Below are 115,343 nucleotides of genomic sequence, written 5' to 3' on the forward strand. Positions count from 1 at the left end.
ATGACCGGCAACGGAACCTACATTAATAATTTGTCCACTTCCTTGTTTCTTCATATGAGGCAGAACCGCAGCTACTCCATATAGGACACCTTTTATGTTAAGATCGATCATCGTTTCCCATTCGTCCACATGAGCGTTGTCCCACATTGAGAACAACATCATCCCTGCACTATTAATTAACGAATCAACTCTTCCGAATTTATCTACTGTAAAGTCTACGAGAGATTGAACCTCTTCTTTGACGGTCACATCTGTCGCCTTATAAGAAGCCGTTCCCCCGTCTTTATTGATTCGATCTGCTAGATTTTTTAGTTTCTCTTCATTTCTAGCAGCTAGGACGACAGAGGCCCCATTCTTCGCAAGATGAAGCGCTGTTGCTTCCCCAATCCCACTTGAAGATCCTGTAATGATGACTACTTTATCTTGAATATATGACATGTTTTAAACTCCTCCTTTAGGTTTGTACCTTCAACTTACCTTCTAAAACCATCTGCGTACTGTGTAGGCACAGTCGTCTCTTTTTTCAATGTAGCTGCAGCTTCTAATGCCCAGTGAGGGTTACGTAGCATCCCTCGACCAACAGCTACAAGGTCTGCTTCTTCATTTCCAATTACCGCGTTTGCTAATGTAGGGTCATCTAGTCTTCCCACTGCAATCACGGGAACATCAAGAGCTTTCTTGATTTCTCTCGCTAATGGAGCTTGGTAAGCTGCATGTGTACCCGGTTTTCCCCAAGCAGCAATTGGTCCTTCTCCACCTGAAGAGATATCAAAAATATCCACTCCTGCTTTTTGGTATTCTTTCGCAAATTCGATACTTCCGTTGATGTCATATCCACCTTCTACGTATTCTTTGGCAGAAATACGCATCATTAATGGCATATCTCCTGGGATCTCAGCTTTCGCTGCTTCAATAATTTCTCGGCCGAACTTCGTTAGATCTTGTCCATACTCATCTTCTCGTTTATTCGTTAACGGAGAGTGGAATTGATGGATTAGATAGCCATGAGCTCCGTGAATTTCAATGGCATCGAATCCGGCCTTTACTGCACGCTGTACAGCTTGACGAAACTTTTCAACCATGTCTTTCACTTCATCTGTTGAAAGGGCCCGAGGTGTTTTTGAATTTTCATCAAATGGAATAGCAGAAGGAGCAACTGGTACCTCAGCGTCTACTGCCTTACGTCCAGCGTGAGCAATTTGAATACCAACTTTTGCTCCATAACGGTGACAAGCTTCTACAATTCTAGTTAAAGCTGGGATTTGCTCATCTGACCATAATCCTAAGTCAAAGTCTGAAATACGGCCATCAGGTTCTACGTCTGTCATTTCAATCATAATAAAACCAGCTCCACCGATTGCTCTATTTACATAGTGTAAGTAATGCCAGTCTGTTGCAATACCGTCTTTCTTTTCAACCGAATATTGACACATCGGTGACATGACAACACGGTTTTTTAACTCTAATCCTTTTAACTTATAAGGACTAAATAAATGTTGATCCATTCTAAAAACTCCTTTTAATTAAATTTATTGAATGTTATCCAAATCATATGGTGCCACACGCGAAGTAATTCATGCGATATACGATAATGATTTCTTCTTGTCAACTTATAAACCTAAGATAATGGCCATCGCATCTACTATTTTATCTACTTTCATTCCTGATTCGTACTGATTTGCGATATGTATGACAAGTTCAGTTTCAAAGTGAACGGAACCCTGATTACTCGGTAAAGTAATTGTCTGACCATTTGCTTCCACAAGCGAATGAGTTGGTTTTGAAAATAAAAAAGGGGATTTTGGTACTTCATTATTTAATTCTTTTGCATGCAAGGCATAGTTTTGGCCTACACAATAGATATTTTTTACGGCTTTCATTATTAAACTCACTCTTTTCTTTTTAGAAAATTCACTTATTTCTTTAAAAAAGGCGGTCCATATGGGGCCGCCTTTTACATGATTTTACTTTTAAAGTATACCTTGAATCAACATAGCATCTGCTACTTTAAGGAAACCAGCAATGTTTGCTCCGACAACTAAATTGCCAGGCTCGCCGTATACTTCTGATGCTTCCACACTGTTTTTATAAATGTTTTTCATGATACCGTGAAGTTTGGCATCGACATCCTCAAATGTCCAAGGCATTCTAGCACTGTTTTGGGCCATTTCAAGTGCAGAAACGGCAACGCCACCCGCATTGGCCGCTTTAGCGGGTCCGAATAAGATGCCATTATTAAGAAATATGTCAATAGCCTCAAGGGTAGAAGGCATGTTGGCACCTTCACCTACTGCCTTCACATTGTTTTTAACCAGCAATTTTGCTGCTTCTTCATCAATCTCATTTTGTGTTGCACACGGAATGGCGATGTCGCAAGAAACCGACCAGATACCGTAACTTCCTTCATTGTATTCGGCTTCCGGATGCGCAATGACGTACTCACTCAGACGTTTTCTTTCTACTTCTTTTAAGCGTTTAACTGTATCTAGGTTTAGGCCATTTTTATCGTAAATGTATCCATTGGAGTCACTGCATGCAACTACTTTAGCACCCAGCTGTGTAGCTTTTTCGATTGCATAAATAGAAACATTACCAGATCCTGAAACAACGACAGTGCTTTCGTGGAACTGTAAACCTTTATCTTTTAGCATTTCTTCCACGAAGTAAACCGTTCCGTAACCAGTTGCTTCTGTACGGGCAAAGCTTCCGCCATAACTTATCCCTTTACCAGTTAAAACACCTGCGTAATAGCTTCCTTGCATCTTTTTATACTGACCGAATAGATATCCTATTTCTCTTGCTCCAACCCCGATATCTCCAGCCGGTACGTCCGTGTCCGGTCCGATATACCGACCTAGTTCTGACATAAAACTTTGGCAAAAACGCATGATTTCTGCGTCTGATTTTCCTTTTGGATCGAAGTCAGATCCTCCTTTTCCGCCGCCGATAGGTTGTCCTGTAAGAGAGTTCTTAAAGATTTGCTCGAAACCAAGGAACTTGATGATGCTAGCATTAACTGTCGGGTGGAAACGTAGACCACCTTTGTATGGTCCAATTGCGCTGTTGAACTGCACGCGGAAACCACGGTTCACTTGTACATTCCCAAGGTCATCTATCCAAGGGACACGGAAGGTAATCATTCTTTCCGGTTCCACGATTCTTTCTAATATCCCATTTTTCATATAGGCTGGATGTTTTGCAAATACTGGAACTAATGAAAGGAAAATTTCCTTTACCGCTTGATGGAATTCACTTTCATGAGGATTACGCTCTTTTACTTGTGCGTACACTTGGTTTACAAATTCTTTCGCCATTTGTAGATCATCTTTTCGGACTTCTTGTGATGTTACCATTTTTCCACTCCTCTTTTTTGTTATATAGTCTTGAAAATATATTATATAAATAACATGTATCAAAGAAGGCGCTTACATTGGAATTAAGGCAAGTAGCAGGTATGTTAGAATCAAAGAAATAAAATTTAAATATTTATCCCACGACCTCTTATATTCCGATAACATTCGTTATATGAAGTAACGAAAATGGATAGTATTAAATTCCTATCCTTAATCTATACTGTTTAAAGTCTTAAGAGCTTCTTATTTTCTCTTGTTCATCAACTACGAATTCTTTTTTGTGAAACATTCCCTCTGATTTGGCTATAACTACTGTAGCCAATGCATTCCCTACCACATTAGTCGCAGTTCGTGCCATATCCATTATGAAATCAACGGCCATAAGTAATGCAATACCTTCCATTGGCAACCCTATCACAACAGAAACACTTGTCAACACAACAATTACTCCTGAAGGAACGGAAGCAACACCCTTTGTAAGTAGCATAAGTAAAAGGATAATGTGAACCTGATCTAATAGCGAGAGTTGAATATCATAGGCATTAGCTAAAAACAAAATAGCAGGAGCCATGTAGACCATTCCACCATCAAGATTAAATGAGTAGCCAAGAGGCAATACAAAAGATACTACTGAATTTTTGACACCGTATCCTTCTAAACGTGCTGTAAGAGGGGCAAATACAGACTCGGAGCTCCGAGTTGTAAAAGCAATTAATAATAAATCTTTTATTTCATTAATTAACTCCCAGTACCGAATACGATAGATGCGAGCAATAATGGGAAAAATGATTAATAAAACAATGGCTAACCCAGCATATGTAACTAAAATTAAATCAATCAGTGTACTTAATTTTTCGAAACCATAAGTAGCCATACTATAAGCAATAGAGCCAAAAACACCAAGTGGAGAGAATTTAATTACATAATCTAAAACTTTAAACATTACTTTGGAAAGGGAATCAAGGACATCCTCTATAGGTTTTGCTTTTCCCTTTAGGGAACGTAAAGCCAAGCCAAAGAAAACACCAAAATAGACAATGGCTAATATATTACCTTCTGAAAAAGCTACAAATATATTGGAAGGTATTATGTGAAGAATAAACTCTCTAAAGTCAATTTTATTTGCCTCAAGTCCCTCTAGAGCTTTAATATTTCCTCCCGTTAAATCAGCTCCAACTCCAAGGTCCACTATATTAGCAAGCAGTAAAGACATAACGATGATTAAAGTTGTAACAATTTCAAAATAGAGAATGGCTTTAAGGGAAAGCCTTCCTAGTGATCCGGTTGATTTTATTTGAGCAATCCCTAGTATAATTAGAGGGAAAATCAATGGTACAATTGTCATTTTAATCATATGAATAAAAGCATCACCTAAAATTTTTGCTTCTATCCCTATGGTTTTACTTATCGACCCTAAACATAAGCCTAATATTAGAGCTATGGAAATCTGGAGCCATAAAGGAATTCTTCTAAGAGCTTGCATTACCTATCCCCTCTCAATAGTAAGATGTGGTTTGGCTTAGCTTACACTATCTTAGTAAGTGCTTTTTCTATGCGTCTTAACGCTTCCTCAAGTTCCTCTTCGGACATAGCACATGAAATTCGAATGTTATGCAAATAGCTAGATCCAAATGCTATTCCTGGAGTCACCGCTACCTTAGCTTCATCCAGAAGATAATTGGCAAGCTCAATTGAATCGAAATTGCGAAATTTGATTTCTGGAAAAACATAAAAAGCGCCTTCAGGATTGGGACATATAACACCTGGAATTTGATTTAGATAAGTCACTACATGATTCATTCGTTTATCATATATGCGACGCATGAATTCCACTTCTTCTTTAACTTCCTTCAGAGCTGTAATTCCAGCTTTTTGAATAAATGCTGGTGTGCATGTTGCGAGATGCCCTTGTATTTTAGATGCAGCAGGTACAAGTTCATTTGGCAGTGCCAAATAACCTAATCTCCATCCAGTCATGGCATGTCCCTTTGAGAAACTTTGTACTGTAATGGTACGATTTCCAAGTCCAGGTATAGTAGCAAGCGAAGTAAATTGATGTGTTCCATAAACCAACTTTTCATAAACTTCATCAGCAATAATAATTAAGTCTTTCTCCATCACAACATCCCTAAGATTATGAATTTCCTCAATAGTTAGTACTCTACCAGTTGGGTTATTGGGGTTATTTACAATAATGGCTTTTGTTCGCTCAGTACAAGCAGCATCCAGTAACTCTTTTGTAAGTTTAAAATTATCATTAGGATCTAAATCTACTGAAATAGCGTGACCACCAACCATAGTTATTAACGGTTCAAAGCTTACCCATGCTGGATTGATAACTAATACTTCGTCACCAGGATTTATTATGCTTTTTAATGCAACATATAACGCTGGTTTTCCCCCAGCCGTTACAATAATTTGCGAAGGATCATAATTAACTCCATTTTCAGCCTTTAATTTATGAGCTATCTCATTACGTAATTCTGGAATTCCATTACTACTTACATAATGTGTCATGCCTGATCTCATAGCCTTTTCTGCTTCTTCTATAATTAATCTTGGGGTATTAAAATCTGGGTCTCCTCCAGCGAGATTGATAATGTCATGCCCCCCTTGTTTAAGAAGAGTAACTTTATTTAAAATTGAAAGAGTTTTTGATTCTGGCAATGCTTGTAGCATAGTAGCACTTTGCAAATTAATACATCTCCTCATTTTTATCAGGATAAATTTCTCGAAGTATTTCCGGTAATTTAATTTCTTTGCTTTTAATTTTAACTTCTGGCTGACATTCTGTTTTCAACCTAAAAAATATGGTTTTGTTTATAAGAATTGCGCCCTAACCATTTAGTACGAAACTGACAAATCCTTTGTTATTCTTAGATGGACTTTAACATACCCCCATCAACTAAGAAGGAACTTCCTGTCATATATGTGCTTGCATCTGATACCAAGAATGTCACCACATTGGCAAACTCTTCTGGAGTTCCATAACGCTTCAGCAGGATCGTTTCTTGAGATGCTTTTGCCACTTCTTCACGTGTAATCCCGAGCTTATCTGCTTTGAGTTGATCCAGGAATGCTACTCTGTCTGTTGCAATTCTACCCGGTGCAACCGTGTTAATCAGTATGTTAAATGGAGCTAATTCCTCAGCAAGAGTTTTAGTTAATCCTACAATTCCTAACCGAAAGGTATTAGATAGTATAAGTCCCGGTATAGGTTGCTTAATTGATGAAGAAGCTAGGTTGATAATGCGTCCTCCTTGTTTCTTGAGATGTGGTAAAGCTTCACGAATTAAACGGATATAGCTTAACAAATTTAATTCAAATGCCTTTACCCAATCTTCATCGGAGAATTGTTCAAACTTACCACTAGGAGGTCCCCCTGCGTTATTGATTAAAATATCGATTCCATCAAATGTCTCAGCCGTTTTCCTAACTAACATACGGATATCATCTACATTTGTAATATCAGCCTGACAATATTCAACCCTTCCTTTACCCAAAGAGTGAAGTTCACGCTGTAATTCTTTTAATTTTACGCTGTCCCGGCTTGTTAGCATGACATTTACGCCTTCCTTGACTAGTTGTGTTGCAATAGCCTTTCCGAGTCCTTGGCTTGATGCAACAACAAGGGCAACTTTATTTGTAAGATTCAATTCCATGCGTAGTTACCTCCCCTTTAAGTTTTAAATCTTTTACATGATTAACCAGTTTTTCAAACCCATCAATATGACATTCTACGATGTCTCCATCACGTATTACGACAGCACCTGGAGTACCAGTAGAGATGATATCACCAGGTAATAATTTCATAACCTTAGAGTGGAAAGATATTAAATGCCAAGGAAGAAAAGACATGTTTGAAACAATGTTTTTCCGGTGAACCCCTCCGTTAATAACGGTAGAAACATTTAAATTTACTACTTCTTCAACTTCTTCAGGTGTAACCAGGTGAGGACCAAAACTGAAAAATGTATCGAAACTTTTCGATCGAGTCAAATATCTAGGATTTCTCTGTAAAATATCTTCTGCTGTCATATCAATTATGGTAGTAAAACCAGCAATTACATTAGGGGCATCTTCTTCAGACACATCCTTACATTCCTTTCCAATAACAATTCCAAGCTCTGCTTCTGCTGTTGTTCTCTCAGATTGCAAAGGAATTTTGATCGTATCATTGGGACCAATAATGGTAGTATCCGGTTTTAGAAAGCTAGCAGGTTCTGTATTCGGTGCTTTTTCGTTTAAATCAGCTGCATGCTCTACATAATTCAATCCAATTCCCCAAATTTTTCTCGGATGACGATATAGAGGTGCATACTCTACTTCTTGAAAAGGAATGAGAATGTCTCCTAGTTCTGCAACTTTTTCTTTACCTTCTGAGTAATACCATTTTTTCATTCCATCTAATTGGCTAGAAGAAATCATTTCAAATAAGTCTGTTGACCATTCCTGATTACATTTAGTATTTAAATCTTCTATCAACAAAATTCCATCATGAACTACAAGCCCCGCCATTTCTTCTCCGTTACGGTGAATTGTTGCTAATCTCATAAAAAAATTCCTCCTTTTAATTTTAGCAGTATTTGATAATTAATATGGTCAGACCATATTAATTTATCTGTTTTTATAATATAAAGACAATTTGAATTTGTAAAGTATTTTATTTTTTATAAATCTTTTGAATCAACGATTATTATTGATGAAGTTTAGAGATTAATTATATATAGCAAGGGTTATTCTTTCTAAAATATAGAAGAAAATATTACTTTAAGTAACTTAAAAGACATAAAAAAGAAGCCAAGCAGTTTTTTTGCCTTGGCTGATTTTAAAAATAATTTCATTTATGGTTGCATACTAAAAAACGTTTTAGAACTACAAAGCAAGTCTTATGCTTGTTTCTATACGAAATGAAAAATCAAATAATACTTTATGAAAAAAAGAAAATATAGTGGTCTTACCTATTTTTAAGTAAACCATCGCAATAATGTAATACCTTCTAATATCAATTCAAAAACTTATAGCTCATTGTTCCAAATTTTAATTTCGTTTTTTTCGAGATGATCAAGCATAGCTAATCGAGCTACTACTGCATCCCTTTTCTTCAAGGCGTTAAGAATCCGTTCATGTTCTTGGTGAGCCTCTTCTAAATATGATTTTGATAATCGCTTGGATTGATTCTTACTGACTTTTAATGCTTCTAAAAATGTTGGAGAAATCATATCAAATATGGTTTCATAGATAGAGTTTCCAGAGGAAATAATAATTAAAGAATGAAAGCGATAATCTTCTTCTATCCCAATTCCTCCATTACGATTCACTTCAATCAATTCTAAGTGGGCATTTTCAATTGCTTCTAGTTGCTCTTTAGTAGCCCTTTGGGCTGCTAGGGCAGCAGACTCTACTTCAACTCCCCTACGGAACTCAAGAATTTCTTTTAGCGTTTGTTCTTCCATCATAAGCTTCTGGGTGATGGGTTCAACAAAAGTACTACCATTTATCCCTTTCAATATACTGCCAACACCTGAACGCTTTTCTATAATCCCTTTAGCTACAAGAACACTAAGCGCCTCTCTAATAGCTGTTTTACTTACCTGAAATATTTCTACAAATTCATTTTCAGTAGGGAGCTTATCACCCGGTTTCAAATTTTCTTCATGAATATATTGAATAATTTCAGAGATAATCTCTTCATATAAATTTTTTTTCTTAATATTTTTAAGGACCAACCTTGTCACCTCTTTATACCTTCTAAAGTTAATATGCTTACACCATTTTAAAGTATCATTTATAACTAATAATTATTATACTATATAATCATATATAATTTAATAACAGCCAAAGTGTAATTGTTATATGTTGGGATTTATAATTAAATTAGGTTTTTATAGAACCTTCGTAAAAATACTCTGTATTTCACCCTATTTAATTTAATTGATTAAATCTACAAAAATGAATCGTAACTTGTTTAGTCAGCGATTAATTATTAATATTCATTCAGATGATAATTATCTAATATCCAGGAGGTTTAATAAGTGAAAAAAGATAGAAATTATAAAGTTCAACAGCCCCCCAAAATGTATCAACAGGTTATAAGTCAGCTTGTTGAATATATTGAATCCGAGGAACTATCTGAGGGGGCCAAAATTCCTACCGAAAGAAATTTAAGTGAATTATTAGGGGTCAGTCGTTCATCAATCAGAGAAGGTATTCGAAGTCTTGAACTTTTAGGATACCTCGATTCAAGACAGGGAGAAGGAACATTTGTAGCTAATCCACCTCCATTTTTGATTCCATCACAATTAATAAAACAACAGCTGGACCACACAAATCTACAAAATTACTATGAGATATTTATTATGTGTTCCAAGGAGATTGTCTCACTATCCCTCTCTCTTGGTTTATCAAATAAGGAACTAATTGAGAACACATCGAATCTTAAATTTACAGGTGATTTCTGGTCTGACTTTCCAAAATGGATAGAATACATTGCTACCGGTTTGCAAAATCAATTTTTCCTTTCCTTATGGTTAAATAATTATAACGTATTAGAAGAAAATGATTATTTTTGCACCCTTAATTTGAACATACAATTTAATGTCTTTTTAGACTGTTATTTAGAAAGAAATGAGACAAGATTAAAGGAATTATTTCATGAATTATCCAAGTTGGATAAAACGAACCCTCAAATCTAATATCAAGGTAATAAGAATAACCTTTATTTAAGCAAAACAAGAGATTATAAGGCTATAATGCACTTTTTCATAAAGAGAAGTCCCCCTCTTCTCATTCCGAAGAGGGAACTCCTACTTGCTTTGAAACGTATTCAATAATCTCCTGATTTATTTCCCGCATTCCTTTTATAAAACGACCCTGGTATTGAAAAAATCTCTGAATTGTCTAACTTCCGGTAAACGATGATTATTAATATATTCTCTCCACTCGATTAAACACTCTTTTGAAATTAAATTTTGATTTTTATATGCGTAAGCAACTAAACCTGAAACACTTGAAATTATTTCAAAATCTTTTATAGTAGCAATAGTTAAGTTTTCATTTTTAATCGATTTTAGAAATTCATTTACGAAATAGGTTAATGATATGCAATCACTTTCAGTGAAAATGTTTGGTATATTTTTCATACAATAACGCAAAGTATCTACAGCTACTTTAAAAATATCATCTGAACCAAAATGCATCATACTAAACAGTTCCCTTTTAATTAGTTCACTATCCTTCATTAAATCCTTATGTTCAATAAAAACTAAATAATCATAAAGAATATTTGCTGCAGCTTTAACTTTATTAATCTCTTTTGACGTTAAACATTTTAGAATATCTGCTAGAGAGTATCCTACTTGGATATTTAGTCTCTCTAAACAAGGAACTAAATATAATGTTAGATCTGGTCTATAATTATCTATTTTCTCAAAGATCTGTTGTAACTCTACTATATCTTCTTCTCTTAGGGAATTAACAGGTATAACGCCTAAGATATTATTCTTTAGAAAAATCACAACTTTTTTCAAATAGTCTGGTAAGGGCAAAAAAGGAGATTTTTCATTTATATCCCTTAGCAATCCTTCCTCTTGATTATCCCACCATTTATAAAATTTACTAAGCCATTGTTTAAAAAACTCACCACTAGGTACATTTTTTATTTTTCTACCTATATAATCTGGAAATACTCCACATAGTTCATTGAAATAATCATCAATGGCATTAGTATTTGAAAAGGCTTTCCCTTTATATTCTTCTACATAATTATAAAAAGTAGGGATTTCTTTAGATAAAAAGAACTCTATTCCTTCTTCACTTACTTCAGGACTTGAATAAATAATTCTATCAAAAACTGAATTGAAAATAAAATCACTTAAACCTTGATCACTATTTTGTGGCAACTTTTTAAGCGACGATATAAATTTATTTCTTTGATTTTCAGAGAGACTATTTGTTTCTTCAAGGAAGGACAATCTAATTAGTGCACTTTCTTTTTTGCTTTGATCGTCATCTTTAATTAAATAGTTAATCATTTCTAAAATTTTATTTTCTGAAACCTTTAAATTAGATATATTTCTTCGTTCGGCAAATACAACAAGTAATGGCTCAAAAAATTCGTTCTTATCAAGAATTTTATCCATTTTTAATTGACTTCTTATATTTGACTCTATTAATTGCTCAGAGAATAACTTTAGTTCCTTACTATCTTTGTCGAAAACAATTCTTTCAATTAAGCAGAATAAAACGTTATTATCTTTAAATTCATATTTCTTCTTATCATTTATAAATTTAATAATCTTCAAGTCTATATCTTGTTTTATTTTTATTGGTAAAGCAAAATAAATGCGTGAGAGTATTTCTAATGCCACGTTAACTTCAATAATAGATTTAGATTCTTGTTCAATCGTAATTTCTAGCATCTCTACAAGAATTTCTAAATTATAATTATCTAAATTATAAACAAACTCTCTTGAAAAAATTTCATCGATTTTTTTTACAGTAACATAATGTATTCGTTTTATTTGAGAATACAACGGATATTCCATTGCCAAATTTTTTAAGGTCAGGTCATATTGTGTACTATCATTTACTGAAAGTCCGAACCACTCTTCTATTTGCAAGACAGCATACGAATCTAAAAGTTCTTGTTTGAAATAATCTCCCATACTCGACGAGATTTTACCTTTTCCTGGATCAAACCCTGGAATCTCTCTAGTACCTATTGTATTTTCATATTTTTTCACAGAAATTAGTGAGTGATTAAATTCTTTATGCGAATTACAATTTTTCAAATTTAACGTTCTTAACCTGTCATAACCGTAATCTGATTGATTATTAATCATTTTCAGATTATGTAGAGCTATACTCTCTAAAGAAAGTAATCGATATTCATCTGTTTGAATAGCTAATAACCCTCTAATTGTTTGAAGATATTCTTCAAGAATAACTTTGGCCTCTCCTTCTCTACATATTTTTTTAAGAATAGATGCCTTTTTTATTCCCCACTCTATTTCTTTCTCTCCAACTTGCCACTCATCTAAATATTTTTCAACTTCACTAATGTTATTAAGAGCCAAGTTAAATAATATTTGTTCATAAATAAATTTGTGCTTTTGCAATCTATCAAGGGATAGTTTAGCTAGCAAAGACTTATATTTTTTGAACTCTTCTTTGTTACAATCTAGTCTAGCTTCTTGTATCAAAGAAAATAAGACCATTATATTATTATTTCTTAAATCATCTCTTGTCTCATTTATCAAATTTTTTAATTTTTGATGCATTGTATAATCTAAAGGAATATAAAACTTTTCAAAGCACCATAATAACTCATTTACACACTCTAAATCCTCTACATTATTAAGAGAAGTTATTTCTTTTATCTTTTTACTCGCAAAACGTCGAATATATTCTGCATTAGAACGTCTAATCTCATCTGGCATTACTACCCAACCAGGAAAAGTTTCTCTATTATACTTTATATCTTCTAAACTCAAATTATATTTTCTATAACTACGATGCGGCCATTTTGTTTTTTCTTCTCTATTTTTATACAACAAAAACTCAAATAAATCCGTAAACATTGCTTTATAAGGATTCTCAACAGATGAATAGACGTCTTGGAAATCAATTAATGTAATGCCTTTTGAGTTCAGTTCTCCTTGACGTTTTTTTTGCCCATATCCAATCATATAAATTTTAGGCATCTGTTCCCCTAAATTATTTCGTACCCAAGTAGTCCATCTTTCGAAGTTAGGATCATCGCCCGAGAACCCTAATAAAACAAAAGTTGTTTCCATAATTGATTGTTGTACCATATTAACAAACGGACTAAATTTCTCTGGGTAACTATCATAATCTTTTTTAGTAAAGATAAAGGGTCTATTCGATGGGAAACTACCATGCAGTTTTATAATTCTCGGTGCAGGAGAACGAGGAATGTCATTGACATCATATACAACTTGATAATTTCGTTCATATATATTTCTTTTTGCACGCTCTAATAAAGTATCATAATTAGTAGTGAAAATATCGGCCCAAGGAAGGTTTAACAATTCATAATGCAATTTATCTGGTTCATAGTTATCATCTGGAATAGCTTCTTTTAAAATTTCATCTAAACTTGCTCTCCCATATTCATTAACATATAATTGTCCAATTTCAAGGACATCTTTATATTTAATATCCGAATGGTGGCTGAGGTTTTTAACTAATCGACCTTTCAAGTCATTCCAAAGAGCCATTCCTGAAAAACTATCTTCAATTTTTTTAGCATTTAAACTGAAGCCAGCTCCAACCATTACAGAGACGCGGCTCTTTCCATCTTTTGCCCAAAGGTTATCTCTAATAACTCTAAGATGTGAGTACATTGTTAATTTTTCTTGAAAGAACTTACCAATATCATTATGCAACTTTCATATACCTCCATAATTCATATTCTCTGTAATCTTTTATATAAGTTTCTGCTCTGTAATTAAATAAGAATCGCACCTTAGTCTAGGTTTTATATTAAGCAAACGTTTATGAAATGCCTTAAATATTAAGGATAATTTCAAAGGAAACAAATGAATAAGCTATGACTATTTAATTTTCAACCAACTACTTTAAATGGTTTTCCGTGAGTAATAACCTGTAATAAAATTCCTGAAATAATCATTACACTCCCAAAAAGATATTTATCAAAAATTTCTTTGATGTTTTTCAAATAGTCACTCCATTTTTTCATTTATTAAATTATCCTGCCCCGTTAGTTCCTTAAGAAAAAGATTGCCGTAGCAACCTCCCTTATTTAAGTAAAGCAACTGTTAGTTTTTTAAAAAAATTGCGCCCGATTGCTGAAGATAAAATTATTTAAATTTTAGTATACAATCAACTAAAGGACCTTTATTTAGAAATAGTTTTATTTATTAACAGTTATTAGAAACTTAATAATCACCTAGTTCAGTAAATAAAAATTTCAGTTTATCTGGTTGTTTTTGTAATAACAATTTTGTTATTTGTGTACCATGAATTACTTTGTTATATGTTAAATCATACTTAGCAAATAATCTTTCCAATACTTCACTACCAATTGCATTTTTCAAGGGATTAGTTACTTTTATAGGAAATAATTTCTTATCTTCATGATCAGATAGGATATCACTTAATAAATCCTCAACATTAGCTCCATCACTAGTCTCGTTACCAGTATCGGTATTTATAACTATAGACAGTTCTTCATAGCAATCCAGAAAATAATTTTCAATTTCTCTTCTTTCAAGGATTACTACATTATCTCCATATTTTTCTTTTATTTCGAGAATCTTTTGTTCAGTTTTCTCATCAGAATCTATTAAAATTTTGTAAGGAATAGGGCTATTAAATATCCCTCCTAAAACTAAATCTAACTTCTCTTTATTTCTTGCCATAGCTGTCTTTTTGCTGAAATCATTTCCTGTACCATTCATTTTTAAAATTCTATAGTTATATCCAATCTGCTTCATTCCAAAGTGACTTAAAATTAAAGGGATTACTGCCTCTTCGGTATCTCCTTCAACAAATATTACTCTATCGGCCAACGCAAAATCACTATTATTCAGTCCAATGTCAGATAGTATTTCCTGTATATTTCCTAGTTGTGAGTAATTACTTCTACCCTTTTCCTTTTGCACAAGAAAAATATTTTTAGAAAATGGGTAATTAATTAGCAATGGTGAATGAGTTGTTAACAAATATTGATTATTTTTTGTTTCAGATATAAGATCATATATTGCTTTTTCTGCTGAAGGATGTAAAAAAACATGTGGTTCATCATATAAAACTACGCGGCTTTCCTTTGTGAATAGAACTCATAATATTATTAGTACATGAGTAAATCCACTTCCACAACTGGACAACGGAATCGGCTGGGGATTACCTTCAAAATATAAACTAATAGATGTAACATTTCCTTCATTTATAGGTGTACTAATAGAAGTAATATCATTAAATATTTTTTTAAATACATGTAATATTTGATCAAAAGCTCTTTCATCATTATTATGTAGAGTAAACAAAAATGTATTTAGATTGTTTCCATCGATATTTAAACTATTTTGAACATGAGTACTTTCCTCTTTCGGGACGTATCTAGCGCCACTCACAAAAACTAATCTGTTCTTTAAGAGATATATAATATTATTAATAGCTTCAGGTCTTCCAGCAAATGTTGTACCGCCACCCTGTATACTGTTAAAAAGATAACTTGGATTCGGTTCCTTTTCACTTTGATTCGTATAAAGAGGGAGATAGCGATTTTCATTAAAAACTTCAACTTTATTTATACATGAATACTCTAAATTTACAAAAGACATATTTATTCTGAATTTGTTTGCTTCACTAATAAAATATCCAGGTTGCATACCTCTATTAAGAATATTTATTTCGGTATCATCAACAGTTATTTCAAATTCTAAATATGATATATTACTCAATGCATTAGGTAAACTATCTTGTAACACCGCATTTGATGCATAATACAGTGCCTCAATTAAAGCTGTTTTTCCTGTGTTATTTTTTCCAGCAAAGATGTTAATCCTACTGTTTAAATCTAACAATCCAGAGTTCTCTATACTTTTATAGTTTCCCAATTTCATTTTTAATATTTTCATTTTAAACAACCCTTCAATTATGTATTTGAAAATTAAATTCTCAATATATATTTTATGCACCTTCCGTAATACTATTAATTTGATAGTTGGCAAATCTCTTTATGCAATTCACTAATAACTTGTTCTAACAATATTAGCTTATTTTTACTTTATAGGGTGATTTATCTATTTATTTTTCAAATCTAAACTCCATAATCTGGCCAGAAGTTGAATGAAGAAAAAGCTGCCTAAAAAACAGCTCCGATCTTAAGTTAACGCACCTGTTCCGTTTAATAAGGAAACAATACTCTTATTAACAACATCTAATCAATATCAATATCTCAAGGATTCCAATCAAAAAGCATTCCATCATTATCACGATCCAAATCATGAGGGCTTCCTCTGGTCCCCTATTTGCCTCGTAAAACAATTGTGTATCTTCCTGTGTATCAAAATCATCACAGTCATGATCAATGCGTATAGGAATAAGGATTGTCAGACTCTTCTGAATCCACAGGTTTTGAACCACCCATACTGCCAATAAAAAAGAAACTGACAATCGAAGTTACTATAACACCACTGATTATCCAACTTATTTTCTCTTCGCTTGGCTTTTTTACCTCATCTGAAGTATTATAAGCTTATTTATTCCGTCTTCTTTTTAAAATGAACCATATCAGACCCGAAAAAATGACCGTTCCTATTAAAATCGTAGCAGGGAGGTACTTTTGAAATGAATAATAGTAAATGTTTTCATCAAAGGTTCCCCCTCCACCCTCAATATAACCAGCAAAATACCCCTTCTTATACCCTTCCAATTCTTTTTCACTTATATCACTGTTGAAATCATTGTAAAGATAATCTTCTTCTGCTGCTATGAACCCTTCATCATACCCATCATCATATAGCGACTCTTGGTCTATATCAGGTAGTTCTTCCTCTGATTCTACATCTTCATTTGAATCCATAGAAGAGTCATCTGATGACTCATAAGATACTGCTTCCACTTCCTCACTATAAACTTCACTTTCCGCCTGTGCCCATCCATCCACATATCCTTTTTCATATGAAGTAGAGTCATATAGTTCATCCGATTCAGCATTATATCCATAATTATCTATGTAGTCTGAATATCCTTGATCTTAACCGGCTTGATAGCTGTCTTCATAGCAAACCAATAAGCCCTCTTGGTGCCCATCATCTATCCCTTGCTCGTATCCATCTCCAAACTCTTGCGGTCCTTCCCACCACCGCTCATATTCTTCTTCACACTGGGAAGTGTAACTATATGCTAGTTCGTAACCTCGGTCATATCCATCTTCATAATCACTCACAGAAGATGCGGGAGTCGAATCATGATAATGATACTCTCCGTAATTTAATCCCCAATCTTCACAATTGGTTCGACACGTATGACCCCCGCTCGAATCCGTATTCCCTGGATGGGCAAAAGTAGTATTAGCCGACACCATCCATAGAATCATAAATATGTAGAAAATTCTTTTACTCATTACAGTCGCCCCTATTGTTTGAGTTAATAGTTCTATTTTATCATTGAGGGCCTCTTACCGATAGGGAAAATTTACTAAAAAGTTCCGTCTGTTTATTGATAACTTTTTATGTAATTGTTTTTTCCTCAATCAAATTATCACCCGTCATTAGTTTATCTAACTAAATACTATTAGTATTAAAATTGTATTCGTTCTTCAACTATCTTTCCCCGATAGTTGAAGAAAAAAAAGCTGCCTTAAAGGCAGCTTCGAACTTCAGCTAGTCAGTTGATCTTAAGCTCTAAATTCTCACTCAAATCGTTCATCCACTTATCACCCAAAACTTAAATTTCGCTTAGACTTTTCTCTTTAAAAAGTCAATCATTTATTTAGTCTCCAATCCCTTACTAAATAAGGAATTCCAGCTCTTTTTTTAATTTGAGATTTTGTTTGGACGCTATTATCCACATAAAATGATTAGCTTCATGATCATCTTCACCTAATCCGTTACAAAATATCTTTCCCCTATCATTATACCTTAATTATCACAATCGGCTAGATATGACTTCGTTTTTACCGGACTGATAGTAGAAAGCATGAAATGATTGCTTACCTTCGGTGAAGAGTGAGGTTTTCAGTCAGTTGATAAAAACCTTCTAAAAATATAGGCAGATTAATATGCAAAAAAATACTAATGGATGGTCACCACAATTTTTTAGAATCGGAGTATAAATAAAAGTAACAAGTGCGATGTTACAAATGCCCTCCCTAGCTTTTCACTGTTTAGATGTAGAATTTAAAATTTTTTAATATTAATAAAAAAGCTAATAAATTGGATTTCCATTAAGCAGATATTAGAAAAGAAACAACAATAACCTAGTTGGATTACAACACAGTTAAATATGGACCACAATCCATTTTGAAAAAAGATTGACTAAAATGGATTCTTTTATTTATAAAGGTTGCCGAAGCAACCAATTATTGATGCACAAATCCTCTCTTTTCTATTTTTGATGATGTAAAGTTTAGTTCTCATAAACAATAGGCTAGATCCATTCCACCCTTTTTGCAGCAATATATCGTCTGTAACCGTCCGGATGGATCTTAGTTCATCCACCTTTCCAGATCCATACTTGCTTATCATCGTATACGAAGTATTCTGAAAAAAGAGTTGACATCAAACTTGTACTTACCTTAAAGTATAGCTTATACAACAAAAAGTTTCCTTAAGGAAACTTTTTAGAAGGGGGTCAAGTAATGACTGATGAGAAAAAGGTTTCCCGCAGAGATATTTTAAAGATGGGGACTGCAGGTGCGTTTGGAGTAGCTGGATCTTATTACTTAAATAAAATGGCACAATTTCCAACTATGGCTCAGGCATCCAATAATTCGTCTCACAAGAATGGCAATCATTCCAATCATGCAAATATGAGTGATAAAACAAAAACCACAGGTTATAAAATGGCAGAACGGCTCCTTACTGAGTTTGATTATGGAAACGTTACCAAGCTGCCCAACGGTCAAACACTCCGGGAATATGAAGTCGTGGCAATTGATAAGGAAATCGAAATTGCCAAAGGAATTAAATTTCCAGGCTGGACTTATAATGGAACAATTCCAGGGCCTTCTTTTCGTTGTACCGAGGGGGACTTTTTGCGGTTTCACTTTATTAATCAGGGCAGCCATCCCCACTCTATTCATTTTCACGGAATTCATCCTCCAGAGATGGACGGTTTAACTTCTATTTATCCTGGACAGAAATTCACGTACGAATTTGAAGCGAAGCCTTACGGATTACAAATTTATCATTGCCATGTGCTCCCCCTAGCCCGCCATATTCATAAAGGCCTATACGGTAATTTTATTATTGATCCAAAGAAGCCAAGAGAACCGGCATTAGAGTTAAACATGGTTATGAATGGATTTGATTTGGATTTAGACGGCGAAAACGAGTTTTATACGGTGAATGGCTATGCCTTCGCATTTATGAATCACCCTATTAAAATCAAAAAAGATCAACTCGTAAGGATCTATCTAAGTAATCTAACAGAATTCGACTTATTAAATTCGTTTCACTTGCATGCGAATTACTTTACGTATTATCCAACCGGGAGAAACGATAACCCCTCTCAGTTCACTGATACCATCATGCAATGTCAGGGAGAACGTGGAATTATTGAAGTTCGATTTCCATACAAGGGAACATATATGTTCCATGCCCATGTAAGTGAATTTGCTGAGTTAGGCTGGATGGGATTCTTTGAGGTCGAATAAAAAAGGAGGGATAATTATGAAGGGAAAATGGCTAATTACTGTTTTAATACCGTTAGTATTACTTATAGGGGTGCTAGGATGGGTGCTAATGAATGGAGCAGGTGTAGAAAAAGATCCTGCAGCACCGATAGAAGTCTTGAACATTGAACGCATCAAGGTAACTAAAATCGGTTTCGAATTATCTGTTAGTAATACGGGACCTAAACCCTTAACGATTTCTCAAGTGATGGTTAATGATTCGGTGTGGAATTATAATGTCTCTCCTCAAGGAAAACTTAAACGATTTGATGAGGGAAAGGTGACCATCTCTTACCCATGGGTGGAAGGTGATCCACATACCATTAAGTTAATCACAGAGAATGGCATTATCACGGAAGGTGAAGTTGCAGCTGCCACACTCACTCCAGAAACCAACTGGAGCAACTTTCTTAATTACGGCTTAATCGGATTTTACGTTGGAATTGTCCCGATCACATTGGGGTTGTTATGGTATCCATTTATGAAACGTTTCTCACGAAAATCTATAAATGGGATTCTTGCGCTTACCGTTGGGCTCCTTTTATTCTTATTTGTCGGGACTCTGGCTGATGGATTTGAAATTGGTGCAGAAGCACCTTCTGTCTTTCAGGGGAATATGGTTGTCATAATTGGAGCTTCCTTAACCTTTTTATTATTGATCGGCTTTGATCAGTATCAACAAAGAAAACAAGAAAGGAAAGGATATTCCCCTTTTGGTCTGGCTTTGTTAATGGCTACCGGAATTGGCCTTCATAACTTTGGAGAAGGTTTGGCAATTGGTTCTTCCTTTGCACTAGGTGAAGCTGCTTTAGGAACCTTTTTAATCGTAGGGTTTACCCTTCACAACATCACGGAAGGGATTGGAATTGCTGCTCCTTTATTAAAGGCCACACCTCGTTTTAGAGACTTTCTATTACTTGGAGTTATCGCAGGTGCACCCGCCATTGCGGGTACATGGGTGGGCGGATTCATCTTCTCACCAATTTGGGGAGCTTTATTCCTTGGTATTGGAGCAGGGGCCATTCTTCAAGTAATTTATGTAATAACAAAAATGCTCATTGAAGATCATAGAAAACATAATGAAGCATCTGTTTCATGGTTAAACCTTTCTGGTTTCGCGATTGGACTATTAATCATGTACTTTACTGCATTTTTCGTGAAATTTTAAGGGATGCCTTAATCTTGTTTGGACCCATAAACAATTCCCGAACTTGGTAGAGCTGTTCAACATTGTTGAATTAAAAATTAACCAACGCTGCTTAAACTAATTAAAAAGAGCGTAATTGGTAATGAGACTTGGGAAAAAAAGAAGTAATTTTGGTAGATGGGTGGATAAACAAAAAGACCTATATGAATTAGAGTTAGAAAGAGCATCAAATATAAGTAGAGGTACAATTTCAAAATTATGTAGCGATCCGAACTATCGACCAAAAATTTCAACGGTAATCAAAATAAATCAGGGCTTAAAAAAACTTGATAAGAATATGGATTTAAACGATTTTTTTTACTGAAGTTATTCTAAAAATGATCTAAAAGGAATTACAAAATTTAATTACTTGGGGGAAGTATTATGTTTCAAAGTATAGGTATACCAGGTTTAATTTTAATACTTGTCATTGCCTTGATTATTTTTGGACCTAAAAAGCTGCCGGAAATCGGTAGAGCCTTTGGACGTACTTTAACTGAATTCAAGGGTGCAACCAAGGGATTAGTATCTGATGAAGATAAAGGAGAAGGGGAAAATCCTGAGTTAACGACTGTTGAAAAGAAGCAGGATAAATCAGGTGATGCCTAAGAATTAAAAATTGTTCCGGCTTTTTGATTTTTAGAATATCAACAAAAAAGTATTACGTTTACAAACGGTCTTAGCAAACTATACAGCCTATTTCTAAAATTTTATACGCTAAAAGAATTCCAACATAAAAAGTCGATCTCCTTTACATTAAGGAATCGACTTTGTTAGTTTTTCTTAATGAAGAATTACACCTTTTTCTTGAATAATGATGAGAGTACACACAAACCAAAACTCATCTTAAGGAGAAAGCTCTATGAATTTTAAAATGCAAAACAAACAAAATCAACTAATTGAAAGAATCACGAATCGTCATCTTGATGTAGGAATTGATATTGCACAACAATTTCATGTTGCTTGAGCTGTTAACTATCGAGGAATTTGGTCGGTCATCCTCTAACCTTTGAAAATAACGATGAGGGGTTTACTAAATTTCTAAGTTCGATCAAAGAACTTAAACGAATAAACCGTTTAGACACCGCCATCGTGGGAATTCATTACTGGCTGAATCTATCAAAATGGTTAGTCATAATGAACAAAAACGGTAATCTGCCCCGATAGTTGCATAAAGAAAAAGCTGCCTTAAAGGCAGCTCCGATTTAAACTAACGCAGTGTTCTTTCACAAACGTTTTTCCTGATCAATGTCAAAGCCATTGATTCCCAAAGTTATCTCACCTTCTCGCTTCCCAGTTTCTTCACCCACCCAACAGCAATACAATTCAAAAAAAGTCTTCAAGATGACTAATCATAATATGTGTCAGACCCCATCATTAGTTTTAACTCATGACTTTCAACAATGGGGCGAGAATATCCAGTCCTTGCTACTTGTATCATTGCTTTTCCCAATTCTTCTGATGTAATGATACTGCTTAACGTATCATCAAAATGTTGGTGGTACCTGCCGAATGCTTGACTGTTCGGTTTGAGCCTTCCATTCTTCCTGACGGAACTCTTTTTCCCACTTCGAAACCACAATACAAGCGAGAACATGTCCAGGAGTATTACAAGCTGTACGTGCCATATCCAGCACACGGTCAATGCCTGCTATAATTGCGACGCCTTCTGCAGGAAGCCCTACTGCTGAGGCGGTAGCTAAAAGGACAACTAGCGAACCGGATGGAACAGCAGCAATTCCTTTTGAGGTTGCAACAAGAACCCCCATTACAATCAACTGTTGGCCAAAATCCATTGGGATGCCATATGCCTGTGCTAGGAAAATAGAGCAAACAGAAAGGTACAATGTCGAACCATCACAATTCAGTGATAGCCCAGAAGGAATAACGAATGAAACAACACGTTTCGAACAACCGTATGCTTCCATTCGATCCATTAACTGAGGCAGAATGGTTTCTGTACTTGTTGTAGAAAAAGCGATAAGGAACAAATCCCATACCATTCGAAACACTTTAAAGTAAGAAATCTTCAAGAACCAAGCAATTATTGGAAACAGAACGAAAATAACAATAGCAAGCCCAAGATACACAACCCCAATCAACTTTGCCATAGGGATTAAAAGGGTAATACCATACTGACCTACAGAGGCTGCCATGAGAGAGAGTACACCAATCGGAGCGGTTACCATGACCATTTGTGTCAGTTTAAACATGATATTTGCAACTGATTCCATAAACTTCATTGCCGGCTCTGACTTTTTGCCAATTGCTCCAGCAGCTGCACCAAATAAAATAGCGAAGAATATAACAGCTAATAAATCACTTTTTGCCATCGCATCAACAATGTTGCTTGGAATGATGTTAACAAGCATCGTTTTAAAATCGACAACTTTGGTAACGCTTTCATTTAATTGTGTGATATCCTTTTGAGCGAGGTGGGACAAATTAAGCCCAGCACCAGGCTTTAGAATGTTAACAAGTAAAAGACCTATACCTAGAATCAGAGTGGTAATAAATTCAAACCATATAATTGTTTTAAGTCCTAATGAACCCATTTTTTTCATGTTTCCGTCGCCCGATGACCCAATGACAATGGTAGTGAAAACAATAGGCACAACAATCATTTTAATAAGATGAATAAAAGCGTCGCCAATTGGTCTTAAGGATTGGCCAAGTTCAGGAAAAAAATGTCCGATAAGTGCTCCAATAAACAATGCAATTAAAACTTGAAAAGCAAAAAACTTTTTCATAGGTTGTCCTCCCTGAACGAAAGATTAATAGCCTCATCACACAATATGTCAATAAATAGATCATTCCTTTCTCATTTGACTATTGAAAGAGAAAGAAGAAATAGCTTTTAAAAATCGTTTCTGTATATTCCATATATAACCTCCTTTTAAAAATATTTGTAAATATAAAAAAACTGTATCACCTATTCGCGATTCAGTAAAATACTGAATTACTATAAAGTTATAAGAATAAATTATTAATCCCGTTTACATTTTTAATTGTTCCTTAATCAGCTAACGCTCCCGTTCGTATAAGGTCAGCCAGAAAATATTTCTGGTTGACCATTTTTTATATGGTTTTATTAAAACGGTAGCCGTGGCAAAACGTACCTGCTCGTGGGATAAACCCCGTCAACTAAACTGTTTGCCCCTGCTTGTAGAAACATGATTAGGCTGGTTGGGACGTAGATCTCATATAACTAGCGAAGCTGTGACACTACAAGGAGAAATAGGGTAACCGGCAATCCACTAGATTAGGAGGAGATTCAGAATTTATATAAATACGCTTGTTTGCTACCGAATTTGATTAAATTCTTCAAGATGTAAAACCAAAAATACTTTATGTTTACTAAATGAGAGTAGAAGATTTATCTTCATTTAATATGGCTTAATGGAAATAGGGTGCATGATTTACACTGATTTTGGATATGTTTCGGAAACTTGAATGTATAAAAGCGAGTCTAAGATGCCATCATCAATCTTTAGTTTATACTCCCAGTTTGACTGAATCTGCTGGGACGAATCTTTTTAATTCGCCAACAATTTTTCTTCATTTGACCCAAGCTTGATCGTGTATTCAGTCGGTATCCATAAGCCTGTATTCTCATTTCTTCCTTGGAGAACATATTTCGGGTTGTTTTTGCCCATACGTTCTGCAGCTGTTTTCGAAAGCTTGCCGATATCACCTGTTTTGAGGCGGTTGATAATTAAACCTAGTTTCAAACTCTTAATTGTCAGCATTTCATAATCTGTACTGCTGTCTCCAGCTACGAATATCGGACCGTATCCCCCCCGCGTTTTGGAGATGGCGTGTTCGATCACTTCCACCTTACCTTCTCGAGCAGTGATCGGCCAATTGTCTTCATATTCTGCTTGAGTAATTCCTTCCTTCTTTTTTAATCTCATCCCAAAGACATTTTCCTTTGGAAGGTTGTAGCCGTATTTTGGATTTGACGAAAATACCTCCACCACCTCTTCCATCGAAGCCGAAATAACATAAACGTCAATCCCATTCTCCATAAAAGTATGCATTAAGTTTGCGATTTCCGAGGCCAGACGCAGTCCTGTTGTATAGGTAACTTCAACTGTACCGGCTTTTCCTAACATGGACACAGGACTTATAAGCGTCACCGATGCCATTCCCGCCCCTAAGTTATAATCATTTGAAGCCTCTGCAAGCTGCTGAACTTCTTCGGTCGACATGTTCGCAAATAAATAAAGCACCCATGGATATCCGATTTCAACACCGTATGTTTCCCCAATGGCTTCATACAGAAAGTACATTTTCGCTTTAAAATCTTTAAATCGATCAGTTGAATGTAGCGTTTCTAACCGCTCTTTTCCATTCATCCCATTATAGTTGGAATAAAGAAATTCGTAATCGCGTTTCAGATCCTCGGCGATTTGCTTGAGAGTGACTGCATCTCCCTGAAGGTTTTTAAACTCGTGTGAAAAGGGTCCATTCGGCACATTCTTTTTGATCACTTCATAAAACTCTTCCGGTTGCATGTTATATGCCAAGTGATCAATTTGATAAAGAAAGAGGGCCTCCTCCGTATCATTCATGATGCTCGTATGATCCCAATCAAAAACAACATAAGGTTTTCGTTTTGGATCGTATGCTGTACTTCCAGCACCATGCTTATCAATTAGGTTTTTAACAGACTTATAGGTGTCAGGAGCCCATTTTCCTTTATCCAACACTTGAATACAGTTGCCCTCCCTTTTTTGCTCAGTCGAAACTGCATTTCCGCTTGCAGCCGCTCCTAAGGAAGCAGACAAAAACAAGCAAATAATAATCATGCCAAATAGAGCCTTTAATTTGGTTCTATTATTCATATTATCCCCCCCTGAAAAATGCAAAAGACGCCTGCCCAATAGCTCGTTATTAGCTATTGAAACAGGCGCCATTGCCGATTGATTCTTTTATGCGTAAATATTATCAATAATTTCCAGAATAGTCAAATATTTATTTGTAATTCTTAACATTTTCTATAAAATCCTCTCTAATAAGTCCCCTACCTTCTCTGCCATTTCCTCCGGTGGATAAGGCATGCCATTTTTTAACCACCATTCCACTACACCTACATAAGCATTTGCCACAAATTCGACAACTACATCTTCACTTTGACCAAAATTTTTTCCTTTTGTTATATCCACGTCTTTTTTGAACTCTTCGATATTATGCTGAACAAACCGGCTGCGAAAGTACGGAGCTCCCTCACTTGCCAACATCGTCGAAAAAAATAAATAATTACGTTCAAGATATTCCATGCAGTGTACAGTCGATTCAATCCAATCCATTTCAGCTTCCGATTCACAAAGGTTAACCATGTTATTGATATGTTCTTCTATGATTTTATCCAACAGATCAAATTTATCCAAGTAATGGAGATAAACAGTTGCACGGTTAATATTTGCCCTGTCAGAAATATCCTGAATGGTCATGCTATCAAAATTTTTTTCAGACATCAATTCAAGAAATGCTTTCTTAATTGCTTCTTGAGTTCTTACAATTCTTCTATCCACTTTTGCCATATTAACACCATTCTTTCCTTGAGATAGTCAACAATTTTTATTGATTTGTTGTTTAAACAACAAAACTGATTAAATTAACGATTTATATGCCTTGTTTTGTTTAAATTTATATTTTAAATTATAGACAGATGTCGAGAAAACATCAATTGTAGTTTTATTTTACATGAAAGGATGAAACGAAATGACAATTGAAAACAAAGTGGTTGTAATTACAGGCGCAAGTTCAGGTATTGGGGAAGCAACAGCTAAGCTGTTAGCTGAAAAAGGTGCAAAAGTTGTACTTGGCGCAAGACGTGAAGAGCGTTTAGCGAAATTAGCTGAAGAAATTAGATCGAACGGTGGTCAAGTGGCTTATCGCGTCACAGATGTCGTTAACCCAGATGATAGTCAGCAGCTTGTTCAACTAGCTAAAGACACTTTTGGCGGTGTTGATGTAATCTTCTTGAACGCTGGACTAATGCCTAATTCACCACTTTCCGAATTAAAAACTGACGAGTGGAATAGCATGGTTGACGTTAATATTAAAGGTGTATTGAATGGTATTGCAGCAGTATTGCCAACATTTACTTCGCAAAAGTCTGGACATGTCATCACTACGTCATCAGTAGCTGGGCTTAAAGCATACCCAGGCGGTGCTGTTTATGGAGCAACAAAATGGGCTGTTCGTGATTTAATGGAAGTTTTGCGTATGGAATCTGCCCAAGAAGGTACTAACATCCGCACAGCAACTATTTATCCAGCAGCGATCAACACGGAATTGCTGGATACGATTACTGATAAGAATATTTCAGAAGGTATGACTGCGCTGTACGAACAATATGGTATTACACCTGATAGAGTTGCCAATATTGTGGCATTCGCTATTGATCAGCCAGAAGATACGAACATTAATGAGTTTACAATTGGACCAACAAGTCAACCTTGGTAATAATAAAAGGAAGATAAAACTAAGAGCTATTCATTTTCTGAAATTTAGGCTGTCGAGAAGATCTTGACAGCCTTTCAATTTCTTCTCGGGATGTTTACAGGCTTTAACTGGAGAAATCTCCTCTCTCAAAATTATTATCCGAAAAATGGAGGAATTAATATGTCAAAGGATACGAAAGTTGCACTTGTCACAGGCGGAAATAGAGGAATTGGATATGAATTGGTCAAACAATTAGCTTTGATAGGTTTTAAGGTTATTTTGTCAAGTCGGGATCCGGAGATGGGTCATAAAGCGATACAACAACTTAGGGAGTCAAATCTGGACGTTTCGTTTGTGTCGATAGATGTCAATAATCAAGAAAGCATCCATCAAGCTGCGGTAGCAATAAATGAGAAGTATGGAAGATTAGACGTATTGATTAATAATGCTGGCGTGTATCTGGATGAGAATAAACGATTATTGAATATGGATCCATCAATTTTAGAGAATACAATGGCAACCAATTTCTTTGGAGTTTACCATATGATCCGTTCCTTTATTCCCCTCATGGAAAAACAAGGCTATGGGAGAATCATCAATGTTTCCTCAGAATATGGGGCAATGAGCGAAATATCATATCCAGGAGTAGGGGCTTATAAAATGTCCAAATTTGCCCTGAATGGATTGACACAATTAATAGCTGTAGAAATCAAATCTGATATCAAAATAAATGCGGTCGACCCGGGATGGGTAAGTACAGATATGGGGGGACCATCTGCTCCAAGAACTCCTGAGCAAGCTGCTGAATCTATCCTTTGGTTAGCTACTACTGGAGCTGAAGGACCTAACGGGGGATTCTTCAAAGATGGAAAACGAATCGATTGGTAGCAATACTTCATGAGCAAATTATTTGGTGTTAAAGCTGGTTCGATGAAACCATCTTTTGCAATTGTTATTGCTTTAGAACCAATTAAAGAAAAAATCCGGTTTTCCTTTGCCTAACTAGGATAACCGGATTTTTCTATAATTTGATGAAGAAATATCCCTAAACTAAACTGTCCCGTTCGTGCCATATGAAAAAGGCTGCCTCAGCAACCTGCCTTATTGAAGTAAAGCACCTTAGTTGAAGTATTTTGCGAGTATTATTTCATAGACTGTAGATATGCTGGTTTATTAACTTTCAATCGAGATTTTTTTCATAAATCGTTTTTAATTTATCTTCCGTAGCTGTTCCCTCTACTGGTGTATAGATACTGCATCTTAGGTCCATGTCCCCCTGGACTTGGAGAGAAGTTAAATTAAACAGCATCTTACCGGCTTTGGCATGTCTAAATTCAATCATCATTTCTGGAGCTTTACTCACTTGACTTTCTTGCCATAAAGATTGAAATTCCGGATGAGAATCACTCATTTCTTTAATAAATAGGTTATACCACTCATCACCTAAGTAGTGACCATAATAGGCACGAAAAATGGAAAGAAATCCTTTAACAAAATGCTCCCAATTCACAGCTAATGATTTTAATTCTTTTCTTGTAAATAATAGATGGATCAAATTTCTTTGGTCATCAGGAAGTTGTTCAAAATCTAGAAATACGTGAGCGGCAGCATTGTTCCAGCCTACAATATGACAATGTCGATCTGTAATGATAGTAGGGCAATACGTTAACTCCGCTAAAATTCTTTCCAAAGAAGGACTAAGTTTTGGCTGATCCTTCTTTCGATGAATAATGGATGATTTCACTTCTAAAGCTAAATCATATAGATACTCTCGTTCATCATTATTTAATTGCAGAGCTGTAGATATGCAATCCAATACGCTTGTAGAGACCTTTATATCCCGACCTTGCTCTAGCCACGTATACCAAGTAGTACTAACTCCCGCCAAATGTGCAACTTCTTCTCTTCGTAAGCCAGGTGTTCTTCTCCGTGTACCAGCAGGTATACCTATAGATTCAGGCTTAATTTGGGATCGCTTCGTTTTCAAAAATGTAGACAAAGCTTCAAGTCTGGTTTTATCATTCATTTCTAAACCCTCCATCATAACCATTTAACCGGGTAGTTATTATACCAGGATAAACGCTCACTTGTAATAGGATAACCCTGAAGTATAATACGAGTATACTATTCATTTGGGGTGATGAAAAATGGAAAGAGTCGTTATTACCGGAATGGGAGTAGTCTCTCCTATTGGAAACAACGTAGAAAAATTTTGGAGAAATCTGACTGAAGGTAAGTCAGGCATTTCCTCTATTGATACATTTGATGTGAGCAACCATAAAGCAAAAATTGCTGGAATTATTCGTGATTTTAATGCAGATGATACTTTAGGAAAAAATGAAGCCCGACGTCTAGATCGCTTTTCCCAATTTGCTTTGGCTGCTGCTGAACAAGCTTGGACTGATTCTAAATTAGATATTGATGATATCAATCTAGAAAGACTTGGCGTATATGTTGGTTCGGGGATAGGAGGAATTGAAACATTGATTGAAAATGTGGATACTCTTCGAGAGAAAGGTCCAAGAAGAGTCAGTCCAACCCTGGTACCAGCCATGATTTCTAATGCTGCCGCAGCCCAAATTAGTATCAAATGGAACGCAATGGGACCTACTATGTCACCTGTTTCTGCTTGTGCAATCGGAAATACCGCTATTGGTGAAGCATTCAGGCTTATTCGCTTTGGAGAAGCTGATGCCGTTTTTGCTGGAGGAGCAGAGGCAGCTATTACAGATTTATCACTAGCTAGTTTTGGTAATGCTACAGCATTATCAACGAGAAACGATAATCCAGCTAAAGCTAGCCGTCCTTTTGATGTAAATCGAGATGGATTTGTCATGTCGGAAGGAGCAGGAATTTTAATCTTGGAATCTTTATCTCACGCTTTACGCAGAGATGCAAAGATTTATGCTGAAGTCATAGGGTATGGTGCAAGTTCTGATGCCTATCATATGGTAGCTACACACCCAGAAGGAAAAGGAGCCTACCTTGCAATGAAAATGGCTTTGAAAAACGCAAATGTTTCTCCAGAAGAGATTGATGTTATTAGCGCACATGCAACAAGTACAGAAGTGGGAGATCTATCTGAGACACTAGCGATTAAAAAGCTATTTGAATCAAAAGCTTATCAAATCCCAATAACAGCTAATAAATCTATGCTAGGTCATATGTTAGGAGCAGCTGGAGGCGTGGAAGCAATTGCTTTGGCAAAAAGTTTAAAGGAAGGAATTATTCCTCCAACCATCAACTTAGAAAAGCCTGATTCATTATGTGATTTAGATTATGTACCAGGTGTTGCTCGGAAAGTGAAAATAAGTACTGGTCTATCCAATTCATTTGGTTTTGGAGGTCATAATGCAGCTATCGTTTTAAAAAAGTACGAGTGAATTAACTTTCACTCGTATTTTTATTAAAGTCCTCAATAGTACCTTTAGTTAGCGCATTGGGACTTTTTCTTCGATTAAGGTTTTTTTCTTATTCAGAAAGCCATATTTTTTAAATATTTTTAGCTATACTAACTAATTTAGTAAACAAAACAGTTAGAATTCCTTGTCCACAAGTTTTCTGAAGTAAAACATATTAATACTCTTATTGGTATTGCACCACAAGCAATAATTTTTCATTATCTTTTATCATCCATATAAACAAGGCTACATTTTTCTTCGATTAAGAAAATGACAAAAAAAGATTTAGTGCCAATGACTAGATTCTCTTTTTAATATCTTCTCTTAATGATTCAATGAGAGTACCTGATAAGTTTGCAGGAAGAGATGAACCATCCTCAAAAACCCATGCATTAATTATTTCAAGATCTTCTTTTTTTAAAGTAATGCTATAATCTTTATCATTGTGAGTAAAGTCAGCTGTAACCGATTCTTCACCATTAAACTCGTCATCAATAATCATATTTTTTATTTCATATGGCTTCACGATGTAATCTCCTTTTTAACATTCTTGTCTATAGAATTAGCCTTATATGATTGTTTATTCATTTTTTTCATGCCAAACCAAAAAACGAAGGGCTATTTTCAGAAGATGAAAGAATGTCAATTCCATTAACTTTGTGGTTATCATAGTTGAACATTCATATTTTTCTCCATCACTTCTTCATTTTCCTTCATGATCTTCACCTAATCCTTTATCACAATCGGCTAGATATGACTTCGTTTTTAGTGAACTGTTCCGGGAAAGGAGAACGGAGATTTTAGTCTGATGGATAAAACTTTTCCAAATATAGGAGGATTAAGGGGGAATCGGAGCGCAATAGGAAGCAAGTGCACTATTAAATGTTCTCTTCCTGGCTTATAAAAACAACAATAAAACAAGCGTTACTTACTGATCAAAGTAAGTAACGCTTGTTTACTAATTCTTACTCAAGAACTGATTAGTGCGCCTTTTTTTATTTTATAACATACCCTAATTATTTTTAGGATTCCCCATCCCCATTATCAAAAAATGAATCAAATCCCCCATCAAATTCCTCTGTTGCTTCTTCAAACATCTCCTCCATATCAAAACCTTCCATCATCTCAGTGAATAACATAGTCCCTAAAACACCCACTGCTAATCCACCAACCATTCCAGGTATAGCGTTTCCCATTTCGGAAGAGCGACCATGAGTATGGTTTGCGGAATAAGAGAACGGCCGTGTAAAAGCATGAGGCTGTTCAATAGCTTCCGATATATAATTTCCAAGTAGCTTATGAAGATCGTCTTCTTGCTCAAGAACTTCTTGATTTAAAAGAAACTCTCGTTTCGCTTCAATTTCCTTGTAACCGCTTTTACAGTCAACCTCCATCCAGACCCGGATACCTGATTCTTCATTGGCAAACCGCATTTCCACTTCATTTACTTGTCCCATGAATTGTTGAGTGGGAAAGAAAGCAAATTCCTGTCCATATTGATCGAGTTTACCTGAGTCAGCTGTCTCGCGAAATCCTAATTGAGCCATTGCATTAAAAATGGATGTGATGGATTCCTGGGATTGGATGACTAGCCGGTCTACATCTTTGCGGTCGACCCCGCCCTCAATATCAAGATGTGTATCCAGATAGTATGAGACAGTTCCCCTTGAAATAGGTAAATTCGCAGGTAGGACGTAATGAAAAGGAATGACCTTACGTTCTTTGGGCTGAATACAATCTCGATTAATTAATGGTATATGTGCAACTTCCTTAGTAACGCTTCCTTGGTTTAATACCACATTCATCATCAGCCGGACAGTCACTTGATTGATTTTCTGTTCCACCTCACCGCCTTGAATGACTATCTGCCCTTGAATGCTTTCTCCAGCTTGATAATTATGATTGTCACATTGTAAATCTACAGTTGCAGCTCCTTTTCCAAAGCTGGCTAAGATTTTTTTAAACATACGTCCTCTTCCCTTCGTCAAACCTATATTAGAATTTATATGTATAATGGGGCGTAATTAGAAAGAACAGGAAATCCATTTGTTTTTTATGAGATTTCTAAATTATCCCTGATAGTATTACGTCAAAAAATGAAAATAGTTTCAAATAATTTGCCGCAGTAAGTGATCTTCCTTTGATAATGGAGTTCGTCGTCTTTTATGATGCTGTTGATGGATTATTAAATTTATATAGGGGGAAATCCAGCAACAAAACGGCAAAGTAAAGAAAGAGCCAGTTCAATTTTCTCTCTAAAAAAAATGCCAGGAGCTAATAATCCTCCGTCCTGGCATTTTTTTTGTTTAGAAAATACTTTAAAAATAACAGTTCGTCTTTATTATGATATATCCATTTCCCGGAACATTATTAGCCATTAAACTAATTTATCCTCGCTGGTAAAACAAATCTATTCCACCCCTCTTAAATGCATGCGCTTACATTCAAATCCGGATAAACACGTCTCTCTTTCACAACAGATCCGTTCATTATTACCTTACTGGGCTAAAGGTATATTTCTATCTAAAATATATAGAAATAACCGACTTCACGTTATTAAGGGATATTAGGACCATATTATAGTTTCTCGATTAAGGATTGCAATTCCTCTTGAAGGTTTCCTTTTGAAAAAGCAGAGTGCAGAATTTCATGAACAGTATTTAAGGATATTTGTAGTTTTTCTTCACCTAATGTAGTTAACCGTGTGTAAATACCTCTTCGATCATCTTCGCATATTTGCCTTTGTAATACGCCGCAGCTTTTTGCTTCAAGCCTGACTACCAGCCTGGATATAGCACTTTGACTTAATCCTACCATCTCTTGTAATTGTTGTAGCCTCAATTGTTTTTCGCTTGTTTTGGATAAAAAGTAAAGAACGTAAAACTCTTTTAATGAAAGGTTATGATTTTTTTGCAAAGCACTTTCCAGCTCATTCGTAATGCCCATTTGAATATTTGTAATCGAGAGCCAATTATCTAAATACTTCTTTTCTTGGTTGTTTTTCATGCACATTCCACCCTGTTCCATCCTATATAATTAAAATTTGGCACTTTAATTGATTATCATAAGGCATATAAATTGTTCTAAGATACTCCATAAAAAATAATTTTACCAAATCCATAATGTAATGGTTAAACTTATTTTAAAAAAAAGTGCGTGCCATCCGTATGTTATATGGTTATTTTAGACGAGTTTCTTCTTTTTGTCTAAAATTGAGCTAATCCATAAAAAAAGCAGTCAAAATGACTGCTTTTTTCTTTAACCCATTGTAACTGAACAGGACCCTATTTCATTTCCACCCCAGTTAAGTGAAAGCTGGTCCTGATCTGAAAGAGGACCGACGCCACTTGGAGTACCGGTATAAATTATATCTCCTTTTCCAAGCCCAAAATGCTCTGCTGTAAATTCTATAATGGTTTGCAAATCAAAAAGTAAGTCTTTAATATTCCCGACCTGTACACGCTCTCCATTTTTAAAAAGGGAAAAATCTAATTGTTCACATGCTTCAACACCTGGAAACGAAATAAAATCACTAACAACTGCCGAATTTTTGAATCCTTTAGCCAAAAGCCAAGGATGCTGTTTTTGTTTTAACTGTGATTGAACATCTCTAAGTGTCAGATCCAACCCAATGGCCATGGAGTCTACTATTTCATCTACTTTCATTCCTGGTTCAAACTGTTTTGCGATATGTATGACAAGTTCAGTTTCAAAGTGAACGGAACCCTGATTACTCGGCAAAGTAATTGACTGACCGTGTGCCTCCACGAGCGAATGAGTCGGTTTTGAAAATAAAAAAGGGGAAGTTGGTATTTCATTATTCAATTCTTTTGCATGCAAGGCATAGTTTCGACCTACACAATAGATATTTTTAATGTCTTTCATCATAAAAACCACTCTTTTCTCTTAAGAAATAAATATTTAAATGATAGTGGAACAATTTGAAAACCTTACTCATGACATAAGAAGAAGCCCTCCGATTTAAGTACATTTTATATTTTTCTGACTTTTTATACAATGATTAATATAATTCCATGTTGAAACGACGTTAGGGCGGTCCAGATTTTAACTTGCGGATAAAATACGAAGTCTTAATGCGCTATGATTGGTGAAGAAGAATTCATACACATAATTATTTTTTATTTTGACAAAAAAAGAGCCAACTTCTAAACATGATTCTATTCAGCGAGATCAGCATCCTCATCACCTCAAGTTTTAATACTTCTATTTTAAAACAAAAATGACTCCTGGCAAAAGTGTTCTATCTAAAAGGCAAGACAAAGTTAATTGGAGCGGGTGTACGAGACTCCTGCTTAGAAAAGCGCGTCTAGGGGAGACCCCGCAGGCGAAAGCCGAGGGCCGACCGCCCGCGGAAAGCGAGTGCCCTACATTCCAATCAACGTCCAATTGTACAAGCCATAAAAATAGACAAACTCGATTTTCATCGAGTTTGTCTACAGTCTGAGCCAACAAAAATTGTTGGCTCCTTGATTTAAAAAGTAGAAGCTAGATCTTTTGAACGTGCTATAGCATTTTCTTTAATTTCTTGTGCTTTATCAGGCATTGCTGCATGCCCTTCAACGAATAAACCTTCAAAGGAAGGCACTCCGAAGAATTGCATAATGATATTTAGATATCGGTGACCCATTTCCAATTCAGCTGCCGGTCCTTCTGAATAAATACCACCGCGAGCTTGAATATGCAAGGCTTTTTTATCAGTTAATAGACCAACGGGGCCTTGTTCGGTGTATTTAAATGATTTACCTGCAACAGCTACGGAATCAATATACGCTTTCAAAACTGGCGGGAATGAAAAATTCCATAAAGGCGATACAAATATATATTTATCGGCAGCTATAAATTGCTCACATAATTCTGAGAGCCGACTAACTTTCGCTTTCTCCTCCGACGAGAGTTCTTCAAAACCCTTTCCAGCTTGAAGTTTCCCCCAACCACTGAAAACATCCACATCAATTTCAGGAATATTTTCTTTATAAAGGTCAATATTCACAATTTCATGGCTAGGATTTACTTCTTTATATGTGTCAATAAATGCTTTTCCAACAGCCATACTGTAAGATTGTTTGTCATCATGAGGATGAGCCGTGATATACAATACCTTTGTCATTCAGTATCTTCCCTTTCTTTTTACATATTTGGACATTCTAGTTTGTCTTGGGAATTCAACCTTTATACAATTACTCGAACTAAAATATCTTTAATTGATGGGTATAAAATTAAATCCGTAAGATAGAAATTCGTTTTCGAGGGTAGTAAGGTATAAATCTTCTTTCATTTTGTGAGAAAGGATATGAATTTTGGATATGATAAAATAAGACAATCTGGTTCACTTTAGGAGGACTAAGTAAATGACGAATTCAATAAAATTTGATCTCCACACTCACCATGAACGCTGTGGACATGCTATCGGCACAATTGAGGATTATGTAAAGCAAGCCATCGAATACGGCTTGCATTATATTGGGATTTCTGACCATTCTCCATACTTTTATAGTGAGGACGACCATCTCTACCCAACTACTGCAATGGCAAAAAGTGAATTAGTTCCTTATATTGAGGAAGTACTTCGCTTAAAAGAGAAATATGCAAGCAAAATTCACGTGTTATTAGGAATGGAAAGTGATTTCTTCCCTGAGCACATTGAAGTCTACCGCGATCAATATCTTTTACACCCTTTTGACTACATAATTGGATCTGTTCATTATGTTCAGGATATTAGCATTTTTAAAAGAGGTCGTTGGGATGGCTTAACCTCTAAAGAACAGTCAAAAGTAAAGGATGAATATTATGAATTAATACAGAAATCGGCTAAAAGCGGAGTGTTCCAAATCTTAGGCCATATTGATGCAATGAAAGGTTTTTATCCAGCCTTTTCTTCCATTGAGACAGACAGTATTGAAAAAACGCTAAAAATCATTAGTTCTGAAGATATCACCATTGAGATTAATACCTCTGGTAAAACGAAAGATTGTGGTGGGTGGTATCCAGCAGATGACATTTTAGAACGAGCTCTTTTCTATGATGTGAAGGTAACCTTTGGATCGGATTCGCATACACCGGAACGTATTGGCGATGAATTTGAACTAGTTAAAAAAAGACTAAAGGAGATCGGCTTTTCTGAGTGGGCTTACTTTGTTAAAAAGGAAAGGATTCTCACTCCACTTTAACCTTTCAATGAGAACAGGTCCGATCATTAGAGCTTCCTGTAACCACATGTGGAATGAACTTTTTCATCCTTTTGCTGCTAAGAAGGCCGAAGACCAAAATCCCTCAACTGATCAATGAAACGGTACCATTTTTTTTTATGGGCATAAAATAATCATTATGCATCCTGTCATAAAAATCATCACGATTGCTTACACGTTTTTCTCCGTTCATTTCAATGAATTCCAGTCATCACCATATTTTTTTGCATAAAATAAAAGTATTTAGGGAATTAATAACTAACCATTCGTTTATCTTATAAAAAGGAGTTGATTTTGGGATGATTGATAACCCATTGCATAAAGAGAATGACGAAACCCTTGTAGAGTCAGTTGAAGGTGGTATCAACTCTTCAATAGGGCGATCCGAAGCCCCTCCAAAAGCCCAGTCAAAAGATCCTGAATTCGATCTTTTTGGCACAGTATTAAATGGGTATCTTTAATTTATACTTCCTTATTGAATAAACCTTATTTCAAGACCTAAAACATTATAAATTCCTAAAAAGAAAAGCACATATTAGTCACGCATAATATGTGCTTTCCTTTTATTAAATTCAAGCGCCCTTTTCGTTAATGATATTCCTTTTGCTCTTCATTGTTCTTCTGGAATTAACACTTCTCCAATTTTATCAATTGAGTTAACTATCGACATTTTTGAAACTGCCTGTCCCTTTATTAACATTAAGAAAAAAGGCTGCATCAGCAACCTTCCATGTAAGCCCTCTCATTCATGAAATAGCAGAAGCTGGTCCGTTTTAGCTTAGTTCGCCTCGTTAACCGGCTGTTGTACTTGTACCTCTTCCCCTATTTCAATGGATAGTAAATCCCCCCCTACTAACACAGTTCCTTCATATGTTTTTTTAGTTCTTTCGAGCAAATCAGCTTTTTCTTCTGTTAATCCTCCCAATAATACTATATGTGAGTACACGGCAAGTTTTGGTTGTATTTGGCAAAAGACTTTACCTGCTTCCTCCGGTGTAGTGTGAAGATCAAGTATATTGGCGATTGATTCTGATTCATTATCAGGTTTTGCCGCTGCAACCTCATGAATCACCACATCAGCACCTTTGGCAAATTTTATAAGATTTTCATTATAGCGGGTGTCGCCTGAGATAACTACTGAATGTCCTTTGTAATTAACCCGATAACCGAAAGCAGGCTCTATTGATTTATGGTCAACCTTGAAGGCTATTACTTCAATTCCCTTTTTGTTATAGACAATACCCTCCTTGATATCATTTGCGACAATACTTGCTCCTTCAACGTTCCCATTTCCAGAGTCATCCCTTGCATCCAAATCGGCTTTAAATGCTTTATTCATATGTACCATCATTTTCTCGGTTCCCTTAGGTCCCCAAATCTTAAATGCTTGCTCTCTTTTTCCTCCTGTTGGTAAGGAACCTGTAAGCCATACGTCCGGTATGCCGATTGTATGATCCGAATGCAGATGCGTAAGGAATAACTTATCAACACTTCCTGGTAACATATTCGCTTTATATAATTGTAAAGCGGTTCCGCGTCCAGCATCAAAGAGGAGTTTTTCATTACCAACTTCTACAAGAGTAGCTGGACCGGAGCGGGATGTACTTAAAAGTGGAGAACCTGTACCTAATAGGGTTACTTTAAAATCGGTTTGCTGGACCGCTGTTTGGCCAAATGAAGGAAGAAATAATGATAATGATAGAATTATGGTCACTACCAACAAAAAACCAAACGAAGTATTTCTTATTCTTTTCTTCATAACAAAAACCTCCTGTCAGATTATTTGACTGTACACAAGGAAAAACCAGTTGTTTCGAATATAAAACCTCGTTTCAAAAAAAAACAAATACACAAAATAAATATTACAATATTTATAATATTCAGTCAATGATAACCGAAAGAATATCGTGTATTGGGAAAGAAGCGGAAATAATCTTAGTGAATTATTGGATGAATCGTTCATACTAAATAAAAAATAACTGTTCAAGAAGGAGTTTATATGCCAAAAGAAAAAAATAATCCAGCTCAGCCAAAAAGTCATGTTAGTCGATTAAACGACGTGATGGAAGTGGATACAGATGTCAATGAAGATCCTAATCGGGAAAAATTATTGGACGAATCCGTTGATGCTTTTCTAAAATCGAAAGAAGGACAGGGATTTTAGGGGCAAAATTGTGGTCGCTATTGACTTGTTTTAAGACGTTATTATATTTTTTTCACGTTAAATGGGCCCCTCATGAGCTATTGAGCGGCCCGTTTTATACATTATCCTTGGAACATAACGCTGGATTATAATGATTTAATGCACAAAACTCCCCATTAGTTGAAAATGACGATACAATGTTAGTGGAATAATTATATTAGGTAAAAAGGAGGTCGTTTCCATGAATATTTTAATTTTGGGTGCAACTGGACGAGTTGGGGGTCAATTAGTTATTTATGGTCTGCAAGACAATCATCATGTTACGGTTTTAGTTCGCACTCCAGAGAAGATTGCTATAAACAATGCCAATTTAACCATCATTCAAGGTAATGTTTTAAATAAAGATGATATCGTACGCGCCATGCATGGAATTGATGTAGTGATTAGTGCACTTAATACTGATGGGACAACGACTTTATCAGCAAGTATGCCACTAATTATCGAAGCTATGGAAAACGAAGGTATACAACGAATTATCACCATTGGAACGGCAGGTATCCTCCAAAGTAGAACAATCCCAAATTCTTTGCGTTATCAGACAAGTGAATCAAAGCAGAAGTCTACCCGTGCAGCGAAAGAACATCATGAAGTTTTCGATTTGCTTAAACAATCAACACTTCAATGGACAATTGTCTGTCCTACGTATTTGCCGGATGGAAAAAGAGTTGGTATATATCGTATAGAAGGCGACTTTTTGCCGGAGGATGGGGTTGAAATATCCGTTCCGGATACAGCAGAATTTGCATTTAGTCAAATAAAAAGTAACGATTATTTAAAAGCACGTGTAGGCATCGCATACTAAAAATTCAAATATGCATTAATCCGCTTCGAAGTTAAATCGTATAGAAAGCCGGTTCATTTTTCTTCGTCAATGAACACAGTCAGGTGAACCATTGCCAGGAATATTTTCCGGTTTTTTTGGGGCGAAGATTTTGCCTGTACCTTGTACATGACCATCTATTCCTTTGTGCTATATTCCCTTTCCAAATATAGCCACATTCTGCCGGTCAGGAGCAAATGCTTTCCCGTTCCATTTCAATACGGTCTGTACAAATCCCAGTGAGTCGGCATTGTACCTCCCTGCGATCCTCTGATACGCTTCGAGCTCATATATGCCATCTCTATTGAAATCAACCGGATATAAACCAGATAAAGGATTGACCCATCCTTCAATCGGCGCCTTCAATATACCATCCTTGTTATAAATTTCAGATAAATATTCCTGATCCTTATAAGTCAGGTCAAGAATGTACCTTTCTTTTAGGTAATGACTGTTCACCTTCACTTTGTATTGGTTTTGATAATTAACATCGTATTGATAGGATTCATTGAATGAATCTGAATTAAAAATGGTCATGAGTTGACCGTTAAGGTAGGAAAAAACATACGCATAAATGGAACCCCCGCTTCCTCCTGTATCAATGACCACTAATATGTCATCCCCCTCATTACCTGTAAAATCACCAAGAAAAAGGGTCGGATTATATCCTGCGTCATTTTTCATGGGAACTTGTTCATATTGATTAGTCCTCCCATTATGGATAACCAAGGTTATATTCCTCCAAAAGGGACTATCAGGGGTTTTGTTAGCGGTAAGAAAAACATTGTCCTTTATCCCGTCCCCATCAATATCTCCCTGCTTTGAGGTCACTATGACTGTTCTGTTTGAGTTCATTTGTCTTGAAAGATCGGTTTGGAGGTTCAATTGCATGACTAGCAGTTCCTGTTTGGAAGGATAAGGATTCTGAAACGACAAGGCGTTATCTATCGTTTTCAGTGCTTCATTTGTTAATCCGGCCCTACTTTGGGTCTCAGCCAAACAGTACCAATAATAAGGATGATTCGTTTCTTGTATTTTTGTGTAATAGTAATGAATCTCATTTCTGATGTCATACATATCCAACTTCATCCCACCTGCCTCTTTATTTTCCATATAGAATTATATGCAGGAATTTTGTGAGTAGCCTTGAGTGCATAGCTATGTCCTTTTCAAATATAGCGCCATAATTATCAATGATTTCGGGCATAATACCTTTTTATTAACATATTCGCTTGCATATATTTATGTAATTTGCTATTATAACTGACGAACGTTCGTTAAATTATGAGGTGATATTATTGAAAAGTAATGAAATTAAGGAAGCCGCTCTAAAATATTTCACGATTCATGGTTATGAAGGAGCTTCGCTTTCTCAAATAGCTGAAGAAGTCGGCATGAAAAAGCAATCCATTTACGCTCATTTTAAAGGCAAGGATGATCTTTTCCTGCAAGTTTTACGTGATGCGAAAGAGACGGAGCTATCGTCGAAGCTCCAATATTTCCGTAAAGTTGATTCAAAAAATCCTGAAAAAGATTTATACGGATTCCTTCAATTGGTCATCGACCTTTTCCAAAAAAATGAGCATATAAAGTTTTGGCTGCGTATGTCCTTTTTTCCTCCAGCGCATCTTGAAAAAGAAATCGGGCAGGAAGTGATCGATATCGAGGAAAAGGTGCAGGCGATCCTGGAATGTAAATTCCATGATTGGATCAATGCCAAATTAATCGTCGAAGATGAAGCCATAACGCCGACCTATGCATTCTTGGGAGTCGTGGATTCCATTTTGCTTGAGCTTGTATACGGCAATGATGAGAAACGGCTGAATGATAAATTATCAGCCTCCTGGAAAGTGTTTTGGAGGGGTATTTCGCAAAAATGATTCACAAAGAAAGTGGTGTTAAAACATGAATAAACCAATTAAAGATCAAAAGGCGGTATTAATTATTCTTCTAAGCAATATATTCATTGCTTTTCTGGGAATAGGACTCATCATCCCCGTTATGCCGTCATTTATGAATATCATGCATTTATCCGGAAGCACGATGGGCTATCTGGTTGCCGTATTTGCGGTTTCACAGCTTGTCATGTCTCCTTTCGCAGGTCGTTGGGTTGACCGTTACGGCAGAAAGAAAATCATCATCATCGGCTTATTCCTTTTTGGTGTTTCGGAACTAATCTTCGGTGTAGGGACAAATGTGTCGGTGTTTTATTTATCTAGGATCCTAGGCGGAATCAGTGCCGCCTTTATCATGCCTGGTGTTACTGCATATGTTGCGGACATTACATCCGTTCAAGAAAGGCCAAAAGCAATGGGCTATATTTCAGCCGCCATTAGCTTGGGCTTTATAATAGGACCAGGAATCGGTGGCTTTGTTGCAGAATATGGTATACGCTTGCCCTTCTTCCTTGCGGCGGGCATTGCTTTTATAGCTTGCCTTTCATCAATATTCATTTTAAAAGAACCGATGACAAAGGAACAGCTTGCAAAAGTTTCTGCTAATACAAAGCAAACGAACTTTATCGGCGATTTAAAAAAATCTCTGAATCCGCTTTACTTCATTGCGTTCATCATTGTATTTGTTCTCGCTTTTGGTTTGTCAGCCTATGAAACGGTTTTTAGCCTATTTTCTGATCATAAATTCGGCTTCACGCCGAAGGATATTGCCATTATCATTACAATAAGCTCTATTTTCGGAGTTGTTGTACAGGTATTCATGTTTGGAAAGCTGGTAGATATTCTCGGCGAAAAGAAGCTTATCCAATTATGTTTAATCGTCGGGGCCATTTTTGCGGTAGCATCCACTATGATTTCCAGCTTTTTGGCAGTACTAGTGGTAACTTGCTTCATATTCCTTGCATTTGACCTGCTTCGTCCGGCATTGACGACATTTTTATCAAAAGCTGCCGGAAAAGAACAAGGATTCGTTGCTGGAATGAACTCCACCTATACGAGCTTAGGGAATATCGCCGGGCCATCCATGGGAGGATTGCTTTTTGACGTAAACATCCACTACCCTTATCTTTTCGCTGCTGTCATTATCGTCATTGGCCTTGGCATTACAGTCATTTGGAAAGAAAACCGATTGACAGAAAGCTTAGCGAAATAATGAAAGTCCCGGATTGTTAATCCGTATCTTTCCTTTCTATCTGGCATATTCTCAAACTTGAAAAATGATATTCTACTAAAAACCCCCCTTGTCCATATTTGGGCAGGGGGGTTTTTTAGTAATCCTTTGAGAACGGGATTATTACTCCCATTTTGCTCACGATAACCGCTCCAAATTGATTTTGAATGTATATCGATCAGCCCGGTAGACAGATCTGACAACCGCAAGTGGTTGGTTGGTTTCAAGGGTACTTCTTCGTTCTATCAGCAATACAGGAGAACCTTCAGCTACCCCGAGCATTTCCGCCTCATTTTTTTGAGCGATGGCGGCTTCAATTACCTGTCTGCCATGCTGGATTTTTAAGCCGAACCTTTTTTCAACATAATCATGAATGGCACTTACAGCTATTTCTTCCTTAAGGTCCAGGGCATGATCTTTAGGGATGTATAGCTTTTCATATGCCATCGGCAACCGATCAGCAAGCCTTACACGTTCCAGTTCGAAAATAGCAGTTCCTGCTTCAACCTCAAGATTTGCAGCAAGTTCATGATCTGCCTTGACCTCCGTAAAACTGATAACTCGCGTACTTGGTTTAAGTCCTCTTGAAATCATATCCTCTGTAAAGTTAGTCAGACCTTGCAAGGGCGGCTCCGATTTTTGTTCGGCAACGAAGGTTCCTTTTCCGCGCTGCCTGTATAAATAACCGCCATTCACGAGGTTAGAAATGGCCTGTCTCACCGTCATCCTGCTTATGCCATATTTTTCAGTGTATTCTTTTTCTGAAGGAATCATCTCTCCTGGCACCAATTCAAGACTTTGAATCGCTCCTTTAATCTCCTCTTCAAGTTGATGATAAATGGGACTCGGAGAATTCTTTTGGATCATTCAGCTTACATCTTCCTTTCATCGTGATGTATATTTTTACAAGGCATCCTGATCGGAAACATCTCAAGCTAAAACTTAGGTTCGTTGATTTTATCCATTTTATTAGGCCCACATTTAGGTATCCACATTCCTTTTTGTGAATTTCAGTACCGATTCCCTTGAACGTTCAATTTCGTTTTTATTTTCATTATAGTATTTAGAAACATACGCATAGAAAATAATGCTGACCGTTAGAAATTGGGCAAATAGCGAACTTGTTGCAGCACTTCGGAATTTAGCCTCCGGTGCACGGACATGATTTAGTGACATATCAACTTTTTTAGTTAGTCCATTGTTCCCCAATCGCGATAAACCAATTGTTTTAATGCCATATGCTTTAGCAATATCAACGAGTTCCAGAATTTCTTCAGTTTCGCCACTATTGGATATACAGAAAAAAACGGTATTCTTTGATGATGCAGCAAGTGCAGTGGCCGTAATATGCGGGTCTTGATTGGCACTTACAATCTTTCCTAACCGCAACCATTTCTGTGTAATATCTTCGGCAACGAGCCATGATGCCCCTAAACCATAGACATAAATCACATCTGCACTTCTCATGGTTTCAATGATATTGTCAAGAACGGCCTCATCCAAATAATGTGCCGTTTCTTGAATGGCCTGGACAGAGTTGGACACTATTTTATTTTTGATCGATGCTATTGTTTCATTAGGCTCAATGTCATGGAAACCTTTTTTCTCCGGCTGGGAAATCAGGGATGATAGGGATACCTTCAGTTCTGAAAAACTATTAACTTTTATGGAATGACAGAACCTCGTTACTGCCGAACTGCTTGCGTTGGCATGGTCAGCCAATTCATGTATCGTCATTCTTACTATATCTTTGGGATTTTCTAAAATATATTGTGCAATTTTCTTTTCTGATTTGGGCAATTGGTTCAATAAACTTTCAATTCTCAATATAATATTTTCGCCGTGCATATGATTTACTCTCCTTGATCTACTTACTTTAAATGCTTCATTGCTATGTAGTAACAACCCAAGGTAGCTGATACGTCTTCTAAAACAAATTTCACATTTGGGTTTTCAAGTTTAATATGATTGATGAATGAGCTTTGCACCAATGGAACATTAGACAATATGCTACCTTTTAATGCAATTGTAACATTCTCACACAACTTTAACTTCTTGATAACCTCAAGCGTTTGTTTTGCAAGGTGGTACCCGGCCTGATTCAGAGTATTTTGCGAGAAGCCATCCCCCTTCTCCGCATGTTGGACTATTAGGGGAACAAACGCGGCTATCTCGGATTTCGTGGCAGAATAAATGAATTTCTTCAGTTCCATTACACTAAGATAGCCAAGTTTTTTCAGTATCGACTCGGTTAAATGGCTATATTCATACCCTTCATCCTCTTCTTGCGTCATTCTTATAAAAGCCTGCATGGCGATCCAATAGCCACTTCCTTCATCCCCAAGAATGTGTCCCCATCCACCAGCCGATTTCTCGATTCCTTCATGGATGCCGATACTTACAGATCCCGTTCCGGATATGGTCAAAATGCCATCATTTCCTTTTAGCAAAGCAGCATGAGCGATAATTGCATCATTTACAATGGTGAACGGGGCCTTAAATGCCTTGCTTAATGCACTTTTTATGCCCTGCGGATTTTCAACTCCTCCATACCCGGCTAATCCTAAACAAATGTATAGGCAGCTGCCATCATCAATAGGAGTCATGGTTTGTTCAATTGCCTGTATAATGTTAGCGGTGGCTTGTTTTTCATTAATAAGCAGGTTTCCAAACCCCGCTCTGCCTTCACTAATTTTATTACCATCCATATCATAAGCCACTGCTTCAGTTTTGGTCCCTCCGCCGTCAACACCGATAATATAATTCATGTCATTCTCCTATTCAGTAAAAAAGGAAGGAATATCACCGTTCCTTCCCTGATCCATTAATATTGAATTGGAATTTCCCCCATGGTTCCAAATAATCGAGGAGAAAAATCTCCTCTTCTGCTATTCGGGCAACTACATTCGTTTTCCCCGAATTCTTCATTTCCTTCAATGCAATCTGGAGTTCCCCTTTATATTGTCCATAGAGCTCGTTTTCAATTAATATATCACCGTGTCTAATATCAGGCGTATATGTTGGTTTAAATTCTTCGCTCTTATATTTCACTCTTGATTGAGTCGAGCGAATTAGATAATCGGAAACATCTCCACGGTAAAAATGGAATTCTTCCAATACTATTTTTTTCTCCAAAGCTGTTATGGTTTCGTGAAGGTTAACATTAAATGTTAACAGACCGCTGTTTAACAAGCTAAGCTGTTTCAATTCATCTTCAGATGCGTAAGCATTTGCTATGATTACATCATCAATCAATCCTGTTGCATACAAATGTTTCGCTTGTGTTGTAATCGGTAATTCCCGGTGCATTTCCAAGGTACATAATCCTTCCATTATAGGCCAAGGTCCGTACGTTGCTGCATGTGAGCTTATGAAAGCTGCCGTGCGGATATTATGCTTTTTGAATGACTCACAGCATTTAATGAAATGTGGATAGCTCAATCCTGCATAGCGATGGGGATAGAAGTTGTGCGATCCAACTAAATTTTCTATATTTGGTTTGTAATCCATGATATTTTCTAGATACTTCGTTGCATTACTCATGTTTATTTCAATTTTTAGACCATATGGATTATGTGTCATGATCGACTCTTCGTTGCCTGTAAAACCCATGTCCAGCCTGATTCCATACGCGCCTAATTCTGCAAAGAATGATAAGTCATTATACGAAATGCCTAGTGAACCGAATACTCGGGGAGCAATATCGACCATCACTTCCATATTCAATTGATTGGCATAATGAATCGTTTCTTTAAATTCTTTTAAAATCTTCTCTTTGTCTCCTTCTACAGAAAGCAAGCAAGTAAAGATCTTTTTGAAGCCATATTTGTGTGCAAGTGCAATGTATTCCATGTCTTTTTCAACGGTTGAATGCTCTGGATAGATAGATATACCGAGTTTACCCATTTTCAATCACCTCTTTACTGTTGTGGGGCTAGCTTTTTTACTATGCGAATCATGTGTTCTATTAGTTTTTGTTCGCTCATTGCAGTCATCAAGTGATCCTGAGCATGAATCATCAATAAAGTTTTCTCACTTGCAACTCCATTCAATTCTGCTTGAATGAGCTTGGTTTGTGTCTTATGGGCCATGTTCAATTCTTCCTGGCCTTGTTTAATTAGTTCCTCTGCCTTTTCAAAATTAAATTCTTCCGCTTCTTTCAGTGCTTCGAATGCTAATCCTCTTGCATTTCCACTATGTGATATTATTTCAAAAATTTCCATTTCGTTATTGTTCAGTTCAGTTGACATATCATTACACTCCCATTTATGTTAGATTATGAAGGTTCATTGGATTACTGTAATCCAGATTCACTAGTTAAAACACCATTCACTTGATGTTCGGAACAGCACTTTCACTGAAGAATCGCGGTAAGTATTCTTCATGCGCTTTTAAAAGTTTTTGTAAAACCATTTCCGCCAGGTCATCACTTGGGATGAGCGGGTTGATCGTTAAAGCCAATAACGCTTTATCATAAGAACCTGTAACGGCTGCCTCAGCACCAATTCTCTCAAATGATTTGATTTGTTGGATCAAGCCATGCACTTGTACGGGTAATTTACCCATAGCCAAAGGAATTGGTCCATTCTTGGTGACGATACAGCTTACTTCGACTGCTGAATCATAATCAATATCAGTAAGCGATCCTTTGTTTTGTACATTTAGCACTTGAATGTCTTTTTTATCATTATAAATAGAAGAAATGACGTTACATGCTGCATCACTATAGTAAGCTCCACCGCGCTGCTCTAGTTGTGGAGGCTTGATGTCAAGGGTTTCATCCTTGTATAGGTCAAATAAACCTTCTTCTAATTTTTTCACAACTTCAGCTCGGGTTTTCCCTGATTTGAATGCTTCCAACTCTTCTTCTAAAATCGTTTTTGTTTTGTAATAATACCGATGGTACGGGCAAGGCACCACTCCTAAAGATTTCAAAAACCTTCTGTTCCAAGCCAATGGGGCAATATTCTTCATTGTCTGCTGAATTTCAGGATTGCCAAGCATTTCAAGCACTTTATCTGTTACTTCTTGATCATCAACGAACACATGCATCCCGAATACCATGTGGTTTAAACCGGCGAAATCTATGTGCACTCTCTTCATATCGACACCAAGCATGCTAGAAATAGACATATGCATATTAAATGGAACATTGCATACTCCAATGACTTTTTTATGTTTACTGTAGCGGAGCAGGGCTTCCGTTACCATCCCCGCTGGATTTGTGAAGTTAATTAACCATGCATCAGGGCAGAGCTCCTCCATTTCTTCTGCAATTTCCAGAAGTATGGGTATCGTTCGTAATGCCTTGGACAATCCTCCTGCCCCATTTGTTTCTTGACCAATTAATCCTAATTCCAACGGGATCCTCTCGTCCTTGATTCGTGCATCAAGTAAACCCACTCTCATTTGAGTTGTGACAAAATCAGCATCTTGCAAGGCTTGACGGCGGTCTAACGTTAGATGTATTTCCATTGGAAGTCCTGCTTTTTCAACCATCCGTTTTGCCAAGGTTCCTACAATCTCCAGTTTTTCTTTTCCTGCCTCAATATCCACTAACCACAGTTCCCTAATAGGCAACTCATCATATCGTTTTATAAATCCTTCTATTAATTCTGGCGTATAACTGGAGCCTCCACCGATTGTGGCAATCTTCAGCCCTTTTTCCATTTCCATTTCCCCAACACCTCATCGTAAGCTAATCTGGATTCTTCATTCATTTATAGATTATTGCATAACAAACCAGTGCACTTACCGCTAATAAAGACAAGAATAATAGTGTTGCTTGTTTCTTGTTTTTAAACTTACCTTCAACAAAACAAACAACCATCGTCAATCCTGCGCTTATGGCAAAGGTATTTCCTAAGTACAGTGATAATTGTTTATTTATTTCAAAGGCATCCATTAATCTGTTAAAGATAAAATTAAAAACAAGAATGAAGCCAAAAAATAGAAAGGCACTTTTGTAACTAAAAAAGTGAATTCTGGATGTTGAATTCATGTCCTTTCCTCCTCTCAATTTATAAAAGGAGTTTGGAGCATTAGTCCCAAACTCCCTTTTAGGTATTCCTTATAAAGCGATATTTTTATTATCCGTTGTTTCTACCATGTTTTCCTGTGCTAAAAGCTTTTTATCGTACATCTTAAAGAATGGCAGATATATAAGGACCGAAATGGTTAAATTCACCATCACGAGAACAATGGCTCTCCAATCCCCGCCCGTTGAAAGGTAGGCACCTATTGGAGCGGGCAATGTCCAGGGAACCATTACATATGTCGGGTTCACAAGTCCGATGGACGTTGCTATATATGCAAGTGTTGCTCCAATCAGCGGTGTAATGATGAATGGAATAATCAGTACCGGGTTTAGTACAATCGGCATCCCAAAGATAACAGGTTCATTGATGTTAAAAATGCTCGGCACAATTGTTGCTTTCCCCATTGCTTTACTATAGCTGGACTTCGCCGTTAAGAGCATGGCTATTACTAATCCCAATGTTGCACCAGATCCACCAATCCAAATAAACCATTGGAAGAATGTTTCAGGTGCTATGTGGGGAATTGCCTTTCCAGCTGCAACTGCTGCCGAGTTATTCCCCAAGTATACTTCCCATACCGGACGAGCTACGGCACCTACTACCGATACGCCGTGAATGCCAAATGACCAGAAGAATGTAATCAAAAATACTGGAATTAATACACCTGGCAATGTATCGCCAGCACTGATGAGCGGTGCAACCGCTTTATCAACAAGTGAATGTAAATCAACAGCAAAAACGACTGTAATTAAAGTCATGACAAGCAGGACAATTGAAACTGGAATTAATGCTTCAAATGAGCGGGCTACTGAAGTTGGAACAGAATCCGGCATTTTAATCGTGATATTTTTTGTTTTACAAAAACGTAGAATTTCGACAGCAAAAATGGATACAAGCATTCCTACAAAAAGGCCATGGCCTCCGAGATTTGTCATTGGCAAAACAAACCCCACATCATCCATCATTTTTACACCAATCGTGAACAAGAAGGCTGCCAATGATAGTAAACCTCCAGATAGCGGATCAAGTTTATAGCTTTGAGATAAGCTGTAGCCAATACCAAAAGTAATATATAGCGTCATGATAAACATCGTTAATCGATATGGAATTAAAATTTCAGCTATATGTTTTGCAGACCATTCACCTAATGCAGTATCTGCTGCAACGGGCGGAAATGCGATGATCAAGAATAAACTGCCAAAGATGATGAATGGTAACGCGGAAACCACACCATCCCTAATTGCGCGTAAATGCTTTTGCTCAGACAATTTAGCCATAGGTGTTGAAAGATTATTTTCTAAAAAAGCTACAAACTTGTCCATTCGTGTTTTCCCCTTTTACGTTTAGTGATAAGAATAGTGGTCCGTTTATTATTTTACTAGTTCCGTTACAAGTTTAAGTAGCTTAGGTCCGCCAAGAGGGCTGTAGGCTTGAGCTGGAATGGCTTCACATGGGACGCCCGCTTCATCTGCAGAAGCCTTAAAGCCGTCGAAACGATGTTTGACTTGCGGAGCTACCATCGCAACATCCCAGCCATTTCGTACTTCTGCATCGAATTCTTGCGTGCCGACCGCCAATACTTCTATGTTTATACCCTGTTTTTCCCCTTCCTTTTTTAAAGCGCTTACAACGATTGCACTGGACATTCCACCTGAACATACGAATAATACCTTCATTATTTGTTCCTCCAATTTTTTGATTTTTTTTATAAAAAGCGTTAAATCGTTTTTCTAATGAATCCTTGTGCCTTCACTAAACGATTTGACGCTTCTTCATATGATACATTCGTTAAAATCATGACAATGGCGATTTTAGGCTGGGCATGTGCCTTTTCTAAAAATTCATCTGCAATTTCATAGCTGCAGTCAGTAGCATCCATGATAATACGTTTTGCACGTTCAACCAGCTTTTCATTAGTTAACTGTAAATCTACCATTAAATTCCCATAAACTTTTCCAACTCCAACCATTGATGCGGTGGAAAGCATATTGCATACTAACTTTTGCGATGTTCCAGCTTTTAAACGTGTAGAACCCGTCAGGACTTCAGGCCCATTTACCACTTCAATCGCAACTTTTGCAATCTTACCTATTTCGGAACCTTTGTTACAGCTTATCGACACAGTTCCTGCACCAACTTGATTGGCATATTCCAATCCAGCAATAACATATGGAGTGCGTCCACTAGCTGCAATGCCCACTACGACGTCCCTGTTTGTCAATTCGATTTTCTTCAAATCTTCAGGACCTAATTCAAAACTGTCTTCAGCACCTTCAACCGCCTTAATGAAAGCCTTTTCCCCACCAGCTATGAGACCCACTACTTCACTCGGATCGGTATTGAATGTCGGGGGACATTCTACTGCATCCAATAAACCGATGCGCCCGCTTGTTCCTGCACCCATGTAAATTAATCTGCCGTTTTTATTCATGGCTTCAACGATCATGTCCACAGCTTTAGAAATTTGCGGAAGTTCTTTTTTTACACAATGGGCAACTTTAATGTCTTCTTCGTTCATCACTTCTAAAAATTCAAGAGTTCCCATTTCATCTAAACTCATGGTCTTTTCATTACGACTCTCTGTCGTTAAATGCTCTAGCATACATATCATCCTTTTTTATTTCAGTGGTGAAAGTGGTGAAACTTTATTAGCTAAAGAGACTATATCACTATTAAAATTTAATTTCAATATTGTATATACATTTTTAAAATTTAATTTTAAAATAAAAGTAAGATAACTAATTGATTGTTATCTTTCTGCTAAAAATAAAAAATGTAAACCGAGTAGCCATTTAGTGAACCAAACCTACGATTCTTTTTATTGTTAGATCTTATCTCACTATTCATAGATGACAAATTCATATATTCATTATTTGTTAACGCTTACAAATAATTAAATATAAATATTAGTAATGAAATGAGGTTGTACTATTGATGCATGAAAGAATTACAAAGAAAAAATTGGGTTCATTGGCACTAGCCGCTTTGGTGGGAGGATCACTTCTCCTTCCAGCTGATTTGATTGCAAATGCAGAATCAGGGACAATCCCGCAAGCAACCACTTATGTAAAACAGGAACTGCGGGCAACTTGGATTGCAAGTGTGTTAAATATTGACTGGCCGTCCAAACCTGGTTTATCCATATCAGCACAGAAAGAAGAATTCATAAAATATTTGGATGAACAAAAAGCGATGGGGATGAATGCTGTCGTTATGCAAATCAAACCCACTGCGGATGCTTTTTATCCTTCTGAATACGGTCTTTGGTCAAAGTATTTAACAGGGGTCCAAGGAAAAGATCCTGGGTATGACCCTCTTGCATTCATGGTAGAAGCGGCACATGATCGTAATATGGAATTCCATGCGTGGTTTAATCCGTACCGCATTACGATGCCTTTAGGTAAAACAGCTGAAATAGCGGATATTGATAATCTTCCAGAATCTCATCCTGCTAGAAAGCATCCGGATTGGGTCATACCATATGGACAGCAATTGTACTTTGACCCAGGCATTCCTGGCGTACAACGGTTTGTGATCGATGGAATATTGGAAGTTGTTAAGAATTATGATATCGATGCAGTCCATATGGACGATTATTTCTATCCTTACAAGATTGCAGGAGTACCTTTCCCAGATGATATTTCCTATCAAAAATATGGAGCAGATAGATTTACAAATGTTGAAGATTGGCGCAGGGATAATGTAAATAACCTTGTTAAGAATATAAACGAAGAAATCAAGGCAGAAAAATCTTTTGTGAAGTTTGGTATAAGTCCATTTGGAGTTTGGCGCAACAAAGCAGTTGATCCCACAGGATCTGACACTGCCGCTGGACAAACGAATTATGATGATTTATATGCAGATACCCGAACATGGATCAATAATGGATACATTGATTATATTGCCCCTCAATTATATTGGAATATAGGATTGCCAGTAGCTGACTATGCCAAACTTCTGGATTGGTGGACAAAAGAAGTCGCAGGAAAAAATGTTCAACTCTATATTGGACAGGGAGACTATAAAATTAATACAGAGTCCAATGGTGTGCAAAACTGGTTCAACCCTGAAGAAATGCCAAACCAGTTAAAACTGAATCGAACATATAAGGAATTTGATGGAAGCATGCATTTCAGTGCCAAGGATTTACGGAAAAACCCTCTTGGGATAGCGGATCGCTTAAGCGAGGATATTTATAAGCATCCTGCATTGGTTCCAGCCATGCCTTGGATTGATGATCATGCACCAAAGGCCCCAAAGGTGAGCAAGGCCACACAATCAGGAGATGGGATACAATTCGAAATTCAAGATCATAAGCAATCAGATGCAACCTATTATGCCATTTATCGTTTTGATGGGAAGAAAAAAGGAAACATTGAAGATTCAACGAACTTACTTGCCACAGTGCATAAGGAAAATACAAGTCAATTGTTTAATGACGGCAGTGTAGAAAAAGGAAAGACTTACACATATGTTGTGACAGCATTGGACCGCACCCACAATGAAAGCAAACAAACTAAACAGATTGATATAAAAGTACAATGATCTTCAAGAAATAGCATTATAGTTTAAAAGGCCCTTCTCAGTGAACAATGGACGTAAAGCAACCATAAACAATATATTGGAAAAGGTTTTATCTTAATAGCATACACTGTTGTATATTATGCTATATCAGGATGAAAAAAGAATCGAAGTAGGTGGAATGACGATGTACATAGTTGGATTAATGTCAGGAACATCACTGGATGGAATTGATGCCGCACTCGTTCGGGTGAATAAAAGTGGACTCGAAACTGAATTCGAAATGATTGAGTTCATGACATGCCCGTTTCCAAAAGAAATTGAAAAAGAAATTATGCAGTCTTTATCTGCAGATACATCCAATGTGCAGTTAATATGCAGTTTGAATTTTAAATTAGGGAAATTATTTGCCAATGCCGTAAAGGAAGTTTGTCATAAAGCTGGACTTCCCATTAATAAACTGGATCTTATTGGATCCCATGGACAAACCATTTACCACCAGCCTTTAAAAGAACAAAATTATATCCCCTCCACTTTGCAAATTGGGGAAGCTGCAGTAATTGCTTACGATACAAACACACTTGTAATCTCTAATTTCCGGACGATGGACATGGCTGCTGGTGGACAAGGAGCTCCTCTTGTTCCTTTTACCGAATACATTCTTTATAGAAGTGAAGCAAAGGGACGATTACTTCAAAACATAGGTGGCATTGGAAATGTAACCGTCTTACCCAAGCAAGCATCTTTGGATGACATGTACGCTTTTGATACAGGGCCTGGGAATATGATCATTGATGAAGTATGCCGCCAATTGTTCAATATAAGCTATGACGAAGGTGGAAACATAGCTAAACAAGGACAAATCAATGACGAACTTTTATCTTATTGTATCAGTCATCCTTATATTATGAGCCCTCCACCTAAATCAACCGGCAGGGAATTGTTTGGAAAGCAATATGTAGTAAAACTATTAAAGATGTTTGAATCGCTTCCAAACCAAGATATTTTGGCAACCTTAACGATGTTTACAGCAAAGTCCATTGTGGAAAACTATCGAAATTTCATCTTCCCAAAAACCAGTATTGAAGAAGTGATCATTGGCGGCGGTGGCAGCTGTAACAAAACGCTATTAAACATGATTCAATCACTGCTTGGAAATTCTATTCGAGTTTTGACTCAAGAAGAGTTGGGATACTCTTCTGAAGCGAAAGAAGCGGTGGCCTTTGCATTACTTGCAAATGAGACTTTCCATGGTCATACTAGTAACGTTCCCATGGCTACCGGTGCTGTCTCCGATGTCATCCTTGGAAACATGACCTTTCCTCCTTCCTATCTGAAGGGACGTAAAATTGCATTTTAACCATTGAAAAAGAGTGGAAGGCACATCGATAATTGATGTGCCTTCCACTCTTTTTTTGCCTTAAGAATCATGGCGGACCCTTCTGTTTTTTTACTTGCCAAGCTGCATGGAGACATACTTCACTTCTAAATATTCATCCATGCCGTAGTGTCCGCCTTCCCTGCCTATACCGCTTTCCTTCATACCTCCAAATGGCGCTTGTGCAGTGGATGGGGCACTGTCATTAATACCGACAATCCCATATTCAAGTGCATCCGAGTAGGCAACCGCCTTATTAAGTGACTCGGTATACACATAAGCTGCCAAGCCAAAATTCGTGTTATTGGCTCGATCTATCGCTTCTTGATCGGTTTTGAATGTACTGACTGGCGCAATTGGCCCAAACGTTTCTTCCTGCATGCACAGCATATCATCCGTTACATTGGAAAGTATGGCTGGTGCTATGAAATGGCCTTGTTTTTCATCGACTCTTGAGGTGTTATGGATTATGGCGCCCTTACTTGCAGCATCCTCCAACTGAAGCCGAACCTTTTTAACTGCAGCTCCATCTATCAAGGGACCAAGATCGGCTCCTTCCATTCCATTTCCAACCTTCAAAGCTAAAACAGCTTGTTCGAAAGCTTGTAAAAACGGCTGTTCAATTGTCTCATGGACGAATATCCTGTTCGCACAAATACATGTTTGTCCAGCATTCCTGAATTTCGATTGAATCAAACCATTTACTGCTTCTTCGATATTCGCATCCTCAGCAATGATGAACGGAGCCAATCCACCGAGTTCGAGCGAGACTTTTTTCACTGTTTCTGCCGCCTTTTTCATTAAATGTTTCCCTACTGGAGTGGAGCCGGTAAATGTGATCTTCTTAACACGTGAATCATTCATCCACACGTCTGATACATCTCCCGGTTTTTGTGTAGTTACAATATTTATCACACCAGCCGGAATGCCCGCTTCATGAGCACTTTCAACCAATAGCAAAGCGGTCAAAGGCGTTTGTTCCGCGGGTTTTATGACCACGGTACATCCCGCAGCAAGAGCTGGCGCCACTTTTCTCGTGATCATGGCAGCAGGAAAATTCCACGGGGTAATGGCAGCAATGACACCGACTGCCTGCTTTTGCACTAAAATACGCTTTGATGCAACGGAGGCTGGTATGATTTCCCCATAGTTGCGCTTTGCTTCTTCAGCGTACCATTTCACGAAACTTGAGGCGTACTTCATTTCACCTTTTGCCTCTGCCAATGGCTTTCCTTGTTCCAGGGTCATGATCGTTGCGATTTCATCCAGCCTGTTCTCAATGATTGTGTACCATTTCTCTAGTAATTCCGCCCTATGGTATGCACTCGTTTTCGACCAAGTCAGAAAAGCAGCTTGAGCTGCATCCACAGCAGCCTTTGCCTCTTTTTCGTTAGCGTCCGGAACATAGCCCACAGGCTCCAATGTTGCTGGATTTTCCACTACAAAATGACTTTCTGTATGAATAGGTGCGCCATTAATATAAATTGGCCATTTTTCCACTACTTTTTTCATGATGCCTTACTCTCCTCTTCTTCTCCATGATCTGTAAAAGTCTTATCATTCTCTCCTTTGAAAAAGTCCTTGCCATATAATAGGGCACATAATAGAATGCCTGCAGCAAACGCCATGCCAGCACCTTTTATAACAAGGATGGCAGCAACGACACCTGCAATTCCAAGGTCGCGTTGGCTCTTCGCCTGCATCACGCCTACGCGTACGCTAACATATCCTTGAACCAAAAGCGTCAAAGCCAAGGCGACACCGAGAATGGGTTCCACGAGGCTGACTACCGGCAATAGGAATAACCCTGTATTCGTACCCCAACGGAACGAGCCGGCACCGCCGAAGAAAGAATTCATGGCTTTCTTGCCATTCTTGAACCGTTCCACAACCACGACCTGCATGGCTGCCCACAACGGACCGCACATTGTTATATCAGGTCCGATAAAACTCATGATCACATTTCGGCCGCCAAAAATTAAATGGGCTCTGTTTGGATTATAGTCCACCTTTTCATCTTCCCTGACCTCATCGGATTCAGAAAGCAGCGCTTTTGTTTTGAGCACATCCCCGAATACGACTAAATAAGTAGCAAAAACAGCTGGAATCGCACTTAAAAAGAAGGTCAAGGCAGGAAAACCTAAACCGAAAACAGTATAGTCTGACCATAGCGTAGCAAAATCCGGACTGCTGAATCCCCATTGGATATCAGGCCATTTTGCTTCTCCAAAAATCGGGGCTACAAAGACCGCGAGTAAAATTGCCGGCAATATCCCTAAATTCCCTATGAATACCCAAGCTTTATTTCGCATTTTCAATTTTCCAAAACTTTTCGAAAAAAGCAGATAAAAAGCAAAGCCGATACAAATGCTAATTGTATAAGGAAATAAATCAAACTTTCCACCCACTTCAAAAATGGAAACGACAGCACCAATACCCGCCCCTAAAATAATGCCTGATTTGATTGCATTCGGCACTAGTCGCACGACCTTACTGGCAAGTCCGGTCATTCCTAGCAATATCGATAAAATACCTAATGTTAATTGAAACGCAACGAGTGCATAGACCCGATCAGGCCCCTCCGGAAATTGCCCGACGAACAATACAAGCAATGGAACCGCAGGTGTAATCCAACCTGGTATAACCGGGTCCCCGAGTAAATGATGCGCCAAGTATAATAATCCATTCAAGATAACGACGGCTAGAGCCACGTCAAAAGGCATACCGAGATGGTCTGCAAGCAGCGTTATCGCTCCAAGGTCAACTGCACACATCAATAATCCTTGAACGTAGTCAGGCCACTCAAAACGATAATGGACAAATGGCAGTCTAATCTTAAAAGGTCCCGCAGGTATATACGATGTCTCTTCTCCGTAGCGGCGTTTTTTCCATTTCATAATGTTTCCTCCACTTAAAAGCCATAGGCTGAACGGTATATTTTTTCGATATCCCGAACGTTTAATGCACGGGGATTATTGCGAAGTAAACGGACTTGTTTGATGGCCTCGGCAGCCATTTCACTTAAAGCCGATTCAGGAATCTCAAATTCACTTAGTGATTGTGGTATATCAACATAGCGACATATTCTGGTCATCGCTTCTATCGCTTTATCCGCTGCCTCATCATCATTTAAATGATTGACTTTCTCTCCAAGTGCTTCAGCAATGTCGCGAAACCTTTCCAAACAGGCAATTTTATTCCACTTCATGACAAATGGCAGTAATAATGAATTGCTGACTCCATGTGATAAATGGAAGCGGCCTCCAAGCGGATAAGCTAAGGCATGAACAGCTCCAACACCTGCATTGCCAAAAGCTAACCCTGCCATTAGGCTTCCAGTTATCATCGCTTCCCGTGCTTCCAGATTATCTGGCGCAGCATAAGCCTTTGGTAAATGTACAGAGATTAACTTCATGGCCCCAATTGCCAAAGCATCCGTAACGGGCGACGCAAATTTGGAAATATAGGCCTCTACGGCATGAACAAGTGCATCCACTCCGCTCGCAGCAGTCACACTTGGCGGGCAAGTCAGCGTCATGACGGGTGATACAATCGCTACATCCGGTAAAAGATACGGACTTACGATTCCCTTCTTTACCTGTTCTTTTTTGTCCGATAAAATCGAAATATTCGTCACTTCTGACCCGGTCCCTGCCGTCGTGGGTATGGCTATTAAAGGTAGACCTGGGACTTCAATCAAGTTCGTACCGAAATAGGTCTCGATGCTGCCTGAATTCGTAGCCATGACGGAAGAGGCTTTTGCAATATCAATCGCACTTCCACCGCCTACCGCAATCAGTCCATCATGTTTTCCGTCCTTGATTGTCCGTACACAATTCTCAACGATTTCAATTTCCGGTTCTGGATTCACATCCGAGAAAATACCGTATGCTGATGAAAGTAAATCCTCAACCCTTTGAACAACCCCAGCACCCACTAAAACTTTATCTGTAACGATCAACGGATTCTTCATCCCTAATTGCGTAACCTCATCAGTCAGCTGCTGTAAGGAATTTGCTCCTGTCACCAATTTGTTAGCCATAGAAAAAATAGAAATATTCATGGTTATCTCCCCTTTCATGTATTTACTAATGCAGGAATCATGCCAAAGTTTGAAAACGCTTAATTCATAAGGGAGATACCCTTTTTTTCATGGGTAATAGGATCAATAATGAGTAGAAATCAAATCAAATAAACTAATTCGATTCGTTTTCTAATCGCATGTGAAATTTTTTCATTTTTTGCACCAAAGCGCTTTGACTGATATCCAAAGAGATGGCAGCGGCCCTTGTAGTCCCATACTTCTTCATCGCATTCAATATCAGTGAACGCTCCAGCTCGGAAACGGCTTCCTTCAAAGAATGTGTTGTCGTTTTTCTTGATAAGGCCGGCTGGATGAAAGATGGTAAATTAGCTAAATCAATCGTATCATCATAAGTCGTGACGACCAGCCGCTCTGCAAGACTCGCAAGCTCACGTATATTACCAGGCCACGAATAGTTCGTCAGCCATTCATAGCATTCCGGTGTCATCTTTTTCTTCTCATTATATTTTTCATTGAATTTTTTCAAATACATTTCTAAAAGCGGGATCGTTTCTTCCTTTCTCTGGCGTAACGGCGGGACTTCAAAGGAAACGATATTAAGCCGGTAATAAAGATCTTCACGGAAGGATCCTTCTTGCACGAGGGAGGCCAGATCGCGATGGGTGGCTGTAATTAACCTGACATCCACTTCTTTCATTTCGGTAGAACCCACTCTCATAAACTTGTTTTCTTCTACCACTTTCAAAAGTTTCACCTGTAACTCTAAAGGTAAATCCCCAATTTCGTCCAAAAATAACGTGCCACCATTCACTTTTTCAAAAATCCCCATTTTTCCATTCTTAAGGGATCCGGTAAATGCCCCTGGTTCATATCCAAAAAGTTCAGATTCCACCAAGTTCGCTGGAATGGCTCCGCAATTTAATTCAAGGAAAATTTTTTCCTTTCTGGAGCTTTTGGCATGTATGTACTTGGCGATTAAACTCTTCCCTACTCCCGTTTCCCCCTGTAACAAGATCTTCGCATCCGTTTTAGCCACTTTATCAGCCAGTTTGAATAAAGGAGTTGTAGAAGGACCAATGATTATTTCCTGTAAATTGACCTGTTCCGAGCCAGGCAATAATTGGGAAATAGGTTGGAAAGATAACTTTTGGCTGTCAATCGTATACTTCATCCGGATTAATTCAGTAATATCCCTGACACTATTTATGACAAATATAACTTCATTTTGTGGCGATAGAATAGGTGTGGCCGATACGATAATCTTTCTTCCATTTCGAATTCTTTGTGTCAAAGTAACTTGATTCTTCGTTCGAATGGAATCCAATGATGCTGAAACGGATATCATACCTTGCTCAATTAAATAACTCATCGGTTTTCCGATGATTTCCTCTTCTCTTATTCCAGTAATACGTTGATAGGCTTGATTGATAAATAATGTCGTTCCATCACCATCCGTGATATACACGCCATCATACAGAGCATTAAAAACAACCCTGCATAAATCACTCTCAAAGAATGCTTGAAATTGATCATATGGTATTGAGTAATTCCGTAAATTTTGCAGCGGTGCATTAACCGTAATGAAATGAGAAATGGGCTTCGTCAAATCACTCTGCTGCACTGCCGCTGATAAAGCCTCTATTGTCAAAAATCCGATGAAATCCTCTGAATCATCCAAAACTTCCACTTCAGTGCTTCCTATCGGGAAACAAGATATTGCTTCCTCCACTGTCATATCCGAATAAAACTTAGTCATCAATATCCACTCCCTGGCTGGTCTTTACTATTTGATAGAACGCTTCCTCCTTGATTGAAGACTTTTTGAAGGTCCTGTCGGTTTCCAAGTCTATTCAATTAAAGAAGACAATGAACTTATTAAATTATATTGTGTGAGCATTATGTAATGTTTTTTCCTTTTTCTTTTTAATGATACTATGTACGACAATCAACGACACCAAGAATAAATGCTGCACCGGTAAAACGATTCAATCTCATTGCCCTTTTTCTGATTAAAACGATAAATAGCAATGGTATGTTACTTTTATCATATCAATGGTGTTTTTTATGCTCAAATCCATTTTCACTCATCACAGGAAAACTTGTCCTTTTGTTGCATAATAAAAATGCCTGCGAAATGGCTCATACCTTAAGATTGTTTAATTTCAGATAATTTAAGGGTTAAGAACTATTTGTTAAGTGTTTTAAAAAGTTTCTCGACAGTTTGAAAAAACCTAATCCGTATTTGGATTAGGTTTCAGATTGTAGACAAACCCGATGAAAACTCAGTTTGCATTGAAAAAAGTTGCAGCTGATTTCAGAGATCCGCTCCCTTTCCGCCGACTGTCTGCCAAGCCTCATCAAAGCAAGCGCCTGTGGGGTCTCGGCTAGCCAGTAATTCGGCAGGAGTGTCGCAAATCTCTTCAATCTAGTGAGGGTTACATCCGTATAAACTAGTAAAAAACATGAAAGATACTCAAGTTTAATATTGGTTCAGGGCGAATGCAATTCGAAACTCCTTTTGTCAAAAAATTTATGAAACCGCCAGACTATATACGGATTGGAGAAAAAAAGCCAGTTTCCCTACAATATTTCTTAAAAAGTAGTTCCAGTTGATTGGAATGGAAGGTACGAGACTCCTGCGGGAAAAGCGTGGCCAAGGGAGACCCCGCAGGCGAACAGCCGAGGGCGGACCGCCCGCGGAAAGCGAGTGCCTGGAGTGGAAATCATTACACATAGCCCTTTCACTAACCCCATTTTGTCGCCAAACTGAAACCTAATCCGTATTTGGATTAGGTTTTTGGTTTGATTAAAGAAAGTAAGTGACGATTATTTTGGAAACCAGCCGACGGGTTTTACATCGAGATTGATGTTGATTTGTTTAATTTCCTGGTATTCGTCCAAGCCGTATTTTCCTAAACTGCGTCCAATCCCGCTCTGTTTGTAACCGCCCCATGGCGCCTCGACATATGTTGGATGATAATCATTTACCCATGTGATGCCTGCCCGTACCTTCTTGATCACACGCAATCCTTTTGCTCCATCATTCGTGAAGACGCCGCCTGCAAGTCCGTAGTCTGTATCATTTGCCAGTTTAATAGCTTCTTCTTCATCTTTGAACTTTTGAATGACAACGACTGGACCGAAGATCTCCTCTTGTACGATGCGCATGTCAGGTGTTACATCGGTGAAGACAGTCGGTGCAATGAAGTACCCTTTGTCAAGACCGTCATCAACAAGACGGTACCCGCCTGCCGCAAGTGTCGCACCTTCCTGTTTGCCGATTTCAATATAGTTCAAAATGCTATTCATTTGCGCTTCGCTGACAATGGCCCCCATGTTGCTGTCTTCTGCAAGTCCAGGTCCAACTTTAATTTTATTTGCGCGTTCAACATAGCGTTTTACATATTCATCATAAATACTTTCTTCAACTAGAATTCGGCTGCCTGATGAACAAACTTGACCGGCACCGAAGAAGATGCCAAATAATCCATAATCGACGGCTGTCTCTAAATCTGCATCTGCAAAAACGATGTTAGGTGATTTACCGCCAAGCTCAAGGGAAATTTTCTTTAAGTTGCCCGCTGCCGCCTTCATGATGGAGCGGCCAACATCCGTACTTCCTGTAAATGAAACAATGTCAACATCGTTGCTTTCCGCGATGGTTTGACCGACAACGGTGCCGCGGCCCATCACCATATTAGCCACACCTTTCGGGATGCCTGCTTCCTCCAGGATTTCGAATAATTTCATTGCTGTTACAGGTGTTACTTCAGCCGGTTTATATACAATGGTGTTTCCTGCCGCAAGCGCCGGTGCGATTTTCCAGACACTCATTAGAAGTGGGAAATTCCAAGGTACAATCAAACCGGCTACACCTACTGGCTCACGAACAACCATCGCTTGCACGGGTGCGGGAACTTGATACGTTTCCCCTTCTGGATGAAGGACCAAACCAGCGTAGTAACGGAAACACGCGGCGGCATCAGCAATATCGAAACCTGCCTCTGCTTTAAGTTTCCCGTTGTCCATTGTTTCAAGAATCGTTAACTCTTCGGCCCGTTCATCAATTTTATCAGCGATTTTATATAGGTAGGAAGCACGCTCCTGTGCTGTTAGGCCTGACCAGATTCCACTTTCAAAGGCTGCCTTCGCTACTGAGATTGCCCTTTCTGTATCTTCTTTGGTGGCACGCGGAGCTTGTGCGATGATTTCCTGTGTTGCAGGATTGATTACCGGGATTACTTCATTTGATGATGAGGTCTGCCACTTACCGTCGATGTAATTTTTAAGCTCTAATACTGCCGTTTCTAATATTGTCATGTTTCATTCCTCCGGTTTTCATTATTTTTTTATAATCTGTACGGGATTTAATCGTTACAGTTTTAAGACCAGTCTGTCGTCCTTCGCACGTGAGCAGCATGTCAGGATTGATTTCCGTGTTTGACGGTTTTCTTCGCTAAGGAAGAAATCACGGTGATCCACTTCACCTTCTGCAACATCCACCTCACAACTTCCGCACCCGCCTACTTTACAAGAATAAGGTGCATCGATTCCTTCCCTTAAAAGCGCATCAAGCAGTGTTTCACCCTCATGAACGCGGATGGACCGATCGCTGTCTGTAAGGTCGACGATGAAAGGATCTCTCGCCCCATCATTTTTTGCCGCAAATAATTCGAAGTGGATCGCATGTTCCGGATAACCATAGGAACTGGCAGCTTTTCGATACTCTTGCACCATCTCGATTGGTCCGCAAAAATAGACGTGCGTGCCAATGCGATGATCCATCATCGTCTCGGGCATCATTCTGCGTTTGTCTTCTGCCTGTGAAAAATAAAAGGTGCATTGATCATTGTATTTGGCTTTCAGCAGATCATAAAAAGCACATAACTCCGGAGTGCGTGCAGCATAATGGAGTTCGAAGGTTTGCCCTTCGGCGGCCATGTCTTCCATCATTGCCAGAAATGGGGTTATGCCGATTCCAGCTGCATAAAAAGCATGATGCTTAGCTTGAAAGCTGAGAGGGAAGTTATTTTTGGGAAAACTGACTTCCAACCTGGAATCTACCTTTACTTGATCATGCCAGAAAGCCGAACCTCCGCGTGATGCCTCATCACGCCGAATGGAAATCGCATATTTATTGCGGTCCCTTGGGTTGCTGATAAGGGAGTACTCTCTCTCGAAAATCTTATCTCCAGCCGGCATGTAAGTGGTCAAATGCGAACCGCCTGTAAATGCAGGCAACGGCTTTCCATCAACTGGAATCAACTCGAACTGTTTCACGAATGGAGTTTCTTGAATGATCTTGTTTACTTTCATTTGAATATTTCCTACTACCCGCATGATGATCAGCTCCCTACTTCTTCTTTTCCGATCGGGATGTATGGGTAACCAATATAACCTTCCCGTACGATTGAATAAAAAGGACCTATTTCAAGACTGGCTTTGCAATGGTCACATTCTGCAATTTCTGCTTCTTCTTCGACTTCCGACACTTCGAAACATTTCATGCAATATACGTATCGTCGTTTAGGCCCGATAATCACCGTCTGGATCTCAGCTTCTGATAGACCAGCCTCCACTCCGAGCGAGAAGATCATCACGGCATTGTTCCATGCAGCCGCAATATAAAATTGGGTGCCCATCTTTTGTGACAGGATGACTCTCTTAATCTCCTCTTTATCTTCCATTCCGTTAATGGATAGACATTCAATAGGCACTGTACCTGCAATTTCAGAAGTGAAACTTTTCGCCTGATCATATCCGGCTTGATCGGAAATGACGACAAACTTTCTTCGTTCATTCCGAGGGGTAAATTTGTTTACGATCGTAATGGATTTATCAAACAATACTGGACTATTGTACAAGGCCCTATCCTCCTACTTATTGTTTATCTTCGCTTTTTTCTTTTCATCGATACTCCTCAAATATTCGACCGATTGTGGTAGGAATGGGGCAATTCCTTTGTATTCAGCCATTGGTCCGGGAATATCCTGCAGTACGCTATATGTTAGATCAAACCACTCCTGGCGCAATGTCAAATCCTCTAGCGGCAGGAATTGAGTATTCAATACGAATAGAATGGCGTTGCTTCGTGGCATGCGATAAAATTTTTGTTCTTCAACACGTAAACGAACAAGTTTACCTGCATTTTCCGGTGTTATTTCAGAACGTTGAGGTCCCCAGACATCCATCGTTTCATAGTTGACATCCCAACGGTCCGCCATCAGGTTCCAATTGATGCGTGTCCATGGCTTTCCTGGCTCGATGGATAATAAAAACTTACGAACGCGATCTGCGAGTTCATCACCTTTCCGTGATACGAATGGAACAGGTGCATGTATCTCATCAAAGGACATCCCTTTATTCCAGTTAGCCGAGAAGAGTGCAGCGTATGAAACTTGACCCACTTCCAAATAGAAATTACTATCGCGATGAACCATTAAAACAAAATCATTATGGAAATGGCGGCCTATATAGTCAAGCGGCTCATTTGGAAGCGTGCTGGCATCGCCATACACGAATGAATCGGTTTCCCCGAAAATGTGGTTCTTGAAAGTCCATTTGTCCCCATCTTTAATGACCTCGAAATGCTCCGGATAGCGATCAGCTGCCATGTCAATCAGCATTTCCAACACTTCCCATTGCATTTCCATTGTGTGTGAAAAAGATTGAAACCTTATATGCGGCTGTTCTTCAAGGAGACGACGCTTCGTTTCCACTTGGAGTTTGTATTCTGGTGTAACTTCAATACAGTTAACGTTTGAGAGTTTTTTCAAGTCGTTTGAATAACGATAGTTACCTGAAGTGAATGGAAATGGGAATGTATCTAAATCTGTTGTTTTGAAATCTAAACTTTGTGTAAACATTGAACAATCTCCTCTCGTTCCCTAGATTCTTTAAAGTGAGTTTTTTTCTACTTAGCTTCCTTTAATTCCACGGATGGACGCACCATGTCAACTTCATAACGGAAAATGTATTTAGATGAAACATAGTAGGTGACTAAAGCGACAAAGTATGTTGGAATTCCGGCAGCTGTATAAAGGAAAAAGTCACTTGCTTCAAAAGTCAATGGATTATAGAGTGCCCAGTAAACGATCGTTCCAATGACCACCGTGAGAACGGCAGACGGGTTAATGCCTTTCCAATAAGTATAAGAGCCTTGTGTGTCATACAAATCCCTTATTGAAATGCGTTGGCGCTTTACAAAAAAGTAATCTGCCACGACAATGCCGCCAAGTACAGCCATAATGAAGGAAATGACAGCAATGAATGAGCCAAATGCATCGTAGAACGTTGAGCTTAGAAGCAAGAATATAGTCGGTACGGTCGTTCCCATCGCAATCATCCATGATTTTTTCGGGAATACAGTTTTAAAGCTGACAGCTTGTGAGTACATAAGGAAAATGGCTGCACCGACATTCCCTACCGAAAGTAAAATCAAGCCAATGAAGCCGCCCCAACTTCCTGCGATGGAAAACATCCAGTCAGAAGGATTAAGTGAACCAGCGACTAATGCAGCAAGGGCCCCAACTAAAGCAGCGATACAGACGATGATTCCATAGCTGTAGAATCCCGCTTTAAATGCGCCTCCTTCTGTTTTGGACAAACGGCTGTATTGGCCAAGATACGGAAGCCATGAAAAGCCGAGACCGATATTTAATTCCAGGGCTGTCGCGAATGAACGAGAAGTCGTTTCAAAGGGTTCAGAAGGAAGTATATGGGCAACTTTCGTGAATCCCTGTCCAAACAAGACAATTGCGAGAAGGCCAAACATGAGAACCATAAAAACCGGCACGGCCACTGCGGTATATTTTTGAATCGCTACCGGTCCCCTCACAGTTACAAGAAATGCACAGATAAAGAGTAATATCGAGAAAAACGGCGCCCCCATTGCTTGGCTTGAAAAAATTGCGGGCATCCCCAGCCAATTAGCAGACTCTGCCAACGCCTGGCCGGACATAAAGAGCGCAATGGAAATGTAGCCGAGGGTCAAAATAAGAAAAACAAAGAAAAAGATATTGGATCCTAAATAACCAAGTGAACTTCGAAACCCAACAAAAGTGTCTATGCCATAACGCGCAAAATAAAGGGTAATGGGAACAATCAACAGCATAGGGAAGGCGTTACCGAATAAAATCGCTGCAAGTGACTGCTTCGCGTCAAGCATTGTACCTGTATATCCGCCAGTCAACAGCCCAAAAGATGAGAGGCCAATAACAACTTGAACTAAAATTAAATCCCGTAGGTTAAAAATCCGGTCGTTTTTACTTGCCGGTAAGAACCCAAAGGCCACATCCTTTGAAATGGAGGAATTCTCTTTGCTCACACGCTTCTCTCCCAACTATTAAAATAATGATTGTATGGCTTGGAATGAGGCTGTCATTGTTCTTCGTGACCTAAACAACATTTTAGACAAATGAATAGATTAGGTAGGCGATGATTAAAATCATGAAAAAAATAGAACCTGTCGCATCACTCCATTTCATTTTTTCGATTTTCACGGCATCTTCCTGCTCATACGCATTGATCCGCTCATTCAAATCTGAATATAGATTTTTAATAAAGGGATCTTCAGAATTGATATTCTGTTGGAACTGATTCTCTTTATTCAAAATCGCTTCTCCCTCCTTTGCAATCATGCTTTCTAGTCCCTTCTCTTTACTTATTGCAATAACCATGCCAATCAGAAAGCACTATGCTAACAGGGTTTTCAATAGGAAGAATATTCATTTTTGAAACTATTGAACAATTGTGAAATTTCTGTAATATGAAACTAGGAAGTTAAATGAAAGGCAGGTAGACATAAATGGATCACTTCACCTCTGCACTCTTGTCTATTTACGATCAGCTTATTGTGACAGATAAAAATGGCACCATCATGAAATCGACCGGAACAGGGAAAACCTTATTCCATACAATTAAATCCGCTAATGTCGGTGGTTCCATCAAGGATGTTGAACAAGATTTATTTTCCACAAGCTTGGCAGAAGAGATAATGGGCAAAAATGAGAAAAGATCTATCATTCAGTCCTCATGGCAGGGTCATGAGCTGCTGATGACGGCATACCCAATTGGATCCGGGGCATGGGTCTGGGCTTACAAAGAAATTAAAGACTCATATCCAGATACATCAAGGGGGCAATCGGGACCATTAATGGAATCGAAAAAGCCAACTTTTCCATTTGTGATCCGCAGTAAACCGATGCTTGATGTTCTGCATAAAATGCAAATGGTTTGTGATGTCAGCGCAACCGTCCTTTTATTGGGGGAATCCGGTGTAGGAAAGGAAATAGCCGCCAGGGCCATACATAATATGGGTAATAGAAGCGACGGACCATTTATACCTGTCAATTGCGGCGCCATTCCGGAAAACCTGATTGAAAGCGAACTGTTTGGCTATGTAGAAGGGGCTTTTACCAGCGCACGGAAAGAAGGCGCCAAGGGAAAATTCACTCTGGCCCATAAAGGTATCTTATTTTTGGATGAAGTGGGCGAGTTACCGCTTAACGTACAGGTAAAACTGCTTCGTGTCCTTCAGGAACGAGTTGTCACACCAATTGGAAGTACGACCTCACACCCTGTTGACATTCAAGTGATTGCCGCAACAAATAAATCGCTCGAAAAAATGGTGAAAAAAGGTGAATTCCGAGAAGACTTATATTATCGTCTTCATGTCGTGCCTATCCATCTTCCGCCGCTAAGAAATCGTGTAGATGAGATCCCCCACCTGGTTCAGTTTTTTTTACAAAAGTACAATACACTGTACAATCGAAAGGTAGCGTTCACCCCGGATGCAATCGACTTGCTTTGCATCTACCAATGGCCCGGTAACGTGCGAGAACTTGAAAATACAGTTGAAAGACTTGTGATTACTAGCGGAATGCCGGAAGTGGATGTTGCTTTGGTTAAAGAGGTGCTTCCATTTAAAGGGCCCAAACCTCTTTCACTACCTGTCATCGATTTCCTAATGCCATTGCAGGAAGCCGTTGACCTTGTGGAAGAACAACTCATCAACATGGCGATGGAACAATATAAATCATTGAAACTGGCGGCAAAGGTATTGGAAGTCAGCCAGCCGACGATGAGCAGGAAATATAAAAAATTACGAAATAAAATGGAAGAGGCAAGCTTTTCACCAGTGGATAAACGGGCCATTTTAGAAGAACAAATAAACCAGCGGCTTCGATCCGTTGCCGTTGTAACCGCAGCTATCATTCCAGCTGAAGAGGTTATCAGTCTACAAAAAAATATGAACCGGCAAACTTCCTATTCCCAGAAATTAAAACAAAAACTTACCATGATTCAAGAAAAGGAAGGCGTAATTGAATGGGTCTTTATATTTATCATGTCGGAGGATGGACGTCTGATTCACCTTGTTGCAGACAAAGGCTTTGTAATTGAACCGGGGGAAGAATATATGGGTCCCCCGGAAATGGTCAATGTCGCTTACCAGGCGTTTAATGGTAAAGCGGGTGTTACTCCCATATACGAAGACAGGTACGGTGAGTGGAAAACAAGCTTTGCGCCAATCATCGATGATGACGGCAATATCGTAGCAATTGTCGGATGTGATTACAGCAAAGCCTATTTCAATTCAGAAATGCAACGTCTCCGCAAACAGCTAAACATACATGTTTGATTTCGGCGTGCAGTCCCATTATCGAATTGGAGCCCATGGTAAAAAAGAAAAGCTGATAACAGGAGCCGTTTTGAACGGGCTTCTGCAGTCAGCTTTTTCGTTATTATCAAACCATATATATACATCTACATAGAAGATCTTTTTAAAATCAAGTATCTCAGAGATCCATGGTGGATTTCTAGAGCATGCCTACATCCATCGCTCCAACTTTGGAGCTTCCCTCGATTGCAATGAATGTAGGTATTTTCATTTTTTCCATCAATTGATTTTGAACAAATTCTTGCATTTCCATTGCAGAAATATTTTGTGTAAATCCAGTATTTTTAGCACTTTCACTACCATCTTTTTCAGTTTTCCACCTCATTCATCTTTAGAAAACGGCATTTCATCTCCTTATACTTTTAACACAGTACTTCAACGTTAAATCCTCCGGGTGCTTCCACGTAGAAAGTATATCTGTGTATGTGTTGTGGAGGTTTTACCTTGAATCCATCCTCCTTCAACCTCTGATTGATCCTTTTAACTTGTTCTTCATTTTCTTGAATGAATCCAACATGAAAAGTTTTGGGGTATTGTACATTGCTTCCTTTCATCAGAGTCAATATGGAACCATCATCATCTTTCATTGCAGCGAACCCATCTCCCCTACTTCCTGCACATGTCAATCCAAAGTATGTTTCTAAAAAGTCACGTGAAGCTGTAACATCATTAACAGTTAAATTTATGTGATTGATTTTCATTACTTCCCCCATTTTTAATGTTTTCTTTTCCTTCTCTCAACATGCTTCATTGTCCTTAGCTGCATAAGATAAAAGCGATCCTGCTTAAGTAAGATTCGTATATTTTAAGTTCATATGACAGAGTTGTTAAATAGCACCCATACCTTTTTACCACAGCTCCTGAAGCTTATCCAACAGGTCGTCGAGGCGGTAAAATTGCGAGGCACATCCTTGGACTATACCCATTCCCATTACTTGCTGAAGCCCCTCGACTGAAGCGAATCCAGAACGCATGATGAGTTTTGTCTTACCCTCGTGTTCAACAAACGTCAACGTTACCAGTATAACTGGCATACCGTCGGCTGCGTTGCCTTCTTCATCTGCAAACATGTCCGTTAAGACAATCTTCACGGGTACGGTTATTTCTTGATAAACAGCTTCCCCCAAGATTCTTGGTTATAAAATTCACCTTGGTTTTCATCTGTGCACGGCATGCAATAATGCCATAGGCCGTCAGACTTAAAATTAAACGCCCGATTTTCCGTTTGCCATCCACTCGGTCCCCACCATTCAGCCAGTGCTCAGAAAAAACAAGGTCCCGCTGCCCGTCAAATATACGTTCCATGACGAGATCCCGCCCCTCTATACTCGTTGTGATGTTATTAGTCACTTTGTTATCAGACATTTCCATTCCTCCTTCCTATTTTCGTAATATGATATTCCATCTATTTCGTCAAAATGTCAGTATTCCCCTCCCAAATAATCATTCAAGTGACCGCAGCTACAAGATTAAAAAAAGGTTAACCAGTAATAACTGGCTAACCTTTTATACGAACGGACAATCAATATAGGGACTCTATTACAATATTTTTTCATTTTCCAAGTTTGTGTTCGACTCTGCTTTCTTAGCCAATTTAAATTTATAGAATAATATACAGGCTACCAAAAATCCTATTCCATAAAACAGTCCAACTCTTTGAGTAGGGTCAAAGGCAAGGAATACTAGAATCAGCGAACAAAAGCCTAAACAAAACAACGGGACGAATGGGTAAAACGGTACTATGTATTGTAAGTCTTCCGTTTTGCCACCCGCTTTAATAAATTTCTTTCTAAACATATATTGCGATAAAGCAATTCCCATCCATGAAATCGTGACGGAGATACCCGCTATGGACATTAGTATCACGAACACAGTATCCGCCGCAATGAAGCTAGTCAATAACGAGAGAAGCGAAAAGCAGATTGTAAAAAGAAGGGCATTCAAGGGCACTTTCCTTTTGGACAATAGACCAAACACTTTTGGTGCCATCCCATCATGGGCCATCGACCAAAGCAACCTTGTAGATGCATAAAGACATGAATTCCCCACTGAAAGAATGGCTGTTAATATAATGAAATTCATGATACCTGCTGCATAAGGAATCCCCGCTATCTTCATCAAAGTTACAAAAGGACTTTCCAATAAACCTAATTCCGAAGAAGGGAATATGGCGGAAAGGATGATAATGGATGAAATGTAAAAAACAATGATTCTAAATAGTACGTTTCGAATGGCTTTAGGAATGTTTTCTTCAGGTTTTTCACTTTCACCTGCCGCTATTCCTATAAGTTCTGAGCCTTGATAAGAAAATATTACATTCATCATTGTCACAAAGATAATTGTAATGCCGCCAGCTGGAAATAGACCAGAAGGTGCCAAATTCTCGAAGAATGGGGTTGGACGATCAGATAAAGAGACAAAACCAAAGATACCAGCGATTCCAATCAAGATAAACAAAATCACTGCAACGATTTTTATTCCAGCGAACCAATATTCCGCCTCTGCAAAACCTCTTGTCGTTAATGCATTCAATGTAAATAAAAGCACTATGAACACCGCACACCAAATCCAGGTAGGACTATGGGGGAACCATTGTTTCATCAATATTCCTGCTGCCGTAAATTCAACTCCTGCAGTTGCGGCTGAGCCTACGAAATACATCCATCCTAGAGAGAAACCAGCGGAAGGCCCAATATATTCGGCAGCATATTTTTGGAAGGATCCTGTAACCGGCATATGAACGGCTAGCTCGCCAAGGCAGACCATGACCATATACAAAATAAGACCGCCTGCTAGATAACCGATCAGGGCTCCTCCTGCCCCCGCTTGGTTAATCGTATAGCCAGCATTTAAAAAAAGGCCTGTACCAATTACTCCGCCAAGTGAAAGCATAAATAAATGGCGTCTTTTCATTGAGCGTTGCAGCTGATCATTATTCTCCAGTCCATACCCCATATAATCACGTCCTTATCTTATCTATTAGCCTATGCCTTCTCCGAAATCATCTTAGAACCTCAATGAGAGACAACTAAGGCCGCCATCTTGTTTTTGAAATTCAGTCATTTCCACTTCAATCACTGTGTATCCCAATTCTTCAATCTTTTTCTTTGTACCCTCAAACCCTTTCGGCACAATAACGCAGTCGTTCATTCTAACGCAGTTACCGGAATATTCTTCTTCCTCTTTTACGATGATTTGATTAAAGCTAGAAAAAGCCTCATGATTAATGAATTCTCCTGCCACTAATAAATTATTGTCTCCCAGATAATTGACACCCGTTTTTAAATGAAAGAATTTCTTAAGGGGAATGATGGTCGTGCCATAACCATACTTACCCATGATATCTTTGAACTGCAGAGCACCTGCTTCATTCGTTCTGGTTGAAAGGCCAACATAGAAGTGATCCTCAACTTGCATTACATCCCCGCCATCTAACATACCTGGAGATTGAATATATTCGATTGTGTCATAAAAGTCCTTTAAAACTTCTTTCATTTCATCAATCTCACCATTCCGGCTTTCTGCTCCAGGATTGGTTACAAGGGCACATTTGGGCGTCAACACCGCGGTATCTTCTACAAACGTGGAATCAGGATACCTCTCATCCGATTCGAGAACGGTCACTTTCACACCGCATTGTTTTAATGCTTCTACATAAGCCTCGTGTTGTACAAGCGCTTTTTCATAATTCGGGTTTCCTAAATCCGATGTTGTTAAGCCATTTACAAAACTTTTTCCAATCTTTCTTACAATCGCGTGATTAAACATATATATTCCTCCTAAATAGGTTGATATTTTTTAAAATGTGGGTAATTCACCTTTTTGAAATGAAATTCCTTTTTGACCTTTTTCTGTTCAAGCAGTTGCTTAACTATGACAAAAGCGAGAGAAGAGACAACCGAAAGCCTTACTTAACTAAAAGGGGTGTCTCTTCTTAATCCATGCTTTCTCAATTATTTTGATGACCGCATAATTTTTCCGCTATGCCTACAAAATATCTTACTCCATACCGTAAAGCCTTCTCATCGATTTTAAATTTAGGATGGTGCAAAGGATAAGCTTTTCCAAATTCATTATCATGGACGCCTAGAAATTGCATGGAAGAGGGAACGATTTCGGAAAAAGCCGAAAAATCTTCTGTCCCAAACATAGGATCATCAACCTGGATGATATTATTTTCCTCAAAAATACCTTCCATGACCGTTCTTGAAATATCAACGGCAGCTTTATCATTCACCACCGCTGGATACCCTAAATACCAAGTGACTTCACATTTTGCCCCATGCGCTTCTGAAATCCCCTTAACGATTTGCTCTAGATACTCCCTAGCTTTCACTCGGCTATCAGCGTCCAAGGAACGAATGGTACCGCCGATTTCTGCATATTCAGGTATGACATTGAGCGCACTTCCTGAATGGAATTGGGTGACTGAAATGACAGGTGTCCTAAGAGCTGAAATTTTTCTGGAAACGATATGTTGAATATTCGTCGTTATTTCTGCACCAATGATAAGCGGATCTACCGTTAATTCCGGAGTCGACGCATGACCGCCCTGCCCTATGATTTTAATTTCAAAATCATCGGCTGCTGCACAGAATACCCCTTCCCTTAAACATATGGTTCCTGTTCGTTCATAAGGAGTAACATGCAATGCAAATGCATAATCCACTCCTTCCATGACCCCTTTTTTCACCAATTCCTGAGCTCCTCCTGGCAGAACCTCTTCGGCATGTTGGAAAATGAACCTAATTTCTCCATTAATCTCGTCTATTTTCCCGGAGAGGACTTTTGCAGCACCTAATAACATCGCAGCATGTGCATCATGTCCGCATGCATGCATAACCCCAGGATTTTTTGATTTATATTCAATATCCGCTTCCTCTTCAATCGGGAGTGCATCAATATCTGCACGAAAAGAAATGGTATTCGATTTTCCGGGTGATTTTTTTGCGCCTTTGAGAACCGCTAAAACACTCGTTTCGGTAGGTCTTGTCACTTCTAATCCTGTAAAGGTTTTTAATTTCCTATAAATGAATTCGGAAGTCTGGTGTTCCTGATACGAGAGCTCCGGATTTTCATGAAAATGGCGTCTCCATGAAATCACTTCATCCACAACTGTCTCCTGTATTGTCTTCATCATAAATGCCTCCTAGATCACTTAGTGCCAATATTCAGATTTTTTAGATCTTTAAAAAGGGCCATACTGTATGCTTTGAGCAATGATCAAAAAGATAATCGCTACGGCAACCTGAATCAAAAGAAAGGGAAATACCCATTTTACCCATTTCGTAAATGATATGCCGGCCACTGCCAGTCCAGCCAATAGCACTCCAGAAGTCGGAAATATCATATTCGAAATCCCATCCCCTAATTGGAAAGCTAAAACTGCCGTTTGTCTTGTCACACCCATTAAATCCGCTAATGGAGCCATGATCGGCATCGTCAATGCTGCTTGTCCGCTTCCTGAAGGAACAATGAAGTTAAGGAATAATTGGACAATGAACATTCCGATTGCATTTATGGCGGGAGGAAGCTGCTCAACCAATCCTGCAGCATAATATAAAATGGTATCAAGCAATCCGCCACTTGTAATGATGACCAAGATTGTCTGAGCAACACCTATTATCAATGCCCCGGAAACCATATCGCCTGCTCCTGAAATAAAACCATTAGCCATCTTGGACGGAGTCAAGCCTCCGATTAGGCCCATTATGATCCCGCTTAATAAAAACAAGCCGCCAATTTCACTTATATACCATCCTAATTTAATAACTCCATAGACTAATAGGATGAAATTCACCAATAAAATAATTAAAGCAGCGCTATGTCTTTTGCTCATCCTAAAGTTTTTATCAAGTTGTCCATGGTCTTCACGCCTGAATTTCCCATACTCCCCCAGTTCAGGGTTCCTTTTAACCTTCATTGCATGAAAATAGATGTACAATACTGTAACGATATAAAAAACTGCAAGAAGAGCGATTCGCAATCCCATTCCCGAATACATGGGCAATTCTGCAATGCTTTGGGCAACTCCAACATTAAATGGGTTCGTAATGCCCGAAATGAATCCAGTCGCCAATGTTCCAAGGATGACGATCGCAAAACCAGTAAGTGCATCAAAGCCTAATGCGATCGTCATTGGAACAATGATGGCGATATAAACTAATGCATCTTCAGCAGAGCCGATCAGTGTCCCTAATGATGCGAAGATTAATACCATCAACGGAATAAGCAATTTTTCTTTTGTTCCGAATCGGACAGCCACAAACTTAATGAAGGAATCCAGTGCTCCTGTTGCCTGCATGATTCCCAGTGCTCCCCCAAACAAAAAGACGAACAAGATAATTGACGCTCCTTCAATCATCCCTGCATGAATACTGCTGAACATTTCCAATAATCCCACAGGTGTTGATTCTACGAATTCAAAAGAAGTGGGATCGACTACACTTCGGCCATCCTTTTCAATTCTTTCATATTTGCCTGCTGGTAAGATATAGGTTAGAACCGTCACTATCACAAGTACGATAAACATTAATACAAAAGGATTTACCCCTTTTTCCGGCAACTCCGTTAGTTGGTTAAGTGGCTTATTATTCTGGTTAAGCGGCTTGGAAGTGATTGGACCATTAGGAAGGTCATTCATCTTAATACCCCCGGTTAAAGTTTAATGCTATTAATCCAGTTTTCCTGTCGGACCATCACTTCTCAACCAAACACTTAAACATACTCTTTATTAACTTCTCAAGCAAAACGGGCGTATGGACAAAGGCGCTATCGATGTGAAGGCGCTCAGTACGCTGATGGGCATCCTTGCCGAATGGCCCCACATTAAGTACGGGTGCCTGAAGTTTTCGCATATCGGCAAAAGGAATGCTGTAAGTATCTCCCCAGACTGGTGTATTTTTTTCAAAAGCCGTCCAGCCGTCAGAATCATCAGTATATTGAACATAGCTTAAATCGCAAAGGCCATTAAAATAATGAATTTGGCTGACTTCTTCATCAAACTTTCTGGCAGTTTCCTTCATTAATTTCACAGATTCGATGATAAGCGGATCATCGGACGAATTGACGGCTGGATAATATGGCGGTGCGAACAGCAATACAATGGCGGGTGAAAGCTCCTGACATTGTATCATCAATTTTTCAGCGATCCGCACTGATTTTTCCCGTTCATCCAAATCCTTGTTTCCATTAACTTCACTCTTTATTTGCTCAACAAAACTCCCGCCAAATTTGCCCTCGGCATATGAAAGTAACTTTTCGTAGCGTAATACTTGTACTTCGCCTACACCTTCAATTTGTTCACGCAGGCAAAGTTCTTTATAAGATTCATTGCATTTCATCGCTGCTTCGTTCGCAACCTGCTCGAATAGATCCATTATTTCTGCAGCTGTTCTTTTCATGATGAACACATTATAAAGCGCGGCTGCCCGATAAGGTGTCTGTGTTGAATATTGTAGTTTTAGATCTTTTTGCTGAAGCGATACTGGTAAAGGTGTTTCCTCGCCAAGGTCACTTTCCAGAAAAAGAGTGTTCCACTCCATGAGCTGCGTGAGAAACGAGGCTATATAGTTAGCGGTTATGCCCTTTAATGGCTCGCCTACATGAGTTTCTTTCCCATAAAAAAGGGCAGCGGGCATGATTTTCCCCAAAGTTCCGGAATAAATATAATGATTATTATCACCCGGTTTCTGTGAAAAGGACGGTTCACTATTAAAAAACATTTTATAGGAAAGGTCATATTTATCACGTAAAGCCACAAGTTCTTTAACTGCAGCCCTCATTCCCGCAGAATTCACTTCCTCATCCGGAACCGTTAACAGCAGGAGATTGATCGGCCATTGTTCGATGCTTGCCTTTTCGATGATAGCCATATGAAGGGCAAGCCCCATTTTCATATCCATCGTTCCTCTACCAAACAAGTACTTTCCTGATTCCAGATCAATGCGCGCTTCTTCCGGCAGATCATCTTTCCTATCATGAAGTTTTTTCGTGAGCTCCTCTGGTTGAAATGCAAGAGTCTCAAGGTCACCGTATTCTTCAGTATGAACCGTATCAAAATGGCTAATTAATACTACGGTCTCCTTGCTATCGGGATGTTTATAAAAGGCATTGACAAAATTCCTTCCTAAATCTGCCTCGTGAAGCGATAAGTGTGCCGGGTTCCTTTTAAAATAATCAAGCTCCCTTAATTTCTCTTGCACCTTATAAGGGAACGTTCGCTCCCCTGGTGTAAGAGTCCGGCTTTCCCAGCTAACAAGTTCACACAACAAAGCACGGAGAGTTTCTGGAGTATCCCATAGTAATTGACTCATTTCAATCCCCCTTCATCAATATTTGTACGCACCACCGGGCAGGTTAAACAGGTAGGACCTCCAGTGCCCTTGAAACTGATTTCAGTTCCTTTGTACTCATAAACTGTCGCTCCCGCATCAATTAACTTTTGCTTCGTGTAAGCGTTACCAGAAGGTATCACGCAAACCCGCGGAGCAATGGCAAGCACATTACACCCCAAGTTCAAGTACTCATCAATCGGCACTTCGATAAGCTGAATGCCTCGTTCAATAAGCAGTTTTCTGAAAAAGACAGGCATAAGGCGGGAATGAACTACCGCTAAATCATGGTCGACCATGCTGATGAAAGACATGAGATGGAGACACTCTGCCTCTCCTTGATCATGCGGAAGCTGAACTACGATGAATTCATCCACAAGATGTGCGGTCATTTCCTTTAATTGCCGAATGGCTTCAGCGTTTGTACGATAACCATGCCCGACAACCAAGGTCTTATCATCAAGCCAAACGATATCACCGCCATCCGCGACCGCATCACCCGTTAAATACCCAATGATCGGGATGTTCTTTTCCTTACAGTATTCCTTGTATACAGTCGCTTCAGGCTGCCTTGATTCTTTCCCCGACTTTAAAATAATGGCGCCTTGGCTAGTGAATTTGACTGGGTCATGCGCATATAAGGAGTCAATGCCAACTACCGAAGATGCTGGCAAATAATCGATGTTTGGGACATATTTCTCCAAAATGGATATAAAGTCACCATACTCCGTTAGCGCTTCGTTGAAATCCGGCTCTTCCAAAAAGTTGAAGTTCTCCCATGTTTGGCTTAAATGCTCTTGACTAATAAAAGCTTCTTTCGGATGTTTTACAATGACACGTTCCAATGGTTTGTACATGGACGAACAAAATGTCACTGCCTCCCCCTCCTTTTCCGTAGAGCGGAAAACGTTTCCGCTAATAGGAATTTTTCTTTTATTATAAATTTAGTTTTGGTATAATGTCAATATGTTTTAAATTTTCAAATAAATTAACTTTTTATTTAACTTGTATGGAAAGATAGGTGGTTTTTATATGCAATCAATTGACCGCGCCATGAACGTTATAAAGGTGCTGGTATCCAATTCTTCGGAAAACTGGCTGTCAATTACGGAACTTTCCCAAGAATGTGATCTTCCTGTCAGCTCCATGCATCGTTTGTTAAAGGCAATGTCCTTGCATGGATTAATTCAACAGGACGGGCAATCCAAACAATATGGTTTGGGGAATATTTGGCTCGAATATGGTTTACGCATGTATGACAAAATGGATTACATTAGTCAAATAAGACCTGAACTCGAAAGGCTTATGAACAAAGTGGAGGAAAGCGTCTATCTAAGCCAACCAATCGGGATGGAATCACTCGTTATCGAAAGGATCGACAGCGAAAAGAGCCAAATCCGGGTTTATGACCAGCTTGGCTCACGTGTACCTATGCATATCGGGGCTGCCAATAAAGCGATGCTCGCCTATATGCCATATAATCAAACGAAAAAAATCGTAGATGCTCTTCTGCCAACTAAAGAAAGAGCAGCTTTTTGGGATATATTGCAAGAGACTAAAACGAAGGGACATGGGATCAGTCACAGTGAAAGAACAGAGGGAACATGTTCTGTTGCCGTACCGATATTGAACCATTTTGGGGAAGTTCACGGTGCGGTGAGCATTGGTTTTGTAAGTTTTAACCTGACAGATGAAAGACTCGATTTCCTCATTAAGAATGTGATGGAAACTGGGAATCGGGTTTCTGCAAAATTGGGGTATAGGGGACCATGATAATAAGAGAGAAGTGGAGGATTATCGGATAAAACAAAAAGAAGATGAATCATATCATCTTCTTTTTGTTTGGCTCTTTTCGTAAAGATTGTTGTTTTTAAAACGAAACTATTTTAGGTTGATTGGAGCGGAAGTGCGAGACTCCTGCGGGAGCTGCGGGACAGGTGAGACCCCACAGGCGTTTACGCCGAGGAGGCTCACCGCCCGCACCAAGGAAAGCGAGCACCTGGAGGGGAAATCAACCACACTGCACTACTTCGTAAATAGCAACAAAGTATGCGAAAACAGCCTTTCGTTTTATATTAATCGCTGCCGGTCACAAATAAATCTTCTTTAAAATAGGCGAGGACCTCGCCGGCCACCACTGGTTCGCCCTCCAATACCTCCAAAGTTTCTATTTTCCCGCTGACACCAATATCAATGATTTCCACACTTCCATCTGCCTTCTTAATCTGAAATAAATGTTCCCATTCGTAAAATCTGGAATTTTTGGATATTGAAATTTTTTCAATCCTGCCTTCACAAGGGCTAAGAATCACATCAACGTACATTTACATCATTCCTTCCTTCAGTATTCTTCAAAATGAAATGGGGTTTGTAAAACTAACCTTAGAAAGTTTTGGAACTCAGATATATCTTCTTGTTCAATGCCAAGGGTCGGAGCCCAGTACTGATCTAAATTAATATCATTGGCACAAAGCAGGATCATTCTTCCGCTTTGCATGGAAGTCACCATTGCTTTACCGAAAAACTGGGCCGAATATACAATGGTTACATCATATCTATAATCTTGTGACAATAAGCAATAATGATGAATAGCCTGGTTTTCTTTATTTTCGGAAAGAATATCAAAATTCAACGGATTGCCTCCTTTCTTGTAAACCCTAATTCGTTCAGAACCTGATCCACCCCCGAAGCTGAGATGCTTCTGCTATTTTGCGAATCCCTTCAATATAAGCAGCCACTTTCATGTTCACGGAATATTTTTGTGAAGTATGGTAGACATTCAAAAAGCTGGCCGTTATCTTTTCCTTCAATCGTTCATCTACAAGCTCTTCCGTCCAGTAATAACCTTGATTGTTCTGGCACCATTCAAAATACGAGACTATCACCCCTCCTGAATTCGCCAAAATATCCGGGACTAGCACTATACCTTTATCATCGAGAATCTTGATCGCTTCCTTTGTCGTCGGCCCATTTGCTGCTTCAATCAGGATTTCACATTTTAGTCGTTTTGCATTATCCTTATTCACCACTCCGCTAATGGCTGCGGGGATCAGCACATCACACTCTTTTTCCAATAATTCTTGATTGGATAATGAATCTTTGTATAAGTTCGAAACGACCCCAAAAGAGTCCCTGTTCTCCAAAAGGTAAGGAATGTCCAATCCATTCGGATCATATAAACCTCCAAGTTCATCCGCTATTCCGACAACCTTTGCCCCCATTTCATGTAAATACAATGCTAAATGACTGCCAACATTCCCGAATCCCTGGATGATTACCCGCATGCCCTCAATGGGAATCCCCTTTAAATCACAAATCATTTGAAGTGTATATAATACGCCCTTGGAAGTGGCTTTTTCCCTGCCCTTCGATCCTCCTAATCTCAGAGGCTTTCCTGTAATGAAGCCCGGTGAATCGAATTCCCTGATGTGATCATATTCATCCAGCATCCAGGCCATGATTTGTGAATTCGTATACATATCTGGTGCCGGGATATCTTTTGTAGGGCCCACTATTTGACTTACTGCCCTGACATACCCTCTGCTTAATCGTTCAAGCTCAGATGAACTCATCTGTCTCGGATCACACACAATGCCGCCTTTTGCCCCTCCGTATGGAAGATCGGTTATTCCGCATTTCAAGCTCATCCATCCGGCCAATGCCTTAACTTCTTCAGGAGTGACATCCGGGTGAAACCGGATTCCCCCTTTCGTTGGACCGGCTGCATCATTATGTTGAGCACGATACCCTTGAAACATCCTTGTCTCGCCATTATCCATTTGAATAGGAATACAGACTTCCAGAAAACGCATTGGCGCTTTCAAAAAATCAAAAACCTGCTCTGGATAGTCCAAAACATGAATCGCTTCTTTTAAGATATCCTGGAATTCTTGCAGTGGATTATCCAATTGACGTTTTTCAATAACCTTAATTTCCTCTGACATTTTAGCACCTCACTTTTATTCTTATTACTTATTAAGCAACTTTCATGCCAGCTTTGAGGATATTGTATGAATGGCACCATACCGCCATCTGTCCTCACCCATATCCCACATACAATCATCAGGACATATGTATTAATTCATAAGCAATTCAGATTTGCATATGTAAAAAATGATGATTAAAAACATAAAAAAACGCATCCTTTTAGAATGCGTCCGGCTGTAGTCAAACCCCGATAATAATAAATTCTAACGTAGCCTCCAGGCACTCGCTTTCCGCGGGCGGTCCGCCCTCGGCGCCTTTGCTCCTGCGGGGTTTCCCTCGACACGCTTTTCCCGCAGGAGGCTCGCACCTTCCGTTCCAATCAACTTTGTTTATCTTTTAAATAGAACCCTTTTGCCTACAGTCTTATTTGTTTTTAAAAAAGAAGTATTAAAACTTGAAGTCAAAAGGATACTTTCTAAACATGATTCTATTAAGCGAAATCGACTTTAAATGTTATCATTTGGAGCAATCGAACATTTGGTTCGTATAATTGAGGCCGCCATTGATATCTCTTTTCATTTATGACTTGGTAAAAGATATGTATACAGAGGTAGTACGCCCAAGTATTGACCCAGTCATTTTGGTTAAAATGACATTCATTCAATCTACTCTATTTTTTCGATTGATGCATAACTATTGAAGAGGTAAATACGAACGTGGCCTATGCTGGTTCTTAGGTTATGTCAGATAAAGGACCTCACTTCTCTACTACTTATGAAAATATTCGCTGATGCAAAAGAAAAGCCATGGCATGCTTTGGACAACAAGCGGACGTAAAATATTGTCGGTGCAGGCGACTCTTACATGAATATAAAGAAGATATCCAACTGGACAGGCAAGGGCCAGAAATGGTCGCGTTCATCTATCCAATTAAAAATCAAAAAGGTTTAGGAATGAAATCATTCCTAAACCTTTTGAAGTCTATAAACTGAAGCATCCTTATCGGATGCGTTTTTCCTTCGAAAATCTCATAGCTGAATTTCTTCAACTTGGTATTGGGGCGGTGCCTTCCTGAATGCCTTTGTGATATATAATAGATAACAAAAACCAATAATGAACCAACTTGTCCCCATTATTAGGGAACTTGCCTCAAGATTGATCCATAGAATGCCAATTGCTATAGCTCCAATTAAAGGCATAATTAAGTATTTAATACACCCCTTTATCGTTCGGTGCTCCTTTTCCCGAATGATAAAATGGCTGATCACTGAAAGATTTACAAAGGTAAATGCCATTAATGCACCAAAGTTGATCAGTGACGTTGCTGTCACTAAATCAAAGAATAAAGCCGACATTGAAATGACTCCAACTATGAGTACATTAATGGCTGGTGTCTTCCACTTGGGATGAATGAATCCAAACCATTTTTCCGGAAACACTTTATCACGGCCCATAACATACAAAAGACGGGAAACGCTGGCATGTGATGCTAGTCCCGAGGCTAGCGTATTGACGAAAGTCGTACAAAGAAAAATGGATTGAAATAGCTTCCCGCCTACATAAAGGGCGATTTCCGGTAATGCAGCATCCGGTTCCTTAAAACGGGATATATCCGGAAAAAAGAGCTGAATAAAGAAAGATGCGGTAATGAAGATGATTCCACCCCATAGCGCAGTTAAAAATATCGCTTTTGGAATCGTTTTTTTCGGATCCGGCGTTTCCTCAGATAGTGTCGTTACCGCATCGAATCCCAAAAAGGAAAAACAAAGGATCGTAGCCCCGGTTATTATGGCCGAGAAGTCCATCCCTTCATTTACGAAAGGCATTAATGTAAACACTTCTCCTGTACCTTCTCCATCATTCAAACCTTTGACAACAAGAATGATGAACACTGCCATGATGGCAATCTGAATTAAAACAAAAAGCGCATTAAAGTTAGCAAGTACATTGACGCTCCTGAGATTGAGAATGGTGACGATTGCTACGAACAATACTACCCAAATCCATGTAGGAACTCCTGGAAATAATGCTGTCAGATAAATTTTGGTCAACAATGCATTGACCATAGGTAAAAACAAATAGTCCAACAACGAAGACCATCCTACCAGGAATCCTAAATGCGGGTTTATCGCCTTTTGCGTATAAGTGTAGGCAGAACCTGCAGCAGGAAAAACCTTTACAAGTTTTCCATAGCTGGCAGCTGTAAAAAGCATCCCCACCAATGCAACGATATAGGCAGTCGGCACATGGCCGCCCGTAATCCCAGATACAATGCCGAATGTATCAAATACGACCATGGGGGTCATATATGCTAACCCCATCATAACGATTTGCCATAATTTCAGTGATCTTTTCAATGTAACCTCATTTTCCACCTATCATTCCTCCTTGAAACCGCTTTCAAACTAGTGAGTTCAATTTCTTAACTAGAATAATCCCCATGCCTCCCTCTTTTTTAAAAGTTTTACCTGTATACCTTTATGCAATTTCTGTGCCATATGATTTCGGTTTCTCTCGACAAACGAAAAACACCTTAATTCCTGTATTCTTACCGGCAAATGATTGATTCACAGATATGAAGTCTTTCAGTATCTCTTCATCGGCGATTCAATTTCCCATAACTTATTCGCCTTTGCATACACAAAGCCCATATTATCTGGTAAAAACCCTCTTTAAATCACTCACAGTGACTTGGCATGGTAATTGCATGATTAATCATCTATAGGAATTCATTTAAATGAGTTTCAAAATTATTAAGCTATAAGAAAATGGAGGAATAGAAAAATGAAATATCCTTTATCACCTGATGTTAAACCAGAGTTTTGTACCACCGGATCATTTATGCGCTTACCTTCTTCAAGGGAAAATGCCAAATTGGCAGTAGTAGGTATGCCTTTTGATACAGCTGCTTCATTCAGGGTAGGAGCCCGGTTTGCTCCACAGGCAGTCCGCCAAGCATCCATGACGTTGTTTCCTTATCATCCCATTCACAAGGTATTTCCTTTTGACGAATGTAATGCAATTGATATCGGGGATGTTTCGGTGATTCCCCATAATATACATCGAAGCTATGAGTTAATTGAAAAGGCTATGTCAGACTTGATGAAAAACGGGATCATTCCAATAGGCATCGGAGGAGATCATTCAGTAACATTGGCTAATTTAAGAGCAGCCGCAAAAATCCACGGTCCTGTTGCACTTCTTCATTTTGATTCACATACAGATACTTGGGATACTTATTATGAAGAAAAATACTGGCATGGTTCCCCGTTTATCCGTGCATATGAGGAAGGCTTGCTCCAAACGGATAAAGTTTTCCAGATTGGCATCAGAGGTACGCTCAATCATCCAGGAGATTTAGATTCCAGTACAGAGCTAGGGTACAATGTGATAACTACGCCCGAGCTGAAGAAGAGAGGAATCGAAGATGTCGTGAAGGAAGTCAAGAAAACCATTGGGGATACACCATGTTTCTTGACATTCGATATTGATTTTGTCGATCCATCCTGCGCTCCTGGAACTGGCACATTGGAGGTCGGCGGTCTAAATAGCTTTGAAACCCTTGAGATGATACGCTCTCTGCAAGGATTCAACTTTATTGGGTTCGACCTGGTGGAAGTCCTCCCGCCGTATGATCCAACACAAATTACATCACTATTGGCAGCCACCATCATTCATGACTTTGCCAGTCTAGTAGCCTTACAACTAAAAGAAGAAGAAAAAAAGGAGAATTCAGCCGAAAAAAGTTTATAGGACAAGCACTGGCCATATAGGTCGATACTGTTAATCGATCAGATAGATCCAAGCTAATGATATAAAAGTCTAAGTACAAAATAAAAAAGTCCTGAAATTCAAAAAGCACCTGTTTATGAAAACAGATGCTCAGACTGTAGACAAATTCGAAGAAAGTGAATTTGTCTACAGTCTTTTTTCTTTAAAAATGTTCCAGCTGATTTCAGAAATCCGCTCCCTTTCCGCCGACTGTCTGCCAAGCGTCTGTGGGGTCTCGGCTAGCCAGCTATTCTGCAGGAGTGTCGCAAATTTCTTCCATCCATTGAGGTTTCATAAAACAAAAAAACATTAAGGATCATCTAATCTTCCTTTAAAATCATGGTTCTATGTGAAATCATTCCGAACCCCCTTTTGTCGACAAACTGAGCATCTTAGGTGAAAGCAGATGCTTTTTTTCTATGTCATCTTTATCCTTGTCCTGCTACTTCGACTATAAATCATTCCATATAACAACTTCGTCTATCGGTGTAGGAAAATAAAAAAACACATCCCATCTGAAAGAATGGAATGTGTCTTCATTTTATTCGTCCGATTCTATCCCGGGACGATTGGATTGTGTTGGCAGGGTGTCCCAAAAGCTTGCATCGACAGTTTCAATTGAATCATCGGCAATGGCTCTGACAGCTGCATCCAAAGTGGTTACCGTTTGCTTTATTAGATAGCCATTACTTTTTTGTCCAAGCGCTACTGACTCGACATTGTGGTCCGACATACCTCGCATCTCAAAGAGCAGTGTGGCAATATCATAGCGAACGGCTGCACCATTACGGCCTATATTTTCTCCAGAACCGCCATCATACCTACCAATATGCCCCCACCCAGTTGGTTCAATGGAGTTATATACGACAGCACCCAATTTTTTTGAGGCTTCTAACACTTCAGGCTTTACGTTCGGGTTTGTAGGATAAAGAATTGAACCTGAAACAAGTTCACCGTCCGTTTCGCTTAGCGTCCCTTGATGATGTAAATCTATCATGTAATCTATATCGTATTTCGCAAATACATTTTCGTGTAAAGCCTTTACCTCTACTTGCATGTTATCAGTTTTTTTATCATGCTCACGGTTCAAGTCAATCCCATTTGCATTTGCCCGTGTTAAATGCCGATCACCTTTTGCTAAATAATCATCAAGAGGGAAATTAACATCTCCCATGGCTCCATCTGCATTTAACATGGGAATGATCAATATATTGACATTATCCAAAATACCTTTAGTCTTGTTCGTGCCTAGATGTTTAATGAATTCGAGTGCACCCTCGGTAGTCAGTTGTTCATTTCCATGCTGTTGCGTCAAAAATAGTATGGTTGGATTCTTAGGATTTGAGATGTACTTCGCTAGGTAAATGTCCCTTCCTTTTACCGTTTCCCCGATTACTTCCAGTGCCAGCCTTTCTTGTTTAGCATCCTGCGTTTTAAGATAGCTCACCAGGCTTTCATATGTATTAAGATTTGAAGTTGTCACTTGTCCATTTCCAGCACTGGGACCATTTCCAACCGCTCCGACAGGTAACGCAACAGCTGTTACTGCGCTTAACGTCATTAAACTAGATAATGAAACTGATAGAACCTTCTTTTTAAAATTCAATAAAAACCCTCCTTATCAAATATAATAATCAGAAAAAATTACTATTAATAATATTCTGACACTTTTGCTACTTTATGTTAATAGTGAAAAATGACTATGTTTCCAAATAGTTTTCTTCTACCAAAAAACATTTTTGTTCCCGATGAAGAAAAACCAGACGGACACCCGTCTGACGTTGATTGGAACGTAGGGCACTCGCTTTCCGCGGGCGGCCAGGGGAGCCTCCTCGGCTTTCGCCTGCGGGGTCTCCCCTAGACGCGCTTTTCTAAGCAGGAGTCTCGAACACCCGCTCCAATCAACTTTGTCTTACCTTTTAGATAGAACACATTTGCCTAGAGTTCCGTCTGGTTACTTCAATATATGCTGGAAGTTATAATACTATCTTTTCCTCACTTTTAATTATTGCCTGCCCTCCGTCAGTGGAATTGACTCGTATTGTTCCGGATTGATTTTATATACAGAGCCATCAGTAACCCCATCGATTATTCCATATAGGCCTCTTTCAACTGCTTTAATGAGCATGCCTTTTTTCTTTTGGCCAAAAGACTGAGTTTGACCTCTAACTTCAAAGAGTACTGTCCCGCTTCCGTTTAAAGCAAAGGCTCCTAAAGCCGTTCCAGGAAGGTTTTGATTTTGCGGATACAAGGATATATTCCCATATGGAGAATTCCCTTGTGCTTTCATGGCATTATATACCGCCACATTCAATTGTCTGGAAAAATCATAATTATAGTTTTTTGCATATTTTGCATAATCCTGTCCTGAATGCGAGCTTGGATCAGGAACAAATTGAGCGGAAATCGAGTAGGTGACTAAATCATCCGTTCCATCAACTTCATAATAGGGAGCTTGGTGATGCAGGTCCACAAAAATCTCCACCTTACCGTATTGCTTCAGTAGAGCCTTGTAAACATCACGTGTTGTTTGTGATTCAGGTGTTATGAACCAACCAGGGGTGGATGATTTTCCAGGGAAGTCTTTAGCTTGAGGAATATAATTTAAATCAGGATTAAAGTCACGATTAACATCGAAACCTGGTTTGGACTCATAATCGAATGATTCATTTTTGTATGTATAGTAGTTCCAAGATGGATTGGCTCCTGCTAACTGCGGAAACTGGTCGACGACCTCTGCCCAGGTCATATCATTTCCGCGACGGTTCAATTCAGCGGCATCGGGATTCATTTTAGGCAAAGCTACCAAGGTAATTTCTTTACGAATTTTTTCCGCTTCAGGTGAGTTGGTCCCCAAAAACTTCAAGATATTCAAGATGGCATCCGTACCAGTTTTCTCATTCCCATGGATCTCACTTTGAATGAAAACGACTTTGTCGCCAGTTCCTACGGTTGCTTTATAGATTTCTCTATGTCTATTGGAATATCCAGCTACCTCCACTTTTACTTTACCTTGGCTATCACTCGCAATTTGTTCTAGCTTTTTCCCTAGTTCAGCATGATCTGTAAAACCTGAAACCGAATAAGTTTGTTGAATGGGTGTTCCCGGGGATGTTTCATTAGCTGCAAATGCTGGTGCCGCAATACTCGCCGATAAAACGGCAACTCCCAGAGTTGAAATAACCTTCCTGTTTTTCATATGACAACAATCACTCCCTTAAAATATTTTTCTATCTCATTATACAAAATGGAAAAGTAGAAATATGTTGGAATTTGGTGTCGTATTATGGCTATTTTATGATGCTGCCACCAGCTTTAGCTAAAAGTTGGGAGCTGCACTAATATATACTCTTTTTATGTTAGTGCAAAAATGCATATTTTCCCACAACAACGATCCTTGTTGCCGGATGCCTTTAACTATATATATATTGGCTATGCATTTAGTCGAATTGATGATTTGTACTATAACATCACATTACGTTATAATAAAAGAAAAAAATAAGAGAAAGGGGAAAATATGAAACTCAACACTCATAGTTCTACGCCATTATATATGCAATTGAAACAATCTATTATTGAAGATATAAACAAAGGGATTTACTCTCCTGGCGAAAGATTACCAACCGAAACAGAATTATGTGACATATATGGAGTAAGTCGCATTACTGTTAGAAAAGCGGTTTTGGACTTGGTGGAAGAGGGTCTTCTAATACGCCAACAAGGAAAGGGAACATTTGTCCAATATCCTAAAGTAAAAAGGGAACTATTTGCTGTTAATGGTCATGCTGAATATATGTCCGAATTAGGGAAGATACCTCAAACTAAAATCCTTTCATTTGGGATCATACCCGCACCGGCTAATATTTCTAAATCCTTGGAGATTACTCCTGAAAGTGATGTTCTTGAATTACAACGGATCTTATACTATGATAATCAACCTCTCACCTTGGAAATTTCTCATTATTCCTTAAAGGTTCTGCCTAATTTAAATGAACATGTCCATAACTCCGTATCCATGTATGACATCATAAAGCATAAATATAATATAACTCCTGTTCATAACACCAAACTTTTAAATATGGTATTGGCAAATGCAGATGAAGCAAAATTTTTAGAGTGCGAAGTGGGAGATCCCCTTTTCAAAGTGGAGAAAGTGGCATATGACGCAAAGAAGCAGCCCATCCATTCCTCCTACTTATATTATCCTGCCAATCGCGTGACCTTTACGATTGATAGTTCCATGTCGCAAGAAAAAGGTAACGAATCCCCCTCCTAATCCGGGATCTCGTTACCTTTTTCCATCTATAAATCATGTTAAACCAGCATATGGTCAGGAATATATTCTTTACCATACCCAAAAGCTCCATAATCCTGACAGGTTTGGGAGGCAGCTAAAGCTCCTTTTTGTAAAGCTTTATTTACATCTTGCCCTTGGACATACGATGAGAGAAAACCAGCAATAAATGAATCTCCCGCCCCCAATGTATCTACAACTTTGGTTTGAATAATAGCTTGTTCATATAATTGATTTTCAATTGATAAGAGTGCTCCCTTTTCCCCACGAGTAACACATACCACTTTTGAGCCGAACGAATGCACCTTTTGAATCAGTGCATGGCACTCTGCAGTGTTTAAATTACTTCCTGAAAAAAATGCATATGTCACATACGGACAAACTTTTTGTAAATAGTGTTCCTCTTGATTTGTCGAAAAATCAAAAGAAATGTCAATGAGTTGGCTTAATGATGGGAGGTTATGCTCTATATGGCTATAAACACTTGTATGAAGAAGGTCGTGTTGCCGAATATAATCCAAATCCTTGTCATTCAGTACAATCCCCAATCTGGATTGAATTCCCCCTCTATTGGAACCAATGAAAATTCGGTCCCCGTCCTTATCCAACGCGACGACGGCCATACCGTTCTCTCCTACCGCTTGTCTTACTCTACTAATCTCCATCTTTTCCTTTTGCAATACCTCCAACACATGGTCTGCCGCCCCATCATTTCCTACAATGCCAATATATGAAGATTGCTCATCATTTAAACGATTGTACATGACTGCCACGTTTAATGAATTGCCGCCGGGATATATCTTTCCTTGGTCTTTATAATAATCTACTACGTTATCCCCAATTCCAATTAGCTTCATGCCTGTTCCCCCTGTTATCATTTTACACTTCCACTAGCAATTCCACGGATAAAATACTTCTGCATGAATAAAAATAAAATGACGATAGGTGCCGCTGAAATCGTTAATCCAGAAAGCAACACTCCCCAATCGGTTTGCAATGCATCTCGGAATTGCATTAAACCGGCAGGTATCGTACGTAAACTATCATCATCTATAAAGATGATGGCGAACATGAATTCATTCCATGTATAGTAAGCTGTTAAAATTACCGTCGTTAATAAAATAGGTTTACTCATGGGTATGAAAATCCTAAAAAGGATTCCAAGGTTTGTGCACCCATCCAGCCGGGCAGCCTCTTCCAGTTCTTTCGGAATGGACAGGAAGTAGGCACGAATCAACAAGATGGTTAGCGGAATTCTGTATGCTACATAAGGTAAGATTAGCGCCCAATGGGTGTTATATATCCCAAGCTTCTGAATGATATTATACAAAGGGATCAGGCTTACTTGAGGAGATAGCATCAAACCGCCTAAGCATATGACCAAAATGAAAGCCTTTCCACGAAAATCGAAGCGAGATAATCCGTATGCACCTAACGCACTTACTAAAACCGTTAGCATACAAGTCATGCCAGTAACCATGACACTATTTAAAAAGTAGGAAGAAATCCCACTATTCCAAGCTGTAACATAATTTTCAAACAACCATGTATGAGGAAGTGACCAACTATGGTTAAAAATTTCCTCTGTGCTTTTGAAAGAACTGATGACCATCCATAATAAGGGATATGCAACAACAAGAAAGTAGGCGATCAAACCTGCATAAACAAGGGCTATTCTCATATTATAGGTTTTTCTTTTCCTTGCATACTCTAGATCTTCCACAACTAATTCCGGTACTCCGACCGTTGATTTAGGCATCTCCATTATTAGTCCTCCTTTCCCGTTTTAAATATTTTCATTTGTACAAGAGAAATAAGTAACGTAATAATTAAGATAACCGTTGCTATGGCAGAAGCATATCCCATCATATCTTTTGAAAAAGCCGTTTTATATAAATAGGTACTCAGGACTTCCGAAGAAGTTCCCGGTCCCCCTCCGGTTAAGATATATGGCTCATTAAACACTGTAAAGGCACCTGTCAATGTTAATATTACTGCGACGAATGTCATTTCCTTTGTTGCTGGAACCGTAATGTGAAAAAACGTTTGTATTTTATTCGCTCCATCCATTTCAGCTGCTTCATATAGTTCAGGTGAAATTTTTTGAATGGATACGATATATAGCATGGCTATATAACCAATTGATTGCCACTGTGAGACAGCAATGACTGCATAGATTGCCGTTTCACTATCACCCAACCATGGCAGTGCTAAATTATTCAATCCAATCATTTTAAGAAACTGATTTAACAACCCTACTTCCGGGTTGTAAAAAAATGAAAACAGCAATGCGATGACTGTCATTGAAACGACGACCGGCAAAAAATAGACTGTGCGAAATATAGGTGAAAATTTACGGATTAATTTATCTTCTAAAACAGCTGCAACAATTAACCCTCCAAAAACCTGGAAAACAATCGAAATGACAGCATAAAGAATATTATTTTTTAAAGCTTCATAAAATACGGGATCTTTAAATAAAGTAAAGTAGTTATCCATCCCTACAAATGCTTTATCTGGTGAAAATGTACTCCAATTATACATACTATCGCCAATATTCTGGAAAATAGGAATATAAACAAGCAATAAAAAAACTAAGGCTGGAAGAAGATATAGATAAGGTACAAATTTATAGGGTTTTATCATTAAAATATCACTCCCTTAATAAAACGGAAAAATGAATTCCCTTATTTCCCCGCTTCAAATCTAACGGTATCAGCAGCTTTTTGAACATCACGCATAATTTGTTTAGGTGTTTTATCTCCATTTAACATCATTTGTGTTCCGGTTAAATAGGCATCTGCAATACGCGCATCGATGCTCATGTCAAACCATGGGGCCATTTCTTTTGTGTTTAATATGCTTTGAACCGCCTCCAGCTGTTCCGGGGAAGAATTATTTTCATTCACCGTATCTTTAACTGCACTATACTTGCCCACATCAGTGACTAGTTTTTCTCCCATATGTTTAGTGGTTAGAAACTTTAAAAACTCCATCGCTTCTTTGGGATGCTTTGTCTTGGAAGAAACCATAAAGCCTTCAGGCGATCCCGTTAGATTTGTTTGATTACCCTTTCCTCCTTCTACCTCAGGAAAGTTAAACATTCCAAGTTCAAACTTAGTGGGTCCAAATAACTTGATCTCTGCCGTTTCTGCATAAAACATAGGTGCTTTACCATTTGAAAATTGCTGCCTTGCATATTCATGATCTATTGAATTAGTATTCTCATTAAAGTAAGGTAACAACTCTTGGAATTTCTCAAGCGCTTTTATGTAGTTGTCATCCTTGAATTTTCCGGTTTTTCGATTATAATCCATTGCCAGCACTTCCGGACTAACCAGACGTTGATTCAATGTGCCCACATAATGGGAAATTGTCCAAGTATCTTGACTGCCGAATTGAAGAGCTGTGTAGTTATTCTTTTTTAACACTTTTAATACATCGATAAAATCATTCCAGGTTTTAGGTGGGTGTATGTTCAATTTTTCGAAGACATCCTTGTTATAGAAAAACATTTTCCCATCCATTGTTACGGGGACACCATACACCTTATCATTAAATGTATATGGTTTGACTTGGGATGGAACGAGTTGAGAAGACCATGTCGGATCGTTTTTATAATAAGAAGTTAAATCCAAAGCTTTATTGCCTCGCACAAACTGACTGGCAAATTCATCACTCCAAGAGAAATAAATATCAGGCGGATTATTTGTACCTGTCATTACTTTAATTTTGTCTTTATACGAATCGTTTAGGACTGCTTCGGTTTTAATATGGATATCGGGATTTTGTTTTTCAAATTCTTTTACAACTTCATTAAAGTAAGTTTTTTCCGGTTCCTTTGGCCACCTATGGAAAAATGTTAAGGTGGTTTTTCCAACATCTGATTCTGAAGATGTTCTTTCACCAGAACATCCCCCAAGCATTAAAGATAAACTTAAAAATGATGCGAATATAAGTTTTGTTTTTCTCATGAATACCCTCCTTTTTATAAATGCTTTTATCATCAGGAAATTATACTATAATGTTATAAAACATTATAGTATAATTCGCAAATAAAATATACAGAATATTAAGTATTCTCTAGCTATCAGTATTCTACTTTCCACATATAACGCCTTTTGCTTAAGGGATGATTACGCGCTTCCGCTAATTCTTCTGCATATTGACGTAATACTCGATTTAAAATAAGCGGTGCAATATATCCTTTTACTTCTTCATCAATACCATCAAGATCATACTGCTTTGCATCTAACACCGTTAGCTTTTTGCCATAACGCTGAGAAAAAGATAATGCTCTTTCTTCCAATGGTCTTGTTTCATCCAATCCCAATAGAATGATAAACGGTACATTTTCGTCAATAATTTCGAATGGTCCATGGAAGTACTCACCAGCATGAATGGCATGTGAGTGTATCCATTGCATTTCCATTAAGATACAAATGCTGAAAGAATAGGCTGTCCCATAGTTTGAACCACTTGCCATTGTATAGATAACAGGTTCTTTTGCATGAGATTGTGCGAATACCCTTGCATTGGAAGCTTCTTGCTCCAGGGCTCTTTCATACACTGGCTGTAAGTTCTCCAAACTTGATACCAGTTTTCCGAACTTTTCATTGTTTTCCGCCATATGAAGTACACCAAAAACTAATTGATATAAAACACTGAGGTTTGTATCGAAGGCGTTTACACCGTTCCCCCATTCATATTTAATATAAAGGTCCGCATTTTGGGCCAATGGTGATGCTGGTTCGTTCGTTAATGCCACTGTAAACGCACCTTTACTTTTTGCAAACTTAGCCGCTTCAGCTGTTTCAGGAGTGGTTCCGGACATCGAGCATAAAATGACTAAAGATTCCTTCCCTAGTTGTTGTGGATTGCGATGTATAAACTCATTTGAACTATACAGATCGGAGGTTATATTTTTAGCTTCACGATCCAGTATATACTTAGCTGAATACATAATGGCAGAAGATCCCCCGCATGCTACCAAATAAATATTGTTAATTTTCTTACCCTTTAATTGATCCAATACTGTTTTTACATTACTTTTTACATTCATAACCGATTTACTCATTTTCCCACTCCTTTAATATTTGATATACAACATTATGTAATGTTATATATTGTTATATTAAAACATCAGCTTTCTTTAGTCAATGTATTTGTCAGAATATTTTATTTACTCGATTTCCATGTCCCATCAAAATTTTCATGGTAAATTTTTTCCAGATGTAAGTAATGTCCACCTGAACAAGTGACGCCCCCCTTACCTTCCCCTAATTTTCCCAACTGTTAATAATAACAATGGCATAATAAAACAAATCGTTAAGGATAATGGTGTCCAAGCTGTAGCCATAAAGTTTTGATAATGCACAAGATCGGGATGCGAAAAAATAGTAAACGTGAGAATTAGAAAAGCTAATGGGAATAGAAGTATTTTGTAATTTTGCAGTCCCATCAATTGTGCTAGTCCCAAGGCTAGTCCATAAAAGCATATGGTCAACTTAAAATACTCTGTAAAAACCCAAATAAAGGCCACTATGACCTCGACCCTTTCAAAAAAATTACCAATGCTTATCCTCATCCCCAATTTATAAGAAGGATACGTCAATCTCGCTGTATTATCAGCACCCAATACAAGGATACTGAAAAGGATCACTAAGAAAAGAACGCCGCCACCTAACAAAGTCCCTAAATAAAAGTTTTTCTTCACTTTAGCCTTTTCGTTTACATATGGAGTGATCATTAAAAAGAAAACAAGCTGAACATAAGGCAGAGCTAAAGAGTAATATGATCCCCTCAGTATCGGTTTCATGCCTTCTTCAAATATAGGTTGCAAATTTTCGAATTTGATATCTGGGATAAGAAATACGAATAATATGAAAAGCAGCAGAACAAGCCAAGGAAAAAAGATTAATGCAGTCCGGCAGATAACTTCCAATCCTAGCCGTGCACCGAATAAGCTTGTTAATATAAACAAGATCATAATCATTTCCATAGGTGTCTCAACCAGAACCTGTGTTGAAAAAAAATTCCCAATTTCACTAAGTAACGCTGAAGAAAGGTAATATAAATAAAATAGGAATAGGAGTGCAGAGATCTTACCGATCCATTTCCCAAATATTTTTTCATTAACTTCTATATAAGTCATGGATGGGTAAAGTGATGCGAGCCGGGTAAATAAGAAAACGAAACATAAACCGATGACAGTAGCTAAGATATAGGCAATCCAGCCATCCTGTTTTGCTAACGAAACAAGTACGGAAGGTAAAGTAAGTATCGCTCCTCCAATGGTGAATATGATGACCATTATAAGAAATTCACCAGAGCTGATTTTTCCTTTTTCAAGCATATTCCATTCCTCCCTAGGATAAAATGCGATCCATGAAATGAGCGAGTGGACTATATATTTTCGTTATCCAGTCTATAGGAGTGGGAATGGTAATATCCTTGATTATTAAAATACTCAACGTCATGCCAATTAAAAGCAATAAAATAAAAATGACAATTTCCTTCCAGCATTTCTTTTTAATAAGAGGGGGTATTTCGAAAAATGAAATAATAGCTCCGGTACAAACTGTTCCAATAATTGCCCACATTGGTCTTTACTCCTCAATTTCTTTTTGAAAAGAATCTGATATCGTCCCTAAATTGCGAATCTTTGCAGTAACGGTTACATTCACGTTCAAATTTGCGAATTCCTGGTCCCAATTTCCTTGTAAACGCTTCCATGCTTTGGGATCGGTTCTATGAATTTCGTCACCAAAACCGAAGATGTCACTTTGATACTTCTCTTGAAGCGTATTTATCGATCCTTCTATTTTATCCTTAATGTCTTTTGCGTATCTTTTATTCAATTCTTCGATTTTTTCCGGTTTAGTTAAATCGATTGTGCATTCTACTTCACCTATACTCCCTTCTGACGTGACATTTATATCAATTTTTGGATTTCCTTTTTCCATTTTCCCCTTGATTTTCGTTTTTGTACTAGTCGTGTTGACCGTAATTTGCTCACCTTCACATGGGATATTTACCGCGGTGGACTTAACATGATCTGTAATGTAACTAACACCTTTACTATCGTTCCTGTTTAACCAGCCGACAAGTTTATCCTTCTTGAATACTCCAAGATAATCCAAACGCAAGCCGGATTTCGGGGAGATATTTTGTGCATTCGTAACATTGCTTCCGGATTCGGGATCACCATAAACTAGAATCCCCGTTAGCATGGCCTGCCTGCCTTTGCTGACGATACTGCTGACCAGCTCATCCAAAGTGACCGTCCTTGTCGGCGCCCATCTTTTCTCTGAATTTTCCAAAGAGTTAAAAATTTTATTTGCCGGTATTTTTTCAAGGGCTGTTTGCACATTAAGCGTTTCATAAGCAGTTGTCCCCTTCGCAACAGTCATATAGAAATCCGAACGCAACTCCTTATGCCGGGAAAGGACATCCAGAGGTTTTGCAATTCCTGCTCTGGCCATTTCCTCACCAAAGACAATTTCACGAAGATGTGCGACATATAACCTCCTTGGTACATCAGTTGATAGGCTTCTAATTGCTTCAAAAATGGTGGCACCGCTTTTCCTGAAGGTTACAACCTCCGTGCGGCCAGACCGGGCATCACCTGCCAGCTCACTCGAATTTAGAACTTGGACGGTTACAAGATACCCCTCTTCCGTTTTATCAATTCCCATGGCAGTAACGATAGAAAGTTCGTTCAACTCAGTGCTGCTCCAACAGCCGGATAAACAAATTATAGGTAACATTAAGAATACCTTTAGCATTTTTTTCATCGTAAACCCTCATAATCTCATCATTTTAACTAGGTGGTTTCGGAGAACTGACATCTCCTCTGTCTGTATCATTTTTACTGATCAATCGGGGCCGCTTTAATAATGACCAATGTGGCATACGAATGATGTTGTCTTTTTGATCTTGTAAAATGAATGGTGCATTTGGAGCTAAATATGGTAAACCAAAAGATCGTATGCTATTTAAATGCAGGACCATCACGATCAGCCCCAAAATGATCCCGTATAATCCAAATGTAGCGGCAAGGATCATAAACAAGAATCGAAGCATCCGAAAAGCCATGGCCATACTATTGGCTGGGAACACAAAGCTGCAGATGGCTGTTAAGGACACGATGATAACCATTGTTGCCGAAACGAACCCTGCTTCGACAGCAGCCTGTCCAATAACTAATGCACCTACGATGGAAATGGATGAACCGATTGCCCTAGGCATCCTCACACCTGCCTCACGCAAGATTTCAAATACTACCTCCATCAGCATCGCCTCTACAAAGGCTGGAAAAGGAACACCCTCTCGCTGTGAGGCTAGACTTATCAGTAAAGGAGTAGGAAGCATTTCTTGATGAAAGGTTGAGACAGCAATATAAAGTGACGGTGTAAGCAAAGCAAGGAAAAAGGATAAATACCGTAATACTCGAATTAATGTTGCAATGTCTGCCCGTTGATAATAGTCTTCACTGGACTGGAAAAAATGCACCATCAGTGCTGGAACGACTAGGACAAACGGAGTTCCGTCAATTAGTATCGCAATCCTTCCTTCTAAAATGGCAGCGGCTACAGCATCAGGACGTTCCGTATTATAAACGGTTGGAAAAGGAGTGTATACTTCATCCTGAATAAGCTCTTCAATGTAACCACTCTCAAGAATCGCATCTATATTGATTCGATTTAGCCGGCTTTGCAATTCTGAAACCGTTTTATCATCGGCAATACCTTTTAAATACATAATCGCTACGTCTGTTTGCGTTTTTTCACCAATCTGTTTTGTCTCAAGCCATAGTTTAGGATCTTTTATTCTCCGTCGTATTAAAGCAGTATTTGTACGCAGCGTTTCAGTGAACCCATCCTTTGGTCCTCTTACTACTGTTTGAGAGGAAGGTTCCTGAACTCCACGATCGGCCCAATCCCTTGAGCCGATCGCCATTCCTTTTGGGGAGCCGTCCATCAATAACATCGTGTCTCCCGATAAAACATGGTTGAAAAGCTTTTGAAACTCTGTTATTTCCACTATTCCCCCTACAGGAAGAGTATGTGATTTTATCATTTCAAAACAATCAGGTACCGCTACGTCCAAGGCCGAATTCCGAATTTCAACCATCAAAGTGTCGAGGATGAAATCTTGGATGGAAGCTGAATCCGTTAATCCATCTGTATAAATGATGCCTAACTTAATTTCCCCATTTTTACCTGCTTGAAAATCCCTTATAACTATGTCTGAACTATTTCCTACCGTTTTCTTAATATGGTCTAAATTAAATTGAAGGTCAGAGGATATAAGTTTTGTTTCATGTTTCTTTGAGTCCTTACTTCTGTTTTGGGATGTAACTGGATTTTGGTTTTGATTTTTAGTTTTGCTGGAGTTTGGATTTTCGCTTTGATTCAGGTCTTCTTGTTGTTTTTTATTTTTCACCGATTGTTTATCTTCAATTAACTTCCTCAATGGGATAGGAACTCGAGATTTCAATGCTAACCCCCTCATAACCAAAAGCTTGTTAAAATTAGGTTTTCACCTTCGCTGCAATTATATCCAGGTATGTAAAATAAATCGCTGTGCAAAAAACATTATATACATGATAATCTTTTATCAAAATTTCACTTTTTCCCTTAAATCCACGATTGTTATCAACCACTTCCCGCCATCTTTTCAAACTCGGAAAAAATTTGCCTTTTAAAAGCAATTCGGCAGGGTGCACAATCTAAATCAAATCCATTGGAAATTATGTATAAAAGCATTCTATGAGTAAATGCATAGATTGCCAATATTCGCATAATCCATTCTTGGACTAAATTGAGAGAAAAAGGGATGGTTTAGAGCAAAAAAAACCCTGCAGATTTCCACAGAGTTTTTAAAAGCTTTCAACTAATTTTTGGATGGCAAGAATTAGGGAGTAAAGAACTTTTTCCTTCAACTTGTTTTCATTCCAAGTATATTAATACCTGTTTTTTCCAAACTCAACTTCATAATTGTTTTGTCCCCATTTTCCCAACACTCTTGAAGTCGCAACATTTCATTTCCGGTACATATGTACGATAAAAAGACTACGCCCAATAAGTCCTCTTCCCCATCCTAATATGGGTGACAAGGCGCCGATTTCAAGCTTCCAATGTAATATATTCAGCTCCTTGTTCTTTTGCCCAATTATGTATATAACTGAGCAGATTATATCCAAGGCCACTAGGACGATGATTTACATCAGTAACCAAATCTTGTACATAAACATAGCGTTCATTATATGAATCTTCACGCCAGCTAATACCTGCTAATGCTACAATGCTTGTATCATGATATAAAGCAAATAACCGTTTACCCTCCTTACGCATATCATTTAATAAATCTAGATATTCCTTTAAAGTCAAATCTGTACGTAACTGACTCAATATAGGAAAAGCCTGTAAAAATTGATGTTCTACAGTTAACTCCACTATATTTTCCACTGGTATTTTCATACTAATTTCTCCTAACATTTTAAGTTTAACCGCTTCGCCTTGCCCTTTATGAATCCGGATTAAGTTTCTGACATTTAAGCCTATCAAATATGCTTGATAACCTAGAGCTTAAATATTTTTCAATATGTCCAACAGTTCCTCTTCCTTTCTGCAAATATTAGATATACCAATAAATCATTTGCAAGAATTGTGCCATATCAAAGGAAATGTACACGTTCAGTGCAATTAATATCTTCCAGGAAAGTTAAGAAGGTCCCTATCAAGTACTAGGAGGAATTACTGAAAAATTAGGCCATAGTTAAAACAATATACGGTTCCTAAACCATTAAAGTTCGGGACTAAGGAATTAAATTACTTTCACTTGGACAGTAATTCTATGATTGTATAGTAGAGCTACATCAGTAAAAAGGCAGAAAATTCGCGACCGATTGATGTAACGGGGGTGGATTGTTGAAGATAGGCAATTGATGTCCGTGTGAATAACTTGAACAAGAATAGCCAAAAATAAGGAGTATTAAGAAGGAAGGAACAAACAAATAGGTGAAAAATAATGCCTGGTAGTTTCAAAATTTCATCACATCAATTGATGATTTTAATCCTCTTGTATTCGGTAGGAACGGTTATTTTACATACTCCTTCTCCTTTAGCTGGTTTTGCAAAGCAGGATGCGTGGCTTGCTGCATTATTTGGAACAGGAATCGCATTAATTTTTGTATGGTTTTACATCAGGGTTGGAAATTTATATCCTGATCTCGCTTTAGATCAAATAAATGAAAAGGTTTTCGGTAAGTTAGTCGGAAAGATGATCAATCTCACATTTTTCTTCTGGTCTTTTTCAACTGCTGCCGAGACCACTTATTATGTGGGGAATTTCATTAAAACTTTTTGGATGCCGGATACTCCTCTTGTAGCTTTAAATATTTTGTTAGCTGCAGTAGTGATCTTTACAGTCCACCTTGGTTTTGAAACTTTTACACGCACTTTGGAAATATTCTTCATTCCCGTATTACTATTACTGACTATTTTTTTGGTTTCCATCATTCCTCAAGCAAACATTCAAAACATTCAGCCAGTATTTGAAGGAGGCGCTAAACCCTTAATACGGGCGATACTTTTTTATGTCAGCGTGTTCACGCTGTCCCCTGTTATGTTTTTAATGATTTTCCCTTCAAAAGTCAATGAAAGAAAAAAAGGGGGAAAAGCTTTTTATATTGGCACTCTGATCGGAGGAATCATATTAATTCTGGTTATCATGCTGGATATCTTGGTTCTTGGACCCGATAACACCGCAAGAAATATTGCTCCAAGTTACACGATGGCAAAAAAAATAAATGTAGGGAATTTCCTAATGCGGATCGAAGCAGTAATTGCCACTATTTGGATTTTTACAACCTATACGAGGACGGTTATGTATTTTTATGTTTCGGTTGTCGTATTTTCAAACATTTTCAATATAAAAGATTATCGGCCATTTAATACAGCTTTAGGGATGATAATGGTTTTTTATTCATTGATTGTTTTTCCGACGGTCTCTTCATCCGGGGAATACAATAAAAATATATGGTTATTCCATGCAGCGGCTTTTGGTCTGGTCATGCCTTTATTATTGTTTATAACGGCTAAATTTAGAAACATCTTTAAAAAGCACCATGGTAGCCAATAATAATGTGATCATATACTGAGTGAGTTGGAGAGTTTAAAAAGAACGTCATAAAAATACTCCAAATAGTCATTTTTTCCGGGTTCAATCTGCTCGATTGGATGATCGTAATGAATATTTACGAATGAGGTGAGTATATTGAAACATAAAATAATCATTATTTTTAGTTTGGTATTTATAGCATTCATGACTGGGTTACTCATCTTTTACCTCAAAAAAGATGACTCTTCCCGATGGATGGTAGCTCTTGGGGGAATATTGGTAAGTGCCTTGCCCATTTCATTACTGTTTGTAAAAAATAATCCCTTTAACATTCCAATCATAATCGGCTATTATGTTTTTGTTTTCTGTACGACATTTTTAGGGTCCATCGCAAATTTTTATGTTGATTTTAAATGGTGGGACTCTGGACTTCACTTCTACAAAGGCATCTTCGTGGGTTTTGTAGGGATTGCCCTTTATAAACTATACATCCCTCAAAAAGCGAGAAAAGATGTTTCTAGGTGGGTCATTTTCCTTTTTGTTCTTTCACTTTCAGTCACTTCCACTGTTCTTTGGGAAATATATGAGTTCGCCGGAGATCTCACTTTTACTCATACCATGCAGCGAGGCGGTAACAAAGATACCATGTACGATATAATTTTCGGACTAACCGGCGGCCTGCTCATTTCCATTTATTCTAGTGTACAAAAATTAAAATTATGATGATTTGTTGAGGTAATCATATGAATCGTAAGCTAGTTATTTCATTAAGTTTAGTGTATGTACTTTTCATGGGGGCTTTATCTATTTATTACTATACAGCCGATGAAACTTTCAAATCACTGGTTTCGATAGGCGGTGTGGTATGTGGGGCAATTCCCCTTTCTCTGGCCTTATTTACCAAGCTTCAATTCAATTTGCCAATTATCATTTCCTATTTGATCTTCTTATTCGGTTCACAATTTTTAGGATCTATTTTAGGTTGGTATGGACTGGGATGGTGGGACACATTTTTGCATTTGTTAAGCGGTTCCCTTCTTGCTTTTACGGGAATTGCTTTATATGAACGATTGGTATACAGAAATGCAGGCAAAGAGATTTCCCCTTGGTTTGTCTTTTTGTTTACCCTTTCTTTCTCGGCACTTGGTGGTGTCATATGGGAGATCTACGAATTTAGTTCTGATCAATTATTCGGAATGACACTTCAAGGCGGGGGAAATAAAGATACAATGATCGATTTAATCGCGGATACGATTGGAGGACTTATCATTGCAGTGTGGGCTGGAGTGCGGACAAAGATTAAGTTAAAAAAAATATAAAAAAGCATGCGAAACTATTTAAGGTTGATTGGAGTGGAAGTGCGAGACTCCTGCGGGAGCAGCGGGACAGGTGAGACCCCACAGGCGTTTACGCCGAGGAGGCTCACCGCCCGCCCCGCGGAAAGCGAGCATCTGGAGGGGAAATCAACCACAACTCACTACCTGGTATATTGCAACAAAGTATGGGAAAACAGCCATTTTAAAAAACGTTCCAGTTGATTTCAGGTGCCTGATCCCTTTTCGCCGACTGTCTGTCAAGCCTTCTCTACGCAAGCGTCTCCGGGGTCTCGGCTAGCCAGTTATTCGGCAGGAGTGTCGCAAATTTCTTCAATCTAATGAGGTTTCTTTCTATTTAAATGAATAAAAAGTCATGGTGTATAACCAAGTCTGTTTTAAAATTATGGTATCATTTCCCTCAGAAAAATCGTGAAAGGGATTCGGATAAGACCATTCACCCCTATTTTGCGAATTAACTGAGACCACCATATTCCATTATAGGTCTTTTTATTTTAAAGGCTCTTTTCGTAAAGAGTTTTTAATACGAAACTATTTAAGGTTGATTGGGGCGGAAGTGCGAGACTCCTGCGGGAGCAGCGGGACAGGTGAGACCCCACAGGCGTTTACGCCGAGGAGGCTCACCGCCCGCCCCGCGGAAAGCGAGCATCTGGAGGGGAAATCAACCACAACTCACTACCTGGTATATTGCAACAAAGTATGGGAAAACAGCCATTTTAAAAAACGTTCCAGTTGATTTCAGGTACCTGCTCCCTTTCCGCCGACTGTCTGTCAAGCCTTCTCGACGCAAACGTCTCCAATCAACCTCCAAATTTGTACAAGCAAAAAAACTGTAGACAAACTCGATGAAAATCGAGTTTGTCTACAGTCTGAAACGACCATCTTACCGATGGTCATTTTTATGTTATTTAAATATGATGGAAATTATTTTTTCCGTCGTCATCGCACTATCCACCACATATGTTCCAGGTCGTAATCCGTTGGCCTTGCCCTTCTTTTCAACCGCGTCGGAAAACTCATTGGCATTTTTGATGACTTTTGCTTTTTGCAGGTTTTTACCCACATCGATGCTTGTCGAGCCTTTAGACACAGTAAGAACTGTACGGTATATGATTTTTTCCGTTGGTTCTTTTACCGTTTCTTTTTCCGCCTCCGCCTTATCTTTAACCGACTGTGCTTCAGCAATCTGATCTTCCCATTCTTTTTCGGAATGTATGACATACCCTTCTGAAGCCAGAGACTCTTTCATTTCATCTTCTGATAGTTTCTCAGACGTGCCGGTCGCTTCACCTGGACCAAAGAAGTACACTGCACCGCATAAGCCTGCGGCAACAACAAGGCCTCCGGCAAAGCTGCGCATTGATTTAGATGTCATTGGCCACATTTCTCCTTTCATTCGTCGTTTTCATGTAAGGAGTAAGCATCCGTTCTATTTCTTCTTCCGGCTGTTTTGTCTTAAGTGCGATGCTTTCAAATGAATAGCCTCGCTTATGTAGGTCGAGTACTTCACGCAACATGTTTCGCTTTTCGGAAGACATTGCCAAAATGCCTGCCTCTTGCACCGTAATTTCAGCATCTATCTCGATGTTCCTGATTTTTTCCTGTAATACATTCATTTCATCCCCAAAAGTGCTGGCAATCTGTTCCAATTGACTGTCCACTTTTACAGAGTCCTTTTTAATAAACGATAAAATGAACAGTAATACTGCTGCAGCGAACAAAATGATCAGAGCCCATTCCATCATTCTATGTCCCTCCTTAATCTTTGAATCTACTATCTCGCCTTCTAATTATATATTGATTTGTTCCAAAACTCGATTTAAAAGTACTAAATACCACATTAGTCACGTAATTATGACAAAAAAAGGCGCGGGAAGGTCATCCATAACTATAAATAATGAAAAAACGAAAAATAAAACTTCCATTTGAGGACCATTTTACCATAATTCATTCATCATTCATACCACTATTGGTTTATTAAGGTAAATGATCTGTATTTCGACTCCTCATACTTCAAAAATTTTTTCAACACATATAACAGGCCATTCCATTGATCATCCACATGTGTCACTGCGTTTACTTTTCTCTCAAAAAGGTCCAAGAGTATATTAAATGACAAACATGTTTCCAAACGATAAGATATATATAGGTTCCTTTTCCTATTTCATTAATAAATACGATTTTACAGTGCCATATATTTATTGGTGCAAGATAATAAGGAGGAAACAATGAATATCAAAATAAATAATATACCCGGTTTCATGCAAAACGAAATCGAACAACTTCAATTAAAGTTGTCCCCCTTGTTGAAGAAAAATATGAAATACGGTTTTTTTTCAACGGTGATGATAGGCTTTTCCATCATTAATCTTTTTTTTCTCTTATTTAAGAACGACTCTTTACCCATTTCGAAAATCGCACTTGGAATCTATGCATTGGTGGGAGCTGTTGGATTTGCCTTATTAAAAGAAAACAAACACAACCAAAGAGAAATAGTGAAAATGAGTCAAAAATATATGTTGGAGAGAATCAAAAAAAGCAACTATTTAACAGATGCCAGAAAAAACAACTACATTAAACGAGTAAATGAGCATCCGCTTACTGCCATGAATGTTTTTTTTGAGTTTCTTGCTGAAGAACAACAATGGAAGAACAAATCCTCCCACTCCGAATAAATAAAAGGAAGTTCGCAAATTCCATAACAAATAAGGCAAAAAAGGCGGCACAAAAAAACAACTCAACCAGTATGCTCCGGTAAACTGCCGAATCACACTGGTTGGTTGCTTAGGTTTTTTCATTTACAAATTCTCCATGAACGTTCCTTTTTTAGTGCATTCCAATAGCGAGCTCAGTGGTTAGTTCTGGAGCTTATTTTCAATGAGTTCATGAAAATAGACTGCAGCATGTTCTGTTGGAGAAAAGATTCCATTTGTAAATGCCTCGGAACTTAATCCTTTTTGCAGTTTTTCCACTAGATCAAAATCTTCCTGCCGTACTTGATCAACAAATTTAAAATATTCTTCTTTTTCTATGGTTGTTTTTTCATCTAAGGAATAATCCCGATAAATACCTAACGACGTCACAGCATCAACGGGAATTACTTGAATGGTATTCACGTTTCCGTCTCCTGGATATACGTTAATCATCATATTTGGCCAAACCCAATAAAAACGCGCTTGGTCCCCTTCGCCATTCTTGCTTGCTGTCATATATTGATAGGTGAATTTGTCATGTGTCGTTGTGCAAAAGTTTGCTAAATCAAAGGATTTAGCAAAGCCAGGATGAGCAATGGAACAATGATCACATTCAAGGTAATTGTCAACAACGGCCTTCCAATTAGCTTTTACCACACGACGGGTTTCCCTAACTAGTTTCAGTGAATCAAAGAATGGATACTCTTTCATTTCCTCTAAAAATTCCCGATATGCTTCTGCCATAGGGGGTGCATTTTTGTCAAGATTGACAAAAATCATGGCATTCTGAACTTCTATGCGAATGGATTTCATACAGCTGTGTATCCCCAGCTCATTCGTTTTAAAATTAGGGGCTCTATTTACACTTCCATCTAATTTGAACGTCCATCCATGGTATCCGCATTGTAAAATTTTCTTATTTCCTTTATCGGCGTTTTCTACTTTCATTCCGCGATGAGGGCAAATATTGTAGAAAGCACGCAGTTCACCATCGGTCCCGTGAGAAACGATAATAGGCTCTCCGGCGATATCCAATGTCATGAAATCGCCTACCTTTTCCACTTGGCTTGCATGCCCCGCCAAAATCCAACTCTTTCTGAAGATCTTTTTGCTTTCTTCATTGAATACCTCTGGATCGACATACCGTGAATAAGGCAGTGTTGGGCTGAACTGTACATTTTCTTTCGTGGACATTTTGAAATCCCCTCCTGTTTTTGATCTAATTTACAAGTTTAAAAACGCTTAATTCTATTTTAGTTATATCCGATCCATATAGACTGTCTTGACTTCTGTATAGAATTCAACGGCACTCTTCCCTTGTTCACGGCTGCCCGCACTTGAACTTTTACATCCGCCAAATGGCATTTGCGGTTCGGTTCCTGCCGTTTCCGAATTGACATGAACAAGACCCACTTCAACATCTTCAATAAACCGTTGAGCCAATGTTAAATTGTTTGTACAAATTGCTGCGCTCAATCCATACTCTGTATCATTTGCCATCTTAACTGCTTCCTCATAATTTCCAGCCTTAAAAAGGGCGATGACTGGTCCGAAGATTTCTTCACGTGCAATGCGGGCATGTTGAGGAACATTTTCAAAGATAGCCGGCAGGACATAAAAACCATTCGCCAATTCCGCTTCTGCCGGGATCTCCCCTCCGCATAAAAGTGTAGCTTCTGATTTCCCAACATCGATCATTTCAAGCACGCCATCGCGTTGTGATTTAGATACAGCCGGACCTATATATGTTTCTTCGTTGAGCGGGTTGCCCACTTTTAATTCTTTCGTACGTGCGACAAGCCGTTCCCGGAACTCTTCATAAATTCCTTCCTCCACAATCACCCGGCTAGTGGCTGTGCATTTTTGCCCTGTGGATTTAAAAGCTCCGCCTATAGCTATTTCCACTGCTTTTTCAAGATCAGCATCGGCGAGGACGACAAGCGGGTTTTTCCCTCCCATTTCCGCTTGCACTTTCTTTCCATGTTCAATGGCTTGTTTTTGAATTTGCTGACCTACTTGATTCGAGCCCGTAAAAGATATAGCCTTCACATCAGGATGTTCCACTAATGCAGCACCAATGACGGAACCCCTTCCGAATACACAATTGATGACACCGGGCGGAAGACCCGCTTCATCAAATGCCTTTAGCACATGATGGACAGACTTAGGTGTAAGATCAGCAGGTTTAATCACGACTGTATTCCCGTAAATCAGGGCCGGCGCCAATTTCCATACAGGGATGGCGATAGGAAAGTTCCATGGTGTAATCAAACCCACCGGACCGAGCGGCGTGCGGGTAGTATATAAAAATGTATTGGCATTGGCTGAAGGAATTACTTCCCCGAGTGGCTGCCGAGCTTCAGCAGCATAATATTCAAGTATGCTGGCAGCCCGATTGGCTTCCCCCATCCCTTCCAAGAATGTTTTCCCTTCTTCCTTTATCAAATCTTGACCTACTTCCTGCATGTTCTTTTTCAAAATATCAGCTACTTTTTGCAAATATGAAGCACGTTGCTGAAACGAAAGTTTTTTCCATAAAGGGAATGAACTTTTCGCGGCTGCCACTGCATCATGTAAATCAGCCGCCGCACTAGATGGAAATTCTCCTAAATTTTCACCATCATGGGGACTAAGATTTTCTCTATACTCCCCTGTAGTGGGTTCTTTCCATTTTCCATTAATATAATTTAAGTAACGCATACTATTTCCTCCGTATTCTATTATTCTACTTCTCTAAGTTATAGGTTTTGCTTTTAACTGCACTTCTAAATGAATCTTAAACGACCGTATTCTTATATCTTGCATATAATAATCACTATTGAATAAAATCATTGGTCTGTTCAGTTGTTAAGGCTGGCACCTCGACGTTCCTTCGCGCATATCTGAAATAGTAAAATATATAGCAAGCAACGACGAAGCCCAATCCCCAATACAACGAAGTTCGCTGTGTCGGATCATAAGCGGTGAACACGAAAATACCTAGACACATAATGATGCAGAGAATCGGGGCAAACGGGAAAAAAGGTACTCTAAACTTCAGATTTTCAACCTTTCCGCCTGCTCTGATATACTGCTTGCGGAATCTGTACTGTGCGAACGCAATCGCCATCCAAGTAAGCACCCCTCCAACCCCGCTTATGGAAAGCAGCACAACGAATAACGTTTCTTCCGCTACTACACTAGTAAGCAGAGACAGCAAGGCAAAGACCATGGTGACTAGTAAGGCGTTCATAGGTACACCGCGCCGATTGAGCTTTCCAAATGAAGAATGTGCCATACCGTTTTGAGAAAGGGAGAAAAGGATTCTTGTACAAGCAAACAGACCCGTGTTTCCTACAGAGAGGACCGCTGTCAAAATTACGAAATTCATAATGTCTGCTGCATAAGGAATGCCTACCATTTCAAACACGGTAACAAATGGACTTTCCAGTACACCGACTTCTTTCCAAGGAACGATGGCCGATAGAACAAAGATTGCCAGTACATAGAAAAGCAGCACACGTATTACGATGTTTCGAATCGCTCTCGGAATGCTTTGTTGCGGGTTTTCCGTCTCTCCTGCTGCAACACCCATGATTTCCGATCCCTGGAAAGCATATACGACTGTCATCATCGATATGAAAACACCAGTGAACCCTGTAGGAAATAGTCCATCTCCTATAAAATTGGAAAGGAACGGGGCAGGTTGTGCATCCTCCATATGAATCAATCCAAACATCGCTGCTGCACCGATAATTATGAAGAGAATGACGGCAAGCACTTTAATCCCGGAGAACCAATACTCGGTCTCTGCAAAACTTCGCGTAGTCAATGCATTTATAATGAATAAAAGGACCGTAAATATCACACACCATATCCATACTGGTATATCGGGAAACCATCTGGTCATGAGCAAACCGGCCGCTACAAATTCCAGGCCTACGTAAAGAGCCCAGCTTAGCCAGTAAATCCAGCCAATGACAAATCCAGTGGCGGGACCAATAAATTTCGTTGCATGGACCTGAAAGGAACCGGACACCGGCATCACTACCGATAATTCACCGAGACAAATCATCGCCAAGTACATTAATAAACCACCGACCAAATAGGCAACAATCGCTCCTAAGGGTCCAGCTTCACCGATTGCATATCCTGATCCCAGGAAAAGACCTGTTCCAATTACCCCACCTAAGGAGAGCATGAATAAATGTCTGCTCTTCATTGAACGCTGTAATTCTTTTGGCTGATTTTCATCTTCTGTTTGCATGAATTCCCCCCCGTTCCTGATTGATAAACTGCCTGAACACTTTCATGATTAACACAAGTTAACGAGAGTTCCCCGATAACGCTTCGGAAGGCACTGCATATTCCGGCAAGTCGCTGATTGTCGGTTTAAATATTTCATAAGCTACTTCTCTTTGATATTTTTTTTGTTTTTTTGCTTGAGTAAACAAATGATACGTATTTTTCCTGCATAGTTTTTCTATATCATCGACGACAGCTTGTGGATTTGGTTTAATCAGTCCGAAAATAACCGCATCATAAAATCTTATCGCCCCCAGGTTGGCAACGAAATCATTGACAACATCTATTCCTCTCTGTCTTATGATTTCGTCTCCCTCGGGAGAAAGGGGAATGTTTGCCGCCTCCACAATCAAGCTCGCTTTTACGCTTTTGGCATTGGATATGTGGATGACATCCTCCAATGCGGACGGAATTAAAATGTCGCAATCTATGTCGAGCCATTCCGTGTTGGGCCTTACATCATAATGCGGTTCAAAAAAGGCTTTATCCATTTCCCCGTACATATTCTTATGATCAATGAGCTTTTGGACATCCAATCCTTCGTCACATGTAACCAAAAGGGCTGCATCGGAAATTCCCACAACTTTATAACCTAACTGGAACATTTTCAATGCGCAGCTTGCCCCTACACAGCCGAATCCTTGAATGACAACTCTTGCTCCACCTTTTCCGTTTTTAAATTTCCATGCCTCATCTGCGGAGAAAGCCACACCATAGCCTGTTACGACATCGTTTAAAAACAACCCGTCGATTTTTGTCGTCAACAGTTCATCGAAATCTTTTATCCCTTGCAGAACATTCGGATTCTGCTTCATTGATTTCGTTAGGGGGATATCAATGCCAAATTCATTAAATATTTTGAGTACATCTTCATATTTGGTACCTAAATCACTGCCTAACGATACCCCTATATCTATATAAGGCATCATCGCAATCAGAAATCTTCTTAACACTGCATATGCGTCTGGCGCTTTATAATCATAGGCAATGCCCGCTTTACAACCGCCAGTCGTCTCAGACTCACAGGCTACATACTTATAAGCCATCGCCTCGGCCAGCCTTTCGACCTCTTCTCTTGTAACTGTTGGGTGCATTCTTGTACCGCCGCCTGTGTATCCTTTTACAAAGTTATGGACAACCAGCCAGCCTTTAGCATCTGTTTCCGTATCATTCCATTCAACAACTATATATGGTTTTAACATCTATGATACCTCCCTTACATACCTTTTATTGGGTCCTGCTAACTTCCAAAGTTAATTATTAGACATTAACTTTTCGTATACTTCCTTCTTGTCCTGGCCTACAGATAGAATCTTTGGATTTACTGCAACTTCTATTACAGACGGCAGCCCTGAAGTAATCGCCCGTTGCAGCGCTGGCGCAAAATCAATATTTTTTTCAACCTTTTCACCATGTGCCCCAAATAAGCGGGCCAATCCAGCAAAATCAGGATTAGATATGTCAGTTCCAACAGCCCGGTTTGGAAAATGCCTTTCTTGATGTGCTCGAATTGTTCCGTAAATATTGTTGTTCACAACAATTGATATGGTCGGAATTTTATACCTTACAGCGGTTTCAATCTCTTGGAGAGTCATCATGAAGCCACCATCCCCCGAAATAGAAACAACATGTTTGTGAGGCTGCGCCAGTTTTGCCCCAATAGCAGCAGGCAGTCCATATCCCATTGCACCCGACGTTGGCCCCACGTATGTGTTTTCTTGTTCAAAACGATAATATCTTGATAGCCATCCAAAAAAGTTGCCTGCATCATTTGTAATGATGGTATCCTTCGGCAGACAGACAGCCAGATCATGCATCAATCCGTCCATATCCACGAAATCCTCTGTGTAATCGGCCTTCGGTTCAGAAAATTCCATATATTTATCGTGCAATTCTTTTAGATGATCTTCGCCTGAAATAAAAGATCCTGATTCTGGCGCTTGCAGTGCTTGTTCCAAAAAGCTCTTGGCATCCGCTTCAATGGCAAGAGAAGGAGCATACACTTTACCAAAAATATCGGGACAAATATCCACATGGATCAGCTTTGAATTTTTGGAAAGCAAGGTGTAATCTTGTGTTCCTACTTGAGAGAATCGTGTCCCTAATGCCAAAACTACATCTGCATCCCGGATTGCATCAAGTAAATATTGAGATGTCCCAAATCCAAGCCACCCTGCATAGCAAGGATGTGAGTTCGGAAACGCGTCAAACCGACGGAAAGCTGTAACGACAGGAAGTTTCATTGCCTCCGCAAACTGTACAAGCAACCTGTTGGCCTTAGCATGAATCACACCTCCGCCAGCAATCAATACGGGGCGCTCCGCGTTTCGTATCGTATCCATCGCCTGCTTCACATCTTCCATATGTGGTTGAGGAGGAAGCGAGCGATATGAAGGGTTCATGTTCAACTCTGCCTCGTCTTCCAACATGTCATGCGGCAAAGCCACTAATACAGGGCCAGGACGCCCCGATCTCGCAATATGGAAAGCCCGTTGCAATAATTCCGGGATTCTTTCCACACGATCGATCTCTACCGTCCATTTACATAAATGACTGAAAAAACCCGTCAAATTCACTTCCTGGAATGCTTCCTTTTCTTTAAAAGGGCGTTCGACTTGGCCAATAAGCGCAATCAAAGGGGTTGAATCCTGAGCAGCAGTATGAATGCCGATAGCTAAGTTTGTAGCACCCACTCCACGCGTTGCCATACAGACCCCCACCTCTCCTGAAGCCTTGGCATACCCTTCCGCCATAAAAGAGGCACCTCCTTCATGCCTTGCGGAAATAAGTTCTATTTCAGGATGTTGGTATAGTGCATCCATTACACTAAGATAACTTTCACCTGGTACACAAAAAGCTTTTTTTACCCCTTCTTTAGCCATTACTTCTACGACTGCTCTTCCTCCACTGACTTTCATAATCAAGCCTCCCGCTTTCGAAAACGTGTTTTTATTCTATTAATCTATGATTATATGAATATTGGATTGATTCCCACTGTCATTTAACAAGCTTTTCCATTCCTGAAGCCTGTTTAATATCTTCTTTCATCCCAAATGAAGTTTTTCTAGTAACTGCACTCACTCCTAAAGTTACTGCGATGTTGATGAATAATACAGCTAACCCTACATCAAGATCTTGTATGGCTTGCGGCAGAGATGGAAATAATGTAGCAAGTGTCGTACCTGATGTAGTCGAGTATACAACAATTAGAATTCCAACGATCATGCCGGCAAATGCTCCTTGAACCGTGACAGGATTCTTTTTCCACAAACTGAAAAATAGTGCTGGAAACAACTGTGCCATGAAGCTATATGCCATAAGATACAAGGTAAAAATCGACTCCCCGCCATTGAACGTAAAATATAGAGTCACTATAGAAATGACAGGTACTAACATCCTGCTCAATCTTTGTAGCTGGTCATCCGATGTATTCGGCTTCCATACCTTATATACATTTTTTGAAAGTATCGTGGCCGTAGCCGTCAAAACGAGTGAACTGGGAATAAGGGCGGCCATTGCCCCTGATGCTCCAATAACTCCTACAAACCAGGGATCAAATGACATCTTCGCCATTTTAAATAAAGCTAAATCTGCTTCTGCTCCCTGTAAATTCGGAACTTGGAGAATCGCAGAAAAACCAATAAATAACGAAAAAATGATGATTATTTGATAAATTGGCATAACCCCAGCATTCCAACGAAGTGATTTCGGACTTTTTGCAGAGAACACTCCCGCTAACATATGAGGAAACATGTAGAATGCCAATGCTGTCATGATCGTAGCTGAAATAAACCAAGAGATACTCAAACCTTGTTCCGGGAAAATCAAAAATCCTTGTTTTGCTGTATCGATTGCTTCAAACATTGGCTGTATACCACCGTAATAATGAAGCGGAAAATAAATCCCCATAAAGACGACAACTGTCAGAATCATGATATCTTTAATGACCGCGGTCCACGCCACTCCATGCATCCCTGAAGCCGTTACATAAATTGTGATTGCAATTACCCCAACAACTATAGCCACATTTGGAGATATGGAACCATAGGAGGTTTCCGATACGATAATACCTAACCCTTTCAACTGCATGATCAGATATGGAATAATTGAAATGACGCTAATTACCGCCACAAGAACACCTAAAGCCGGACTGTTGTACTTTTTGTCATAAAAATCAGATTGAGAAATGACATTATTTTTTTTTGCATATCTCCAAATAGGCGGCAACAGCCAATAGGCGATTACAAAATAGAAGCAATTAAAAGCGTATAAGGCAGGAGGCATACCAGATCGATAAGCTCCGCCGCTCGCCCCCAAAAACGTATATGTCGTAAACATTTCACCTGCTATCAAAAAGAAGAGCAAAAAGCTGCCGAAGCCTCTTCCGCCAATGGCCCATTGTTCCAAACTCATATTTTTACCTTTTCGAGCTTGAAGCCCTAACCAAATACACAGAACCAGAAAGAAAAGGATAACGAGCAGGGCTTCATTCATCAGTCTTCTTCCTCCTCGGTTGCAGGATCAAGTCTATTGGCGATTATCAAAAAAACTGATGTAAGACAGACCCATAATATGGCCCAAAAAAGAACAAATGGCATCCCTAACACATAAGGTTCAATTCGATTGATAACCACTAGCGAGCCAAGTGCCGGTATTGCACTTATCACATAGATTATTTTCTTCATTTGTTCACCATCCTTATCAACAAATGCCAAACTCGAATCTTTCAAACCTCATTTATCAGAAAATACAGATAATCATCTCTGTATGATTACATTGACACTCC

Annotated in this window: 105 protein-coding genes and 4 pseudogenes (2 of these 109 only partly in view); 26 read left to right on the forward strand and 83 right to left on the reverse strand. The window is 38.7% G+C overall.

The genetic code is table 11. From position 1 onward, the window contains the following. The 9 genes from ACJ9PY_RS15570 to ACJ9PY_RS15610 all read right to left on the reverse strand — a co-directional run. Positions 1-438 carry the 5' portion of an SDR family oxidoreductase gene (locus tag ACJ9PY_RS15570; protein ID WP_249598195.1) on the reverse strand. It extends 306 nt beyond the left edge of the window, so the window shows 438 of its 744 coding nt (coding positions 1-438); its start codon is at positions 436-438; the stop codon falls past the left edge of the window. Positions 439-473: 35 nt separating this feature from the next. After that, the gene (locus tag ACJ9PY_RS15575; RefSeq protein WP_249598196.1) at positions 474-1,505 is read right to left on the reverse strand and encodes an NADH:flavin oxidoreductase/NADH oxidase; all 1,032 of its coding nucleotides are present in this window, start codon (positions 1,503-1,505) and stop codon (positions 474-476) included. A 105-nt stretch (positions 1,506-1,610) separates the two neighbouring features. Next, the gene (locus tag ACJ9PY_RS15580) at positions 1,611-1,880 is read right to left on the reverse strand and encodes a fumarylacetoacetate hydrolase family protein (protein ID WP_411738521.1); all 270 of its coding nucleotides are present in this window, start codon (positions 1,878-1,880) and stop codon (positions 1,611-1,613) included. A 90-nt stretch (positions 1,881-1,970) separates the two neighbouring features. Further along, a complete protein-coding gene (gene gdhA, locus ACJ9PY_RS15585; RefSeq protein ID WP_411740288.1) occupies positions 1,971-3,314 on the reverse strand; it encodes an NADP-specific glutamate dehydrogenase in 1,344 nt (447 codons plus the stop codon). Between the two features lie 271 nt (positions 3,315-3,585). Next, positions 3,586-4,836, reverse strand: a complete 1,251-nt coding sequence (locus ACJ9PY_RS15590; protein ID WP_249598201.1) for a dicarboxylate/amino acid:cation symporter — start codon at positions 4,834-4,836, stop codon at positions 3,586-3,588. 41 nt (positions 4,837-4,877) lie between these two features. Then, a complete protein-coding gene (locus ACJ9PY_RS15595; RefSeq protein WP_411738523.1) occupies positions 4,878-6,047 on the reverse strand; it encodes a pyridoxal phosphate-dependent aminotransferase in 1,170 nt (389 codons plus the stop codon). A gap of 182 nt (positions 6,048-6,229) precedes the next feature. Beyond that, positions 6,230-7,015: an SDR family oxidoreductase gene (locus ACJ9PY_RS15600; protein WP_249598203.1), complete on the reverse strand. Its 786-nt coding sequence runs from the start codon at positions 7,013-7,015 to the stop codon at positions 6,230-6,232. Further along, positions 6,993-7,907, reverse strand: coding sequence for a fumarylacetoacetate hydrolase family protein (locus tag ACJ9PY_RS15605; protein WP_249598204.1), 915 nt, complete (start codon positions 7,905-7,907; stop codon positions 6,993-6,995). The genes ACJ9PY_RS15600 and ACJ9PY_RS15605 overlap by 23 nt, the downstream gene beginning before the upstream one ends. 464 nt (positions 7,908-8,371) lie before the next feature. Further along, positions 8,372-9,082 carry a FadR/GntR family transcriptional regulator gene (locus tag ACJ9PY_RS15610; protein ID WP_249598205.1) on the reverse strand — a complete coding sequence of 237 codons (711 nt, stop codon included), beginning with the start codon at positions 9,080-9,082 and terminating at the stop codon, positions 8,372-8,374. A 306-nt stretch (positions 9,083-9,388) separates the two neighbouring features. Here ACJ9PY_RS15610 and ACJ9PY_RS15615 point away from each other — a divergent pair, with 306 nt between their 5' ends. After that, entirely contained in the window at positions 9,389-10,048 is a 660-nt protein-coding gene (locus ACJ9PY_RS15615) for a FadR/GntR family transcriptional regulator (RefSeq protein ID WP_411738524.1), read from the forward strand. Between the two features lie 165 nt (positions 10,049-10,213). On the opposite strand, the gene ACJ9PY_RS15620 is transcribed toward ACJ9PY_RS15615, so the two are convergent. From ACJ9PY_RS15620 to ACJ9PY_RS15650, 7 genes and pseudogenes are all read right to left on the reverse strand, one after another. After that, positions 10,214-13,762, reverse strand: a complete 3,549-nt coding sequence (locus ACJ9PY_RS15620; RefSeq protein WP_411738525.1) for an SIR2 family NAD-dependent protein deacylase — start codon at positions 13,760-13,762, stop codon at positions 10,214-10,216. Between the two features lie 179 nt (positions 13,763-13,941). Next, a complete protein-coding gene (locus ACJ9PY_RS15625) occupies positions 13,942-14,076 on the reverse strand; it encodes a hypothetical protein (protein WP_411738526.1) in 135 nt (44 codons plus the stop codon). A gap of 199 nt (positions 14,077-14,275) precedes the next feature. Next, complete coding sequence (locus ACJ9PY_RS15630; protein ID WP_411738527.1) at positions 14,276-15,001, reverse strand: TOPRIM nucleotidyl transferase/hydrolase domain-containing protein; 726 nt, start codon at positions 14,999-15,001, stop codon at positions 14,276-14,278. Between the two features lie 39 nt (positions 15,002-15,040). Beyond that, a pseudogene (locus tag ACJ9PY_RS15635) lies at positions 15,041-15,151 on the reverse strand (AAA family ATPase); the annotation flags it as partial. 27 nt (positions 15,152-15,178) lie between these two features. Beyond that, entirely contained in the window at positions 15,179-15,979 is an 801-nt protein-coding gene (locus tag ACJ9PY_RS15640; protein ID WP_411738528.1) for an AAA family ATPase, read from the reverse strand. A gap of 620 nt (positions 15,980-16,599) precedes the next feature. Beyond that, positions 16,600-17,010, reverse strand: a complete 411-nt coding sequence (locus ACJ9PY_RS15645) for a hypothetical protein (protein WP_411738529.1) — start codon at positions 17,008-17,010, stop codon at positions 16,600-16,602. A gap of 282 nt (positions 17,011-17,292) precedes the next feature. Continuing rightward, positions 17,293-17,469, reverse strand: a pseudogene (locus ACJ9PY_RS15650) (YHYH domain-containing protein); the annotation flags it as partial. Positions 17,470-18,705: 1,236 nt separating this feature from the next. On the opposite strand from ACJ9PY_RS15650, the gene ACJ9PY_RS15655 reads away from it, so the two are divergent. The 5 genes and pseudogenes from ACJ9PY_RS15655 to ACJ9PY_RS15675 form a co-directional block, all read left to right on the forward strand. Continuing rightward, positions 18,706-19,722 (forward strand): multicopper oxidase domain-containing protein, encoded by a 1,017-nt coding sequence (locus ACJ9PY_RS15655; protein ID WP_411738530.1) that lies wholly within the window; start codon positions 18,706-18,708, stop codon positions 19,720-19,722. 16 nt (positions 19,723-19,738) lie between these two features. Next, positions 19,739-20,908, forward strand: coding sequence for a ZIP family metal transporter (locus ACJ9PY_RS15660; protein ID WP_063575855.1), 1,170 nt, complete (start codon positions 19,739-19,741; stop codon positions 20,906-20,908). Between the two features lie 121 nt (positions 20,909-21,029). Further along, on the forward strand, positions 21,030-21,251 hold the full coding sequence (locus ACJ9PY_RS15665; protein ID WP_063575854.1) for a hypothetical protein: 222 nt from the start codon (positions 21,030-21,032) through the stop codon (positions 21,249-21,251). Positions 21,252-21,310: 59 nt separating this feature from the next. Then, positions 21,311-21,535, forward strand: a complete 225-nt coding sequence (gene tatA, locus ACJ9PY_RS15670) for a twin-arginine translocase TatA/TatE family subunit (protein ID WP_034307658.1) — start codon at positions 21,311-21,313, stop codon at positions 21,533-21,535. A gap of 253 nt (positions 21,536-21,788) precedes the next feature. Next, positions 21,789-22,057: pseudogene (locus ACJ9PY_RS15675) on the forward strand (IS110 family transposase); the annotation flags it as partial. A 356-nt stretch (positions 22,058-22,413) separates the two neighbouring features. On the opposite strand, the gene ACJ9PY_RS15680 reads toward ACJ9PY_RS15675, so the two are convergent. The 3 genes from ACJ9PY_RS15680 to ACJ9PY_RS15690 all read right to left on the reverse strand — a co-directional run bounded on the left by ACJ9PY_RS15680 (position 22,414) and on the right by ACJ9PY_RS15690 (position 26,472). After that, the gene (locus tag ACJ9PY_RS15680; RefSeq protein ID WP_411738531.1) at positions 22,414-23,676 is read right to left on the reverse strand and encodes a dicarboxylate/amino acid:cation symporter; all 1,263 of its coding nucleotides are present in this window, start codon (positions 23,674-23,676) and stop codon (positions 22,414-22,416) included. A gap of 786 nt (positions 23,677-24,462) precedes the next feature. Beyond that, positions 24,463-25,773 (reverse strand): haloacid dehalogenase-like hydrolase, encoded by a 1,311-nt coding sequence (locus tag ACJ9PY_RS15685; RefSeq protein WP_411738532.1) that lies wholly within the window; start codon positions 25,771-25,773, stop codon positions 24,463-24,465. A 153-nt stretch (positions 25,774-25,926) separates the two neighbouring features. After that, positions 25,927-26,472: a TetR-like C-terminal domain-containing protein gene (locus tag ACJ9PY_RS15690; protein ID WP_063575850.1), complete on the reverse strand. Its 546-nt coding sequence runs from the start codon at positions 26,470-26,472 to the stop codon at positions 25,927-25,929. Between the two features lie 181 nt (positions 26,473-26,653). Here ACJ9PY_RS15690 and ACJ9PY_RS15695 point away from each other — a divergent pair, with 181 nt between their 5' ends. Together ACJ9PY_RS15695 and ACJ9PY_RS15700 are read left to right on the forward strand one after the other, a co-directional pair. Continuing rightward, entirely contained in the window at positions 26,654-27,400 is a 747-nt protein-coding gene (locus ACJ9PY_RS15695) for an SDR family oxidoreductase (protein WP_268564071.1), read from the forward strand. Positions 27,401-27,559: 159 nt separating this feature from the next. Then, the gene (locus ACJ9PY_RS15700) at positions 27,560-28,267 is read left to right on the forward strand and encodes an SDR family oxidoreductase (RefSeq protein ID WP_411738533.1); all 708 of its coding nucleotides are present in this window, start codon (positions 27,560-27,562) and stop codon (positions 28,265-28,267) included. A gap of 292 nt (positions 28,268-28,559) precedes the next feature. Here ACJ9PY_RS15700 and ACJ9PY_RS15705 read toward each other — a convergent pair whose 3' ends face one another. Then, positions 28,560-29,405, reverse strand: a complete 846-nt coding sequence (locus tag ACJ9PY_RS15705) for a helix-turn-helix transcriptional regulator (RefSeq protein WP_063575847.1) — start codon at positions 29,403-29,405, stop codon at positions 28,560-28,562. Positions 29,406-29,526: 121 nt separating this feature from the next. Between ACJ9PY_RS15705 and fabF the strand changes: the two genes are divergently transcribed. Then, entirely contained in the window at positions 29,527-30,762 is a 1,236-nt protein-coding gene (gene fabF / locus ACJ9PY_RS15710) for a beta-ketoacyl-ACP synthase II (RefSeq protein WP_098186878.1), read from the forward strand. 316 nt (positions 30,763-31,078) lie between these two features. On the opposite strand, the gene ACJ9PY_RS15715 is transcribed toward fabF, so the two are convergent. The 5 genes from ACJ9PY_RS15715 to ACJ9PY_RS15735 all read right to left on the reverse strand — a co-directional run bounded on the left by ACJ9PY_RS15715 (position 31,079) and on the right by ACJ9PY_RS15735 (position 35,908). Continuing rightward, positions 31,079-31,306 carry a hypothetical protein gene (locus ACJ9PY_RS15715; RefSeq protein WP_411738534.1) on the reverse strand — a complete coding sequence of 76 codons (228 nt, stop codon included), beginning with the start codon at positions 31,304-31,306 and terminating at the stop codon, positions 31,079-31,081. A 496-nt stretch (positions 31,307-31,802) separates the two neighbouring features. Next, positions 31,803-32,747, reverse strand: a complete 945-nt coding sequence (locus ACJ9PY_RS15720; RefSeq protein ID WP_411738535.1) for a sporulation protein — start codon at positions 32,745-32,747, stop codon at positions 31,803-31,805. 610 nt (positions 32,748-33,357) lie between these two features. After that, the gene (locus ACJ9PY_RS15725) at positions 33,358-33,786 is read right to left on the reverse strand and encodes a MarR family winged helix-turn-helix transcriptional regulator (RefSeq protein ID WP_034307691.1); all 429 of its coding nucleotides are present in this window, start codon (positions 33,784-33,786) and stop codon (positions 33,358-33,360) included. A gap of 252 nt (positions 33,787-34,038) precedes the next feature. Continuing rightward, positions 34,039-34,665 carry a fumarylacetoacetate hydrolase family protein gene (locus ACJ9PY_RS15730; protein WP_411740289.1) on the reverse strand — a complete coding sequence of 209 codons (627 nt, stop codon included), beginning with the start codon at positions 34,663-34,665 and terminating at the stop codon, positions 34,039-34,041. Positions 34,666-35,272: 607 nt separating this feature from the next. Continuing rightward, positions 35,273-35,908: an FMN-dependent NADH-azoreductase gene (locus tag ACJ9PY_RS15735; protein WP_063575843.1), complete on the reverse strand. Its 636-nt coding sequence runs from the start codon at positions 35,906-35,908 to the stop codon at positions 35,273-35,275. Positions 35,909-36,149: 241 nt separating this feature from the next. On the opposite strand from ACJ9PY_RS15735, the gene ACJ9PY_RS15740 reads away from it, so the two are divergent. Beyond that, positions 36,150-36,968 carry a histidinol-phosphatase gene (locus tag ACJ9PY_RS15740; RefSeq protein WP_369314940.1) on the forward strand — a complete coding sequence of 273 codons (819 nt, stop codon included), beginning with the start codon at positions 36,150-36,152 and terminating at the stop codon, positions 36,966-36,968. 317 nt (positions 36,969-37,285) lie between these two features. After that, positions 37,286-37,447 (forward strand): hypothetical protein, encoded by a 162-nt coding sequence (locus tag ACJ9PY_RS15745; RefSeq protein ID WP_156500289.1) that lies wholly within the window; start codon positions 37,286-37,288, stop codon positions 37,445-37,447. Between the two features lie 317 nt (positions 37,448-37,764). On the opposite strand, the gene ACJ9PY_RS15750 is transcribed toward ACJ9PY_RS15745, so the two are convergent. Continuing rightward, positions 37,765-38,745, reverse strand: a complete 981-nt coding sequence (locus tag ACJ9PY_RS15750) for an MBL fold metallo-hydrolase (RefSeq protein ID WP_411738536.1) — start codon at positions 38,743-38,745, stop codon at positions 37,765-37,767. Between the two features lie 240 nt (positions 38,746-38,985). Between ACJ9PY_RS15750 and ACJ9PY_RS15755 the strand changes: the two genes are divergently transcribed. Together ACJ9PY_RS15755 and ACJ9PY_RS15760 are read left to right on the forward strand one after the other, a co-directional pair. Further along, positions 38,986-39,150, forward strand: coding sequence for a hypothetical protein (locus ACJ9PY_RS15755; protein WP_411738537.1), 165 nt, complete (start codon positions 38,986-38,988; stop codon positions 39,148-39,150). A 220-nt stretch (positions 39,151-39,370) separates the two neighbouring features. Beyond that, entirely contained in the window at positions 39,371-39,991 is a 621-nt protein-coding gene (locus ACJ9PY_RS15760; protein WP_096337489.1) for an NAD(P)-dependent oxidoreductase, read from the forward strand. 168 nt (positions 39,992-40,159) lie between these two features. On the opposite strand, the gene ACJ9PY_RS15765 is transcribed toward ACJ9PY_RS15760, so the two are convergent. Then, positions 40,160-40,900: a VCBS repeat-containing protein gene (locus tag ACJ9PY_RS15765; protein ID WP_411740290.1), complete on the reverse strand. Its 741-nt coding sequence runs from the start codon at positions 40,898-40,900 to the stop codon at positions 40,160-40,162. A 398-nt stretch (positions 40,901-41,298) separates the two neighbouring features. Between ACJ9PY_RS15765 and ACJ9PY_RS15770 the strand changes: the two genes are divergently transcribed. Together ACJ9PY_RS15770 and ACJ9PY_RS15775 are read left to right on the forward strand one after the other, a co-directional pair. After that, on the forward strand, positions 41,299-41,889 hold the full coding sequence (locus tag ACJ9PY_RS15770) for a TetR/AcrR family transcriptional regulator (protein WP_308789433.1): 591 nt from the start codon (positions 41,299-41,301) through the stop codon (positions 41,887-41,889). Between the two features lie 25 nt (positions 41,890-41,914). After that, positions 41,915-43,117, forward strand: coding sequence for an MFS transporter (locus ACJ9PY_RS15775; protein WP_034307700.1), 1,203 nt, complete (start codon positions 41,915-41,917; stop codon positions 43,115-43,117). A gap of 156 nt (positions 43,118-43,273) precedes the next feature. On the opposite strand, the gene ACJ9PY_RS15780 is transcribed toward ACJ9PY_RS15775, so the two are convergent. The 10 genes from ACJ9PY_RS15780 to murQ form a co-directional block, all read right to left on the reverse strand. Further along, positions 43,274-44,002: a GntR family transcriptional regulator gene (locus ACJ9PY_RS15780; RefSeq protein ID WP_411738538.1), complete on the reverse strand. Its 729-nt coding sequence runs from the start codon at positions 44,000-44,002 to the stop codon at positions 43,274-43,276. A 114-nt stretch (positions 44,003-44,116) separates the two neighbouring features. Then, the gene (locus tag ACJ9PY_RS15785) at positions 44,117-44,983 is read right to left on the reverse strand and encodes a MurR/RpiR family transcriptional regulator (RefSeq protein WP_054400352.1); all 867 of its coding nucleotides are present in this window, start codon (positions 44,981-44,983) and stop codon (positions 44,117-44,119) included. 23 nt (positions 44,984-45,006) lie between these two features. Then, a complete protein-coding gene (locus ACJ9PY_RS15790) occupies positions 45,007-45,903 on the reverse strand; it encodes an N-acetylglucosamine kinase (RefSeq protein WP_411738539.1) in 897 nt (298 codons plus the stop codon). Between the two features lie 34 nt (positions 45,904-45,937). Then, positions 45,938-47,041, reverse strand: coding sequence for a DUF871 domain-containing protein (locus ACJ9PY_RS15795; protein WP_411738540.1), 1,104 nt, complete (start codon positions 47,039-47,041; stop codon positions 45,938-45,940). A 14-nt stretch (positions 47,042-47,055) separates the two neighbouring features. After that, positions 47,056-47,385 (reverse strand): PTS lactose/cellobiose transporter subunit IIA, encoded by a 330-nt coding sequence (locus ACJ9PY_RS15800; protein WP_411738541.1) that lies wholly within the window; start codon positions 47,383-47,385, stop codon positions 47,056-47,058. Between the two features lie 79 nt (positions 47,386-47,464). After that, complete coding sequence (locus ACJ9PY_RS15805; RefSeq protein WP_411738542.1) at positions 47,465-48,811, reverse strand: 6-phospho-beta-glucosidase; 1,347 nt, start codon at positions 48,809-48,811, stop codon at positions 47,465-47,467. A 40-nt stretch (positions 48,812-48,851) separates the two neighbouring features. Continuing rightward, positions 48,852-49,136, reverse strand: coding sequence for a hypothetical protein (locus ACJ9PY_RS15810; protein ID WP_063575835.1), 285 nt, complete (start codon positions 49,134-49,136; stop codon positions 48,852-48,854). 69 nt (positions 49,137-49,205) lie between these two features. After that, positions 49,206-50,495, reverse strand: a complete 1,290-nt coding sequence (locus ACJ9PY_RS15815; protein ID WP_098186345.1) for a PTS sugar transporter subunit IIC — start codon at positions 50,493-50,495, stop codon at positions 49,206-49,208. 48 nt (positions 50,496-50,543) lie between these two features. Further along, positions 50,544-50,849: a PTS sugar transporter subunit IIB gene (locus ACJ9PY_RS15820; RefSeq protein ID WP_063575833.1), complete on the reverse strand. Its 306-nt coding sequence runs from the start codon at positions 50,847-50,849 to the stop codon at positions 50,544-50,546. Positions 50,850-50,890: 41 nt separating this feature from the next. Next, positions 50,891-51,775 carry an N-acetylmuramic acid 6-phosphate etherase gene (gene murQ, locus ACJ9PY_RS15825; protein WP_063575832.1) on the reverse strand — a complete coding sequence of 295 codons (885 nt, stop codon included), beginning with the start codon at positions 51,773-51,775 and terminating at the stop codon, positions 50,891-50,893. 332 nt (positions 51,776-52,107) lie between these two features. Between murQ and ACJ9PY_RS15830 the strand changes: the two genes are divergently transcribed. Further along, positions 52,108-53,718: a glycoside hydrolase family 10 protein gene (locus ACJ9PY_RS15830; RefSeq protein ID WP_411740291.1), complete on the forward strand. Its 1,611-nt coding sequence runs from the start codon at positions 52,108-52,110 to the stop codon at positions 53,716-53,718. Between the two features lie 163 nt (positions 53,719-53,881). Next, positions 53,882-55,054 carry an anhydro-N-acetylmuramic acid kinase AnmK gene (gene anmK / locus ACJ9PY_RS15835; RefSeq protein ID WP_411738543.1) on the forward strand — a complete coding sequence of 391 codons (1,173 nt, stop codon included), beginning with the start codon at positions 53,882-53,884 and terminating at the stop codon, positions 55,052-55,054. Between the two features lie 90 nt (positions 55,055-55,144). Here anmK and ACJ9PY_RS15840 read toward each other — a convergent pair whose 3' ends face one another. From ACJ9PY_RS15840 to ACJ9PY_RS15885, 10 genes are all read right to left on the reverse strand, one after another. After that, entirely contained in the window at positions 55,145-56,584 is a 1,440-nt protein-coding gene (locus ACJ9PY_RS15840) for an NAD-dependent succinate-semialdehyde dehydrogenase (protein ID WP_278088964.1), read from the reverse strand. After that, a complete protein-coding gene (locus tag ACJ9PY_RS15845; protein WP_328178563.1) occupies positions 56,581-57,969 on the reverse strand; it encodes a hypothetical protein in 1,389 nt (462 codons plus the stop codon). Before ACJ9PY_RS15845 ends, ACJ9PY_RS15840 begins: the two co-directional genes overlap by 4 nt. 14 nt (positions 57,970-57,983) lie before the next feature. Then, positions 57,984-59,135, reverse strand: coding sequence for an iron-containing alcohol dehydrogenase (locus ACJ9PY_RS15850; RefSeq protein WP_411738544.1), 1,152 nt, complete (start codon positions 59,133-59,135; stop codon positions 57,984-57,986). 133 nt (positions 59,136-59,268) lie between these two features. Then, positions 59,269-60,873: a sigma-54 interaction domain-containing protein gene (locus tag ACJ9PY_RS15855; protein WP_411738545.1), complete on the reverse strand. Its 1,605-nt coding sequence runs from the start codon at positions 60,871-60,873 to the stop codon at positions 59,269-59,271. 1,070 nt (positions 60,874-61,943) lie between these two features. Next, positions 61,944-63,437, reverse strand: coding sequence for an aldehyde dehydrogenase family protein (locus ACJ9PY_RS15860; RefSeq protein WP_063575826.1), 1,494 nt, complete (start codon positions 63,435-63,437; stop codon positions 61,944-61,946). A gap of 54 nt (positions 63,438-63,491) precedes the next feature. Beyond that, a complete protein-coding gene (locus ACJ9PY_RS15865; RefSeq protein WP_411738546.1) occupies positions 63,492-64,433 on the reverse strand; it encodes a PDR/VanB family oxidoreductase in 942 nt (313 codons plus the stop codon). 29 nt (positions 64,434-64,462) lie between these two features. Continuing rightward, positions 64,463-64,981: a hypothetical protein gene (locus ACJ9PY_RS15870; RefSeq protein WP_268565513.1), complete on the reverse strand. Its 519-nt coding sequence runs from the start codon at positions 64,979-64,981 to the stop codon at positions 64,463-64,465. Between the two features lie 12 nt (positions 64,982-64,993). Then, the gene (locus ACJ9PY_RS15875) at positions 64,994-65,983 is read right to left on the reverse strand and encodes a heme-dependent oxidative N-demethylase family protein (RefSeq protein ID WP_098937566.1); all 990 of its coding nucleotides are present in this window, start codon (positions 65,981-65,983) and stop codon (positions 64,994-64,996) included. Between the two features lie 47 nt (positions 65,984-66,030). Next, positions 66,031-67,443 carry a purine-cytosine permease family protein gene (locus ACJ9PY_RS15880; protein WP_411738547.1) on the reverse strand — a complete coding sequence of 471 codons (1,413 nt, stop codon included), beginning with the start codon at positions 67,441-67,443 and terminating at the stop codon, positions 66,031-66,033. Between the two features lie 82 nt (positions 67,444-67,525). Further along, positions 67,526-67,756 (reverse strand): hypothetical protein, encoded by a 231-nt coding sequence (locus tag ACJ9PY_RS15885; RefSeq protein ID WP_034307744.1) that lies wholly within the window; start codon positions 67,754-67,756, stop codon positions 67,526-67,528. Between the two features lie 167 nt (positions 67,757-67,923). Between ACJ9PY_RS15885 and ACJ9PY_RS15890 the strand changes: the two genes are divergently transcribed. Further along, positions 67,924-69,756, forward strand: coding sequence for a sigma 54-interacting transcriptional regulator (locus tag ACJ9PY_RS15890; protein ID WP_411738548.1), 1,833 nt, complete (start codon positions 67,924-67,926; stop codon positions 69,754-69,756). 178 nt (positions 69,757-69,934) lie between these two features. On the opposite strand, the gene ACJ9PY_RS15895 is transcribed toward ACJ9PY_RS15890, so the two are convergent. The 10 genes from ACJ9PY_RS15895 to ACJ9PY_RS15940 form a co-directional block, all read right to left on the reverse strand. Further along, entirely contained in the window at positions 69,935-70,120 is a 186-nt protein-coding gene (locus tag ACJ9PY_RS15895) for a hypothetical protein (protein WP_411738549.1), read from the reverse strand. A 37-nt stretch (positions 70,121-70,157) separates the two neighbouring features. Next, on the reverse strand, positions 70,158-70,496 hold the full coding sequence (locus tag ACJ9PY_RS15900; RefSeq protein WP_411738550.1) for a VOC family protein: 339 nt from the start codon (positions 70,494-70,496) through the stop codon (positions 70,158-70,160). A 147-nt stretch (positions 70,497-70,643) separates the two neighbouring features. Continuing rightward, positions 70,644-70,865: a hypothetical protein gene (locus ACJ9PY_RS15905; protein WP_411738551.1), complete on the reverse strand. Its 222-nt coding sequence runs from the start codon at positions 70,863-70,865 to the stop codon at positions 70,644-70,646. Then, complete coding sequence (locus ACJ9PY_RS15910; RefSeq protein WP_411738552.1) at positions 70,852-71,160, reverse strand: hypothetical protein; 309 nt, start codon at positions 71,158-71,160, stop codon at positions 70,852-70,854. Before ACJ9PY_RS15910 ends, ACJ9PY_RS15905 begins: the two co-directional genes overlap by 14 nt. Positions 71,161-71,334: 174 nt before the next feature. Next, a complete protein-coding gene (locus ACJ9PY_RS15915) occupies positions 71,335-72,750 on the reverse strand; it encodes an amino acid permease (protein ID WP_034307751.1) in 1,416 nt (471 codons plus the stop codon). A 51-nt stretch (positions 72,751-72,801) separates the two neighbouring features. Next, complete coding sequence (locus tag ACJ9PY_RS15920) at positions 72,802-73,563, reverse strand: dimethylarginine dimethylaminohydrolase family protein (RefSeq protein ID WP_098186360.1); 762 nt, start codon at positions 73,561-73,563, stop codon at positions 72,802-72,804. 181 nt (positions 73,564-73,744) lie between these two features. Next, the gene (locus ACJ9PY_RS15925; RefSeq protein WP_411738553.1) at positions 73,745-74,935 is read right to left on the reverse strand and encodes an amidohydrolase; all 1,191 of its coding nucleotides are present in this window, start codon (positions 74,933-74,935) and stop codon (positions 73,745-73,747) included. A gap of 48 nt (positions 74,936-74,983) precedes the next feature. Next, the gene (locus ACJ9PY_RS15930; protein WP_411740292.1) at positions 74,984-76,327 is read right to left on the reverse strand and encodes a YfcC family protein; all 1,344 of its coding nucleotides are present in this window, start codon (positions 76,325-76,327) and stop codon (positions 74,984-74,986) included. Positions 76,328-76,493: 166 nt separating this feature from the next. After that, positions 76,494-78,110, reverse strand: a complete 1,617-nt coding sequence (locus ACJ9PY_RS15935) for a M20/M25/M40 family metallo-hydrolase (protein ID WP_411738554.1) — start codon at positions 78,108-78,110, stop codon at positions 76,494-76,496. Beyond that, a complete protein-coding gene (locus ACJ9PY_RS15940) occupies positions 78,107-78,985 on the reverse strand; it encodes a dimethylarginine dimethylaminohydrolase family protein (protein WP_048687576.1) in 879 nt (292 codons plus the stop codon). Before ACJ9PY_RS15940 ends, ACJ9PY_RS15935 begins: the two co-directional genes overlap by 4 nt. A gap of 175 nt (positions 78,986-79,160) precedes the next feature. On the opposite strand from ACJ9PY_RS15940, the gene ACJ9PY_RS15945 reads away from it, so the two are divergent. Then, positions 79,161-79,901 (forward strand): IclR family transcriptional regulator, encoded by a 741-nt coding sequence (locus tag ACJ9PY_RS15945; protein WP_098865372.1) that lies wholly within the window; start codon positions 79,161-79,163, stop codon positions 79,899-79,901. Positions 79,902-80,203: 302 nt separating this feature from the next. Here the strand turns inward: ACJ9PY_RS15945 and ACJ9PY_RS15950 are convergent, their stop codons facing one another. The 3 genes from ACJ9PY_RS15950 to ACJ9PY_RS15960 are packed head-to-tail and all read right to left on the reverse strand — an operon-like array spanning position 80,204 to position 82,072. Next, positions 80,204-80,452 carry a hypothetical protein gene (locus ACJ9PY_RS15950; RefSeq protein WP_411738555.1) on the reverse strand — a complete coding sequence of 83 codons (249 nt, stop codon included), beginning with the start codon at positions 80,450-80,452 and terminating at the stop codon, positions 80,204-80,206. A gap of 17 nt (positions 80,453-80,469) precedes the next feature. After that, a complete protein-coding gene (locus ACJ9PY_RS15955; protein WP_034307765.1) occupies positions 80,470-80,760 on the reverse strand; it encodes an SAV0927 family protein in 291 nt (96 codons plus the stop codon). Between the two features lie 34 nt (positions 80,761-80,794). Further along, positions 80,795-82,072, reverse strand: coding sequence for a Glu/Leu/Phe/Val family dehydrogenase (locus ACJ9PY_RS15960; RefSeq protein ID WP_053535500.1), 1,278 nt, complete (start codon positions 82,070-82,072; stop codon positions 80,795-80,797). 514 nt (positions 82,073-82,586) lie between these two features. Between ACJ9PY_RS15960 and ACJ9PY_RS15965 the strand changes: the two are divergent. Continuing rightward, positions 82,587-82,797 (forward strand): annotated as a pseudogene (locus tag ACJ9PY_RS15965) (transposase); the annotation flags it as partial. A gap of 286 nt (positions 82,798-83,083) precedes the next feature. Here ACJ9PY_RS15965 and ACJ9PY_RS15970 read toward each other — a convergent pair. Next, the gene (locus ACJ9PY_RS15970; RefSeq protein WP_053535505.1) at positions 83,084-84,430 is read right to left on the reverse strand and encodes an APC family permease; all 1,347 of its coding nucleotides are present in this window, start codon (positions 84,428-84,430) and stop codon (positions 83,084-83,086) included. 409 nt (positions 84,431-84,839) lie between these two features. Here ACJ9PY_RS15970 and speB point away from each other — a divergent pair, with 409 nt between their 5' ends. Beyond that, positions 84,840-85,808, forward strand: a complete 969-nt coding sequence (speB, locus tag ACJ9PY_RS15975; protein WP_034307776.1) for an agmatinase — start codon at positions 84,840-84,842, stop codon at positions 85,806-85,808. Positions 85,809-86,367: 559 nt separating this feature from the next. Here the strand turns inward: speB and ACJ9PY_RS15980 are convergent. Then, on the reverse strand, positions 86,368-87,432 hold the full coding sequence (locus ACJ9PY_RS15980) for a M14 family zinc carboxypeptidase (RefSeq protein WP_411738556.1): 1,065 nt from the start codon (positions 87,430-87,432) through the stop codon (positions 86,368-86,370). Between the two features lie 399 nt (positions 87,433-87,831). Further along, the gene (locus ACJ9PY_RS15985) at positions 87,832-89,025 is read right to left on the reverse strand and encodes a M14 family zinc carboxypeptidase (RefSeq protein WP_411738557.1); all 1,194 of its coding nucleotides are present in this window, start codon (positions 89,023-89,025) and stop codon (positions 87,832-87,834) included. A gap of 318 nt (positions 89,026-89,343) precedes the next feature. On the opposite strand from ACJ9PY_RS15985, the gene ACJ9PY_RS15990 reads away from it, so the two are divergent. Beyond that, positions 89,344-90,102: a GntR family transcriptional regulator gene (locus tag ACJ9PY_RS15990; RefSeq protein ID WP_411738558.1), complete on the forward strand. Its 759-nt coding sequence runs from the start codon at positions 89,344-89,346 to the stop codon at positions 90,100-90,102. Positions 90,103-90,140: 38 nt separating this feature from the next. Here the strand turns inward: ACJ9PY_RS15990 and ACJ9PY_RS15995 are convergent, their stop codons facing one another. The 10 genes from ACJ9PY_RS15995 to ACJ9PY_RS16040 all read right to left on the reverse strand — a co-directional run bounded on the left by ACJ9PY_RS15995 (position 90,141) and on the right by ACJ9PY_RS16040 (position 100,604). Then, on the reverse strand, positions 90,141-90,977 hold the full coding sequence (locus ACJ9PY_RS15995; protein WP_098864309.1) for a PfkB family carbohydrate kinase: 837 nt from the start codon (positions 90,975-90,977) through the stop codon (positions 90,141-90,143). Positions 90,978-90,994: 17 nt separating this feature from the next. After that, on the reverse strand, positions 90,995-91,801 hold the full coding sequence (locus ACJ9PY_RS16000; protein WP_226990416.1) for a carbohydrate ABC transporter permease: 807 nt from the start codon (positions 91,799-91,801) through the stop codon (positions 90,995-90,997). 86 nt (positions 91,802-91,887) lie between these two features. Beyond that, on the reverse strand, positions 91,888-92,766 hold the full coding sequence (locus ACJ9PY_RS16005) for a carbohydrate ABC transporter permease (protein WP_411738559.1): 879 nt from the start codon (positions 92,764-92,766) through the stop codon (positions 91,888-91,890). A gap of 41 nt (positions 92,767-92,807) precedes the next feature. Next, complete coding sequence (locus tag ACJ9PY_RS16010; protein ID WP_411738560.1) at positions 92,808-94,094, reverse strand: ABC transporter substrate-binding protein; 1,287 nt, start codon at positions 94,092-94,094, stop codon at positions 92,808-92,810. A 116-nt stretch (positions 94,095-94,210) separates the two neighbouring features. Further along, positions 94,211-95,197: an SIS domain-containing protein gene (locus ACJ9PY_RS16015; RefSeq protein WP_411738561.1), complete on the reverse strand. Its 987-nt coding sequence runs from the start codon at positions 95,195-95,197 to the stop codon at positions 94,211-94,213. A gap of 192 nt (positions 95,198-95,389) precedes the next feature. Next, complete coding sequence (locus ACJ9PY_RS16020) at positions 95,390-96,475, reverse strand: GerAB/ArcD/ProY family transporter (protein WP_411738563.1); 1,086 nt, start codon at positions 96,473-96,475, stop codon at positions 95,390-95,392. 13 nt (positions 96,476-96,488) lie between these two features. Beyond that, complete coding sequence (locus ACJ9PY_RS16025) at positions 96,489-96,722, reverse strand: hypothetical protein (protein ID WP_063590757.1); 234 nt, start codon at positions 96,720-96,722, stop codon at positions 96,489-96,491. A gap of 6 nt (positions 96,723-96,728) precedes the next feature. Continuing rightward, positions 96,729-97,916, reverse strand: a complete 1,188-nt coding sequence (locus tag ACJ9PY_RS16030; RefSeq protein ID WP_411738564.1) for a Ger(x)C family spore germination protein — start codon at positions 97,914-97,916, stop codon at positions 96,729-96,731. Positions 97,917-97,941: 25 nt separating this feature from the next. Beyond that, positions 97,942-99,540, reverse strand: coding sequence for a spore germination protein (locus tag ACJ9PY_RS16035; protein WP_411740293.1), 1,599 nt, complete (start codon positions 99,538-99,540; stop codon positions 97,942-97,944). Between the two features lie 710 nt (positions 99,541-100,250). Then, entirely contained in the window at positions 100,251-100,604 is a 354-nt protein-coding gene (locus tag ACJ9PY_RS16040) for a GNAT family N-acetyltransferase (protein ID WP_057277857.1), read from the reverse strand. A 550-nt stretch (positions 100,605-101,154) separates the two neighbouring features. On the opposite strand from ACJ9PY_RS16040, the gene ACJ9PY_RS16045 reads away from it, so the two are divergent. The 3 genes from ACJ9PY_RS16045 to ACJ9PY_RS16055 all read left to right on the forward strand — a co-directional run bounded on the left by ACJ9PY_RS16045 (position 101,155) and on the right by ACJ9PY_RS16055 (position 103,565). Next, complete coding sequence (locus ACJ9PY_RS16045) at positions 101,155-102,267, forward strand: endospore germination permease (RefSeq protein WP_106027827.1); 1,113 nt, start codon at positions 101,155-101,157, stop codon at positions 102,265-102,267. 126 nt (positions 102,268-102,393) lie between these two features. Continuing rightward, positions 102,394-102,969, forward strand: a complete 576-nt coding sequence (locus tag ACJ9PY_RS16050) for a membrane-spanning protein (RefSeq protein ID WP_275727615.1) — start codon at positions 102,394-102,396, stop codon at positions 102,967-102,969. Between the two features lie 20 nt (positions 102,970-102,989). Then, positions 102,990-103,565 (forward strand): hypothetical protein, encoded by a 576-nt coding sequence (locus ACJ9PY_RS16055; RefSeq protein WP_034307807.1) that lies wholly within the window; start codon positions 102,990-102,992, stop codon positions 103,563-103,565. 919 nt (positions 103,566-104,484) lie between these two features. On the opposite strand, the gene ACJ9PY_RS16060 is transcribed toward ACJ9PY_RS16055, so the two are convergent. Then, positions 104,485-104,955 carry an endolytic transglycosylase MltG gene (locus tag ACJ9PY_RS16060; protein WP_057277853.1) on the reverse strand — a complete coding sequence of 157 codons (471 nt, stop codon included), beginning with the start codon at positions 104,953-104,955 and terminating at the stop codon, positions 104,485-104,487. Further along, positions 104,945-105,325, reverse strand: coding sequence for a hypothetical protein (locus tag ACJ9PY_RS16065; RefSeq protein WP_222619893.1), 381 nt, complete (start codon positions 105,323-105,325; stop codon positions 104,945-104,947). The genes ACJ9PY_RS16060 and ACJ9PY_RS16065 overlap by 11 nt, the downstream gene beginning before the upstream one ends. A gap of 483 nt (positions 105,326-105,808) precedes the next feature. Here ACJ9PY_RS16065 and ACJ9PY_RS16070 point away from each other — a divergent pair, with 483 nt between their 5' ends. Further along, positions 105,809-106,255, forward strand: a complete 447-nt coding sequence (locus ACJ9PY_RS16070; protein ID WP_411738565.1) for a DUF5392 family protein — start codon at positions 105,809-105,811, stop codon at positions 106,253-106,255. 180 nt (positions 106,256-106,435) lie between these two features. Here the strand turns inward: ACJ9PY_RS16070 and ACJ9PY_RS16075 are convergent, their stop codons facing one another. From ACJ9PY_RS16075 to ACJ9PY_RS16110, 8 genes are all read right to left on the reverse strand, one after another. Beyond that, positions 106,436-107,467: an aromatic ring-hydroxylating oxygenase subunit alpha gene (locus ACJ9PY_RS16075; RefSeq protein ID WP_063575797.1), complete on the reverse strand. Its 1,032-nt coding sequence runs from the start codon at positions 107,465-107,467 to the stop codon at positions 106,436-106,438. 63 nt (positions 107,468-107,530) lie between these two features. Beyond that, positions 107,531-108,973: an aldehyde dehydrogenase family protein gene (locus tag ACJ9PY_RS16080; protein ID WP_411738566.1), complete on the reverse strand. Its 1,443-nt coding sequence runs from the start codon at positions 108,971-108,973 to the stop codon at positions 107,531-107,533. A 115-nt stretch (positions 108,974-109,088) separates the two neighbouring features. Beyond that, on the reverse strand, positions 109,089-110,519 hold the full coding sequence (locus tag ACJ9PY_RS16085; RefSeq protein ID WP_411738567.1) for an amino acid permease: 1,431 nt from the start codon (positions 110,517-110,519) through the stop codon (positions 109,089-109,091). Positions 110,520-110,577: 58 nt separating this feature from the next. Next, positions 110,578-111,759, reverse strand: a complete 1,182-nt coding sequence (locus ACJ9PY_RS16090; RefSeq protein ID WP_063575794.1) for a Glu/Leu/Phe/Val family dehydrogenase — start codon at positions 111,757-111,759, stop codon at positions 110,578-110,580. A gap of 51 nt (positions 111,760-111,810) precedes the next feature. Then, positions 111,811-113,475 carry a thiamine pyrophosphate-dependent enzyme gene (locus ACJ9PY_RS16095; RefSeq protein WP_411738568.1) on the reverse strand — a complete coding sequence of 555 codons (1,665 nt, stop codon included), beginning with the start codon at positions 113,473-113,475 and terminating at the stop codon, positions 111,811-111,813. A 79-nt stretch (positions 113,476-113,554) separates the two neighbouring features. Beyond that, on the reverse strand, positions 113,555-115,051 hold the full coding sequence (locus ACJ9PY_RS16100; RefSeq protein WP_411738569.1) for a sodium:solute symporter family protein: 1,497 nt from the start codon (positions 115,049-115,051) through the stop codon (positions 113,555-113,557). Continuing rightward, positions 115,051-115,242: a DUF3311 domain-containing protein gene (locus ACJ9PY_RS16105; protein ID WP_057277949.1), complete on the reverse strand. Its 192-nt coding sequence runs from the start codon at positions 115,240-115,242 to the stop codon at positions 115,051-115,053. The genes ACJ9PY_RS16100 and ACJ9PY_RS16105 overlap by 1 nt, the downstream gene beginning before the upstream one ends. Before the next feature lie 86 nt (positions 115,243-115,328). Then, positions 115,329-115,343 carry the end of a hydroxyacid dehydrogenase gene (locus ACJ9PY_RS16110; RefSeq protein ID WP_411738570.1) on the reverse strand. The gene runs 960 nt beyond the window's last position, so only the last 15 of its 975 coding nucleotides appear in the window; its start codon lies off the right edge, out of view; its stop codon occupies positions 115,329-115,331.

It is taken from the genome of Peribacillus sp. S4 (assembly GCF_046715815.1).
GTDB lineage: Bacteria > Bacillota > Bacilli > Bacillales > DSM-1321 > Peribacillus > Peribacillus frigoritolerans.

Bases quoted from the DNA above. Each gene is read 5' to 3' on its own strand.
- ACJ9PY_RS15750 (WP_411738536.1), bottom strand. From the start codon at position 38,745: ATGAAGAAAAGAATAAGAAATACTTCGTTTGGTTTTTTGTTGGTAGTG.
- ACJ9PY_RS15705 (WP_063575847.1), bottom strand. From the start codon at position 29,405: ATGAATGATAAAACCAGACTTGAAGCTTTGTCTACATTTTTGAAAACG.
- ACJ9PY_RS15905 (WP_411738551.1), bottom strand. From the start codon at position 70,865: ATGTTTGCAGATGAAGAAGGCAACGCAGCCGACGGTATGCCAGTTATA.
- ACJ9PY_RS15910 (WP_411738552.1), bottom strand. From the start codon at position 71,160: ATGTCTGATAACAAAGTGACTAATAACATCACAACGAGTATAGAGGGG.
- ACJ9PY_RS15945 (WP_098865372.1), top strand. From the start codon at position 79,161: ATGCAATCAATTGACCGCGCCATGAACGTTATAAAGGTGCTGGTATCC.
- ACJ9PY_RS16015 (WP_411738561.1), bottom strand. From the start codon at position 95,197: ATGAGTAAATCGGTTATGAATGTAAAAAGTAATGTAAAAACAGTATTG.
- ACJ9PY_RS15805 (WP_411738542.1), bottom strand. From the start codon at position 48,811: ATGGAAATGGAAAAAGGGCTGAAGATTGCCACAATCGGTGGAGGCTCC.
- ACJ9PY_RS15900 (WP_411738550.1), bottom strand. From the start codon at position 70,496: ATGAAAATCAATCACATAAATTTAACTGTTAATGATGTTACAGCTTCA.
- ACJ9PY_RS16010 (WP_411738560.1), bottom strand. From the start codon at position 94,094: ATGAGAAAAACAAAACTTATATTCGCATCATTTTTAAGTTTATCTTTA.
- ACJ9PY_RS16070 (WP_411738565.1), top strand. From the start codon at position 105,809: ATGAATATCAAAATAAATAATATACCCGGTTTCATGCAAAACGAAATC.
- ACJ9PY_RS16105 (WP_057277949.1), bottom strand. From the start codon at position 115,242: ATGAAGAAAATAATCTATGTGATAAGTGCAATACCGGCACTTGGCTCG.
- ACJ9PY_RS15660 (WP_063575855.1), top strand. From the start codon at position 19,739: ATGAAGGGAAAATGGCTAATTACTGTTTTAATACCGTTAGTATTACTT.
- ACJ9PY_RS15850 (WP_411738544.1), bottom strand. From the start codon at position 59,135: ATGAATATTTCTATTTTTTCTATGGCTAACAAATTGGTGACAGGAGCA.
- ACJ9PY_RS15695 (WP_268564071.1), top strand. From the start codon at position 26,654: ATGACAATTGAAAACAAAGTGGTTGTAATTACAGGCGCAAGTTCAGGT.
- ACJ9PY_RS15785 (WP_054400352.1), bottom strand. From the start codon at position 44,983: ATGCACGGCGAAAATATTATATTGAGAATTGAAAGTTTATTGAACCAA.
- ACJ9PY_RS15930 (WP_411740292.1), bottom strand. From the start codon at position 76,327: ATGTTTATCGTACTTGTGATAGTGACGGTTCTAACCTATATCTTACCA.
- ACJ9PY_RS15725 (WP_034307691.1), bottom strand. From the start codon at position 33,786: ATGAAAAACAACCAAGAAAAGAAGTATTTAGATAATTGGCTCTCGATT.
- fabF (WP_098186878.1), top strand. From the start codon at position 29,527: ATGGAAAGAGTCGTTATTACCGGAATGGGAGTAGTCTCTCCTATTGGA.
- ACJ9PY_RS15895 (WP_411738549.1), bottom strand. From the start codon at position 70,120: ATGAGGTGGAAAACTGAAAAAGATGGTAGTGAAAGTGCTAAAAATACT.
- ACJ9PY_RS15855 (WP_411738545.1), bottom strand. From the start codon at position 60,873: ATGACTAAGTTTTATTCGGATATGACAGTGGAGGAAGCAATATCTTGT.
- ACJ9PY_RS15625 (WP_411738526.1), bottom strand. From the start codon at position 14,076: ATGAAAAAATGGAGTGACTATTTGAAAAACATCAAAGAAATTTTTGAT.
- ACJ9PY_RS16095 (WP_411738568.1), bottom strand. From the start codon at position 113,475: ATGAAAGTCAGTGGAGGAAGAGCAGTCGTAGAAGTAATGGCTAAAGAA.
- speB (WP_034307776.1), top strand. From the start codon at position 84,840: ATGAAATATCCTTTATCACCTGATGTTAAACCAGAGTTTTGTACCACC.
- ACJ9PY_RS16055 (WP_034307807.1), top strand. From the start codon at position 102,990: ATGAATCGTAAGCTAGTTATTTCATTAAGTTTAGTGTATGTACTTTTC.
- ACJ9PY_RS15940 (WP_048687576.1), bottom strand. From the start codon at position 78,985: ATGTACAAACCATTGGAACGTGTCATTGTAAAACATCCGAAAGAAGCT.
- ACJ9PY_RS15920 (WP_098186360.1), bottom strand. From the start codon at position 73,563: ATGTTTAATCACGCGATTGTAAGAAAGATTGGAAAAAGTTTTGTAAAT.
- ACJ9PY_RS15690 (WP_063575850.1), bottom strand. From the start codon at position 26,472: ATGGCAAAAGTGGATAGAAGAATTGTAAGAACTCAAGAAGCAATTAAG.
- ACJ9PY_RS15765 (WP_411740290.1), bottom strand. From the start codon at position 40,900: ATGCAATTGAACCTCCAAACCGATCTTTCAAGACAAATGAACTCAAAC.
- ACJ9PY_RS15580 (WP_411738521.1), bottom strand. From the start codon at position 1,880: ATGAAAGCCGTAAAAAATATCTATTGTGTAGGCCAAAACTATGCCTTG.
- ACJ9PY_RS16065 (WP_222619893.1), bottom strand. From the start codon at position 105,325: ATGATGGAATGGGCTCTGATCATTTTGTTCGCTGCAGCAGTATTACTG.
- ACJ9PY_RS15950 (WP_411738555.1), bottom strand. From the start codon at position 80,452: ATGTACGTTGATGTGATTCTTAGCCCTTGTGAAGGCAGGATTGAAAAA.
- ACJ9PY_RS16060 (WP_057277853.1), bottom strand. From the start codon at position 104,955: ATGACATCTAAATCAATGCGCAGCTTTGCCGGAGGCCTTGTTGTTGCC.
- murQ (WP_063575832.1), bottom strand. From the start codon at position 51,775: ATGCTAGAGCATTTAACGACAGAGAGTCGTAATGAAAAGACCATGAGT.
- ACJ9PY_RS15860 (WP_063575826.1), bottom strand. From the start codon at position 63,437: ATGACAATATTAGAAACGGCAGTATTAGAGCTTAAAAATTACATCGAC.
- ACJ9PY_RS15810 (WP_063575835.1), bottom strand. From the start codon at position 49,136: ATGAATTCAACATCCAGAATTCACTTTTTTAGTTACAAAAGTGCCTTT.
- ACJ9PY_RS15795 (WP_411738540.1), bottom strand. From the start codon at position 47,041: ATGGGTAAACTCGGTATATCTATCTATCCAGAGCATTCAACCGTTGAA.
- ACJ9PY_RS15680 (WP_411738531.1), bottom strand. From the start codon at position 23,676: ATGAAAAAGTTTTTTGCTTTTCAAGTTTTAATTGCATTGTTTATTGGA.
- ACJ9PY_RS15830 (WP_411740291.1), top strand. From the start codon at position 52,108: ATGCATGAAAGAATTACAAAGAAAAAATTGGGTTCATTGGCACTAGCC.
- ACJ9PY_RS15735 (WP_063575843.1), bottom strand. From the start codon at position 35,908: ATGACAAAGGTATTGTATATCACGGCTCATCCTCATGATGACAAACAA.
- ACJ9PY_RS15790 (WP_411738539.1), bottom strand. From the start codon at position 45,903: ATGAATTATATTATCGGTGTTGACGGCGGAGGGACCAAAACTGAAGCA.
- ACJ9PY_RS16005 (WP_411738559.1), bottom strand. From the start codon at position 92,766: ATGATAAAACCCTATAAATTTGTACCTTATCTATATCTTCTTCCAGCC.
- ACJ9PY_RS16085 (WP_411738567.1), bottom strand. From the start codon at position 110,519: ATGCAAACAGAAGATGAAAATCAGCCAAAAGAATTACAGCGTTCAATG.
- ACJ9PY_RS16020 (WP_411738563.1), bottom strand. From the start codon at position 96,475: ATGCTTGAAAAAGGAAAAATCAGCTCTGGTGAATTTCTTATAATGGTC.
- ACJ9PY_RS15760 (WP_096337489.1), top strand. From the start codon at position 39,371: ATGAATATTTTAATTTTGGGTGCAACTGGACGAGTTGGGGGTCAATTA.
- ACJ9PY_RS15685 (WP_411738532.1), bottom strand. From the start codon at position 25,773: ATGAATAATAGAACCAAATTAAAGGCTCTATTTGGCATGATTATTATT.
- ACJ9PY_RS15875 (WP_098937566.1), bottom strand. From the start codon at position 65,983: ATGTTTACACAAAGTTTAGATTTCAAAACAACAGATTTAGATACATTC.
- ACJ9PY_RS15665 (WP_063575854.1), top strand. From the start codon at position 21,030: ATGAGACTTGGGAAAAAAAGAAGTAATTTTGGTAGATGGGTGGATAAA.
- ACJ9PY_RS15640 (WP_411738528.1), bottom strand. From the start codon at position 15,979: ATGAAAATATTAAAAATGAAATTGGGAAACTATAAAAGTATAGAGAAC.
- ACJ9PY_RS16080 (WP_411738566.1), bottom strand. From the start codon at position 108,973: ATGCGTTACTTAAATTATATTAATGGAAAATGGAAAGAACCCACTACA.
- ACJ9PY_RS15995 (WP_098864309.1), bottom strand. From the start codon at position 90,977: ATGAAGCTAATTGGAATTGGGGATAACGTAGTAGATTATTATAAAGAC.
- ACJ9PY_RS15890 (WP_411738548.1), top strand. From the start codon at position 67,924: ATGGATCACTTCACCTCTGCACTCTTGTCTATTTACGATCAGCTTATT.
- ACJ9PY_RS15605 (WP_249598204.1), bottom strand. From the start codon at position 7,907: ATGAGATTAGCAACAATTCACCGTAACGGAGAAGAAATGGCGGGGCTT.
- anmK (WP_411738543.1), top strand. From the start codon at position 53,882: ATGTACATAGTTGGATTAATGTCAGGAACATCACTGGATGGAATTGAT.
- ACJ9PY_RS15700 (WP_411738533.1), top strand. From the start codon at position 27,560: ATGTCAAAGGATACGAAAGTTGCACTTGTCACAGGCGGAAATAGAGGA.
- ACJ9PY_RS15590 (WP_249598201.1), bottom strand. From the start codon at position 4,836: ATGCAAGCTCTTAGAAGAATTCCTTTATGGCTCCAGATTTCCATAGCT.
- ACJ9PY_RS15755 (WP_411738537.1), top strand. From the start codon at position 38,986: ATGCCAAAAGAAAAAAATAATCCAGCTCAGCCAAAAAGTCATGTTAGT.
- ACJ9PY_RS16030 (WP_411738564.1), bottom strand. From the start codon at position 97,916: ATGAAAAAAATGCTAAAGGTATTCTTAATGTTACCTATAATTTGTTTA.
- ACJ9PY_RS15730 (WP_411740289.1), bottom strand. From the start codon at position 34,665: ATGAAAGACATTAAAAATATCTATTGTGTAGGTCGAAACTATGCCTTG.
- ACJ9PY_RS15740 (WP_369314940.1), top strand. From the start codon at position 36,150: ATGACGAATTCAATAAAATTTGATCTCCACACTCACCATGAACGCTGT.
- ACJ9PY_RS16000 (WP_226990416.1), bottom strand. From the start codon at position 91,801: ATGAGAATAGCCCTTGTTTATGCAGGTTTGATCGCCTACTTTCTTGTT.
- ACJ9PY_RS15990 (WP_411738558.1), top strand. From the start codon at position 89,344: ATGAAACTCAACACTCATAGTTCTACGCCATTATATATGCAATTGAAA.
- ACJ9PY_RS15775 (WP_034307700.1), top strand. From the start codon at position 41,915: ATGAATAAACCAATTAAAGATCAAAAGGCGGTATTAATTATTCTTCTA.
- ACJ9PY_RS15575 (WP_249598196.1), bottom strand. From the start codon at position 1,505: ATGGATCAACATTTATTTAGTCCTTATAAGTTAAAAGGATTAGAGTTA.
- ACJ9PY_RS15865 (WP_411738546.1), bottom strand. From the start codon at position 64,433: ATGAAAGTAAACAAGATCATTCAAGAAACTCCATTCGTGAAACAGTTC.
- ACJ9PY_RS15935 (WP_411738554.1), bottom strand. From the start codon at position 78,110: ATGAGTCAATTACTATGGGATACTCCAGAAACTCTCCGTGCTTTGTTG.
- ACJ9PY_RS15985 (WP_411738557.1), bottom strand. From the start codon at position 89,025: ATGAAAAACAGGAAGGTTATTTCAACTCTGGGAGTTGCCGTTTTATCG.
- ACJ9PY_RS15600 (WP_249598203.1), bottom strand. From the start codon at position 7,015: ATGGAATTGAATCTTACAAATAAAGTTGCCCTTGTTGTTGCATCAAGC.
- ACJ9PY_RS15800 (WP_411738541.1), bottom strand. From the start codon at position 47,385: ATGTCAACTGAACTGAACAATAACGAAATGGAAATTTTTGAAATAATA.
- ACJ9PY_RS15720 (WP_411738535.1), bottom strand. From the start codon at position 32,747: ATGTTTAAAAAAATCTTAGCCAGCTTTGGAAAAGGAGCTGCAACTGTA.
- ACJ9PY_RS16040 (WP_057277857.1), bottom strand. From the start codon at position 100,604: ATGAAAATACCAGTGGAAAATATAGTGGAGTTAACTGTAGAACATCAA.
- ACJ9PY_RS15840 (WP_278088964.1), bottom strand. From the start codon at position 56,584: ATGAAAAAAGTAGTGGAAAAATGGCCAATTTATATTAATGGCGCACCT.
- ACJ9PY_RS15845 (WP_328178563.1), bottom strand. From the start codon at position 57,969: ATGAAATGGAAAAAACGCCGCTACGGAGAAGAGACATCGTATATACCT.
- gdhA (WP_411740288.1), bottom strand. From the start codon at position 3,314: ATGGCGAAAGAATTTGTAAACCAAGTGTACGCACAAGTAAAAGAGCGT.
- ACJ9PY_RS15655 (WP_411738530.1), top strand. From the start codon at position 18,706: ATGACTGATGAGAAAAAGGTTTCCCGCAGAGATATTTTAAAGATGGGG.
- ACJ9PY_RS15780 (WP_411738538.1), bottom strand. From the start codon at position 44,002: ATGATCCAAAAGAATTCTCCGAGTCCCATTTATCATCAACTTGAAGAG.
- ACJ9PY_RS15960 (WP_053535500.1), bottom strand. From the start codon at position 82,072: ATGTCAGAGGAAATTAAGGTTATTGAAAAACGTCAATTGGATAATCCA.
- ACJ9PY_RS15885 (WP_034307744.1), bottom strand. From the start codon at position 67,756: ATGATTGCAAAGGAGGGAGAAGCGATTTTGAATAAAGAGAATCAGTTC.
- ACJ9PY_RS15820 (WP_063575833.1), bottom strand. From the start codon at position 50,849: ATGAAGGTATTATTCGTATGTTCAGGTGGAATGTCCAGTGCAATCGTT.
- ACJ9PY_RS16025 (WP_063590757.1), bottom strand. From the start codon at position 96,722: ATGTGGGCAATTATTGGAACAGTTTGTACCGGAGCTATTATTTCATTT.
- ACJ9PY_RS15815 (WP_098186345.1), bottom strand. From the start codon at position 50,495: ATGGACAAGTTTGTAGCTTTTTTAGAAAATAATCTTTCAACACCTATG.
- tatA (WP_034307658.1), top strand. From the start codon at position 21,311: ATGTTTCAAAGTATAGGTATACCAGGTTTAATTTTAATACTTGTCATT.
- ACJ9PY_RS15915 (WP_034307751.1), bottom strand. From the start codon at position 72,750: ATGGGGTATGGACTGGAGAATAATGATCAGCTGCAACGCTCAATGAAA.
- ACJ9PY_RS16075 (WP_063575797.1), bottom strand. From the start codon at position 107,467: ATGTCCACGAAAGAAAATGTACAGTTCAGCCCAACACTGCCTTATTCA.
- ACJ9PY_RS16045 (WP_106027827.1), top strand. From the start codon at position 101,155: ATGCCTGGTAGTTTCAAAATTTCATCACATCAATTGATGATTTTAATC.
- ACJ9PY_RS16090 (WP_063575794.1), bottom strand. From the start codon at position 111,759: ATGTTAAAACCATATATAGTTGTTGAATGGAATGATACGGAAACAGAT.
- ACJ9PY_RS16100 (WP_411738569.1), bottom strand. From the start codon at position 115,051: ATGAATGAAGCCCTGCTCGTTATCCTTTTCTTTCTGGTTCTGTGTATT.
- ACJ9PY_RS15925 (WP_411738553.1), bottom strand. From the start codon at position 74,935: ATGATGAAGACAATACAGGAGACAGTTGTGGATGAAGTGATTTCATGG.
- ACJ9PY_RS15745 (WP_156500289.1), top strand. From the start codon at position 37,286: ATGATTGATAACCCATTGCATAAAGAGAATGACGAAACCCTTGTAGAG.